Below are 115,343 nucleotides of genomic sequence, written 5' to 3' on the forward strand. Positions count from 1 at the left end.
CAATGCCCTGACAGACAGTTCAGTGAAAGAATGACCAAAAGTCGATCCGGTTCGCGTTTTAATATCCGAACGGCTCATTTAATAGTGTAGGAGATCCGTTAATTTTTTTGCCACAAGGTTAATCGTTATCAACACCAAAGCTTGAAAAATATGTTTAACTGGGCCGTAATGAAAGCATCAGGCGACGGCTTTCCCATTTAGTCATCGATAACTTAAGGAAGGAGTAACACTATGGCTTACAAACACATTCTCATCGCGGTAGACCTCTCCCCGGAGAGCAAAGTGCTGGTTGATAAAGCGGTATCCATGGCACGTCCCTACAACGCGAAAGTTTCGCTGATTCACGTTGATGTGAATTACTCCGACCTCTACACCGGTCTGATCGACGTCAATCTGGGCGATATGCAGAAGCGTATCTCCGAAGAGACGCACCACGCCCTGAGCGAACTGTCCACCAACGCAGGCTACCCGATTACCGAAACCCTGAGCGGCAGCGGCGACCTGGGCCAGGTACTGGTTGATGCGATCAAGAAATACGACATGGACCTGGTGGTGTGCGGTCACCATCAGGACTTCTGGAGCAAGCTGATGTCTTCCGCGCGCCAGCTGATTAACACCGTTCACGTGGATATGCTGATTGTTCCACTGCGTGACGAAGAAGACGAGTAAGTGCAAAAAAGCCCGGTGGCGCTAACGCTTACCGGGCCCCTACAAGCGGCACTAACTGTAGGCCGGGCAAGGCGAAGCCGCCACCCGGCTTTTTTTATTCCGGCGTGCCTGAGTAGATATCAAACCGGTGCCCTTTGGTGGTCACCGCATTGGTCGTGGCAACGTCCGCCAGCGGCGGCGCATAGTCAGGGCGCTTCACCACCACCCGCTTCGTCGCCAGCTGACGAGCCGGTTCCAGCAGGCCATCCGCGTCCAAATCAGGCCCCACCAAAGACTGAAACACCCGCATCTCTTTCTTCACCAGCGCGCTTTTCTGCTTGTGCGGAAACATCGGGTCGAGATAGACCACCTGCGGGCGCGGGGTGATATCGGTCAGCGCCGTCAGGCTCGAGGCGTGGATCAGCTGCAATCGTTCCTGCAACCACGGGCCGATTTCCGGGTCCGCGTAGCCACGGCTCAGACCATCGTCGAGCAGGGCCGCCACCACCGGATTACGTTCCAGCATCCGCACCCGACAGCCGACAGACGCCAGTACAAACGCATCGCGCCCCAGCCCCGCCGTGGCATCCACCACGTCCGGCAGATAGCTTCCTTTAATCCCAACCGCTTTAGCCACCGCTTCGCCGCGACCGCCGCCGAACTTGCGCCGGTGCGCCATCGCGCCACCGACAAAATCGACAAAAATCCCGCCGAGCTTCGGTTCGTCGCGCTTGCGTAACTCCAGATGCGCTGTGGTCATCACCAGCGCCATCGGGTTTTCATCATCGTGCTCCAGCCCCCAGCGGGCGGCCAGAACAGATAAGGCGCCGTCTCCGGCGCCCGTTTCATCCACTAAGCAGATCTTCACGTAACAATCAGCCTTTGATCCCGTAATGCTCAAGCATCGCATCCAGCTGCGGCTCGCGTCCGCGGAAGCGTTTGAACAGCACCATTGGCTCTTCGGAACCGCCGCGGGTCAGGATATTGTCGAGGAACGACTGGCCGGTTTCGCGGTTGAAGATCCCCTCTTCTTCGAAACGAGAGAAGGCATCCGCCGCCAGCACGTCGGCCCACAGGTAGCTGTAGTAACCCGCCGCGTAGCCGCCTGCAAAGATATGGCTGAACGCGTGCGGGAAGCGGCCCCAGGTTGGCCCAGGAATAACGGCAACCTGCTTTTTAATCTCGGCCAGGGTTTCAAGAATTTTCGCGCCCTGCTCCGGGCTGAACTCGGCGTGCAGGCGGAAATCGAACAGGCCGAACTCCAGCTGACGCAGGATAAACATCGCCGCCTGGTAGTTCTTCGCTGCCAGCATTTTATCCAGCAATTCTTTCGGCAGCGGTTCGCCGGTCTCATAGTGACCGGAGATAAACGCCAGCGCGTCCGGCTCCCAGCACCAGTTTTCCATAAACTGGCTCGGCAGTTCGACCGCATCCCACGGCACACCGCTGATGCCTGCCACGCCTGCGGTTTCGATGCGGGTCAGCATATGGTGCAGACCGTGTCCGAACTCGTGGAACAGGGTGATCACTTCGTCGTGAGTAAAGAGCGCAGGTTTGCCGTTTACCGGACGGTTGAAGTTACAGGTCAGGTAGGCGACCGGCTTCTGCAGAGAACCGTCGGCTTTACGCATCTGGCCCACGCAGTCGTCCATCCACGCCCCGCCGCGCTTGTTCTCACGCGCGTAGAGATCGAGGTAGAAGCTGCCGCGCAGTTCGTTTTTCTCGTCATACAGTTCAAAGAAGCGCACGTCCGGGTGCCAGACGTCGATATCGGTACGCTCTTTGGCGGTGACGCCATAGATGCGCTTCACCACTTCAAACAGGCCGTTAACGGCTTTGTTTTCCGGGAAATACGGGCGCAGCTGCTCGTCGCTGATGCTGTAGAGGTGCTGCTTCTGTTTTTCGCTGTAGTAAGCAATGTCCCACGGCTGCAGCTCTTCCACGCCGAACTCCGCTTTCGCGAAGGCGCGCAGCTGGGCCAGCTCTTTTTCACCCTGAGGACGGGCGCGTTTCGCCAGATCGGTCAGGAAGTCGAGCACCTGTTGCGGATTTTCCGCCATTTTGGTGGCGAGGGATTTATCGGCGTAGTTTTCAAAGCCCAGCAGCTGGGCCAGCTCGTGGCGCAGGGCGAGGATTTCCGCCATGACCGGGCTGTTGTCCCACTTACCGGCATTCGGCCCCTGATCGGAGGCGCGGGTGCTGTAGGCGCGGTACATCTCTTCGCGAAGCGCCTGGTTGTCGCAGTAGGTCATCACCGGCAGATAGCTCGGGATATCCAGAGTTAGCAGGAAGCCGTCCTGCTCTTTCGCCTCGGCCTGCGCTTTTGCCGCCGCCAGAGCGCTTTCCGGCATGCCGGAAAGCTCCGTTTCGTCGGTGATCAGCTTCGTCCAGCCCATGGTGGCGTCGAGCACGTTGTTGCTGTACTGGTTGCCCAGCTCGGACAGGCGCGCGGCGATTTCACCGTAGCGGGTCTGCTTCTCTTTTGGCAGGCCAATCCCGGACAGCTCAAAATCACGCAGGGCGTTATCGACCGATTTTTTCTGCGCCGTGTTCAGTTCGGCATAATGGTCGCCGTCGCGCAGGTCGCGATAGGCTTTGTAGAGCCCTTCGTGCTGGCCGACCCAGGTGCTGTACTCAGAGAGCAGTGGCAGGGTTTGCTCGTAGGCTTCGCGCAGCTCCGGGCTGTTTTTTACCGAGTTCAGGTGGCTCACCGGGGAGAAGATGCGCCCCAGCACGTCATCCACTTCGGCCAGCGGCTGACACAGATTTTCCCAGGTGTACGGCGCGCCCTGCGCTACCACGCTTTCTACCGCCGCGCGGCAGTTGTCCAGCGATTGCGTAACGGCTGGAACCACATGCTCGGGGAGGATTTTAGAAAACGGCGGCAACGAAAAAGGCGTCAGTAATGGATTGGTCATAAACGCTGTCCTGTTGAATAAGATGAATGAAGCGCGCATCCGGCGCTGTGCATATGCGATCTAGAATGGGGTTAAGTGTAGAGGATTTCAATGCCGGACGTTGTCGAAAAGAGCCCGGTGGCGCTGCGCTTACCGGGCCTACGGGTAATCTGCGCCGTTCTGCTGTAAACTGTGGCAAATCGTCAATTCAGCGGAATATCATTACCCATGCTCAGTTATCGCCACAGCTTCCACGCAGGCAACCACGCCGACGTCCTTAAACACACCGTTCAGAGCCTGATCATCGAATCGCTCAAAGAGAAGGAGAAGCCGTTTCTCTATCTGGACACCCACGCGGGCGCGGGCCGTTATCAGCTGAGCGGTGAGCATGCCGAGCGTACCGGTGAATATCTGGAAGGGATCGCCCGCATCTGGCAGCAGGACGACCTGCCTGCCGAGCTGGAGCCGTACATCGGCGTGGTGAATCACTTCAACCGCAACGGCCAGCTGCGCTACTACCCGGGATCCCCGCTGATTGCCCGCCAGCTGCTGCGCGAGCAGGACAGCATCCAGCTGACCGAGCTGCACCCGAGCGACTTCCCGCTGCTGCGCTCTGAATTTCAGAAAGACAGCCGCGCCCGCGTGGAAAAAGCCGACGGCTACCAGCAGTTGAAAGCCAAGCTGCCGCCGGTCTCCCGTCGCGGCCTGGTGCTGATCGACCCGCCGTACGAAATCAAAACCGACTATCAGGCGGTGGTGACCGGTATCCACGAAGGCTACAAACGCTTCGCCACCGGGACATACGCCCTGTGGTATCCGGTGGTGCTGCGCGCGCAAATCAAACGCATGATCAAAGACCTGGAAGCGACCGGCATCCGCAAAATTCTGCAGATCGAGCTGGCGGTACGTCCGGACAGCGACCAGCGCGGCATGACCGCCTCGGGCATGATCGTCATTAACCCGCCGTGGAAGCTCGAAGCGCAGATGAACAACGTGCTGCCGTGGCTGCACAAAACGCTGGTGCCAGCCGGTACGGGCCATACCTCCGTCAGTTGGATCGTGCCGGAGTAATCGCAGCCATCGGTGGAAACTATTGATTTCAGGTATACAATCGCGGCAATTCACGATTAAGGACAAAAGCTATGACTAAGCATTATGACTACATCGCCATCGGCGGCGGCAGCGGCGGCATCGCCTCCATCAACCGCGCGGCCATGTACGGCCAGAAGTGCGCGCTGATTGAAGCCAAAGCGCTGGGCGGCACCTGTGTGAACGTGGGTTGTGTACCGAAGAAGGTCATGTGGCATGCGGCGCAAATCCGTGAAGCTATCCACATGTATGGCCCGGACTACGGCTTTGACACCACCATCAACCACTTCGACTGGGACAAGCTGATCGCCAGCCGTACCGCCTACATCGACCGTATTCATACCTCCTACGACAACGTGCTGGGCAAAAATAACGTCGACGTTATCCACGGTTTCGCTCGCTTCGTTGATGCGAAAACGATCGAAGTAAACGGCGAGACGATCACCGCCGATCACATCCTGATCGCTACCGGTGGTCGCCCAAGCCACCCGAACATCCCGGGCGTGGAATACGGCATCGACTCCGACGGTTTCTTCGAACTGCCTGCCCTGCCAAAACGCGTTGCCGTGGTGGGCGCGGGTTACATCGCGGTGGAGCTGGCTGGCGTGATTAACGGTCTGGGTGCCGAAGCGCACCTGTTCGTGCGTAAACACGCGCCGCTGCGCAGCTTCGATCCGCTGATTGTTGATACGCTGGTTGAAGTGATGAACACCGAAGGTCCAACCCTGCATACCAACGCCGTGCCAAAAGCGGTCGTAAAAAATGCAGACGGCAGCCTGACGCTGGAACTGGAAGATGGCCGCAGCCAGACCGTCGATTGCCTGATCTGGGCGATTGGCCGTGAACCGGCGAACGATAACTTCAACCTGGGCGTGACCGGCGTGAAAACCGACGAAAAAGGCTATATCGTCGTCGATAAATTCCAGAACACCAGCGTACCGGGCATTTACGCGGTCGGCGACAATACCGGTGCGGTTGAGCTGACCCCGGTGGCCGTTGCGGCGGGTCGTCGTCTTTCCGAGCGCCTGTTTAACAACAAGCCGGACGAGCATCTGGACTACAGCAACATCCCGACCGTGGTCTTCAGCCACCCGCCAATCGGCACCGTCGGCTTAACCGAGCCGCAGGCGCGCGAGCAGTATGGCGACGACCAGGTGAAAGTGTATAAATCGGCCTTCACCGCGATGTATACCGCCGTCACCTCGCACCGTCAGCCGTGCCGCATGAAGCTGGTCTGCGTCGGTCCGGACGAGAAGATTGTCGGTATCCACGGCATCGGCTTCGGCATGGACGAGATCCTGCAGGGCTTCGCCGTGGCGCTGAAGATGGGTGCAACGAAGAAAGATTTCGATAACACCGTGGCAATCCACCCAACGGCGGCGGAAGAGTTTGTGACCATGCGTTAAGGGCTTTTCGCAGGAAAGCACGTCATCAAAACTGGCCTTTGCGGGCCAGTTTTTTTATATGGCTCGATAATTTAAAGACAAAGCCTCATCATCCCGGCGAATATAAAATCATCATCACGCTAAAAAGGAATTGAGATGAAAGCGCTTATCGGGTTGACCCTGCTTCTTTTTTGCTTTGCTGCCTCCTCATCCGATCAAATCACCTTCTGGGATACCCCTCAGCACGGCGGAAACAGCTTTAACCGCCTGCCACCCACGCAGGAATACTATGATGCGCTGCGAGGCTATGGCGCGACGTGGGTTCGTCTCTCTTATGATAAATGGAAACCTGCCGGGAGAGATTTTCTTCTCGGCAACGCCGACGGCTACCGTGGGCTCGAGGCGACAGACCTCGCGACGCTCAAAGCCTCCATCAGGAAAGCACACGCGGCCGGGCTACAGGTCGTTATTGCCCCACTCTCTTTACCCGGCATGCGCTGGGCGCAAAATAACAATAACCAGTTTGATGACCGCATCTGGCAGGATAAAAAATACTGGCAGGAAGCCGCTCAGTTCTGGCGTGATTTGGCCCAGGCCCTGAAGGACGAACCGGGCATTGCGGCCTGGAACCTGGTCAATGAACCCGCGCCTGAAAAAAGAGGCAACATTAGCGAGCAGGCGTCGCCAGAGGCGTTAAAAACCTGGTATCAGCAGCAGCAAAGCACGGCGCGTAACCTTCCCGCTCTCTACAATCAGATTATTGCCGCCATCCGCGAGGTCGATGCCACCACACCGATTATGGTCGATGGAGGCTGGTACGCCTCCGCGCGTGGTTTTTCTGGCTGGCCGTCCGCGCTTGAGGATAAGCGGGTGCTCTACAGCTTCCACATGTACGAGCCCTATGATTTCACCAGCGCGCCAAATGCACGCCGCAAGGTACCGTTCGACTATCCCGGCATGGTCACGTTCGGCGGTAAAAAGGTGAAATGGGACGCTACGGCCATAGAGAAATGGATGAACGCGCCCTTTGACTGGGCGAAACAGCACGGTATTCCGGCCAACCGGGTTGTCGCGGGAGAGTTTGGCTGCGTTCGCACGCTGCAGGGCTGCAGGCAGTGGCTTAATGATGTCCTGACCGTCCTCGACAAACATCATGCACACTGGGCATTTTATGCCTTTCGTGAAGATGCCTGGGACGCCATGGACTATGAGCTGGGGAAAAAACCGGTACCGTGGGCCTACTGGAAAGCCATTGAGGATAACGCACCTGATACGCTCAAGCGCCATTCTACCGAGGAATTTGAACCGATTGCTAAGCGGCTAAAACAAGGCCTTTGATCCGGCAGGCTCGCCTGTTGTTCTGTAGCCTCTCCTGGAGAGGCTACTGTTAACATACATAAATCGTTGCAAAACGAATGCTCCGAAAATAGTGATCTACCGCACATATTCCTCCCCCTCTACCGAAGCGAATGTCTACGCTTATAAGACGCCCGGATAAACCTGTCTTTTGAACACACAACCGGAGGTCCCTATCACCATGTTCAACCAGAAACTACAGGCTACCGAGAACATCGAATTCGAGATTGCAGAAGAGCTGCGCTACGAGACCGATCCCTGCGAGTTGAAACTGGATGAAATGATTGAGGCGGAGCCGGAACCCGAAATGATCGAGGGGCTACCCGCCTCCGATGCGTTGACGCCCGCAGACCGCTATCTTGAACTGTTCGAGCATGTGCAGTCGACGCGGCTGTTTGCTGACAGCAAAACCTTCCCCGACTGCGCGCCGAAAATGGATCCGCTGGATATCCTGATCCGCTACCGCAAGGTCAGACGCCACCGGGACTTCGACCTGCGCCAGTTTGTGGAGAACCACTTCTGGATGCCGGAAACGTTCGGCACCGAGTATGTCTCCGACCCGGGCCTCTCCCTCAAGGAGCACATTGATAACCTGTGGCCGGTGCTGACGCGCGAGCCGCAGGATCATATTCCCTGGTCTTCTCTGCTGGCGCTGCCGCAGGCCTATATCGTTCCCGGCGGACGATTCAGCGAGACCTACTACTGGGATTCCTATTTCTCTATGCTGGGGCTGGCGGAGAGCGGTCGTAACGACCTGCTGAAGTGCATGGCGGACAACTTCGCCTGGCTGATTGAACGCTACGGGCATATCCCCAACGGCAACCGTACCTATTATCTCAGCCGCTCCCAGCCGCCAGTCTTTGCGCTGATGGTGGAACTGTTTGAGGAGGACGGCGTGCGCGGTGCGAAACGCTATCTGGATCACCTTAAAATGGAGTACGCCTTCTGGATGGACGGCGCGGAGTCGCTGCTGCTTAACCAGGCCTACCGCAGCGCCGTGCGCATGCCGGACGGTTCATTGCTCAACCGCTACTGGGATGACCGTGATACCCCGCGCGACGAATCGTGGATTGAGGACGTGGAAACCGCGCGCCACTCGGGGCGACCGCCAAACGAGGTCTATCGCGACCTGCGGGCGGGGGCGGCGTCCGGCTGGGACTATTCGTCCCGCTGGCTGCGCGATCCGTCGCGGCTCGCCAGCATCCGCACAACGCAGTTTATCCCCATCGACCTGAACGCCTTCCTGTTCAAGCTGGAAAGCGCCATTGCCAATATCTCGGCGTCGAAAGGGGACAAAGAGACGGCCGACCTGTTCCGCCAGAAAGCCAGCGATCGTCGCGAGGCGGTGAACCGCTACCTGTGGGACGAGGAGAGCGGCTGTTACCGCGACTACGACTGGCGACGTGAAGAGCTGGCACTGTTTTCTGCCGCCAGCATCGTGCCGCTGTATGTCGGCATGGCGACCCATGAGCAGGCTGAGCGCCTGTCGGATGCGGTCAAGGCGCGACTGCTCACGCCGGGCGGGATTCTGGCGACCGAGTATGAAACCGGCGAGCAGTGGGATAAACCCAACGGCTGGGCGCCGCTGCAGTGGATGGCGATTCAGGGGTTCAAGCAGTATGGCAACGACTCGCTGGGGGATGAGATCGCCTGGAGCTGGCTGCATACGGTGAACCATTTTTATCAGACGCACCATAAGCTAATCGAGAAGTACCACATCGCCAGCAGCACGCCGCGCGAAGGTGGCGGGGGTGAGTATCCGCTGCAGGACGGTTTTGGCTGGACAAACGGCGTGGTGCGGCGGCTGATTGGGTTGTATGGGGAGCCTTAAGTGGGGTGCGGTCTGATGCCATCACCCCTGCCCTCTCCCACAGGGAGAGGGAGGAGAGATCAGCGAATCACCTCATAAATGGCGCTCTGAATAGACTGCCATTTTCTGGTGGTGGCATCCGGCTGTGACTTCGCACGCCGTGTGGCCATGTCGAGATCGTGCTGCTGGCGTTTCACCACCGCTGGCACGGTGCAGAAAGCTTTGAGGTACTCTTTACGTACCGAGGTCAGAGACTCGCCGTTCGACATCGCGTGGCTGAGCGTGTTGATGAAGCGCCGACACGGCTTCTCCTCCACCATGTTTTGCCGGTAGCGTAACATCAGCTCCAGCACGTCGTCATAGCCTGCCGACATCGCCTCTTCGGTCCAGGACAGCTTCCAGTCCATACCGCCCTGCAAAAAGAGCTGGGTCACGCGGGTATCGTTGCGATTAATGGCCGAGCGGAAATTATTCTCGTCCCAGGTCACTCCCATGCGCGTGAGCGTTTCGCGCGAGGAAGGCGTTTCACGCATTTCCTGTGGTGGTGCCGCTTCAGCCGCGCTGACGGCCGCAGGCTGCGGTTTACTGCTTGTCACCAGCCAGAATCCCCCGGCCACGATGGCACTCACCATAACGCCAACTGCCCCCCATAACGCACCGGAAATGAGCTGCTCGCGTTGTTCGGGGGTGCGCGGCGCGCGCTGGGTCGGCTTTTCAATGGTGTCGCGAACTTCAAACAGATCCCCGCCGGTGACCCGATCCATTTTCTGCGCCTTTTCCCAGAAGGTATGCAGTTCGCTGGCATCTACCGCCATGAATCCCGCCGGATTGACGCGCGTTCTCCCCTCTTCAAACGCGCGTTGAACGGGCCGCGCGATCTGCGCGTAGTAGTTATCCAGCAGCTGAATTTGCGCCGAGCTCAACGTTTTCTGAACGGTGATGTTGTTGCGAATTTGCCGGATGTCGTCGAGGAAGGTTTGCAGCGTTTTACGCGGTTCAACCAGCAGCGTCAGCATGGACGGATCGCTGAACAGCGAAGCGTAATAGCGGCTGAACTCCTTTTTATCAACCAGCATCTGTGCCAGCTCGCTGAACATCATGCCGCTTAGCACATCGTTGATCTCGCCCAGCTTCAGCCAGCGCCGTACGCGATCGGCGTTAAACAAAGTCTTGAGATGGTTGTTCAGCTTGACCTGATCGGGCCATGCCTGCTGGATGAGCCCTTTTATCATCAGCTCTATCGCCCGCACCTGCTTGTGCGCCTGCTGCTGCTGGAGTTCGCTGCCCGGTGCCAGCTCTGTGCTGTAGGTCAACAGCGGCTGCTGCAGGCGAAGGTGCTCCAGCGCGGTGACAAAGCGCATCGCCGCAATCAGCTGGTTTTCACTGACATCCTGTCCGCTTTCATACTGCGGCACGCGCTGCTGCAGCAGGCGCAGCTGGAGCGTAAATTCCGACATCTCGGCATCATTCAGGTTGAGTTTTTTCGCCACGGCTCCCCAGCCGCCCAGGGCTAATCGCGCGCTGTCCAGTTGTTCCAGAAACCAGCGTGGATCTTTGCCCTCAGATGCATGTACATTCAGAAGAAGCAAAATTTCCACCGACGCATGGCGAATGACCGCCAGACAGTGTTCGAACTGTTCGCGAATATGATGTGATGTGCTGAGAGTCATTGTTTTCCTTAAGCGACAACGAAGACATCCGGAATGGGCACGAGACGGCCTTTTTTCTTTTTATTTATACGCGGTTAACCATACCTGACTTTCTGTTGAAATAAAGTGACAACCCTAAAATCATTTAAAAAGTGTCAGGAGAATCTGAATGCCCGTTTTAATTACCCCTCGCCTGAACTGCTCACCTTTGCAGGAAGAAGACTGGCCCTTTTTTCTGGCGTTACAGCAACATCCCGACGTCATGCGCTTTGTGGCGGAAGACCGCCCCGTCGCAGTTATTCGCGAGGCGTTCGATGCCCGTCTGACGCCCTGGACGCCAGGCAGCGCGCACTGGCTGTGCCTCGTCGTGCGTGACGCCGCCTCCCGGGCCCCGCTGGGTGTCACCGGGTATATTCATCGGGAGGCGGATTGCGCCGAAGTGGGTTTCCTTTTCGCCCCCGAGGCGCAGGGAAAAGGCTACGGCTTCGAATCCCTGCAGGCGCTTTGCCGCTATGCCTTTGAAGAAGGCGATATACGCCGACTTACCGCCACCGTCACGGCGGGCAATATCGCCTCACGACGCCTGCTGGAAAAAGTCCGCTTTCGCCTGGAGGGCGAATTACGCGAAAGCTATTTCCTTGCGGGACATTGGCATAATGACTGGTTATTTGGTTTATTGCGGCATGAATATCTGAATAACAAGGCGTGATCAACAGCCATTTGGCGGATATTTCTCGTACGTCGTTTCCTCTACAGTGTCGCCATTAAGAGGAAACGAATATGAAAGAGCATGGGCTGAAAATATCATCTGCCGCCATCGCGTTAATAAAAAAACATCAGGGTCTTTCTCTGGAAAAATATCGTGACGAACACGGATTATGGGTGATCGGCTATGGCCACGTTATCCGTGACCAGGAACATTTTCACGGTCCTGTCACACCGCTGGAGGCAGACCATTTGCTGCATGAAGATATACGGCTATGTGAGACGCTGCTGCGGGAAAATCTGACACGTCCATTAACCCAACAGCAGCATGATGCGCTGGTCATGATGATATTCAGTTTCGGAGAGATAACGTCGCTCCCCGACGCGCTTATTCAGGCCGTCGCCCGCGTATAGTACATGGCTGCCTGCGTTCTGTTTTTCACGTCCAGCCGCCGGAAAAGCGCCTCGAGGTGCGCTTTTACCGTGGCCGCACTGATGTTGAGATTGCGGCCAATCTCTTTATTTGACTCCCCCGCCGCCAGCAGTTTCAGCACTTCGCGCTGGCGCTCGCTTAAGGATAATAACGCCTGAGGCGACGTCGGCTCTCGGACCCACTCTCCGGGAAAACAGACCATCCCTCGGGATACCGAATCCAGCACGGCGGAAAACCGTTCGGGACTGGCATTGCGGGGAATAATGGCCATGACGTTTCGCTGTCGCAGTTGCTCCACCCATCTGGCCTCTTTTTTCGCCAAAACCAGAATCACGCGTATCGCCGGAAAGCGATGCACGATCGCTTCCAGCAAAGCGCTCCCTTCGTCCTGAATTAAATTCCCATCAATCATGACGATAGCTGACGGCGAAGCAGAAGCCTGAGCCCATAAATCTTGTGCCTGACAGGTCCCTGTTATAGTTATTTCCGGGATTAGCGCCTGAAGACTGTGTATCGCTCCGTGAATAAAGAGTGACTGCCTGTCAAACATGATTACTCGCATCGTTTTTTCCCCTCTGAGAATAGCGAAGGGGGATTCTACAGAGGCGTTATTTAAGAAAAAACTCAACGAATGGAGCCGTTACAAATCCCCCGTGTTCTTTATATCTGTCAGTATCTGGACACATTCACCTTAAGGATTTCCTTAAGCGCAGATATCACAGGAACATGCCGCCTGAGACTTCAAGACGTTGCGCAGTCATCCAGCCCAGTTTGTCGCTGAGCAGTGCCGCAATGGCATCGCCAATATCGTCCGGCAGCCCCACCCGTCCCAGCGCCGTCTGGGATGCCAGCATCTGGTTCAGCTCCGCGTTGTCGCGCACGCGTCCGCCGCCAAAGTCGGTTTCGATCGCGCCGGGCGCAATGATATTGACGGAAATACCGCGCGCCCCCAGCTCTTTCGCCTGATAACGCGTCAGCACTTCCATCGCCCCCTTCATCGCCGCGTAGGTTCCCGAGCCCGGCTGGGTAAAACGGGCCAGTCCGCTGGAGACGTTAAGGATCCGTCCGCCGTCGATAAGCAACGGCAGCAGGCGCTGGGTCAGGAAGAAAGGTCCTTTGAAATGAATGTTCAGCGCCTCATCAAACTGGGCTTCCGTCGTGTCGGTGTAGGGCGCATATAAACCCGTTCCGGCATTGTTCAATAAATAGTCAAAGGTTTCACGCTGCCAGACGGTTCGGAGGGTTTCCTGAAGCTGTTGGGCAAAATGTTCAAAACTCGTGACTTCCCCGACGTTAAGCTGTATTGCCGCCGCGTTAACGCCTTTTTCCTGAATTTCATGCACAACCGCCAGCGCTTCCTGCTGGCTACGGTTGTAGGTCAGCACAATTCCCGTGCCGTCTGCCGCCAGCTTTAAGGCCGCGTTTTTACCCAAACCACGACTACCACCCGTCACTAATGCGATACGTTCAGTCATCATAAACCTCGTTTTGGCTGTTATGGAGATTGAGTAAGAGCTTATTAGGTGATAGAAGATCAATAAAGGTGGGTTAAAACGCTTCACTGTTTCATCGGAAACAACAATGAGCTTCATCTATGGATAAAATTCACGCAATGCAGCTGTTTGTCCGCGTCGCGGAACTGGAGAGTTTTTCGCGCGCGGCAGAAACATTAACCCTGCCGAAGGGCAGCGTTTCGCGGCAAATTCAGGCCCTGGAAAACCGGCTTGGCACCCAGCTATTGCACCGCACCACGCGGCGCGTCAGCCTGACGCAGGACGGCATGGTCTATTACGAACGGGCAAAAGATCTGCTGGCAAACCTTGATGAACTCGACGGGATGTTTCAGCACGATCCCTCCAGCATCAGCGGACGGCTTCGCGTGGATATGCCCGTCGCCGTTGCTCGAAATTTAGTCATCCCCAAACTCCCTGCGTTTCTGCAGCATTATCCGGGCATTGAGCTGGAACTCAGCAGCAGCGATCGTCTGGTGGATGTGATCCGCGAAGGGTTTGATTGCGTGGTACGCGTCGGCACGCTGAAGGATTCAGGGCTTATCGCCCGACCGTTGGGCAAGCTGTCGGTGATTAACTGCGCCAGTCCGGACTATCTGGCGCGGTTTGGCTACCCGGACACGCTGGACGATTTAGGCTCGCACGCCGTCATTCACTACACCGCTATGCTGGGAACTCGCCCGCAGGGCTTTGAGTTTTATAACGGCAGTGCGACGCAGTGGATAAAAACGGGCGGGGTATTGACCGTTAACAGCACCGAAACCTACCAGGCTGCCTGCCTCGCCGGGCTGGGCATCATTCAGGTTCCACGGGTTGGGGTGCGAGATTTGCTGCGCGCGAAGAAGCTGGTTGAGATCCTCCCGCAATACCGGGCCGAACCGATGCCTGTTTCCCTGATTTATCCCCACCGGCGCAACCTCTCCCGTCGGGTACATCTGTTCATGGAGTGGCTGACCGAACTCACAAAAGCTTACGTGGACTAGTCGCAAGCTATAATTCAATAACATCCAGCCAAACGAAAAGGAAAAGACGCGTGACGCCGGAAAACAACCCGCAACGACCCACCCAACATTTAGAGTATGAGCCCGTCAAAAAGATGGAAACCGGGCCTGAAGAGACCAGGTCCCCTGGTACCGCCAGCAAAGCGCTGGGGACCGTCACCGGCATTGTCGCCAGAATTCAGCAGTTTCCCATGATTGCGCATCTGATACGCGCGACCGAACGCTTTAATGACCGCATGGGAAACCAGTTTGGTGCCGCCATCACCTATTTTTCCTTCCTGTCGATGATCCCGATCCTGATGGTGTCGTTTGCGGCGGCCGGTTTTGTGCTCGCCTCGCACCCGACGCTGCTGCAGGATATCTTTAATAAGATCCTGAATAACGTCAGTGACCCAACCCTTGCCAGCACGCTCAAAAGCACCATCAATACCGCCGTGCAGCAGCGTACTACCGTCGGTATCGTCGGCTTGCTGATTGCCCTTTACTCCGGCGTTAACTGGATGGGCAACCTGCGCGAGGCCATTCGCGCCCAGTCGCGCGACGTCTGGGAGCGTAAGCCGCAGGACCAGGAGAAAATCTGGGTTAAGTATCTCCGTGATTTTGTTTCGCTGATTGGCCTGCTCGTCGCGCTCATCGTGACGCTTTCCATTACCTCCGTGGCGGGCTCGGCGCAGCAGATGATCATCTCCGCGCTCTATCTTGATTACATCGAATGGCTGAAGCCCGCCTGGCGCAGCATTGGGCTGGCGATTTCTATCTTTGCCAACTACCTGCTGTTCTTCTGGATCTTCTGGCGCTTGCCCCGTCATCGTCCGCGCAAGAAGGCGCTGATCCGCGGCACGTTGATCGCGGCGATCGGCTTTGAGGTGATCAAAATCGTGATGACCTACACCCTGCCGTCACTGGTGAAATCCCCTTCCGGCGCGGCGTTCGGCTCGGTGCTGGGGTTAATGGCGTTCTTCTATTTCTTCGCACGTTTAACCCTGTTCTGCGCAGCATGGATTGCCACTGCCGAGTACAAAGACGACCCGAGAATGCCGGGTAAAACGCACCGGTAACGCCACTCCCGGGCTGAAATTTCAGCCCGATTCATCATTTCAGCATATAAATCCAGTCCGTAACTTTTATTTAACCGAAAACCAGTTTTATTGACTGATATTTAAAATCTGTGAAGCATTTCATAGACGTGTTTTGGCTGGCCTGAAAATTATCCGCTTTTTGTTGCTTTTATCACCAGGTCGCGGCTTTGTTACAGATTGAAATGTCGCTTTTGCTGTGCGTAATATGGCCTTTCGTTCGACAAAAATAAGAAAATATTATGCAAGCAACCGCCACCACACTCGACTCAGAAACGGAAAACGTTCCGGTAAATTCGCGCAATAAAGTTGTCGTCGCCTCGCTGATTGGCACCGCCATCGAGTTCTTCGACTTTTATATTTACGCCACCGCGGCGGTCATCGTCTTCCCGCACATTTTCTTCCCGCAGGGCGATCCGACGGCGGCCACGCTGCAGTCCCTGGCGACCTTTGCTATCGCGTTTGTTGCGCGTCCGATTGGCTCCGCGCTGTTTGGACACTTTGGCGATCGCATTGGGCGTAAAGTGACGCTGGTGGCCTCGCTGCTGACGATGGGGATCTCCACCGTGGCCATCGGCCTGCTGCCGACGTATGAGACCATCGGCATTCTGGCGCCGGTCCTGCTGGCGCTGGCGCGTTTTGGTCAGGGTCTGGGCCTGGGTGGTGAATGGGGTGGCGCGGCGCTGCTGGCCACCGAGAACGCCCCGGCGCGCAAGCGCGCGCTGTATGGTTCTTTCCCGCAGCTTGGCGCACCGATTGGCTTCTTCTTTGCCAACGGGACGTTCCTGCTGCTCTCCTGGCTGCTGACGGATGAACAGTTCATGAGCTGGGGCTGGCGTATCCCGTTTGTCTTCTCAGCCGTGCTGGTGCTGATTGGCCTGTACGTGCGTGTTTCTCTGCATGAGACCCCGGTTTTCGCGAAAGTGGCCGCGGCGAACAAGCAGGTGAAAGTACCGCTGGGCACGCTGCTGACCAAACACGTGCGCGTGACCGTGCTGGGCACGTTTATCATGCTCGCCACCTACACGCTGTTCTACATCATGACCGTTTACTCCATGACCTTCAGTACCGCCGCCGCGCCGGTTGGGCTGGGTCTGCCGCGTAACGAAGTGCTGTGGATGCTGATGATGGCGGTGATCGGGTTTGGCGTGATGGTTCCGATTGCGGGGCTGCTGGCGGATAAGTTCGGTCGTCGCGCGAGCATGATTACCATCACCACGCTGATCATTCTGTTTGCTCTGTTCGTCTTCCCGCCGCTGCTGGGTTCAGGCAGCCCGGCGCTGGTGATGGCCTATCTGCTGATTGGCCTGAGCCTGATGGGGTTGACCTTCGGCCCGATGGGTGCGCTGCTGCCAGAGCTGTTCCCAACGGAAGTGCGTTATACCGGCGCGTCGTTCTCCTATAACGTCTCGTCTATTCTGGGCGCCTCCGTAGCGCCGTATATCGCCACCTGGCTGCAGGCAAACTATGGTCTGTTCTATGTGGGCGTCTATCTGGCGGCCATGGCGGCGCTGACGCTGATTGCGCTGCTGCTGACGCACGAGACGAAGCACCAGGCTCTGTAAGCTAATGCCGGGTGGCGGCTACGCCTTACCCGGCCTACGATTCAAATGTAGGCCGGGTAAGCGCAGCGCCACCCGGCAAAAACAGGCCGCACCTTACTTCTTCATCTGTGACAAAATGGTCCGGCACTGATTCGCCTCGCCCTCTGACGGCGATATCAACGCCAGCAGCGCTGCGGCTGGGGTAACCAGCGTCGCAAGCGCCGCAGCCACCGCACCACGCGCAATCAGCGGTCCGGGCTTCACGCCCGCCTGCGGATTTTTGAAGGTCCCGCGCACGTACAGCGGCGAGCGCAGCGTGATAATACGGATCCCCTTACTCTCCGGGTCAATCGTCAGATCAAGCTGCTCGGAGGCCATGCTGGCGGTTCCGGTCACGTTAATCACCGCGTTTTCCGTGTCGAAGGCAAAAATCTGTGGACGCGCCACGCCGTTCACCAGATCCAGATTGGCCGCCGCACAGTTCACCCGTACCTCATCATCGCCGAAGATTTGCCCGATGATGTAGTTCCCGACGTTCAGCCCCAGGATCTCCATCAGGTTGCGGCTCACCAGCCCGTCGTTCATCAGCAGCTTCAGGTTGCCATTACCGCTGCCCAGCAGCGCCGCCACGGAGTTACCCACGCCGCGAATGTCGGCATCGCCGTTCATCTCGCCGAGGGTTTTCTGCATCAGCTCGACGTTCGGCATCAGCGCTTTCAGCTTAAGCCTGCGCGCCTGAATCTCCGCCCGGCCCTGCATCGGCTTTTTATCGCCTTCCAGGTGAATGTTTGAGGAAATCGTCCCGCCTGCCATGCCAAACTTCAGTGGCTGCAGGCGCAGGTCGGCGTTTTTGAGGATGATATGGGTCGAGAGATCGCTCAACGGCAACGTGCTGCCATGCTCAATTTTACGCCCTTTGAAGCGGACGTCCGCATCCATCACGTTCCACTTATCGGTTTCAAAGCGATCGTAAGGCAGCACTTTTCCCGCAGGCTGAATGTCCTTTTTCACCTCTTTTGATTTTGTGCCTTTGCCGGAATCCACGCCGATCAGCGGGCCGAGATCGGCCAGACGCAGCTGACGGGACTCAACGTCCCCTTCCAGCTTCGGCCTCGGTTTTCCGGTGGTGTAGGTCAGCGAGCCGTGGATATCGCTGTCGCCGATGCGGCCGTTAAAATCACGGTAGTCAAAAACAGACGCTTTTTCGGTATCGATTTTGGCGACCAGATGCCCGTCCGTTTCAAACGGCGGCGTATCCGGCAACAGCACGCCGGTCAGCTCATACAGCTCGCCCAGCGAATCACCGGCAAATTTAAGCTGAAGATCGACGCCGCCCATGTTCATCGGGTCGTTGACCGTCCCCACAAACGCCACGCGGGTGTTACCGGAGCGGAAGTCCGCCTGCACCGGGAACGGCGTGCCTTCGCTCCGGAGCGCCAGCATGCCGCCTATTTTCCCTTTACCGCTGAGCGGCTGATCGTTGTAGCGTCCTTTTGCCGTCAGGCCGAAGACATAGTCGCCCACGCTTGCCGTGTCACCTTTGGCTTTCGTCCCCGTGACCTCGCTAAACGGCAGCGGCTTGCCCAGCGGATCGACCAGGATCTCCACGTCGGCCTTGCTGACTTTGTCGTCGATGGCGATCCGCCCGCGATCGAAGAGAATATTGTCGAGACGGAATGACCAGGAAGAAGGCTGGGCGTTCGGATCCTTTTCGCCGTCGCTGGCAAGGTTAAAGGTCCAGTTGTTATTTTTTTCTGAGAGGCGGATCAGGCGCGCGTCGGGCTGTTGAAGTTTGATCCACGGCAGATAGACGGTTTTGGTGAACAGCGCGAGCGGGGCCAGCGTGGCCTCAACGCGCGGCAGGTGGATCATGGTGACCGCCGGGATATCCGGCGGGTTGCCGAGAATGATGTCGTCGGCGTGGACGTGTGGCCACGGGATCCAGCTTCGCCAGCCGGGCTCCTCTTTCTGACGCTCCCACACGACCCCTAAATCACCGCGTATGGCGAAGGGGCGGTTCAGTTCGGTTGAGACTTTCTGGTTGATGGTCGGCTTAAGACGGTTCCAGTCAAACGTCGCGATAATGATGGCGACGACCACGATCAACAACAAGAAAATCCCTGCTGTCCAGGAGATTACCCTGGTTGTTCTTGTCATTTTTATCCCCTTTCCTGATGACCTGTCCTGTAAAACTATAGTCCAGACAAAGGGAAGCGGGCTTATCAGAGGGTAGTTATCACGCTATCGAGGCGATCCATGGATACCGGACGGGAGAGGAAATAGCCTTGCGCCGCCGCGGCAGGCGAGCTTTGCACATCACGCCACTCTTCCAGCGTTTCCACACCTTCAACAATCACGCCCTGGCAATAGCGGTTCATCAGCTGCAATAGCAGCGTAAACAGGTTCCGCCCTTCCGGGGTCTGACGCAGCATAATGAACAGATCGCGGGCCACTTTGATGTAGTCATAACGCACTTCACTCAGGGCCGAAAAGTTCGCCATGCCGGTGCCAAAGTCATCCAGCCACAGCGGGCCGTATTCGCATATGGAGGCAAACGAGGAGTCCTGCGGCAGGCGGACATGCTCCACCAGCTCAAAACGCACCCACGGCAGGGTGGCAATCAGCTCCTGCAATTTCGCGTTCTGACGCAGCGCCAGCAGAGTGGGGCCATCAACATTCACGGAGGCGAGGATATCGTGCTGTTCGAAAAAGGGCTGCTTCGTTGCCAGCATATGGAGCTGCTCTTCCAGCACGTCCAGACGCTGGCGAACGGCAACTTCGGCAAAATAGCGATCCGGTGCGATGCGCTGGGTAGGGTTTGAGGGGTGCGTTACGACGGTCAAAATTTCAATGGCCATCAGTCGACCGTCTGTTCGGTATATCGGCTGATAAGTGTACGCACGCTCACATTGCAGCCAGTAGCGATGCTCCTGCAAGTTCTCAATACTTGCCTCAGGCGTGGTGCTCAGCCGCTGGATAACCTGCTCTGACTTCATTTCAGATGTCCTGTTGTTGGGATGGCCTTTCTGGACTCGTCACAGGATTATCGGCGCGACAATTGAGAACTTTATGTTCAATTCACCGGGAAAATGAAATTAAGATGACAGAAATGCGCAGGAACACGCGTTGGCTCAAATAAAATAATGGAACGTTGTTTTAATATAGTTGACCGGTTAATTCACTCAGCGCACACTGCTGTTAATTCTTCTGTTCAGGTTCACGATTATGTCTAAAAAAATTGCCGTGATTGGCGAATGCATGATTGAGCTGTCACAAAAAGGCGCGGAAGTGAGCCGCGGATTTGGTGGCGATACGTTAAACACGTCGGTTTATATTGCCCGTCAGGTTGCGCCTGAGGCGCTCACCGTGAACTATGTTACCGCTCTGGGCACGGACAGCTTCAGCCAGCAAATGCTGGAGGCCTGGCAGAGTGAACAGGTTGAAACGTCGCTGATTCAGCGTATGGAAAACCGCCTGCCGGGGCTTTATTACATCGAAACCGACAGCACCGGCGAACGCACGTTTTATTACTGGCGTAACGAAGCCGCGGCCAAATTCTGGCTGGAGAGCGAGGCCGCCGAGGCCATCTGCCAGGCGCTGGCGACCTTCGACTATCTCTATCTGAGCGGGATCAGCCTGGCTATCCTCAGCCCGGCCAGCCGTGAAAAGCTGCTCTCGCTGCTGCGCGCGTGTCGTGCCAACGGCGGTAAGGTTATTTTCGATAACAACTACCGCCCGCGCCTGTGGTCCAGCCGTGAAGAGACGCAGCAGGTCTATCAGCAGATGCTGCAATGCACCGACATCGCCTTCCTGACGCTCGACGATGAAGACGCCCTGTGGGGTGAGAAACCGGTAGAAGACGTGATTGCACGTACGCAGGCGGCTGGCGTGCGTGAAGTGGTGATTAAGCGCGGTGCGGATTCATGCCTGGTCGCGATTGCGGGTGAAGCAGTGGTTGAGGTCCCGGCGGTGAAGCTGGCCAAAGAGAAAGTGATTGATACCACGGCGGCGGGTGATTCATTCAGCGCGGGCTATCTGGCGGTACGCCTGACGGGTGGAACACCGGAAGCCGCGGCACAGCGTGGGCACCTGACGGCCAGCACCGTCATTCAGTATCGCGGGGCGATTATTCCGCGCGAAGCGATGCCTGTTTAAGCCCTCACCTTAACCCTCTCCCACAGGGAGAGGGAATGTCTACCCATTACTGCCCTTGCGGGATATCCGTCGCGTCCTGATGTAAATCATCAGCCGTCGCGGACTGCGTCGGCTGCGGCGCGGTGGCCATGATGGAATCCCAGGTCGTCTGAAGTTCCTTCATGTCATACTCCGGCTCGCCCTTCGGTTGCAGGAGAATCAACGCCATCTCCTGCGACAGCTGCTGGCGGAGCTCCTGGTTGAGCATATCGACGGTCAGACCGCTCAGGAAGTCCTGACGAAGCTTCTGGTACTGTTCCGGCGCAATGTCCACCACCTGGTTCTGCAGGGAGCGAATACGCTGGCTGATCAGAATGTCGGTATCGGCGCGCGCGTAGGTCGCGAACAGCTTCTGCAGCTCGAGTTTTTTCTGGGCCACAAGCGCGTTGAACTCCTCTTCAGAGAGCCCCTCTTTACGCACTTTTGCCAGCTCTTTCGCCACGACGCCCAGATTGGCATTCAGCTTATCGCCGGGCGATTCAACATTAATGGCGCATTGCGCACGCTGGAACAGCACGCGGCAGTCAAAGCCAAGGCCGATATTCTTCACGTTGTTCTTACTGAGCGTCTGCTGAACGTGCCAGAACAGCGCTTCACGCGCCAGGTCGGCACGCCAGTAGCGCAACAGCGCCGCGGACTCACGGATGGGCTGCCAGGCGTTATCCCACATCACGGAGAGTCGATCCTGACGCACGGTGTCCGTCATAATGCTGACAGGCTCTGCGCGCAGCGGGGAGAGTGTTGGAACAGGGGCTGGCGATTCACGCTTGCCTTTCAGATCGCCAAACGCTTTGTTGATCTGCTCTACCACCGCGCGGCTGTCCACGTTACCCACCACGATCAGCGTCATCGCGTCCGGGGTGTACCATTTCTGATAGAACGTTTTCACCTGCTCAGCATCCACCGGCTGTTTCAGCGGTTCGGCCGGGTCATGTCCCAGTAACGTCGAGCCTTTCAGGCGGTAACGCCACCAGCCCTCTTTGGTATCTCCAGGCCAGGTCGCCACCATGTCGCTGTTGCTCAACGCATAGTTGACGGTATCCGGCGTAATCGCCAGATTGCCAGAGGCATCGGAGAGATACGTCAGGGCTTCTTTAAGCAGATCGTTGCGGTTATTAGGCAGGCTCAGGTTAAACATGGTGTAGTCATACGAGACCACCGCCGGCGGGAGTGGGCGTTTTGGATCGATGGCCTGTTGCCAGAGCGAACGCACCTGAACCGCTTGCAGGCTGCCGCTCTGAGTGAGCGCCAGCCGGGGAATAAAGTGGCTGAAACCGGTTTGCTGGGTGCTTTCCGTGAGGGAACCGGTATTAACAGACAGACGGATTTCAATACGGTCACTGGGACGTTGCGGCGTGGCTAACACCTGCCACTGAAAACCGTTCGCTAATGTCCCTTGTTGCCAGGCCGGGTCTGGCTGGAGCGCATCTGCCTGCACATAACTGGCTGCTGCCATCATCAGCAAACCGCCGGTTAAGAGTCGAATTTTTGTGCCCTGCATGTGAACCCCTGATCAACATTCCTGGTTAAAAAAGAGTGCCTCGCGACGCGCTTCACTCTTAAAGATGACGATGAAAACACGTCGATTAGACCGCGCGTTCGGCAAAACGTCACGGTCCGAAGTGAAATATACCCAAAAAAAATCTTGTCGAATTATGACAGGTATGAACAGTTATTATGCGCAGGAGCCCGCATCCCCACAAGGGAATACGGGCATTTGTGACAAGATTAAGAGGATAAGCCAGGATTTTTGCTGTCAGTTGAACGATTATTCAGAGTATCGTCGAGCTTTTTGTGATCCAGCTCTTTCACCCATTTCGCCACCACCACCGTTGCCACGCCGTTACCCACCAGGTTGGTTAGCGCACGGGCCTCAGACATGAAGCGGTCAATCCCCAGAATCAACGCCAGACCCGCCACCGGCAGGTGACCCACAGCAGAAATGGTGGCGGCCAGCACGATAAAGCCGCTGCCCGTCACGCCTGCCGCGCCTTTAGAGGAGAGCAGGAGCACCACCAGCAGGGTAATCTGATGGAAAATATCCATATGGCTGTTGGTCGCCTGCGCGATAAACACCGCCGCCATCGTCAGGTATATCGAGGTGCCATCCAGGTTGAAGGAGTAGCCCGTCGGGATCACCAGCCCGACCACCGATTTACGACACCCGAGTTTCTCCATCTTATCGAGCATGCGCGGCAGCGCCGATTCTGACGAGGAGGTTCCCAGAACAATCAGCAGCTCTTCGCGGATGTAACGGATAAATTTGAAGATGCTGAAACCGGTCGCACGGGCGATGGAGCCCAGCACCACCACCACGAAAAGAATACAGGTGATATAGAAGCAGATAATCAGCTGACCCAACTGGACCAGCGTACCGACGCCATACTTACCGATGGTGAAGGCCATCGCACCGAAGGCACCGATGGGCGCCAGGCGCATGATCATATTGATGATGCCGAAGATGACCTGCGAGAAGCTTTCGATCACGTTAAAGATAAGCTGGCCTTTGCTGCCCAGACGGTGCAGGGCAAAGCCAAACATCACGGCGAACAGCAGCACCTGGAGGATGTTTCCGCTGGCGAACGCGCCTATGACGCTGCCAGGAATGACGTCCAGCAGGAAGGCGACCACGCCCTGATCCTTCGCCTGCTCGGCATAGACCGCAACCGCTTTGGCATCCAGCGTCGCCGGATCGACGTTCATCCCCGCGCCTGGCTGCACCACGTTGACGATGATCAGACCGATAATCAGCGCAAGGGTACTGACCACTTCAAAATAGAGAAGCGCCACTGCACCGGTACGACCGACCGCCTTCATGCTTTCCATGCCAGCGATGCCCGTGACGACCGTACAGAAGATCACCGGCGCGATGACCATTTTAATGAGCTTAACGAACGCGTCGCCAAGCGGTTTCATTTGCGCGCCCAGTTCAGGGTAATAGTGACCCAGCAGAATACCGATGGCGATGGCTGTCAGGACCTGGAAATAAAGACTTTTGAAGAGTGAGGTTTTCATAAGGTGTCCTTGGGAAGAAAAACCACAGGCTTTGTAAGGTTATGGTTAACCTGCGGCTTTAAAATAACACCCACATAACAGGACAGAAATAAACTCAGTTCAAATTTGAAACACAAATGTTAAAAACTTTGAGCTGGCTCGCACAAGCCAGCAACAAAATTACGCTTTTGCGTGGTGATCGGCGCCAGAAAGGTATCGTTCTTCAAAGACATCCGAAGGGACTGCAGGGGCAAACAGGAAGCCTTGCCCGCTCTCCACGCCCGCCTCTGCCAGCCAGGCGCGTTGCGCGTCGGTTTCAATCCCCTCGGCAATAAGGTGCAGGTTGAGGCTACGCGCCATCTGGATAATCGCCTGCACCATGCTGCTGTCGCCCGGCAGTCCGTCGACAAACGCTTTGTCAATTTTGAGCACATCCACCGGAAGGGTCTTCATGTGCTGAAGCTGACGCAGCCCGGCGTACCCCATGCCAAAATCGTCCAGGGCAATGCGAATACCGGCATTACGCAGCGGCTTGAGAATCGCGACCGCCTTATTGGGATCGTCGATGCGTCGGCTCTCCGTCACTTCCAGGGTTAACGTATCAGGCTTGATGCGGTAACGATGGATCAGCTCCAGCATCTCTGAAACCATGGTCGGGTGCATAAGCTGCAGGGCAGACAGGTTGACCGACAGCGGCAGCGTCACGCCACGTTCCTGCCAGGCGGCAAGCTGACGGCAGCACTCCTCCAGCACCCAGTAGCCAACGGTAACCATCAGGCCACAGGACTCGATGCGCTCAATCAGCCCTTCCGGCAGTTCCCATGAGCCATCCGGCTGCTGCAGACGCAGCAGGGCCTCGGCACTTTTCACCTCTCCCGTCTGCAGGTCCACCTGCGGCTGCAGCCAGAGGGCAAACTGGCGGTTATCCAGCGCGGTCAGGATGTCGCTCTCTTCCGTCAGGCGCTGCTGCGCCTTTTCCATCTGCGCCGGGTCGAAGAACTCGATCTGGTTTTTGCCTTTGCGCCGGGCGGTAAAGGCCGCCGAGAAGGCGCGGCGATAAAGCTGTTCCGCGGTCAGATCGCCATAGAACATGGCAATCCCGATACTGGCGCTCGGGCGAAGCTGGATACCCTGAATCGGCAGCCGCTCATTAATGACAGTGAGTACTTGCTGACCTAACGTGATCGCATGCCAGGGTTCTTTTACGCCGTTGGCAATCACCACCAGGTCGTAACCGCTGACCTGAGTCAGCACCATGCGCGGGGCGAGGACAGATTTGATCTTTTCCACCAGGGTGAGCAGCAGCATTTCGCGCTGGCTCTCCTGAAGCACCCCAGCCGTGTCCTGCAGGGTTTCGCAGGCAATGACCATCAGCGCGGTGGTTTGCTGGCGCTCAACGGTTTGCTCCAGCATCGCCATCAGGAAGGCTTTATTGGGGAGCTCCGATACCGGAAAACGGGTGGCGCTACTGTTCAGTTCATCCTGCTGACGCTGGATGCGCTGCTGGTTGAGGTTATAGCTGCGCACCAGCATGCCGATCTCATCGTCATGATGCAGACGCGGCAGCTCAAGCTGGTGTCCCATCTGATCCTGCGGGGCGAGCGTGTTCAGCTCGCGGGCGATACGGCGCAGGGGATGGACAATCAGCCGGTTGATGCACCAGGTGAGCGCCACGCTGAGAATAAGCGTCATAAGTAAGCAAGTGGTCACTAACGTAACAACCCAACTCATGACGAATTTATACATGCGGTAGGAGTCTGCCTGTAACACCAGGTAGGCCAACGGCTGCGGATTCGCAGGGCGTTCAAGCGAATAGACGGGAAGCGAAATTTGCACCGGCAGTTCAAACAGGCGCATCACCATCATCGGGACGGGACGTTCCGGGATAAAGCTCATCCGCAGCGCCTGAAACTGATTCGGGAGCACGACGTCCGCCCGGCTCACAACACCAGCCGGCTGAATGCGTTTCAGTATGGTTTCCGCCTCGGGGATATCCCCTTTCAGGATGGAGGCAGACAACGGGCCACGTACCGAGCGGGCGATACTTTCTAATTGTGAAGCCGTGTTATAGCGATTCTGCTGTACGGAATGAAACAGCAAAATGACGCAGAAGAGCAGGACAAACAGCATGGTGACGGCAGAGACCATCGCCATCTGTTTGATTGTTAAGGAACGGCTGACACGCAAAATGACTCTCCACAAAACTCGAAGCGCAGGGCGCGCCAGGGTGTAAACCTGGCGCGCCTGAGTATACCCGATTGCCGCGCTATTAAGAGAGACTTACAAATGGATTAAGGAAAATCCGATTACCAGTCCGCGTAAGGGATAAGCGGCTGCGGCGGTAAGTCCATATCGCCCTGCCAGCCTGCAGCAGAGTAGCGCACATAGATCAGCGCGTGGCTTGGGGTATAGTCTTTCGCTTGCTGGATATCCACGCCCATGCCGACAAACCAGTTGGACGTGACCCGCCGCTCGATTATGGCCCGTGCGGTATAACCCGTACCGGAGGAGCTGCTGCCGGTTTCCATCGCGCCCCGGTCGGTATAGCGGTCTGGCTCATCGGTCGGGATCAGATTCTGAATCGGGTAGCGCAGCTCGTCTTTGGTTTTGGAGTGGGACCAGGAGACCGAGCCCCCCAGCTCCCAGGACCAGTTTTCCGTGCGCTTACGCCAGGTCACCGGCAAGGCGAAGGAGACATACTCCTGCGGGCTGTAATAGCCGCCCTGGCCCAGGGTATAACCGCTCAGGTCTTTGTCGTAGTGCCAGAGCATGTTGGACACGCCGACCGTCAGGCGCTCGTTGTTTTTATTAATGAGCTTGTAGTAGTAACCCGTCATCCAGCGGACGCGCCAGTTATCCTCCACATTTTTACCCGTCAGCGTTTCCGCGTTGAGGCTTGACCAGACGCCGTTCGCTTCCCCTTTGTCATAGCTCATACTTACGCCGCCACCGGTGGCGCGTACGCCGCCCCAGGTGGTGCCGGTATTGGTATCTTTTTGCCCGCCGAAGGCCAGCAGAGAGCTGGAGATTGGCCGACGATGGGCGTTAACGGTATAGCCGATGGGCCCCAAATCGCTGCTGTAGCTGATGCCGCCCACCACGTCGACGACGTCAAAGCCCATTGGCGTGGTGCCAATATCCATCGCCCAGGTTTTATTCTGCCAGCCGACGGCAACGCTCGCGCCATTGTCTGACTGATGGGTGTTGCCGCTACACGGCGTTTCGTAGCAGGTTCCCCATTTAGGATCGTAAGTCCCGTTCCTGGTATCAAATGACCCGGCATCCATATTGACCAGATCGCTTCTGAAGAACATGCGCCCGTCAGAGAGCGGCGCATCCACCTGCAGCATGGTGGTATGCGCTTTCAGATCGGAATAACCGCCCGTACCGCTGGAGCCCCAGTAATCGTGCTGCAGCGTGACGTTAACATCCTGCTGACGGTACAACTCACCGGCATCACTGCGCACGCCGCGCTTCAGCCAGTCGTCTTTTTCATCGTTACGCGTCAGACGGGTGAAACTGTCGTTGTCAGCCGGACGCGTCGTGGTGATACCCGTCGATACCATCGCATCTTTGTAGGTTTCCAGCGCCTGCTGAGGCTGGCCGTTCTGCGCCTGGAAACGCGCGGCATCACGCAGCACCAGCGCGTTTTCCATGGAGCCAGGCTGCGATTTAGCCTGCGGAATGATTTTATTGAAGGTCTGCTCTGCGGCAGCGGCATCGCCCAGACCCGCCTGCGCCATCGCGATGCGGCGCTGCATATTGAGCGACAGCGGCTGGCCGTTTTGCGCGGCGGGCAGCTTCGCCAGCTCCGCGCGCGCGGCATCGTTGTTACCCTGCGCGCTGTAAATCTCGGTCAGACCGAGGAGCGCGTCTTCATTCTGCGGCTCACGCTGCAGGACGGCGTTGTACGTCGTTTTCGCCGAGTCAAGATCGCCACGCTGCTGTGCCCAGTCCGCCAGCGTGAGGTCGATACGGGTGGAGGTCGGCTGCTGGCGAAGAAGATTCTCTGCGTCCTGCTCTTTGCCGCTGTCGCGCAGGCGGTTGGCGGTTTCCAGCACCTGGTTGCTTTGCAGGCGGTCGGCAAGCTCCTGAATATTGCCGTTCCACTGGCTGCGCGGCAGCGTCTCCAGATGCGCCAGCGCGGCCCGGTCCTGATCGTTTCCGGAAAGGTAGAGCCCGTTGGCATACACCTGATCCGGGTCGGACGGTTTCTGGTGGGCAAGCTGACGCATCAGGGTGTCCGCCTGGCTGCGCTGACCCGCGCTGTAGAGATCGCGCGAAAGACGATAGGTTATCCACACGTCGCCGGGAGAGAGCGCCAGACGACGACGCTGAATGTCTGCTGCCTGCGCGTATTTCCCCTGGTTCTCAAGCTGTTCGGCCTGGGCGGAGAGCTGTTCGTTGGTCAGGCTACGTTCAATGTCGTCTATGCTACGGCGCTGGCTGGCGGAGAGAGACTGGATAAACTGCGAAGCCTTCTCCGGCGACTGCGCGCGGTAAATATTGGCCAGTCCGCGGACCGCATTGCTGTTGCCGCTGTCCATCCGCAGCGCCTGGCGATAATAACGCTCCGCCGCGTCGTTATCTTTACGCGCCGCGGCGGCGTCGCCGAGCCCCAGCACGGCATAGCTGTCGGTATTGTCGGTATTGCGTGCCTGCTGATAGTAACGCTCTGCCTGCGCCGGGTTATTCGCCTTCAGCGCCGCATCGCCCTGCTGGATCAGCAGCCAGTAGCGGTTAACCTTCAGAAGACTGTCCCATTTACCCCGATTATCGCTCTGGGGATCGAGGGCAATTGCCTTTTCAAACTGTGCCACCGCGCGGGCGCGGTCGCCCTTCTGGGAATACGCCTGTCCAAGGGCGCCCACCGCTTCACTGTCGGCATGGTTGGCGTTGACGGCTTTTTGCAGCTCCGCCACCGCCTTACTTCCCTGCCCGGCATCCACCGCCGCCAGCCCTTCGGCTTTCGCGCGGAACGCCGGATCGGCGAGCTGTTTTTGCTGCGCTTCAAGCTGGCCACGCGCCGCCGCGACACTATCCCCGTCGCTGAATACGCTCAGGTATTTTTGCAGCGCGCTGACGCTGGCGCTGCTGGCAGGCTGGTCTTTGATTTGGTCATACCACATATCAGACGCCTGGCTACGGCCATTGGTGGATTTGGCCATCTCCTGCAATACCGCAAAGGCTTCATCACGACGTCCGCTCTGGAACAGAAGCTGGGACAGCGTCGCCTGCAGCTGCGTATTTCCGGGACTGCTGCTGTTTATTTTCTTGAGCTGGTTAATGGCCGCGCCGCGGCGAGCAGGATCTTTTGCCACGACGTTCCAGTATTCCGTCGCCACGTCGCCACCCGGCGGGTTGCCGTCAAACAGCTTGTCATAGGCGGCAATCGCCTCCTGCGTGTGCCCCGTAGTGGCGAGCAGTCGCGCCTGCTGGAGCTGCTGGCGGCCATCCGGAGTAGAAAGCAGCATCGTGTTGCGTGATGACTGGTACGCACTCGAACCCGGCGCAATCCCTTTCAGACGATCCAGCTCTTTTTGCGCGCCGGCGTTATCGCCCTGACGCAGCAGGTAGCGAAAGCGTGCGGCAATCACGTCAGGGTTGTTCGGGTCAATCAGCTCAAGGCGATAGAGCGACTGACGAACCAAATCCTCACGCTGTGTCGATTCGCCCAGCCTCACCTGCTCCAGCAGCTGTTTTTGCTGCGGAGAGTTAGCGGCCTGGGCCCACGGCATAAGCGCCAGGCCAAGCGATAAACTGAGTAGATTTACTGTGAACTTGCGCATTCCTGGCCCCAATCCGGTATTAATTCACCTTTTGCGGTGAAGCGAAAACGATGCTGATCCCATCCTTGCCCAAAAAGCGTCAGCACGTAGCTGTAATAGGCATTGTTATCGGGAAAATGGTCCGCAACGCGCTGGCGCTGAATCGCCTGGGCATCACGTTGTTGTAAAAACGGCAGCATAGCGGCAGAGAACCCGACCGGGCCGTCGCCGGTGCGTTTCCCCGTCGCCACATCCACTTTCTCCGGCGGCACACCCCGTTTCATGGTCTTTACCGCCATCGGCTGGAAGCGCGTCAGCAGCCGGGCTTTCTGAGGATCGTTATCACTCATCATGCCCACCCAGAGATACACGCGGATGGCGTCGTAGCCGCCCACCAGCGCTTTCTCCTGCTGTAACCGCCAGCCTCTGTTTTTCTGATACTGCACCCAGTCCGGCGAAAAGCCTTTCGGCGCACTCTCCAGCAGCAGGCGCAGATTGGTTTCACGAAGCTGGGTCCACGGGGAGCCAAACCGCGTGAAATAAGCCGCTAACTGCGGAGGAAGATAGCTGGGGTTAAAGCGCCAGGCGTGTTCATCGGCAAAGCCGACTTTGCCGGGAAGCAGCATTGCGCCAAGCCCCGGGACTTTCACCACCTCCTCGCTGACAATGCGTTTCAGCAGCGCTTTACCCGTGCGGGTATAGTCCGGATGCTTCCACAGCCGACCCGCTTCGAGCAGTGACCAGGCGATCCAGACATCGGCGTCAGAGGCGGAGTTGGTATCAATCACCGCCCACGTCTCTTTATCTTTCTGCCCCCATAACCAGGCTGGCAAATGGCCGTTGAGATCGCCGCTGGCAAGATTATCGCGCGTCCAGGTCAGCAGCTGGTCAAAGGCCTGGCGATCGTTCGCCGCCAGGGCAAAGAACAGGGCGTAGCTTTGCCCTTCCGAGGTCGTAATTTTGCGCGTGTCACTGGGGTCAATGACACGCCCGCCCTCACTGATGTAGTCCTTTTTAAACTGCTCCCAGGCAGGCCAGGTACAGGCGGCGCGAAGAGGAAGCGCCGCCAGCATCACCGCTGCTAATACACACCAGCGAAAGGCTTTCATCACATCTTACTCATCCGGGTTCAGACGACGACGGCTGATGATTCGCAGCAGACGCCACAGCACCCATGCCAGCAAGACCACGCTAACCGCAGCCAGGATAGCGAGCAGAACCGGATGGTTAGCCAGCGCATACCACAGGCGTTCAAACCACGGCAGATGGCCTACGTAGTACACATCGCCCACGCGCAGGCTATTGACGCCGGACTCACGGATCACCGACACGGAACCAAACATCGCGGCACGTTTACCGCTGTCGTTCATGGCCGTATTGAGCAGTTCATACCCACGCGGGCTGTCCGCGAGGAGAGCCACCACGCTACGCTGTTCGTTGTAAGGTGACTGGAAGCCCACCACCGCAGCCATTGCCCCCTGAGACGTTATCGTCGTCTGCGCGCTGGCCTGACGGTCGTTCACATCCGGCATAATGCTCGGGAATTCGGTCTGGCGCAGCGGCGTGTTAACCCAGGACTGGGCCGCTTTCACCAGCAGATCGATACGTTTGTCATCCTTCAGCTTATCCGGAATGGTTCCGATCACCATGATGTCAGCGTCTTTGTTCTGAATCTGGCTGCCATCGTCCGTCAATGTGACGTTAATTGCCGGTAATCCTGTCTGTCCGCCAACGGTCGCCATGGTGTCCAGCAGGGTTGTGACCTGCCCTTCGTTTGGCGATTTTGGCATCACCACAATGGACTCAGAGAGATCGGCCATGCGGCTGAACGGGAAGCCCGCGTTAGCAAACGCGCGCAGGTCCGGCATCGCCAGGAAGTGATAGTACTTCGAGAAGTCGATGGTCGACTCATCGCCAATCACCACGTGGTTCTGCACCGGCTGGAAGGTGATGCAGTTTTCCGCCGAGCCGCCAGGCATTGGGTTCATGTACTGGAAATCAAAGCGCAGCTGGTTTATCGCGCCCAGCTTCAGTGCCGGGATAGAGACATCCGTTTTACCGTCCAGCAGCCCCTGCAGCACCGGCAGGCGAAGCATCAGGCGGTTCGTATCCTGCGTGCTTTGCAGGCTGAAGGATTGCAGGAACTGGTTGTTCAGGCTGATATCCATGCGCGAGCTGTCTTTGGTGGCTGGCGCGGTATAGCGGTAGTTCAGATTGATATCAATGCCGTTGGTGCGCAGCAGGTACAGATCCGGCGGCAAGTTCAGCGACAGGCTAATCGGCGCGGGCTCAAGCCCCGTCGCCTGCAGCTGTTCTTCATAGGTCTTCAGCTCGCCAAAGGTGACCGCACGGTCGGTACGCACCCAGTTTGGCGCATCGTAAGGTTTACGCGCCAGCAGCGGCTTGACCTCATCTATCACCACGCTGTTGCCACGGAACAGGACGTTGCCCTGGGCAATCGCTTTTGCTGCCTGCACCAGATCTTTATCATCACGACCAAAGACCACCAGCAGCTTCACGTACGGGTTTTCCGGGTGGCTTATCATCTCAACGGTCGGCGCGTTGACGTCCGGATGATCGCGCAGGAAAGCCGGGCGTTTCGCGTTGGTGGCAAACACAATGGCATTTCTGTCCGGCAGCTTGTCATACATCGCCGGGAAGCTCTGGCCGCGCCAGCCCGCGCGTGAACCAAACCATGACGCCACAATGGTGGCCGCCAGCTGCTCGGTCACGTCCGGGGAAGAGGCAAACACCATCGGCAGCGTGAGCGGACGGTTATCACGCGGATCGAAGAACGGAACCGGGAAGGCTGAGAGATCGTTTTTCAGCGCCAGCGACTGGTAGGTCATCTGCAGCGAAGAGTTACGCCCGACGTCCATCCACAGCGTGTTGCTGGCCGGGTTTTCGCAGACATCGCGGTAGTGACCGACAAATTCCAGGCGAATACGGTTAAAGTCGGTGATGAATAGCGGGTTGATCGGCACCTGAGCCTGCGTTTTCTTGCCGAGCTGCTCTTTGGTGACCGGCAGAACGTCCATCAGCTCGTCATTCAGATAGACCTTCAGCTGAGACTGGGTCGGCAGCAGCGACGGTGACGGGGTGTATTCAAGGTTCAGCACCGCATTAGAAACAACCTCATCGCTGCGCATGCCAAATTCAATGCCGCCGTTAGGGTTGATGCCGCGCAGCACCATGCTGCCCGGAGGCGGCGCAATTTGCGCGAAGGTCAGCTTCACGTCACGCGACGGCGCATTGTCCGCAACGACGGGCGCATTCGCCCCGCGGACGCCCGGCATGACCTGCCCGATGACCTGGCCGTCTGCCGGCAGGGTATTCCCCTCCGTTGGCTGGTTCGGCAGGATGTTTTCCGTTTGACCGGGTGCCGCGGTGACAACCGGATCGGTTGCTTGCGCGACGACAGGTACGGTTGGCGCAGGCGTTGCCGCTGCGTTACCCGGGGCCGCGTTAGCCATTGTTGCGGGGAGCGCATTCATCCCCATTGCCACTGCACATAACCAGGAAAGTTTTGTTTTCATCGCGTTATCATCATTGTTGAGCCATAACCGGGTCCGCCTGCTTCGCCTCATCCCGCTCAGGACGACGAGGAATGAACGACACGACCCAGGAAACCAGCGAAGTAAGTGACCGGAAAATTAATTTCACCGACGACGGGGCAAATTCTGCAAGGTGACGATAGCCACGGAACCCCAGCTTCAGAATATCCAGCAGGCTTTCCAGAGGTTTATCTTCCGGGAAGCTGTCCTGCCAGAGAGCCCACGTATCCGCGCGGGCAAACGTACACTGCACAAAATCGATATGTTGCTTTTTGGTCAACGGCATCAGCTGCAGGCCAACTTCATTGCCCACCACGCGAACGACCTGCGTGGGGAAGACATACTCCTGCTGACCGCGCTTAAGCAGCAGGTTAACTTTCTGCCCTTCCAGCACCTTCGCCTGGCCGTTGATTTTGATCCCCAGACCGCCGTCAGAGAAGTCGTGCACGGTACAGGAGAAGAGATGGCCATCTTCACGGGCAATCGCCGCTGGCATGCAGATTTCCACGCGATGTGCGCGACGAACCTGTTTGCTCTCCACCGACACCGCCACCGCGCCGCCGAGGATAATCAGGTTGTAGAAGACCCAGGCCATACTGACGAAGACGGTCAGGATTTCGTTTTCCGGACCGTAGAAGTAGCGCCAGATACCCGCAATGACGCCCACGATATTCAGCAGCACCAGGAAGATATACGGCCGGGAGATCACCCAGTCGACGTACTCCTCCTCCACCAGCCCCCCCTTCGCGGTGACGTTGAATTTACCTTTGTGCGGGTTAATCAGCGCCACCATCGTCGGCGGCGCGATGTACCAGGCCAGCACCGTTTCGTAGATTTCACTCCAGAAGGAGTGGCGGTATTTACCCTGTATCTTCGAGTTCGTCAGGCTCGCGTGGATCATGTGCGGCAGAACAAACAGCGCAATCATCAGCGCGGGGGCGTAGATGATATAAGCGTGAAGGAGCAGGAACGCCAGCGGCGCGGTCAGGAAGATCAGCCGCGGGATACCGGACAAGAAGTGGAACATGGCGTTGACGTAGCAGAGACGCTGCGCCAGCTTGAGCCCTTTCCCAATCAGGGGGTTATCGAGACGGAAAATCTGCACCATCCCACGCGCCCAGCGAATACGCTGGCCAATGTGCGCCGACAGTGACTCCGTTGCGAGGCCAGCAGCCTGCGGAATGCGCATATAGGCTGAGGTATAGCCACGACGGTGCAGGCGCAGCGAGGTGTGCGCATCTTCGGTGACCGTCTCGACGGCGATACCACCAATTTCATCCAGCGGTTTACGGCGGATAACCGCGCATGAGCCGCAGAAGAAGGTGGCGTCCCACATGTCATTTCCGTCCTGTACCAGGCCATAGAACAGCGTGCCTTCGTTCGGGGTCTTACGGAAACGGCCAAGGTTACGTTCAAACGGGTCCGGCGAGAAGAAGTGGTGCGGCGTCTGCATCATCGCCAGCTCTTTCTCCTTCAGGAACCAGCCCATGGTCATCTGCAGGAACGAGCGCGTCGGCACGTGGTCGCAGTCAAAAATCGAAACAAATTCCCCGGTGGCATACTTCAACGCGTTGTTGATGTTCCCCGCCTTAGCGTGTTCATGCGTCGGACGGGCGATGTATTCGACGCCGACCTCCTCCGCGAACTGGCGGAACGCCGGACGGTTGCCGTCATCCAGAATCCAGACCTTGAGCTTATCTTTCGGCCAGTCGATGCCCAGCGCGGCATAAATGGTGTTTTTCACCACGCTCAGGTCTTCGTTGTAGGTCGGCACGAAGAGATCGACGGTTGGCCACTGGGTCGTGTCCTTTGGCAGCGGAACCGGCTGACGGTTGAGCGGCCAAATCACCTGGAAATAGCCCAGCACCAGCACAATCCAGGCATAGGTTTCAGCAAACAGCAGCACCAGGCCGCACACCAGACTCACCGGGTCGTCCCAGTTCAGCGTCGAGGTATAACGCCACCAGATGTAGCGGCAGGAGACGGTCAGCGACAACACGATCAGCATCAGCGCCGAGAAGCGACCCGGAATTCGGCGCACCAGTAGCGCCACGCCCCACAGCAGGATCAGGAAGGTGAACTGCGCCAGAGGGTTGAAAGGCTGCGTAATACAGACCAGCGCCAGAATGAGCGAGAACACAACGATCACGCCGAGGATAAAACGCCGCAAGCCCGGGTGGAGATGCCCGAGCTCTTTGTGGTTATCCAGATGGCTGGTCTTATCGCTGACGCTGTTGGGCAGCCTGTCCAGCCACTGATGGTAGCGTTCACGTAACTGCTGCACGCGGGAGAAGCTCCGCCAGTGCGGCGTTTTTATCTCCGCGCGGGATGAGGTCGCCACCAGCCAGATGGCCTGAATGAGATAACGCGCCGGATCCAGTGGACGCGGCCGGTCAGGATTAATGTGCGGATACAGTTCACTGTGCCGGGCACGTATGCGCTGCCAGCGCGGGTGTTCGAGTGGAATAAACATCCAGGCCAGAATCATCCAGAAACAGCCGAGCGCGGCGCTGAATGCCGACGCACCGTGACGGCGAAAATGCCGGTAATGTTCGCTCAAACGCGAACTGACCGGTGGGATGAGTAACCAGCTGGCGAGACGACTCATACATCACTCCCTGCATGCTCCGCCCGGTTGGCGAAGTTCAGCAGACACCAGTTAGCCAGCGTCAGGATCTCTTCTGCCGCCAGTGAATCGCTGCGGTATTCGCCGAGCGGCTGCTTCGACGCAAGGCATTCCGCCATGCCCTCATCACGATGGATGACAATGGGAAGCAGGCGGCGCTGGCTCTGCAGCCAGACCTGATACAGATCGTCCTGGATCTGGCTGCCTATGCGCAAATCGTTAATCAGGATATGGCCATTCTGAGGTAGCCCCTGCTGATGCAGGCGGATATGGCAGTTCGCATCGACGTTAACGATCGAGAGGACATGATCGCACTGCGCGATAAGCTGTCGGGTCAGCGTGCCGGCACCGTGCGGCAGATCCAGCAGGATCCACTTGTAGTGTCCCTTTTCCTTCAGGCTCTGCAGCGCCAGCGTAAATTGCGAAAACAGGCGCTGGTATGCGGCTTCATTTTCGCGTTCCGTGGTGGTCAGTTGACCAAACGGCAGCAGGTCAAGAAGGGAGGTATAGCGCAAACCTGCATCCTGCCAGTCTTTATCGTCAAGCAGCGCGCGGGCCCAGCCCTCTTCGCGAGTAAAGTCGACGTTAAACGACATACGCAGTAAATTATCGGCGCAGGCGTCAATAACCAGCACCGATTCACCTAAAAGCTGTAATGACCACGCCAGTGCCGCGGTAACAGATGTGGTACCCACACCCCCACGGACACCCTGTAATCCGAGTATGGCCATCAATGGCTCCCTTATTGTTGATGGGCGAATTCAGCTAATAACGGCCAGCGTTTAATAGCCGCGGCCAACTGTTCCCGCTGGGAAATATCGGTGTAATCTATTTCAGGTAAAGAAAAGGCCTGCGTCAGCGCCAGAAAATCGTTTTGGAATGTGTAACCCAGGGTCGAGTCGACTGGGGTACCGGATTCATTATTATCCATTCTTTTTCCATCCCTTTAAGGAAAATCGCACGCTAAAGAAGTTGCGGGGCTTCCTGCCCTGACAAATTTCATTTACATGCTAAATCTGATGTTCTTTAATTTCAATGTTAGGTTTATTTCTACGCTTTCGCTAGTAAACTGAGATACAGATAAATTAGACGAAAAGAGGGACACCGTGGACTCCATATTTTCTATTGGCATCCAGTCATTATGGGACGAATTGAGCCACATGCCAGTCGGAGGAGTCTGGTGGATTAATACGGACCGGAATGAAGATGCTATCAGTCTGGTAAACCAGACAATTGCTGCCCAGGATAAGGATTCCCGCGTGGCCGTCATTAGCATGGGCGAAGATCCGAAGAAAATTATCACGCTGGAAAACGATCGCGGGCCTCAGACGGTGCGATTATTTTCCATGACATCGGATGCCGATAGTCTATACTTTTTGTCCCGCGACGTTCAGTGCACTATTGATCCGGATCACTATTTGGTGATCCTTAAATGTGCAAATAACGTCCTGCAAAATATCCCTGCTGAAAAACTGCTGCCGTGGCTGGAAAAAATCAATAAATGGGCAAAATTTCAAAATTGCACGCTATTGATAGTCAATCCCGGCAGTAATAATGACAAGCTGTTCTCACTTTTAATGGGTGAATATCGTTCCCTGTTCGGTCTGGCAAGCGTTCGTGACCAGGTGGGCAGCTATCTCTACGATATTGCCTTCTGGTGTAATGAAAAAGGCGTGAGCGCCAGGCAACAACTTACGCTGAAACACATCGAGGGTAAGTGGCACCTGGCACAGCAGGAAGAAACCGTGGTGCAGCCGCGCAGTGATGAAAAATGCATCCTGAGCCATATCGCGGTTTTAGAAGGGGCGCCCGCCCTGTCGGAAAACTGGTCGCTGTTTGAATCTAACGAAGACCTTTTCCACGAAGCCCGCACAACCCAGGCGGCAACCCTTATCTTCTCATTGATGCAGAATAACCAGATTGAGACGCTGGCAAGGCAGATCCACACCTTGCGTCGCCAGCGCGGAAGCGCGTTAAAAATCATCGTGCGCGAAAACAATACCAGCCTGCGCGCCACCGATGAGCGTCTGCTTCTGGGCTGTGGTGCAAATATGGTCATTCCCTGGAACGCGCCGCTGTCACGCTGCCTGACGCTGATCGAAAGCGTTCAGGGCCAGCAGTTTAGCCGCCATGTACCGGAAGACATTTCGACGCTGCTCTCTATGACGCAGCCGATGAAGCTGCGTGGATACCAAAAATGGGATACCTTCTGCGACGCCGTCGGCAACATGATGAGCAATACGCTTCTTCCTGCTGACGGAAAAGGGGTTATGGTTGCCCTGCGTCCTGTACCCGGTATCCGCGTTGAACAGGCTCTCACCTTGTGTCGCCCCAATCGTACGGGTGACATCATGACCATTGGCGACAATCGCCTGGTGCTGTTTTTGTCCTTCTGCCGGGTAAACGATCTCGATACGGCGCTTAACCATATCTTCCCCCTGCCTACCGGGGATATTTTCTCGAACCGTATGATTTGGTTCGAAGATAATACGATCAGCGCAGAGCTGGTGCAGATGCGTGCGCTCCAGCCTGAACAATGGGCTAAACCGCTCGCTATTAAGAGCGATGCGAAACCGATCCTCAATGCCAGACATGATGGACATGTCTGGCGTCGGGTTCCGGAGCCCCTTCGCTTATTAACGGACAACGCGGAGAACGCACCATCATGAATATCAGCGATATCATTCAACTGGTTATAGTCTGTGCGCTGATCTTTTTCCCGCTTGGCTACTATGCACGCCATTCCATACGTCGTATCCGTGATACGGCCAGAGTGCTGTTTATAAAACCTCGCTATGTAAAACCAGCCGGAACACTGACACGGGCATCACACGTCAAGGCAGACCGAAAACATGACTAATTCTACCTATACCGCTTCGTCACCCTCGCCGCTCTGGCAATACTGGCGCGGCCTTTCCGGCTGGAACTTCTACTTTCTGGTGAAGTTTGGTCTGCTGTGGGCAGGCTATCTGAATTTCCATCCCCTTCTTAACCTGGTATTTATGGCCTTCCTGCTGATGCCCCTGCCGAATATCAGGCTGCATCGCTTACGTCACTGGATAGCCATCCCTCTCGGCTTTGCGCTGTTCTGGCATGATACCTGGTTACCTGGGCCGGACAGCATTATGAGCCAGGGCTCACAGGTGGCAGGCTTTAGCGCCAGCTATATCCTCGATCTGACCGAGCGGTTTATTAACTGGCAGATGATAGGCGCGGTATTTGTGCTGCTGGTTGCCTGGCTGTTCCTGTCACAGTGGATCCGCGTCACGGTGTTTGTCGTCGCGATTATGATCTGGCTTAACGTGCTGACGCTGGCTGGGCCAAACTTTTCGCTGTGGCCTGCCGGTCAACCGACCACCACGGTGACCACCACCGGGGGAAGCGCGGCGGCCACCGTCACCACGGCAGGCGATACGCCTGTGGTGGGCGATATCCCAACCCAGACCGCACCGCCGACCTCTACAAACCTGAACGCCTGGCTCTCCAGTTTCTATACCGCGGAAGACAAGCGACAGACGAAATTCCCGGATGCGCTGCCGGCGGATGCTCAGCCGTTTGAACTGCTGGTGATCAACATCTGCTCGCTCTCCTGGGCAGACGTGGACGCTGCAGGTTTGATGTCTCATCCGCTGTGGTCTCATTTCGACATTCAGTTTAAAGATTTCAACTCTGCCACCTCGTACAGCGGCCCGGCGGCCATCCGCCTGCTGCGTGCTAGCTGCGGTCAGGCATCGCATAAGAATCTGTATCAACCCGCCGGCAACCAGTGTTATCTGTTCGATAACCTCGCCAAACTGGGCTTTACGCAGCATCTGATGCTGGGGCATAACGGCCAGTTCGGCAACTTCCTGAAAGAGGTGCGCGAACAGGGGGGTATGCAGGCACCGCTGATGGATCAAACCGGTCTTCCTGTCTCTCTGCTGGGCTTCGACGGCTCGCCCGTCTATGACGATTCCGCCGTCCTGCAGCGCTGGCTGCAAACCATCGAAAAAGACAGTAATCCACGCAGCGCGACGTTCTTTAACACCCTGCCGCTCCACGACGGTAACCACTTCCCGGGCGTGAGCAAAACGGCGGATTATAAAGTGCGTGCGCAGAAATTCTTCGACGAGCTGGACGCGTTCTTTACGGAGCTGGAAAAATCAGGCCGTAAAGTAATGGTGGTTGTAGTACCTGAGCACGGTGGCGCGCTGAAAGGCGACAGAATGCAGGTGTCAGGCCTGCGTGATATCCCAAGCCCGTCGATTACCAACGTGCCTGCTGGCATTAAGTTCTTTGGGATGAAGGCACCCCATCAGGGCGCACCGATTGAAATCACCCAGCCGACCAGCTATCTGGCAATCTCAGAACTGGTTGCCCGTGCCGTTGACGGGAAGCTGTTTGTGGAAGATAGCGTGAACTGGGATCAGCTCACCAGCAAACTGCCGCAAACGGCAGAAGTCTCCGAGAACGCCAACGCGGTGGTGATTCAGTATCAGAACAAACCGTACGTTCGCCTGAACGGCGGGGATTGGGTACCGTATCCGCAGTAACTGATTTACCCCTCACCCTAACCCTCTCTCCATCGGGGAGAGGGGATAGCCAGTGCGTTATTATTGCGCTGAAATCCATACCAGCATTTTCAGACTTGCCGAATAGTAGTCGTCCTTAGACGTGATTTCGGGTTCTCCGGAAGACTGTCCCATCGTTAAATCCCTAACCGCCAGCAGACCACCTTCCATCATGTAGGGCGCATATTCGTTAGTCGTGACGTTAACCCAGGCGGGCGTTTGTTCCCGGGGGAACTGACCGAACCAGGCCTTCCACGGTGTCAGTAGAGGGCTTTGTTTATCAGACCAGGCAACGTACAGCGGAATACGAATCGCGTCATAGCTCATTCGCGGCGGCCAGCCTTTGGCCGGTTCCAGCTTGCCATCTGATGTCAGCGAGACCCAGTCAGCGGGCAGATTCGCTTTACCCGAGCCCATTTTCCCCAACAGGCGCTTCCCGTCCTTAATCAAATCGCGCCAGACTGGCAAATGACTGCGTCCGGCGAAGGCCTGCCAGGCCGGAAACACAAAATAGGAAGGATTAAGGACCACTTCACCGTCAAGCTTAAATCCCTGGACGCCGGGCAGCATCACGCGGTAACCCGCATAGCGGATGACGCTATGGGCAACCAGCGCTTTTGTAATGGCATCCGATGCGGCGCTGTAGCGTTTGTCATGCCAGCGGGCATCGGCTTTAAGCAGCGCCCAGGCAATCAGCACATCGCCATCGGCGGCGTTGTTTTTGTCAGCGACCGGGTTGGACTCTGCGGGGTTATAGCGCCAGTAAAACAGACCGTTCTCTTTGTTCTTCAGCTCACGGTTTGTCCATTGCCAGAGCTTATCGAACGTGGCTTTATCGTCGTTGGCGACTGCCATCAGCATGGCAAAGCCCTGACCTTCCGTATGCGACACGCCGCCATTGCCGGTATCGACAATGCGGCCTTCCGGTTTGAAAAAGCGTGCTTTGTAACTCTCCCAGGCCTGTCCCGCCTGAGAGAGGGGTGAGAACAACAAGCTCATCATGACGGCCAGCGTCGCGCAGACGGGTTTTCGCATCATTCACTCCATCCGGTTATTCGGCACTCCGCAGGGAAATCTCACCGCCCACCCAGGGTTTGATCACGCCATCCTGCTCCAGGAGCAGCGCGCCCTGAGCGTCAATACCGCGGGAAGTGCCGTAGATCTCTTTATCACCAATCAGCAATTTCACCGGACGGTTGATAAAGTTATCCAGCTTTTCCCAACGCGACAGGAACGGTGCCAGCCCTTCCTGCTCAAAAAGCGTGAGCGAGCTGCGCAGCTCTTTAATCATACGTACGGCAAGGGTGTTACGATCGATGACGATCCCCGCCTCCTGGAGGTTAGTCCAGGCCTGATTAACCACGTCATTCTGGACATTGCGCATCACCATATTGAGGCCCGCGCCAATGACGATTTGCGCCGCATCGCCCGTTTTGCCCGTCAGTTCGACCAGAATCCCGGCAAGTTTACGATCGTTGAGGTACAGATCGTTAGGCCATTTAACACGCACTTGATCCGCACCCAGATCGTGCAGCACCTCTGCCATGACGATACCGATGACCAGACTCAGGCCAATGGCAGCGGCCGGGCCCTGATCGAGTCGCCAGTACATGGACAGATAGAGGTTGGCGCCAAAGGGTGAAAACCACTTGCGGCCACGACGGCCGCGACCGGCCTGTTGATATTCAGCAACACAGGCATCGCCGGATTTCAGCTCAGGCAGACGATCCAGCAGATACTGGTTCGTCGAGTCAATCACCGGCAGCACCGCCACGTTGCCGTGTCCAATCTGGCTGCGGATCGCGTCTTCATTCAGCAACTGAATCGGCTCCGGCAGGCTGTAGCCTTTTCCGGGAACCGTAAATACATCAACACCCCAGTCACGGAGCGTCTGGATGTGCTTGTTAATGGCGGCGCGGCTCATGCCCAGTTGCTCACCCAGCTGCTCACCGGAATGAAATTCACCATCCGCCAGGATACTAATCAGGGTTAACGGGACCGTATTGTCCTTCATGCGATAGTCTCCACAGCGTTGACTTCACCTGTGCGACCAATGAAGCGGACTTCTGGCTCCAGCCAGACGTTAAATTTTTCGCCCACACGCTGACGAACGTAGTGAGCAAGCTGTACCACATCGTCGCTGGTTGCATCGTGTTGGTTAATCAGCACCAGAGCCTGCTGTCGGTGAACGGCTGCCCCGCCGACTGAAGTGCCTTTTAGCTGACATTGATCGATAAGCCATCCTGCTGCCAGCTTCACGCTGCCATCCACCTGAGGGTAATGTGGCGCGGTTGGCCACTCCTCCAGAAAACGTCGGGCATTTTCGCCGCTGATCACCGGGTTTTTAAAGAAGCTCCCTGCATTTCCGTTAACTTTGGGATCGGGAAGCTTGGTCATCCGCATATGGCAAACCGAGTCAAAAACGTCGCGTGCGGTAACGGTAGCCGGATCGAGACGCGTTAAATCCCCGTAGGTCAATACGGGCTGCCAGTTCTTCGACAGACGCAAACCCACGGCGACAATCACGTAGCGATCCTGATATTCATGTTTGAAGATACTGTCACGATAGCCAAAACGGCACTGTTCTGCGGTTAAACGCGTCGCCGTTCCGGTCGCCAGCTCGATGCAGTCGACATATTCACAGACATGTTTCAGCTCGATGCCGTAGGCGCCGATGTTCTGAATGGGTGACGATCCGGCGCAGCCTGGAATAAGCGCAAGGTTTTCCAGACCCGCCATCCCTTTTTCGAGGGTAAACTGCACCAGGTGGTGCCAGTTTTCACCAGCCCCCACGTGCACGTGCCAGCTGTCGGCACGCTCTTCCACATCAATTCCCATGATGCGGTTAACGATCACCGTTCCCGCAAAATCGTCTAGAAACAGGACATTACTTCCTTCGCCCAGAATCAGTACGGGTTCGTTTTTTTCTGTCGCGTTTTGCCATGCATCCAGCAGCTGCTGTGCAGTATCGGCACGTACAATTTGATTAGCATTGCGTTGAATGCCAAAGGTATTCCAGGGCTTAAGGGAGTGGTTCATAGACGCTATCCTGATGCAAAAACGCAGGTAGTTTACCGTATAAGCAGGGTGATGGGGGATCAGTTTGTGCAGCGTATAAACGCAAAAAGGCCATCCTTTCGGATGGCCTCTTCACTTGTTTGATGCCTGGCAGTTCCCTACTCTCACATGGGGAGACCCCACACTACCATCGGCGCTACGGCGTTTCACTTCTGAGTTCGGCATGGGGTCAGGTGGGACCACCGCGCTAAAGCCGCCAGGCAAATTCTGTTCATCTGTATCAAGGCTGAATTTTGATTGTTCGTCTCTTCGCCAAAACATCTTCGGCGTTGTAAGGTTAAGCCTCACGGTTCATTAGTATCGGTTAGCTCAACGCATCGCTGCGCTTACACACCCGACCTATCAACGTCGTCGTCTTCAACGTTCCTTCAGGACTCTCAGGGAGTCAGGGAGAACTCATCTCGGGGCAAGTTTCGTGCTTAGATGCTTTCAGCACTTATCTTTTCCGCATTTAGCTACCGGGCAGTGCCATTGGCATGACAACCCGAACACCAGTGATGCGTCCACTCCGGTCCTCTCGTACTAGGAGCAGCCCCCCTCAATTCTCCAGCGCCCACGGCAGATAGGGACCGAACTGTCTCACGACGTTCTAAACCCAGCTCGCGTACCACTTTAAATGGCGAACAGCCATACCCTTGGGACCTACTTCAGCCCCAGGATGTGATGAGCCGACATCGAGGTGCCAAACACCGCCGTCGATATGAACTCTTGGGCGGTATCAGCCTGTTATCCCCGGAGTACCTTTTATCCGTTGAGCGATGGCCCTTCCATTCAGAACCACCGGATCACTATGACCTGCTTTCGCACCTGCTCGAGCCGTCACTCTCGCAGTCAAGCTAGCTTATGCCATTGCACTAACCTCCTGATGTCCGACCAGGATTAGCTAACCTTCGTGCTCCTCCGTTACTCTTTGGGAGGAGACCGCCCCAGTCAAACTACCCACCAGACACTGTCCGCAACCCGGATTACGGGTCTACGTTAGAACACCAGCCATTAAAGGGTGGTATTTCAAGGACGGCTCCATGCAGACTGGCGTCCACACTTCAAAGCCTCCCACCTATCCTACACATCAAGGACCAGTGTTCAGTGTCAAGCTATAGTAAAGGTTCACGGGGTCTTTCCGTCTTGCCGCGGGTACACTGCATCTTCACAGCGAGTTCAATTTCACTGAGTCTCGGGTGGAGACAGCCTGGCCATCATTACGCCATTCGTGCAGGTCGGAACTTACCCGACAAGGAATTTCGCTACCTTAGGACCGTTATAGTTACGGCCGCCGTTTACCGGGGCTTCGATCAAGAGCTTCGCGTTGCCGCTAACCCCATCAATTAACCTTCCGGCACCGGGCAGGCGTCACACCGTATACGTCCACTTTCGTGTTTGCACAGTGCTGTGTTTTTAATAAACAGTTGCAGCCAGCTGGTATCTTCGACTGATTTCAGCTCCACCCGCAGGGGCTTCACCTACATATCAGCGTGCCTTCTCCCGAAGTTACGGCACCATTTTGCCTAGTTCCTTCACCCGAGTTCTCTCAAGCGCCTTGGTATTCTCTACCTGACCACCTGTGTCGGTTTGGGGTACGATTTAATGTTACCTGATGCTTAGAGGCTTTTCCTGGAAGCAGGGCATTTGTTACTTCAGCACCGTAGTGCCTCGTCATCACACCTCAGCGTTAAAAGGTACCGGATTTACCTGGAACCTCCGCCTACATGCTTAAACCGGGACAACCGTCGCCCGGCTAACATAGCCTTCTCCGTCCCCCCTTCGCAGTAACACCAAGTACAGGAATATTAACCTGTTTCCCATCGACTACGCCTTTCGGCCTCGCCTTAGGGGTCGACTCACCCTGCCCCGATTAACGTTGGACAGGAACCCTTGGTCTTCCGGCGAGCGGGCTTTTCACCCGCTTTATCGTTACTTATGTCAGCATTCGCACTTCTGATACCTCCAGCATGCCTCACAGCACACCTTCAACGGCTTACAGAACGCTCCCCTACCCAACAACACATAGTGTCGCTGCCGCAGCTTCGGTGCATGGTTTAGCCCCGTTACATCTTCCGCGCAGGCCGACTCGACCAGTGAGCTATTACGCTTTCTTTAAATGATGGCTGCTTCTAAGCCAACATCCTGGCTGTCTGTGCCTTCCCACATCGTTTCCCACTTAACCATGACTTTGGGACCTTAGCTGGCGGTCTGGGTTGTTTCCCTCTTCACGACGGACGTTAGCACCCGCCGTGTGTCTCCCGTGATAACATTCTTCGGTATTCGTAGTTTGCATCGGGTTGGTAAGCCGGGATGGCCCCCTAGCCGAAACAGTGCTCTACCCCCGAAGATGAATTCACGAGGCGCTACCTAAATAGCTTTCGGGGAGAACCAGCTATCTCCCGGTTTGATTGGCCTTTCACCCCCAGCCACAAGTCATCCGCTAATTTTTCAACATTAGTCGGTTCGGTCCTCCAGTTAGTGTTACCCAACCTTCAACCTGCCCATGGCTAGATCACCGGGTTTCGGGTCTATACCCTGCAACTTAACGCCCAGTTAAGACTCGGTTTCCCTTCGGCTCCCCTATACGGTTAACCTTGCTACAGAATATAAGTCGCTGACCCATTATACAAAAGGTACGCAGTCACACCACGAAGGTGCTCCCACTGCTTGTACGTACACGGTTTCAGGTTCTTTTTCACTCCCCTCGCCGGGGTTCTTTTCGCCTTTCCCTCACGGTACTGGTTCACTATCGGTCAGTCAGGAGTATTTAGCCTTGGAGGATGGTCCCCCCATATTCAGACAGGATACCACGTGTCCCGCCCTACTCTTCGAGTTCACAACCTGTGTGCTTTCGTGTACGGGACTGTCACCCTGTACCGTGCGACTTTCCAGACGCTTCCACTAACACACAAGCTGATTCAGACTCTGGGCTGCTCCCCGTTCGCTCGCCGCTACTGGGGGAATCTCGGTTGATTTCTTTTCCTCGGGGTACTTAGATGTTTCAGTTCCCCCGGTTCGCCTCGTTAACCTATGTATTCAGTTAACGATAGTGTGACGAATCACACTGGGTTTCCCCATTCGGACATCGCCGGGTCAAAGGTTCATATCACCTCGCCGGCGCTTTTCGCAGATTAGCACGTCCTTCATCGCCTCTGACTGCCAGGGCATCCACCGTGTACGCTTAGTCGCTTAACCTCACAACCCGAAGATGTTTCACTTCTGATTGCGAAAATTTGAGAGACTCGAACACACCTTAAAGATGTGTCGTTTCAATTTTCAGCTTGATCCAGATTTTTAAAGAGCAAAACTTCGCAGTGCACCTTTTCAGGTTCACTCTGAAGTTTTCTTGGGTTCGCAGTAAAAGATGGTGGAGCTATGCGGGATCGAACCGCAGACCTCCTGCGTGCAAAGCAGGCGCTCTCCCAGCTGAGCTATAGCCCCATCGTTTTGCAATCTCTGTACCGGTAATTTTTCCTGAGACAAGGCGTGGTAACGCGAAGCATACATCAGTATGTGAGCGTTGCCGCAACGCAGTATCAGGGAAAATTTGGTAGGCCTGAGTGGACTTGAACCACCGACCTCACCCTTATCAGGGGTGCGCTCTAACCACCTGAGCTACAAGCCTGCAGAGATTTTTACTGCTGTTTTTTCATCAGACAATCTGTGTGAGCACTGCAAAGGCAGGTTCTTTAAGGTAAGGAGGTGATCCAACCGCAGGTTCCCCTACGGTTACCTTGTTACGACTTCACCCCAGTCATGAATCACAAAGTGGTAAGCGCCCTCCCGAAGGTTAAGCTACCTACTTCTTTTGCAACCCACTCCCATGGTGTGACGGGCGGTGTGTACAAGGCCCGGGAACGTATTCACCGTAGCATTCTGATCTACGATTACTAGCGATTCCGACTTCATGGAGTCGAGTTGCAGACTCCAATCCGGACTACGACGCACTTTATGAGGTCCGCTTGCTCTCGCGAGGTCGCTTCTCTTTGTATGCGCCATTGTAGCACGTGTGTAGCCCTACTCGTAAGGGCCATGATGACTTGACGTCATCCCCACCTTCCTCCAGTTTATCACTGGCAGTCTCCTTTGAGTTCCCGGCCTAACCGCTGGCAACAAAGGATAAGGGTTGCGCTCGTTGCGGGACTTAACCCAACATTTCACAACACGAGCTGACGACAGCCATGCAGCACCTGTCTCAGAGTTCCCGAAGGCACCAATCCATCTCTGGAAAGTTCTCTGGATGTCAAGAGTAGGTAAGGTTCTTCGCGTTGCATCGAATTAAACCACATGCTCCACCGCTTGTGCGGGCCCCCGTCAATTCATTTGAGTTTTAACCTTGCGGCCGTACTCCCCAGGCGGTCGACTTAACGCGTTAGCTCCGGAAGCCACGCCTCAAGGGCACAACCTCCAAGTCGACATCGTTTACGGCGTGGACTACCAGGGTATCTAATCCTGTTTGCTCCCCACGCTTTCGCACCTGAGCGTCAGTCTTTGTCCAGGGGGCCGCCTTCGCCACCGGTATTCCTCCAGATCTCTACGCATTTCACCGCTACACCTGGAATTCTACCCCCCTCTACAAGACTCTAGCCTGCCAGTTTCGAATGCAGTTCCCAGGTTGAGCCCGGGGATTTCACATCCGACTTGACAGACCGCCTGCGTGCGCTTTACGCCCAGTAATTCCGATTAACGCTTGCACCCTCCGTATTACCGCGGCTGCTGGCACGGAGTTAGCCGGTGCTTCTTCTGCGGGTAACGTCAATCGATGAGGTTATTAACCTCACCGCCTTCCTCCCCGCTGAAAGTACTTTACAACCCGAAGGCCTTCTTCATACACGCGGCATGGCTGCATCAGGCTTGCGCCCATTGTGCAATATTCCCCACTGCTGCCTCCCGTAGGAGTCTGGACCGTGTCTCAGTTCCAGTGTGGCTGGTCATCCTCTCAGACCAGCTAGGGATCGTCGCCTAGGTGAGCCGTTACCCCACCTACTAGCTAATCCCATCTGGGCACATCTGATGGCAAGAGGCCCGAAGGTCCCCCTCTTTGGTCTTGCGACGTTATGCGGTATTAGCTACCGTTTCCAGTAGTTATCCCCCTCCATCAGGCAGTTTCCCAGACATTACTCACCCGTCCGCCGCTCGTCACCCAGGAGCAAGCTCCCTGTGTTACCGCTCGACTTGCATGTGTTAGGCCTGCCGCCAGCGTTCAATCTGAGCCATGATCAAACTCTTCAATTTAAGTTTGATGCTCGTGAATTAAACTTCGTAATGAATTACGCATGTTCACTCAGAGACTTGGTATTCATTTATTGTCCGAAGACATTAAGAATCCATGTCACTTTGAGTGCCCACACAGATTGTCTGATAAATTGTTAAAGAGCAGTGCCGCTTCGTTTTCACTGCGGCGCGGGGTGTGCATATTACGCTTTCCCGCTTCAGAGTCAAGCGTTTATTTTCGCTATTCTCTTCTGACCCGGCGGCGTGTGTGCCGTTGTTCCGTGTCAGTGGAGGCGCATTATAGGGAGTTATTCTGAAGTGACAAGCACAAAATACAAAAAACTTTTCGTTCGCTCACTTTTCAAACTTAACGCTTATTTATGTCGCGAATCGCCCGTTAAATGTGCGATTTCTCGCGCAAAACTGGCTACCTGCGACCAGTCGGTATAAACCACTTCTTTACGCGTGTCGGTTTCGCCCCCCGTCATCTTCATAATAAGACGGATCATAAAGCGGTCATACCAACGGTAGCGAGGGTAGCGCAGCGCGCCGGCAAAGACGGCGCACAGTTCTGGCTGCCACGGCGAGTTGAGTAAAAACTTGCGCGTGTAGCTGTTGGTCTGCGGCGTGCGCTTCTCGGGTTTACGCGCGACCAGATTGACCGAGTAGAACGCGCCGGGCAACGTATTGAGCTTCGCCGTATGCTTTTTCACAAAGCGATCCAGCGCCGGATGGAAATGCCCGTAACGAATAGATGCACCAATCACCACGCGATCGTAATCCTGCCAGGTAATCTGATCCGCACGGTTCAGGTTTACCACATCCGAGTAAATCCCCAGCTCTTTGAGTTCAGATGCCAGATAGGCGGCAATCTCACGCGTTTGCCCGTCTCGCGTAGAGAAAAGAATCAGTGTTTTCATCAACGGCTCCTTACTCGCGCCAGAATGTAGGGGTGAACAGCACCAGCAGCGTAAAGACCTCAAGACGACCAAACAGCATATTGGCGATGAGGATCCATTTCGCGACAGGGTTCATACTGGCAAAGTTATCCGCCACCACGCCCAGGCCAGGCCCGAGGTTATTCAATGTTGCGACGACGGACGCAAAGGCGGAGAAATCATCCACTCCCGTCGCGATAATCGCCAGCATACTGACGATAAAGACCAGCGCATACGCCGAGAAGAATCCCCACACCGCTTCGAGTATACGTTCCGGCAGCGCACGGTTCCCCAGCTTGATGCTGTAGACCGCGTTCGGGTGGACCAGACGCTTCAGCTCACGGTTGCCCTGCTTAAACAGCAGCAGAATACGAATTACCTTCAGGCCACCGCCCGTCGACCCCGCACAGCCGCCGATAAACGCGGAACAGAGCAAAAGCACCGGCAGGAACAGCGGCCAGCGGGCGATGCTGTCCGTGGTAAACCCGGCGGTTGTCGCCATCGACACCACCTGGAAGAAGGCCTGGTTTAGCGTGGTCAACGCGGAGTTATAGACATCATGGAACCAGAGCACCAGGGTACAGATAATTACCAGCGTCAGCTGGACGCCAATAAACATGCGGAACTCAGGGTCACGCCAGTACACCTTCAGGCTGCGCCCGCTCAGTAAAGAGAAATGCAGACCGTAGTTACAGCCAGAGATCAGCAGGAAAATGGCAATGATAGTGTTAATCGTTGGGCTGTCGAAGTAGCCCACGCTGGCATCGTGGGTAGAGAACCCGCCAATCGCAATCGTCGCAAAACTGTGCCCGATAGCATCAAACGCGGGCATCCCGGCAAACCATAGCGCCAGCGCACAGGCCACCGTCAGTAATACATAGATAAGCCAGAGAGTTTTTGCCGTCTCGGCAATACGCGGCCGCATCTTATTGTCTTTCAGCGGCCCGGGCATTTCGGCGCGATAAAGCTGCATCCCCCCGACGCCCAGTATTGGCAGGATAGCCACCGCCAGGACGATGATCCCCATACCGCCGAACCACTGCAGCATCTGACGATAAAAGAGAATCGCATGCGGCAGCGAATCCAGTCCTACCAGCGTCGTCGCCCCGGTCGTCGTTAAGCCGGAGAAGGATTCAAAGAAGGCATCCGTGATGCTCAGGTTAGGCTGTTCAGAGAAGATAAAGGGCAGCGAACCGACGCTCCCCAGCACCGTCCAGAACAGGACCACAATCAGAAAGCCTTCGCGAGATTTCAGTTCACCTTTCTGACGACGGTTCGGCCACCACAGCAGGGAGCCGATCGCCAGCGCGACAAAGAAGGTCTGGGTAAATGCCCGCCCCGCGCCGTCCCGGTAGATAAGCGCCACCAGTCCAGGGAGAATCATCGTCCCGGAAAAGAGTATGACCAGCAGTCCAACGATTCGGGTTATGGCACGAAAATGCATCTCTGCCGCTTCCTTTGGTATTCAAAAGTGAGGTGGGGATTATTCTTCAATCGGCAGCAATTGCAACGAACCACGACTAAAATCAGCGAGTTTTGCTGAAAAAGCAGCCAGTTCCGCCTGAGGAACCGCCACGCGTAATTGCACCATTGCCTGATATTCACTGTGTGCGATGACACCGTTAAACTGCCGCAGCAGCGCTTCAATACCCGATAGCTGGGCGTAATCGCATAATAAAGTATATTCGGTAAGCGGCGTTTTGCGGGTAGTGACCAGCATATTAAGCGCCTGCTGCACGCCCCCGCCATAGGCTTTAACCAGCCCACCGGTGCCTAACAAAATGCCGCCGTAGTAGCGCACCACCACGGCGGTTATTTCGCCCACGCCGCTGCCCATTAGCTGGGAGAGCATGGGTTTACCGGCCGTGCCCGCCGGTTCACCGTCATCGGAAAACCCCAGCTGCTGCGAATCGTCCGGCGGCCCTGCTACCCACGCCACGCAGTGGTGACGGGCGTCAGGATGCTCAGCCCGGACGGACTCGACAAACGCTTTTGCCGCCTCTACGCCGTCGGTATGCGCCAGCAGCGTAATAAAGCGGCTTTTCTTGATTTCCTCAACAAAGGTGACCGGTTCAGCCGGTATTAGCCAGCTTTCCATCAGGCCAGCTTCAGGTCTCGCGTCATATTCTCGATACCGTTTTCGTGAATCACCACGTTATCTTCGATACGAATACCGCCAAACGGCTTCAGCGCGTCAATTTTTTCCCAGTTGAAGTGCTTGCTGAACTGGCCATCACGCCACGGCGCCAGCAGGGATTCGATAAAGTAGATCCCCGGTTCAATCGTCAGCACCATGCGCGGTTCCAGAATGCGGGTGCAGCGCAGGTAAGGATATTTAGACGGTGCCGCCAGGTGTGTACCGGTATCATCCTGCATAAAGCCCGCAACGTCGTGCACCTGCAGGCCCAGCGGGTGACCGATACCGTGCGGCATGAAGGGCCCGGTCAGATCGTTCTCGACCATCGCCTCTTCGCTCATGTCTTTCACAATCTGGTGCTTACGCAGCAGTTTGGCGATGCGCTGATGGAACTGGATGTGGTAATCCACATAGCTGGTGCCCGCCTTCATGGTGGCAATCAGCGCCAGCTGTTCATCGTTCACGTCTTTGATCAGCTGCGCGAACTCGGTGTCCGCATTCGCCGCCCAGGTGCGGGTCAGGTCGGCCGCGTAGCCGTTGTACTCTGCCCCTGCGTCCAGCAGGAAGCTGCGCATTTCCGACGGAACCTGGTGATCCAGTTTGGTGTAGTGCAGGACGGACGCGTGCTCGTTGAGCGCGACAATGTTGCTGTACGGCACGTCGGTATCGCGATGACCGGTGGCGGTCAGGTACGCCTGGTTGATATCGAACTCGCTCATGCCGGACTGGAAGGCTTCATGCGCCGCACAGTGACCGTTCACCGCGGTCTTTTGCGCTTCACGCATGCAGTAAAGTTCGTAGTCGGTTTTATACGCACGGTAATAGTGGAGGTAATCCAGCACCCCTTTCGGGTTGAGTTTGTCTGCCGCAATATCCAGGCCCAATGCACGCTCCGGAACAGGGCCAATATAGGCGATGTTGCCACGTGCGGCAGGCAGCTGGCCGCCAATACCGTCCGCTTTTGGCAGCGCAATGACCTCAATCTCTTCCGTCCAGAAAGAGGTCGGCAGCGGCTCAACGTTGTGCCAGTAATCGACCGGCAGGTAGAACCACAGTTTCGGCTTGTTCACGCCATCCACCAGCAGCCAGCAGTTGGGCACCTGCGTCACCGGCACCCACGCCTTAAACTGTGGGTTCACCTTGAACGGATAAGCGTGGTCATCCAGAAAGGTATTCATCAGCTCGCCGGAGTGGATCAGCAGCGCATCCAGCTTAAAGCGGGCCAGTACATCGCGGGTACGTTCCTGTAGGGTAACGATATGATTTTTATAAAGCGAAGCCAGTGAGTCCATCATTATTCCTTTCGTTTTTTGACCTCAAGTCATCGCATCTTAGCACACCTCACTCCGCCTGCGTGATTTCCACCGACCGTGATCAATGCAGCAATTTCTTAATGAGTAATTTGCATTTTATTAACATAAATCCCACACTCCGACTCATCTGGTATGACCAGATCCAATTGCTGGATTCAGGAGACTGACATGCTCTACAAAGGCGACACCCTGTACCTCAACTGGCTGGAAGATGGCATTGCCGAACTGGTGTTCGATGCCCCCGGCTCAGTGAACAAGCTTGATACCGCGACGGTGGCCAGTCTTGGCCAGGCGCTGGATGTTCTTGAAAAACAACCTGAATTAAAAGGGCTGCTGCTGCGTTCGAACAAAGCGGCCTTTATCGTCGGTGCCGATATCACCGAGTTCCTTTCGCTGTTCCTGGTCCCGGAAGAACAGCTGAGCCAGTGGCTGCACTTTGCCAACAGCGTCTTTAATCGTCTGGAAGATCTGCCTGTCCCGACTATTTCCGCCGTTAACGGCTATGCGCTGGGCGGTGGCTGCGAGTGCGTGCTGGCGACCGACTATCGCCTGGCGACGCCGGACCTGCGCATCGGCCTGCCGGAAACCAAGCTGGGCATAATGCCGGGCTTTGGCGGCTCCGTTCGTATGCCGCGCATGCTCGGTGCCGACAGCGCGCTGGAGATCATTGCCGCGGGTAAAGATGTCGGCGCAGAACAGGCACAGAAAATTGGCCTGGTCGACGGCGTTGTAAAACCGGAGAAGCTTGTTGAAGGCGCACTCGCCATTCTGCGTCAGGCGATAAAAGGCGAACTCGACTGGAAAGCCAAACGCCAGCCGAAGCTGGAACCGTTAAAACTCAGCAAGATTGAAGCCACCATGAGCTTCACCATCGCCAAAGGCATGGTGATGCAGACGGCGGGTAAACACTACCCGGCGCCAATCACGGCGGTGAAAACCATTGAAGCGGCTGCCCGTCTCGGACGCGATGAAGCGCTGAAGCTCGAAAATCAGAGCTTTGTCCCGCTGGCGCACACCAATGAAGCTCGCGCGCTGGTCGGTATCTTCCTCAACGATCAGTTCGTGAAAGGCAAAGCCAAACAGCTGACTAAAAACGTTGAGACCCCAAAACATGCGGCGGTACTCGGCGCGGGGATCATGGGTGGCGGCATCGCTTACCAGTCAGCCTGGAAAGGCGTGCCGGTGGTGATGAAAGACATCAACGAGAAATCCCTGACGCTGGGCATGACCGAAGCGGCCAAGCTGCTGAATAAACAGCTTGAGCGCGGGAAAATTGACGGTCTGAAGCTTGCAGGCGTGATTTCCACCATTCAGCCCGTGCTGGAATACAGCGGTTTTGATCGTGTCGACGTGGTGGTCGAAGCCGTCGTCGAGAACCCGAAGGTTAAAAAAGCGGTGCTGGCGGAAACGGAAGACAAGGTTCGCCCGGATACCGTGCTGGCCTCTAACACCTCCACTATTCCAATCAGCGAACTGGCGAGCGTGCTGAAGCGTCCGGAAAACTTCTGCGGTATGCACTTCTTCAACCCGGTACACCGTATGCCGCTGGTCGAAGTGATTCGTGGGGAAAAAACCTCTGACGACACCATCGCCAAAGTGGTGGCCTGGGCCAGCAAGATGGGCAAAACGCCGATCGTCGTTAACGATTGTCCGGGCTTCTTCGTCAACCGCGTGTTGTTCCCTTATTTCGCCGGTTTTAGCCAGCTGCTGCGCGACGGCGCGGATTTCCGCAAAATCGACAAAGTAATGGAAAAACAGTTCGGCTGGCCGATGGGACCGGCGTATCTGCTGGACGTTGTGGGCATTGATACCGCCCACCATGCCCAGGCGGTAATGGCGGCAGGCTTCCCGCAGCGTATGCAGAAAGACTATCGCGACGCGATTGACGCGCTGTTCGACGCTAACCGCTTCGGTCAGAAAAACGGTCTGGGCTTCTGGCGCTATAAAGAAGACAGCAAGGGCAAACCGAAGAAAGAAGAAGACGCGGCGGTGGATAGCCTGCTGGCCGATGTCAGTCAGCCGAAACGCGACTTCACCGACGATGAGATCATCGCCCGCATGATGATTCCGATGATCAACGAAGTGGTGCGTTGCCTCGAAGAAGGCATTATCGCCAGCCCGGCGGAAGCGGATATGGCACTGGTATACGGCCTGGGCTTCCCTCCGTTCCACGGCGGCGCGTTCCGCTGGCTGGACACACTCGGCAGCGCCCGCTACCTCGATATGGCTCAGCAGTATCAGCACCTCGGCCCGCTGTATGAAGTGCCGGAAGGGCTGCGTAACAAAGCGCGCCATAACGAACCCTACTATCCCGCAGTTGAGCCAGCCCGTCCGGTTGGCGAGCTGAAAACGGCTTAAGGAGTCACAATGGAAAAGGTTGTCATTGTTGATGCGATTCGCACCCCGATGGGCCGTTCAAAAGGCGGCGCGTTCCGTAACGTGCGTGCGGAAGACCTCTCCGCGCACCTGATGCGTAGCCTGCTGGCGCGTAACCCGGCGCTGGATCCGGCTGCGCTCGACGATATCTACTGGGGCTGCGTGCAGCAGACCCTGGAGCAGGGCTTCAACATCGCCCGCAACGCGTCGCTGCTGGCGGAGATCCCGCATTCGGTTCCGGCCGTCACCGTTAACCGCCTGTGCGGTTCATCAATGCAGGCGCTGCACGACGCTGCCCGCATGATCATGACCGGCGATGCTCAGGCTTGCCTGGTCGGTGGCGTCGAGCATATGGGTCACGTCCCGATGAGCCACGGGGTCGATTTCCACCCGGGGATGAGCCGCAACGTGGCGAAAGCTGCGGGGATGATGGGTCTGACCGCCGAGATGCTCTCCCGCCTGCACGGCATCAGCCGCGAAATGCAGGATGCCTTTGCCGCGCGCTCTCACGCTCGCGCATGGGCCGCCACGCAGTCTGGTGCCTTTAAGAACGAGATCATCCCGACCGGCGGCCACGATGCAGACGGCGTTCTGAAGCAGTTCAGCTACGACGAAGTCATCCGCCCGGAAACCACCGTCGAAGCGCTATCCACGCTGCGTCCGGCGTTTGACCCCGTCACCGGTACCGTCACGGCAGGGACCTCGTCGGCGTTGTCCGACGGCGCCGCCGCGATGCTGGTAATGAGCGAAAGCCGCGCCCGCGAGCTGGGATTAACGCCTCGCGCTCGGGTACGCTCGATGGCGGTCGTGGGCTGCGATCCGTCGATCATGGGCTACGGCCCGGTTCCGGCTTCAAAGCTGGCGCTGAAAAAAGCGGGCTTAACCGCCAGCGACATCGATCTCTTTGAGATGAACGAAGCGTTCGCCGCGCAAATCCTGCCGTGCATTAAAGATCTGGGGCTGATGGAGCAGATCGACGAGAAGATTAACCTCAACGGCGGCGCGATCGCCCTCGGTCACCCGCTGGGCTGCTCCGGGGCGCGTATCAGCACGACGCTGATCAACCTGATGGAACGCAAAGATGCCCAGTTTGGTCTGGCAACGATGTGTATCGGGCTGGGTCAGGGTATCGCGACGGTGTTTGAGAGAGTGTAAGGCTATAACGTAGGCCCGATAAGCATCGCGCCATCGGGCTTTTGCCGGGAGGCGCTGCGCTTTCCCGGCCTACGAGAGGTACCTCGCCGCCAGTCGTGTCACTGGCGAAGAGAAACAGTTTAGTTGCCGTTCTTCCCGCCTGTCAGGGGCGGGTTTTTTATTTAAATGAAGGCAAACGCATCGCCAAACAGGCGGTCTTCACGCGCATCACGTTCGTTACAGAACAGATCGCGGGCGATTTTCGCCATCTCGAAACGCCCTGCAATGTAGATATCATGCCCCGCCAGCGTACCGTGATCCTGCAGCACTGCCGTCAGCACCGTCCCGCTTCGCCCGCGCCAGCCCTCTTCCGGCTGCTCAACCACCGGCTCAATGCGCAGGTTAGGATGGGTGACGCTCAGCGCTTCCAGTTCAGACAGGTCATACAGGTGTTTCTCTTCACGGCCACCCCAGTAGATCGTGATATCACGGTCGGGATTACGCGCCAGGGCGGTCAACAGAATGGAGCGCACGTAGGAGAAGCCTGTACCACCGGCAATCAGGATCAGCGGACGGTCTTCGTCATCGCGCAGCCACGCATCACCGTGCGGAATATCCACTACGATCTCGCGCTCTTTCAGAATGCGGTCCATGACGGCCATCGCATACAGGTTAAGCTCTGACGCACCGATATGAAGCTCAATAAATTCCTGCTCCGCTGGCGTGGAGGCCATGGAGAAAGGACGCTTATCACGCTCATCCATCACGACCATCAGGTACTGACCCGCGCGGAAAGAGAATGGCGCTTCTGGCACTAAACGGACGCGATATACGGTGTCGGTGATGGCATCTACCGAGGTCACTTTACAGCTTAAGGTTGTCATTCGCTCTCTCTGTCGGGAAGTCTATAGGGCTTAACGGTCAGCTCAGGGTTTACCGTTATTCATTATGGCCAGCTCGTCCCAGATCGCGTCAATGCGCGCGGTCACAGCAGGATCTTTTTTGATCGGGCGACCCCATTCACGGTCGGTTTCGCCAGGCCATTTATTTGTGGCATCCAGTCCCATCTTTGAGCCAAGACCGGAAACCGGCGAGGCAAAATCCAGATAATCAATCGGCGTGTTTTCGACTAACACCGTATCGCGCGCCGGGTCCATTCGCGTGGTAATGGCCCAGATTACGTCATTCCAGTCGCGGGCGTTAACGTCATCATCGCAGACAATAACAAATTTGGTATACATAAACTGGCGCAGGAAAGACCACACGCCCATCATCACGCGTTTAGCATGACCTGGATACTGCTTCTTCATCGTGACCACCGCCATGCGATACGAGCATCCTTCAGGCGGCAGATAAAAATCAACAATTTCCGGGAACTGCTTTTGCAGGATCGGCACAAACACTTCGTTCAGCGCCACGCCCAGTACCGCCGGTTCATCCGGTGGACGCCCGGTATACGTGGAGTGATAAATCGCATCTTCACGCTGCGTAATGTGCGTCACGGTAAACACCGGGAAGTTATCCACTTCGTTGTAATAGCCGGTGTGGTCGCCGTAAGGGCCTTCTGGCGCCATTTCCCCCTGCTCAATGTAACCTTCCAGCACAATTTCTGCACTGGCCGGGACTTCAAGATCGTTAGAGATACACTTCACGACTTCGGTTTTCGTCCCGCGCAGCAGGCCAGCAAAGGCATACTCCGAGAGCGTATCCGGTACGGGCGTGACGGCCCCGAGAATGGTGGCCGGATCGGCGCCCAGCGCAACGGACACCGGGAAACGTTCACCCGGATGCGCAGCACACCACTCCTGGAAATCCAGCGCGCCGCCGCGATGCGACAGCCAGCGCATAATGAGCTTATTCTTGCCAATCAACTGCTGGCGGTAAATACCGAGATTCTGGCGTTCTTTGTGCGGGCCGCGCGTGACGGTCAGTCCCCAGGTGATCAGCGGCGCGGCATCTTCCGGCCAGCACTGCATGATAGGGATTTTAGTCAAATCAACCGCATCGCCTTCCAGCACCTTCTGCTGGCACGGCGCGCCGCGCAGGCGTTTAGTGGGCATGTTCAGCACCTGCTTAAACTGCGGCAGCTTGTCGAACAGATCGCGGAAGCCTTTCGGCGGCTCCGGCTCTTTCAGGAAGGCCAGCAGCTTACCGACTTCGCGCAGGGCCGTGACGTCTTCCTGCCCCATCCCCAGTGCGACGCGACGCGGGGTACCAAACAGGTTGCACAGCACCGGCATGGCGTACCCTTTAGGATTTTCAAACAGTAACGCGGGGCCACCGGCACGCAGGGTGCGGTCAGCAATTTCTGTCATCTCCAGATAAGGATCAACAGGAAGTGTAATACGTTTGAGTTCACCCTGCTTTTCCAGCAGCGTCAGGAAGTCGCGGAGATCGTGGTATTTCATGCAGTTAATCATGGCCTCTCTGTAAGCGCTTCATTATACGGCGTAAGCCTGCTTGATGCTGTAATTTTGTTAAATTAGCGTGAAGTTATGCGTTCTGTCCCATTTTCGCCCATTATAATCAACTTAGCGATCCCGCCAGGGTTTTGATATGCTTGCGCCCCGAACTAAGGGAAAGAGTGATTATGCAGGCCTGGTATTTACTGTATTGCAAACGCGGGCAACTTCAGCGCGCGCAGGAACATCTTGAACGTCAGTCTGTCAATTGCCTGACGCCCGTGATCACGCTTGAAAAAATGCAGCGCGGGAAGCGCACAACCGTGAGCGAGCCGTTGTTCCCGAACTACCTGTTCGTGGAGTTCGACCCGGAGGTGATCCACACCACCACCATCAGCGCCACGCGCGGCGTCAGCCATTTTGTTCGCTTTGGCGCTCACCCTGCGACGGTTCCCTCATCGGTGATCCACCAGCTGTCGATTTATCAGCAGCCCGAAGGCCTTACCGACCCGGAAACGCCCTACACGGGCGATAGCGTCGTGATTACCGAAGGGGCTTTCGAAGGCCTGCAGGCGATTTTTGCCGAGCCGGACGGGGAAGCGCGCTCCATGCTGTTGCTTAATCTGCTGAACAAGCAGGTGCTGCAGAGCGTTAAAAACACCGACTTCCGTAAACTTTAAACGTTTATCCCGAACAGCTTACTCACGTTGTCATCCGTCTGTACGGAAAGCCAGTGCGGATCCTCTCCGCGCCACGTCGCGACGCGCTCAACAATGTGCCCCAGATAAGCGGGCTCATTGCGTCGCGATGCCGGTTTGGGTTTCATATCGCGCGGCAGCAGATAAGGCGCATCCGTTTCAAGGAGCAACCGGTCAGCCGGGATCGCCGGCAACAGCTCCCGAAGCTCAAGCCCGCGGCGCTCATCGCAAACCCAGCCGGTAATCCCCAGATAAAGCCCGCGCTCCAGGCACTCCAGCGCCTCCTGCCGTGAGCCGGTAAAACAGTGCAGCACTGCGCCCGGCAGTTTCTCAAGCCACGGATCCAGCAGAGTCAGGAAACGCTCATGCGCGTCGCGGCAGTGCATAAATACGGGCATTTCAAGCTCTGCCGCCAGCGCAAGCTGGGCAGTGAACGCCTTTTCCTGCTCTTCAGGCGTGGAAAAGTTACGGTTGAAATCGAGGCCGCATTCGCCAATCGCCACCACTTCCGGTGTCTTCGCCAGCCTGCGCAGGATTTCACCGCTTTCCGGGGTCCACTGGCTGCTGTCATGTGGGTGTACGCCCGCGGTAGACCAACAGCGTTCGTAGCGTTGCGCCAGCTGCTGCGCCTGCTCGCTCTCATGCAGGTTGGTGCCCGTCAGCAGCAGTCCTTTCACCCCGGCGGCAAACGCGCGCGCAACCACCTCATCGCGATCTTTCGCAAACTGCGAGCTGGTCAGGTTAAGTCCGATATCAAACATGCGAATCCCCATATAACAACCGCCCTGACGGGCGGCTGGTTTTACTCTTCAGTGGTCTTGTCGGACGTAGCGTCTTCGTCATCCGACCGACGCCCTTTACCCACGTAGAACCGTGAGAAGAAGACGCCGACCTCAAACAGGCAGTACATCGGTATGGCCAGCAGCGTCTGGGAGAACACATCCGGCGGTGTCAGCAGCATGCCGACCACAAATGCGCCGACCAGGATATACGGACGCTTCTTACGCAGGTCATCCGGCGTGGTGACTCCTACCCAGCAGAGCAGCACAATGGCCACCGGTACTTCAAAGGCCACGCCGAACGCCATAAACAGCGCCATCACAAAGCTGAGGTAGCTGGCGATATCTGTCGACACCTGGACGCCTTCCGGCGCGGTATGCGTCAGGAAGCCGAAGGCCAGCGGGAAGACAACGAAATAGGCAAACGCCATGCCGATATAGAACAGCAGCGAACTGGACACCAGCAGCGGGATGACCAGCTTACGTTCGTGCTTATACAGTGCTGGCGCCACAAAGGCCCACACCTGGTACAGAATCACGGGCGCAGAGGCAATCAACGACACCCAAAAGGTCAGCTTGATGGGGGTAAAGAACGGAGAAGCAACGTCTGTTGCAATCATTGTTGCGCCCAGCGGCATCTGCTTGATCAGCGGCGCAGAAACCACCTGGTAGATATCGTTGGCGAAATAGACCAGGCATAGAAAAATAACGAGAACCGCAATGATGCAGTTTAACAGGCGCTTACGCAGCTCTATGAGGTGCGTAATCAGCGGTTGAGTATCATCTACAGCCATGTTTACGCTTTATCACTCGACGAGGGGGATGATTCGGAAACGGGCGCGGCGGGTTTTGCCTCGGCAGCATTAACCACGGGCTTTTCCGGCTGCACCTGCTTTTTCACTTCGGTTTCCTGCGGCGTCTGTTCTGGCGCAGCAGCCTGATGTTCAGCGCTGGCAGGCGTTACGCCTTCACGCTGCTCTTCGCTGCCCTTCACCACCGGGTTATGGATGGTGTTCGCTTCATCGCTCGCTTTTTCAGGATCGTTAATGCTGTAGGAGCGCTTCATGGATTCCGCCGCTTCGCGCAGCTCATCCATTGACGCTTTCAGTTCCGGCGTCAGGTTATCCATGCTCGCCTTCTCAACCTTTTTCAGGCTTTCCTGAAATTCCTGCAGCTTAAGCTCCTGAGCCAGTTCATTCTGAACGGTCGATGCCAGCGATCTCAGCGCACGAACCCAGCCCGCAACGGTTTTCACCGCCACCGGCAGACGCTGAGGCCCCAGCACGATCAGGCCAATCACAAAGACCAGCAGGAGCTCACTAAAACCAATGTCGAACACGACTTACACCTGCTCTTTATCGTGGCGTTTAGCGTCTTCCTTTTTGGCTTCTTCTTGCTTGTCGGAGATGGATTTAGCAGTAAAGTCAGCGTCCTGGCTGGTTTTATCCTGCTTGCTCTCATCATCGCTCATCGCTTTCTTGAAGCCTTTGATAGACGCGCCCAGATCGGAACCAATAGAACCGAGCTTTTTGGTGCCAAACAACAGCACGACGATGACGGCAATGATCAACAATTGCCAGATACTGATACCACCCATACACGTTCCTCAGGGATAGATGATTAATGAGTCAGGTCGCATTATACGTATGCGACCCGTCGATAGCGACGCAAACTCAGCGCGTTTTTCGCCATCCGGCAAGCCAGACAACCACCCCGGCGGCCATCAGCCAGGCGGGCATCATCTGCCACTCCGGGCGGTTGATTAGCAGCAGCGTACCGCTCAGCAGCAGCGTTGCGCCAATCCCAAAGAGATAGCGTGACTGGCCCTGACGAACACGGCTGGACTGAAGTTCGCGAGCGATTTTATCCATGCTGTGCTGAAGGTTCTTGCTCTGACGCAAACTGTCATAAACCAGTTCAGGAATTTCAGGCATTTTTTCTATCCAGAACGGGCCTTTCTCTTTCAGCGAGCGCACCAGCGCCGGAATACCAACCTGATCCTTAATCCAGGATTCAAGGAAAGGTTTCGCGGTCTTCCACAAGTCTAACTGAGGATAGAGCTGTCGGCCTACACCCTCAACGTAAAGTAATGTTTTCTGAAGTAAAACTAGCTGTGGCTGAACTTCCATATTAAATCGGCGTGCCGTGTTGAACAGGTTCAACAGCACATGTCCGAAGGAGATTTCCGCTAGCGGTTTTTCAAAAATCGGTTCGCAAACGGTCCGGATCGCAAACTCGAACTCTTCGACGTTGGTGTCCGGCGGTACCCAGCCGGAATCGACGTGCAGCTCGGCCACCTTACGGTAGTCGCGGTTGAAGAACGCGATGAAATTCTCGGCCAGATAGCGTTTATCTTCTTTATTCAGCGACCCCACAATCCCGCAGTCGATACCGATATACTTCGGATCTTCAGGGTGTTCGTAGCTCACGAAGATATTGCCCGGGTGCATGTCCGCATGGAAAAAGCTGTCGCGGAACACCTGGGTGAAGAAGACCTGCACGCCACGCTCGGCCAACAGCTTCATGTTCGTTCCCTGCTTCTCCAGGGCCACCACATCCGAAACCGGAATACCGTAGATACGCTCCATCACCATCATGTTCTGGCTGCAGTAGTCAGAATAGACTTCAGGGACATAGAGCATCGGGCTGTTTTCAAAGTTGCGACGCAGCTGAATGGCGTTTGCCGATTCACGCAGCAGGTTAAGCTCATCAATCAGCGTTTTTTCATATTCCCGCACCACTTCCATTGGACGCAAACGACGTCCGTCCGGAAGCAGACGCGGCACCCAGCGCGCCAGACGATAAATCAGCTTCATGTCTGCTTTGATGATGGGCAGGATGTCCGGACGAATGACCTTAATAACCACTTCCTTGCCATTTTCTCTCAGGCGCGCGGTGTGCACCTGAGCGATAGAGGCCGATGCCAGTGGCTGAATATCGAAATCGTCAAACCAGGTCTCAATGGGAATGTTGCCCATCGCCTCTTCAATTTGCTTTTTCGCGCGCGCACCGTCAAACGGTGCGACGCGGTCCTGCAGCATCGCGAGTTCATCAGCAATCAGCGGCGGAAAGAGATCGCGGCGGGTCGAGAGCATCTGCCCGAACTTAATCCATACCGGACCGAGTTCCTGCAATGCGAGGCGCAGGCGCTCACCCAGCGGCTGACCTTTATGGCGATTAGGCATCCAGAAGAGCATCCGCCGCCAGATGCGAAGCGGCAGCGTGATACGCATTTTGGGGATAAGCTCGTCGAGCCCGTAGCTCAAAAAGGTGCGAATAATGAAATAGAGGCGCCGAATTTCACCAGGCGTCATTTGCCCTCCAGTTTTTCCAGCCGTTTGGTTAAGGCATCAACCGCACGTTCAACAGCCGCGGTCTCTTCCGCAAACCATGCCACTTCCAGTGGACCGGGCGCCATTCGCCACTCCTCCGTCAGCACTTCCGCCGCATAGCGTTGCTGACGTTGCAGGCTTTTACGCGCAAAGGAGGTGCCACCCTGAAGGACTTTCCCGATACCTTCAGCGGCAATGTCGCCGATAAAGGGCGCGAGCAGTTCTGCCGGGTCGAACTCCGCCAGATCGGTGAGCGCAACGAAGTTCTGCACGACCTGAATGTCGCCTTCCACTTCCAGCTCACCACTGCGGATAAGCGCCGTTAATTGCTGGCGATCGCGCAGTTTTGGCAGCACGCTCATGTGCGTGATGACCGAGCAGTCGGCGTCACCTTCCCACGCCCCCAGAACGTCAAGCTGGCGTTCGCTGAAGACCAGCACAAGCGGCGTCGAGAACTCTTTTAAAACAATACGTAATACCTTCCCGTTTAGCCGCTGACGCGCTGCTTTAAGCGCCGGAGCACGATAGAGAAAAGCATTCAGTACGTTTTCGATACCTGCGGTGACTAAGGGTTTAAAGGGCACGGGACACCTCCACTCAGAACTTGTAACCGCGATGCAGCGCGACGACACCCGCCGTCAGGTTGAAATATTCAACGTTCTCAAATTCTGCATCCTGCATCATGGCTTTTAATGTGTCCTGATCCGGGTGCATACGGATAGATTCCGCCAGATAGCGGTAGCTTTCCGCGTCGTTGGCCACCAGCTCACCGATGCGTGGCAGAACGTGGAAGGAATAGGCGTCGTAAGCTTTGCTCAGCGGCTCAATAATCGGTTTGGAAAATTCGAGCACCAGCAGGCGTCCACCCGGCTTCAGCACGCGATACATGGAGCGCAGCGCTTTTTCTTTGTCGGTCACGTTACGCAGACCGAAGGAGATCGTGATGCAGTCAAAGGTATTGTCCGGGAACGGCAGCGCTTCGGCATTTGCCTGCACATATTCCACATTCCCCACCACGCCGATGTTACGCAGCTTTTCGCGGCCCATTTTCAGCATGGAGTCATTAATATCGGCGAGGACAACGCGCCCGGTTTCGCCCACCAGACGAGAGAATTTCGCGGTTAAATCGCCCGTACCACCGGCTAAATCCAGCACCGTTTGTCCGCGACGCACGCCGCTACAGTCAATGGTGAAGCGCTTCCACAAGCGATGAATGCCGAACGACATCAGGTCATTCATCACATCGTACTTCGCCGCCACGGAATGAAATACGTGGGCCACCATGTCAGCTTTCTGCGCTTTGGCGACAGTCTGAAAGCCAAAGTGCGTTGTGTCTTGTGAATCGTCAGCCATCTTAGAGCCTGCTTATCAGTAAAATGTTCGTGAAGTGTAACAGATTGGGCGCGTTTGCCCTACGTTTCAACCACCGCGAAAGAAACGCGCCGGAGTCTCGTCTGGTGATAAATCGACCGCTAACGTGTTGTCTTCACTGTTTGTCTTTTGTTCGTCCGCCCCTTCACGCAGGCGAAACTCGTCGTCCTGGGTGGTGGCCTGTTCCACCAATTCCGGATTAATCTCGCGTTTAACCTCTACCCCCAGGCTGCGGAATGATTCGGCCTGCGCCAGCAAATTGCCACGTCCCGAGGCGAGTTTTTTCATCGCCTGACGATAGTTATCCTGCGCACGGTCCAGGCTCTGCCCGACGGAGGACATGTCGTCCACGAAGAGGCGCATTTTGTCATACAGCTTGCTGGCGCGGTCAGCAATCTGCTGCGCGTTGCGGCTCTGGTGCTCATAGCGCCACAGGTTCGCAATGGTGCGTAAGGCCACCAGCAGCGTGGTGGGGCTGACCAGCATAATGTTATTTTTGAGCGCTTCGGTGATGAGTTCAGGCTGCCTGTCCAGTGCCAGCAGAAACGCGGGCTCTACCGGAATAAACATCAGGACATAGTCTAGCGACCGCAGGCCAGGCAGCTGCTGATAGTCTTTTCTGCCGAGCAGGCGAATATGATTGCGCACGGAGGCAATGTGCTCCTGCAGCGCCGATTCGCGGGTGTAGTCGTCCTCCGCATTGAAGTAACGCTCATACGCCACCAAAGTCATCTTGGCGTCAATCACCACATCTTTACCCTGGGGCAGCCGCACGATCACATCTGGCTGCATTCGCGAGCGGGCATCATTTTCAATACTCACCTGCGTTTCGTATTCGTACCCTTCCCGAAGGCCTGAAGCTTCCAGGACGCGGGTCAGCACCACTTCTCCCCAGTTGCCCTGGGTTTTGTTATCCCCTTTCAACGCGCGGGTGAGGTTGACCGCCTCCTGCGCCATCTGGGCATTCAGCTGCTGGAGATTGCGAATTTCATGCGCCAGGGTATGCCGCTCGCGGGCTTCCTGACCAAAGCTGTCCTGTACCTGACGGCGGAAGCCGTCCAGCTGTTCACGCAGGGGCGTCAGCAGGCTGTTCAGGCTCTGGCGGTTCTGCTCGTCAACGCGGCGGTTGCTGTGCTCAAAAATGCGGTTCGCGAGGTTTTCAAACTGTTCGCTGAGGCGCTGCTCGCTGTTGATCATCTGGCGGATTTTATCTTCCGCATGCAGCTGAGTGGATTCCAGGCGGGTGGTCACTTCACGGAGATCGGCCTCCAGCGAGGTGTTGATATCGCGGAGATTGCGCAGCTCGTTGTTGAGCAGTTCACACTCGTCGCGCCAGTGTTCACTCAGGGCAAGCTGCTGCCTGGCCGCGCTTAAATCGGCGACGATCTCTTCGCGTTCAGCCAGCTGATCGGCCTTCTGCTGCGCATGCTGATAGCTGGACATCAGCCAGCCTATCGCCACGCCCGCCAGCGCAATCACCGCATAAATCAGGATTGAGATATCCACAATGCCCCCTGCATCAACGTATTACCCGCACAAACTAAGATTGTGCTGTATAAACGTCCAGTTTGAAAGGGTTTTCCTGCGAAGCGCTACGCAAAAAATAAAGGCCGAACGTGTCGGCCTTTGGTTTCGAAGGGAGAGGACTAGATCAGGCGACGCGCCGCTTCTACCACGATTTTCACCGCATGACTTTCGGTCTGCTTCATGGTTTCGGCGTTCGGGATCTCCTGCTGGGTACGGTTGACGATGACGCCCGCCACCATACCGGCACGCAGACCCTGGCTTGCGCACATGGTCAGCAGCGTGGCGGATTCCATTTCGTAGTTCATCACGCCCATCGACTGCCACTCTTCCATGGAGCCTTTGAAGCGGCTTACCACGCGGCCAGAGAAGGTGTCGTAACGCTCCTGGCCCGGGTAGAAGGTATCGGACGAAGCGGTCACGCCCACGTGGGTGGTGGCGCCCACGGATTTCGCGGCTTCAACCAGCGCGGTGGTGCACTCGAAATCTGCCACCGCCGGGAACTCCATCGGTGCAAAGTGGAGGCTTGCGCCATCCAGACGCACAGACGCGGTCGTCACCAGCACGTCGCCGACGTTGATATGCGGCTGAATAGCGCCAGTGGTACCGATACGCAGGAAAGTACGAATGCCCAGCTGTGCCAGCTCTTCAACAGCAATCGAAGTAGACGGGCCACCGATACCGGTAGAACACACAATCACGGCTTTACCATCCAGCTCTGCGCGCCAGGTGGTAAATTCACGATGGGCTGCCAGCTTAACCGGCTTATCCATCAGCGCGGCGATCTTTTCCACACGCTCCGGATCGCCAGGGACGATAGCGAGCGTAGCCCCTTGTAAATCGTTTTTAGTGAGGCCGAGATGAAAAACATCAGACTTAGACATAGGTGACTCCTCTGTGGGTCGGTTAGTCAGAAGAAGTAAAACGGTACTTTACAGAAGCAGTAAGCATAATTTCGTGACGCATCTCACCATGAATGAAAATGATTGCATCGAATTTCCATAAAAAAGTGATTTACATCACATTAACAAGTTATATCGTCAGGTACTGCACAAAAGATAGACCGTTTAAGGCACTGTGAGTTGTTAACCTGGTGTCTATATTTACCTTTGCGCTAACTGATTGGTACGGAGAATGCCATGACTGAAAAAACCGGTTTTGCACCTGCTGCGGCCCCGCATGCCTCAACCATCGTCTCAACGTCTGAAGATGCCATCACCGCGGGTGAGACCTCTATTCCCACGCAGGGAGAGAACATGCCTGCTTACCACGCACGACCAAAATCGGCAGACGGCCCGCTGCCCATCGTGATCGTGGTTCAGGAAATTTTCGGTGTTCACGAACACATTCGCGACCTCTGCCGCCGGCTGGCGCTGGAAGGCTATCTGGCCGTTGCGCCAGAGCTCTACTTCCGTCAGGGCGATCCGAACGACTACAGCGATATTCCCACCTTGCTCAGCAACCTGGTCAGCAAAGTCCCGGACGCGCAGGTGCTGGCCGACCTCGACCACGTCGCCAGTTGGGCGGCGCGCAACGGGGGCGATCCCCATCGTCTGCTGGTCACCGGCTTCTGCTGGGGCGGACGCATTAGCTGGCTGTATGCCGCGCATAACCCGCAGCTCAAAGCCGCTGTCGCCTGGTACGGCAAACTGGTGGGTGAAAAAACGCTGAATTCACCAAAACATCCGGTTGATATCGCCACAGACTTAAATGCCCCCGTGTTAGGGCTTTACGGCGGTCAGGACACCGGTATTTCGCTGGATTCGGTAGAAACCATGCGCCATGCGCTCCGCGCGGCAAATGCGAAGGCGGAGATCGTGGTATACCCGGATGCCGGGCATGCGTTTAACGCCGACTATCGTCCGAGCTATCACGCTGAATCGGCTAAAGATGGATGGCAGCGGATGCTTACGTGGTTCCGTCAGTACGGTGGTAAAAAAGGGTAAGCCTTTCCCATCATCATGACGCATAAGGAGTGCGTGTTATGGACAATTCCCTCGCGTTTCCACACGGTTTTTTATGGGGCGGCGCGATTGCCGCCAACCAGGCCGAAGGCGCATGGAACGTGGACGGCAAAGGGCCGTCCGTTGCCGACGCTGTCGCCTGGAAACCCAACCTCTCCGTGAAAGATTACAGCGGCCACATGGCCCTGACGGACGAGAATATCCGCGACGCGTTTGAAGGTAAAAATGATGCGCTGTACCCGAAACGCCGCGGCATCGATTTTTATCACCACTATAAAGACGACATCGCGCTGTTTGCTGAGATGGGTTTTAAGGTGCTGCGCGTATCTATTGCCTGGTCACGTATTTTCCCGACCGGAGAGGACGCCGAGCCAAACGAGGCCGGGCTGCAGTTTTATGAAGAACTGTTTCGCGAGCTGCGTCGTCATAACATCGAGCCGCTGGTCACCCTTTCCCACTACGAAATGCCGCTGGCGCTGAGCGAAAAATATAACGGCTGGGTGCACCGCAATGTGGTCGATGCTTTCGTTCGCTTCAGCAATGTTTGTTTCGACCGCTACAAAGAGCTGGTGCGTTACTGGCTAACCTTCAATGAAATAGACAGTATTCACCGCCATCCCTTTACGACCGCGGGCATTCGCGAAGAGAAAAGCGCGCCGGGCAACGCGAAACAGGATATCTATCAGGGTCTGCACCATCAGTTTGTCGCGTCTGCACTGGTCACGCGCGACTGCCACGCCAAAATTCCGGGCAGCCAGGTCGGGTGCATGCTGACGAAACTGACGACCTATCCGCACAGCTGCCGTCCGGAAGACGTTGAAGCCACGCTGAAGAAAAACCTGGAAAACTATTTTTATGCCGACGTGCAGGTATTTGGTGACTATCCGCCGCTGATCCTGCGCGATCTGGAACGACGAAATATCCATATTGAAATGCACCCTGACGATCGGCGTATTTTAAAGGCGCATACCGTCGATTTCGTCTCCTTCAGCTATTACATGTCGATGACCGAATCCACGCAGCCTGACGCCGAACGCATTCCCGGGAATACCGTTCTCGGTGTGAAAAACCCGTATCTGCCTGCGTCCGAATGGGGATGGCAGATTGATCCGCTTGGGTTGAAAATCTCGCTGCTGGAGCTGTATGACCGTTACCGGAAGCCGCTGTTTATCGTTGAAAACGGTCTGGGCGCGAAGGATGTGATCGAAAACGGCAAGATCCACGATAGCTATCGAATCGACTACTTCCGCGCGCATTTCGCGCAAACGCTGGCCGCGATTAATGAAGGCGTGGAGGTGATGGGGTTCACCACGTGGGGCTGTATCGACATCATCAGCGCGGGCACCTCGCAGATGTCCAAACGCTACGGTTTTATCTATGTCGATCAGGACGATGAAGGCAACGGTACGTTGAAACGGCTGAAAAAAGACTCCTTCTGGTGGTACCAAAAGGTGATTGCCAGCAACGGCGCAGATCTGAGCTAAGCATGCGCATTCCAGGCCGGGCAGACGCCCGGCCATCGCGCGTCACAATTATGCCTGACGCAAATTCTGTGCTGCCTTCACCATGTTCGCCAGCGCGGCGCGGGTTTCCGGCCAGCCGCGGGTTTTCAGGCCGCAGTCCGGGTTCACCCACAGGCGCTCAGCCGGAATGCGCTGAGCCGCTTTTTTCAGCAGGGCTTCAATCCACTCCACGCTCGGCACGTTCGGGGAGTGAATGTCATACACGCCCGGTCCGATTTCGTTCGGGTACTCGAACTCTTCGAACGACTCCAGCAGCTCCATGTCTGAGCGCGACGTCTCAATGGTAATCACGTCAGCGTCCAGCGCGGCAATCGAATCCATGATGTCGTTAAATTCGCAGTAACACATGTGGGTGTGGATCTGCGTGTCGTCCTTCGCCACCGCGGCGTTGATGCGGAACGCCTCCACGCCCCACTTCAGGTAGGCATCCCAGTCGCTGCGGCGCAGCGGCAGACCTTCGCGCAGGGCCGGTTCGTCAATCTGGATGATGCCTATGCCTGCAGCTTCCAGATCTGCCACTTCATCACGCAGCGCCAGCGCGATTTGCTTCGCGATGGTTTCACGGGTGACGTCTTCGCGCGGGAAGGACCAGCAAAGAATAGTCACCGGACCGGTAAGCATGCCTTTCACCGGCTTGTCGGTCAGGGACTGCGCGTATTTCGCCCACTCCACGGTGATCGCTTCCGGACGGCTGACGTCGCCGATCACCACCGGCGGCTTCACGCAGCGGGAGCCGTAGCTCTGCACCCAGCCATTCTGGGTAAACACAAAGCCGTCGAGATGCTCACCGAAGTACTCCACCATGTCGTTACGCTCGGCCTCACCGTGCACCAGCACGTCCAGCCCCAGCCGCTCCTGCTCGATAATCGCCTGCTTGATGTGTTCGGCGATACCGGTGCGGTAGTGATTCGCATCCAGGTTGCCCTTTTTGAAGTCCAGACGCAGGCCACGGATTTCGGTGGTTTGTGGGAAAGAACCGATGGTGGTGGTCGGCCACGCAGGCAGGTTGAAGCGGGCACGCTGCGCTTCGGCGCGTACCTCATATGGGCTCTGACGCTGGCTGTCCTGGGCGGTGATGGCCGCCAGGCGTTTTTCCACCGCCGGGTTATGCACGCGCGCCGAGTGACGACGTGCCTGGATCGGCGCACTCCATGCGCTGATCGCCGCCGTGTCGCCGCTGTTCAGCGCATCGCGCAGCAGCGTCAGCTCTTCACATTTTTGCAGGGCGAAGGCAAACCAGCTTTTCACCTCAGCATCAAGACGGGTTTCCACGCTCAAATCGATCGGGCTGTGCAGCAGGGAGCAGGACGAGGCCACCCACAGCTCACGTTTGCCGACGATGTCCTTAATCTGCGCGTATTTCTCGGTCAGATCGGCGCGCCAGACGTTACGACCGTTAACCAGACCCGCGGAGAGCAGCCAGTCTGCGGGCAGTCGCTTGTGCAGTTCCGCGACATCGTCTTTGCCGTGAACCAGGTCAACGTGCAGGCCCTGAACCGGCAGCGCGGTAATGGTGTTCAGGTTCGGCGTGACGCCCTCAAAATAGGTGGTCAGCAGCAGCTTCACCTGCCCCGCCAGCGCGTCATACGCCGGTTTGAAGGCATCGAGCCAAACCTTGGGCAGTTCGAGCACCAGCGCCGGCTCGTCGATTTGCACCCACTGAATGCCGCGCTTGCCCAGCTCAATCAGCACCTGTTTATAGACCGGCAGAATATCCTTCAGCAGGCTGAGCCGGTCAAAATGCTCGCCTTTAACTTTGCCCAGCCACAGGTACGTTACCGGCCCAAGCAGCACGGGTTTCACCTGGTGGCCCAGCGCCAGCGCTTCGTCCACTTCATCCAGAAGCTGCGTCCAGGTCAGCCTGAACTGCTGACCCTTTACGAACTCCGGCACCATATAGTGATAGTTAGTGTTAAACCATTTAGTCATTTCCGCCGCTGCCGCTGGCTCACCCGTTGGCGCACGGCCACGGCCGATGCGAAACAGAGTATCGATATCTACCGATCCATCTTTGTTCTGATGACGAGCCGGCACGTTGCCAAGCAGCAGGCTGGTCGTCAGAACATGGTCGTACCAGGCGAAATCGCCCACCGGCAGCAGCTCAATCCCCGCCTGTTTTTGCTGATCCCAGTGACGGGCGCGCAGCTCGCGTCCCACCGCCAGCAGTTCTTCACGGGTGGCGTTACCCGCCCAGTAGCTTTCTTGCGCTTTTTTCAGCTCGCGACGCAGGCCAACGCGAGGGAAACCGAGTGTGTGATTGCGGATTGTCATGGTGTGCCCCTTATGAAATTCGTTATTTAGACGTCCAGATGTTTACACATCTATAATTGGCAGGTACTGTATATTCCTCAAGCGCAAAATGTTCATGGCGAAGTGAAGGACTTTCATGATCGAGATAAAACACCTGAAAACGCTACAAGCGTTGCGGAACTGCGGCTCGCTCGCGGCGGCGGCGGCCACGCTGCACCAGACCCAGTCCGCCCTTTCTCACCAGTTCAGCGATCTGGAACAACGCCTCGGCTTCCGTCTTTTTGTGCGCAAGAGCCAGCCGCTGCGCTTTACGCCCCAGGGCGAGATCCTGTTGCAGCTGGCGAATCAGGTCCTGCCGCAGATCGCCAGCGCGCTCCAGGCGTGTAACGAACCGCAGCAGACCACGCTGCGTATCGCCATTGAGTGCCATAGCTGTATTCAGTGGCTGACCCCCGCGCTTGAGAACTTCCGCCAGAAATGGCCGCAGGTGGAGATGGACTTCAAATCCGGCGTGACGTTCGACCCGCAGCCCTCGCTGCAGCAGGGCGAGCTGGACCTGGTGATGACGTCCGATATTCTGCCGCGCAGCGGCCTGCACTATTCGCCGATGTTTGATTATGAAGTACGCCTGGTACTGGCGCCGGATCATCCGCTGGCGGCCAAAACGCGCATCACGCCGGAAGACCTGGCGACGGAAACGCTGCTGATTTACCCGGTTCAGCGCAGTCGTCTGGATATCTGGCGACACTTCCTGCAGCCCGCGGGCATCAGTCCGCAGTTGAAAAGCGTGGATAACACCCTGCTGTTGATTCAGATGGTGGCGGCCAGAATGGGTATCGCGGCGCTGCCGCACTGGGTGGTAGAGAGCTTTGAGCGCCAGGGTCTGGTGGTGACCAAAACCCTGGGTGAAGGACTGTGGAGCCGGCTGTACGCCGCCGTGCGCGATGGCGAGCAGCGTCAGCCGATTACGGAGGCGTTTATTCGCTCAGCGCGGAACCACGCGTGCGACCATCTTCCGTTTGTGCGGAGCGCGGAGCGACCCAGCGGCGATGGACCCACAGCGAAGCCAGGATCACCGCTCCCCCAATAAGGAAGCTCGGCCAGTGCGGCTGTTGCTGCCAGATGGCAAGGTTGACCAACAACCCAGCCGGGACATGCACGTTGTTCATGATCCCCAGCGTACCGGCGTCGACCTGCGTCGCGCCGTAATTCCACATGAAGTACCCCAACCCGGAAGCCACGACGCCCAGCCAGATCAGCACGCCCCACTGCACGGGAGTAGTCGGCAGCTTTTGCGGGTTACCGAGCATAAACCACGCCGCCACCGCGACCATCGCGGCCCCCATGTAGAACCACGCGAACGCGTTATGCTGCGGCATCGGACGGGTTTCCATCAGGCGTTTGTAGCCCACCATGCCGATGGCGAAACTGATATTGGCGAGCTGGACGAACATCAGCCCGGTCCAGAAGTGATCGCTCACTTTGTCGTAGCGAATAATCGCCGCGCCGATCACCGCCAGCGCCGCGCTCAGCAGGTATCCCCAGCGCAGACGACGTTTACTCAGCAGATCGTAAATCAGCGTGATGTAGAGCGGCGTCAGCACGGTAAAGAGCAGGAATTCCGAGACGGACAGATAGACGTAAGCCCGGAAGCTGAACAGATACATGATGCCGAGCTGCATCGCCCCCACCAGCATGTACAGCACAATCGTTTTCAGCGACTGTCCGCGCGTGCGCAGAAACGGCAGGAACACCAGCGCCGCCAGCCCTACGCGCATCAGCACCGAGAAGTAGCTGTCGACTGAACCGGCAAGGTATTCGCCAATCAGGCTAAAAGAGAAGGCCCACAGGATAGTGGTGATAATGAGTAGCGCCACAATGCTTGTCTCTCAGAAAGAAGGACAGGCATTGTAGCGAACTCTTTAGTTGACATCTGAGCAATAAACAATCAAATGAAGATTATTCAAGGAACAGCTTGCGCAGGTATTTCGGTACCGCGTTGTCAGCGTTAGAACCAATCACCTCCAGCTCCGGGTGCAGATCTTTCAGACGCTGATGAGCGTTCTGCATGATGCAGCCCTTGCCCGCCATCGACAGCATTTCGGCATCGTTCATGCCGTCACCAAAGGCGATACAGTCTTTCAGCTCGAAGCCCAGACGTTTCGCGACCGCTTCCAGGGCGTGGCCTTTGGAGACACCTCCCGCCATCACTTCCAGACAGGTGAGCGTTGAGAAGCTGACGTTAACGCGATCGCCCCAGCGGGCGTTGATCGCCTGTTCCAGCGGGAGCAGTGCTTCGTGGCTGTCGCAGGTGAAGAACACCTTACTGATCCCCTCCGGCTCAAGAAGGCCCGGCTCGTACAGGGAGTAGTTAAATACCGCTTCTTTGAAGAAACGCATTTCATCCGGACGGTGGCGGTTCATGAACCAGTCGTCGTCACGGTAAACGTTCGTGACGATAGCCGGATTATTGTGCACCACGCCAAACAGATCGGCGGCAATATCGCGATCCAGGTTGTGGGTGAAGATCAGGTTGCCGTCGGTATCATGCACGCGCGCACCGTTGGAGGTGATCATGTACGATTTGATCTCAAGATTATCGCGGATCTGCCCCACGTCGACGTGGTGGCGGCCGGTGGCAAACACAAAGTTCACGCCCCGTGCCGTCAGCAGCTTTAGGGTCTCTTTCGCGTAAGGCGACAGGGTGTGGTCAGGGGAAAGCAGCGTGCCATCTAAATCAGATGCAACAACCTGGTACATAGGGATTTCAACCTCTGGTGGAAAACGATAATCAATTATGCCTGTTGAAAAATTCAACAATGGCGTTGAGCGCGACTGAGCGCATAGCGTCCTTTTCAAAAAGGATCTCATGGTACGCGCCGTTGATGACCAGCGGTTTACCCCCTTCGCAGGGGTGACCGGCGGCCGCGCGCAGTTCACAATAGCGGTCATGCATGCGGTTATCCACCACACGCTCTTCTTCCGCCTGGATCAGAAGCGTCGGCGTGTCATCATCGCCCACGCCTGCCAGCACCTGCTCACCGGCCAGAATACCTTCCCGCACCCAGTGCCAGGTCGGGCCGCCGACGCGTAAGCGTGGTTCATCGGCATAAAAGCGCAGGTTACGGCGATAACGCTGCCGACTGTGGGTTAAGACGTTGATGGCGAACGGCAGCGCGCGCCAGCGTCCGGTTCCGATGGCATAGCCTTCACGAATGCGCTGATGGCCCTCAGCCCAGTCAAGAAGATGGCGCACCATCCAGTCCGGGAAACGTATGACGATACCGTACATCGGCGCGGTCAGCGCAATGGCATCGCACTGGTGTTCATAACGCTGCAAAAACAGCGTCGATATCGCGCCCCCCATGGAGTGCGCAAGGATGTATCGCTTACGCCAGGGACCGGGCTGAACTTCCTGCTGCCAGAACGCGGCAAAATCGTCGACGTAATCGCTGAAGCGATCGACGTGCCCACGGTGCGTGTCCGGAAGCATGCGCCCGGACAGCCCCTGTCCTCGATGGTCGATGATCAGCACATCGAACCCCATATGGACCAGGTCGTAGGCCAGTTCGGCGTATTTAACGTAGCTTTCAATACGCCCCGGGCAGACCACGATGACCCGATCATTTTTTTCATTACGGAAACGAACGAAGCGTACCGGGATGCCCCCGACGCCCGTAAACGCATCTTCCTCACGCTGGCGCCAGAAATCGGTCAGCGGCCCCATGGAGAAAGCAGCAAATGCGTTTTCTCGTGTTTCCCAGTCCTTTTTCTGCTGAAACATCGGGTTTCTACTCACCTAAGCCAAGGAATATCGTTTTTTCGTAACCGGTCACAAAATGACTCAACAATAGCGTATTGTGGCATAAAAACAGACGTTTCGGGAGTTTCAAATGACCTTCGAGTGGTGGTTCGCTTACCTGCTGACATCCATCATCCTTAGCCTTTCACCGGGCTCGGGCGCCATTAACACCATGACCACCTCCATCAACCACGGCTATCGCGGTGCGGCGGCATCCATTGCCGGTTTGCAGACCGGGCTGGGCATTCATATCGTGCTGGTCGGGATTGGTCTGGGGACCCTGTTCTCCCGCTCCGTGCTGGCCTTTGAAGTGCTGAAATGGGCCGGGGCGGCGTATCTGATTTGGCTCGGCATCCAGCAGTGGCGCGCGGCAGGCTCCATCAACCTCAACACGCTCGCGCAGACGCAAAACCGCGGCCATCTGTTTAAGCGCGCGGTGTTCGTCAACCTGACCAACCCGAAGAGCATTGTGTTCCTCGCCGCGCTGTTCCCGCAGTTTATCGTGCCGCATCAGCCTCAGGTAATGCAGTACGTGGTGCTGGGCGCGACCACCATTATTGTCGATATCATCGTGATGATTGGTTACGCGACGCTGGCGCAGCGGATTGCGGCGTGGATTAAAGGGCCTAAGCAGATGAAGGCCCTGAATAAAGTCTTTGGTTCGCTGTTTATGCTGGTTGGCGCGCTGCTTGCGTCAGCGCGTCATGCTTAGCGAGAAATAATAAGATGAATGCCGAAGCCGGCGAACAGCGCGCCGGCGAAGCCGTCAATCCACTTCGCGATACGCTGGTAGCCACGGCGCATCGCCGGTAAGGCAAACAGGCTGGCCACGATGGTAAACCAGGCAAAGGTTTCCACAACGATCAGCAGGAAGATGCCCCAGCGTGCGCCCGCACCGACGCTATCACCCACAAACAGCGAGAACACGGAGCCGAAATAGATAATCGCTTTCGGGTTCGCCAGGTTGGTCAGCAGCCCTTTTACAAAGCTGCGGCCGCCCGTTGCCAACTCTACCTTTGGCTCTTCCGGTTTTTTCTCTTCTTTCTTCAGCGCCCCGCGCAGCATCTGGTAGCCCATCCAGCACAGGTACAGCCCGCCGCCAACCATAATGATGTTATGCAGCCAGGCCATCTTCGCCAGGATCAGGTTCAGACCGAGCAGCGCAACGGCCGCCCAGACCATAACGCCCATGGTGATACCGAGCACGCCCATCATCGCCTCTTTGCGGGAGCGGCTGACGGCCGTTTGTGACACGAAGAAAAAGTCAGGTCCCGGGCTCATCAGCGCAACAATGTGCACTAACGCCACGGTGAGAAATAGCATCAACATAATTAACTCGCGGGGAAATAATTCAGTGAGTCATCATCCTGGCACTTTTTCGCCCGGCTGACTACTCCTCATCATCACCGTCGGCGTGAGAACGGATGAGCGCCATAAACTCTTTACCGAAGCGCTCCAGCTTGCGCGTGCCGACGCCGTTGACGCTGAGCATTTCGCTGGCGCTGAGCGGCATCTGCTCGGCCATCTCAATCAGGGTCGCGTCGTTGAACACCACGTAAGGCGGGATATTCTCTTCATCGGCGATGGCTTTACGCAGCTTGCGCAGTTTGGCGAACAGCTTGCGGTCGTAATTGCCGCCGTACGATTTTTGCATCACCCGCGGCTTGAGGGCGACCACGCGCGGCACGGCGAGCTTCAGTTCAACGTCACCGCGCAGGACCGGACGCGCCGCTTCGGTCAGCTGTAGCGCGGAGTGCTGAGCAATGTTCTGCGTGGCAAAGCCGAGGTGGATCAGCTGACGAATAATGCTGACCCAGTGCTCGTGGCTCTGATCCTTGCCAATACCGTAGACAGGCAGCTTGTCGTGGCCCATGTCGCGGATACGCTGGTTGTTGGCACCGCGAAGCACCTCCACCACGTAGCCCATCCCGAAGCGCTGGTTCACGCGGTAAATGGTCGAGAGTGCCTTACGTGCGTCCATCAGACCATCGTACTGTTTAGGCGGATCCAGGCAGATATCGCAGTTACCGCACGGCTCCTGTCGCCCTTCGCCAAAGTAGTTGAGCAGCACCAGACGACGGCAGGTTTGCGCTTCGGCAAACGCGCCCATCGCGTTGAGCTTGTGCCGCTCAATATCCTGCAGTTGCCCCTGCGGTTTTTCCTCCAGGCAGCGGCGCAGCCACGCCATATCGGCCGGATCGTAAAACAGCATCGCTTCCGCAGGCAGGCCGTCACGCCCGGCGCGGCCAGTTTCCTGATAGTAGGATTCGATATTGCGCGGAATGTCGAAGTGCACCACAAAGCGCACGTTCGGCTTGTTGATGCCCATCCCGAACGCCACCGTCGCAACCACGATCTGCAGATCATCGCGCTGGAATTTCTCCTGCACGTCGGCGCGGATGTGGTTCTCTAACCCGGCATGATAGGCAGCGGCGCTAAAGCCGCGGTTTTGCAGCCGCGCGGCGGTGTCTTCCACCTTCGCCCGACTGTTGCAGTAGATGATGCCGGACTTGCCGCGCTGCTCCTGGACGTAGCGCAGGAGCTGATCCAGCGGCTTGAATTTTTCCATCAGCATGTAGCGGATGTTGGGGCGGTCGAAGCTGCTGACCTGAATATACGGGTCGTTCAGCCCCAGCAGACGAACGATGTCCAGACGGGTGGTATCATCTGCCGTGGCGGTAAGCGCCATAAACGGCAGCTCGGGGAAGCGCTGACGCAGTTGGCCGAGGGCGGCGTATTCCGGGCGGAAATCGTGTCCCCACTGGGAAATACAGTGCGCTTCATCCACCGCCAGCAGGACCGGATTCCAGTGCGCGAGATGGTCGAGGAAGTTATCCAGCATCAGGCGTTCCGGCGCGATATACAGCAGGCGGATCTGCCCGGTGCGGCACCCGGCCATCACCTCTTGCTGCTGCTCCCGGGTTTGGGTCGAGTTAAGGCAGGCCGCCGCCACGCCGTTGGCGAGCAGTTGGTCAACCTGGTCTTTCATTAGCGAAATAAGCGGGGATACCACGACCGTCAGGCCGTTAAGCACCAGCGCGGGCACCTGATAACAGAGGGATTTACCGCCGCCGGTCGGCATCACCACCAGGCAGTCACGGCCTTCCAGCACCGTTTCAATGATGGTTTCCTGGCCAGGGCGGAACTGCTGGTAGCCAAAGGTTTCATGCAAAACCTGTTTAGCCAGCGACTCCTGATTCAATACTTCCGCCTGCGCCACATTAACCCCATATGCCTGAAATGAAACAGGCGCTATTTTCAGCGCCTGAGAGAGAAACTTCAACGTTTAACGCAAAAACATTCGAGCAACCTAGAGAATATCGTTCAGCATCACGCCCACGCCGACGCGGGTCTGGTTGAAGTTATAATCGATAAGCGACTCGCCGTAGCCGCTGTAGACTTGCGTATAAAGGCGAACATGCTTGCTTACCGGATAGCTTAAGCCCACTTCCGCACCGCCGTAGCCGGTATTCCAGTTGTACTGGCCTTTCGCACTCAGCACGGCATCACCTAGCTGGTAGCCGACTTTAAGCTGGTAGTAGCCCATATATTTGGTGATGTCCGGGTTGTCATCCGTGCTGCCGACCACATACCACGGCTTCACTTCCACCATCCAGTTACCGTTCTGCGCCATCAGGCGCGTATAGGCGCGGTTCCAGCTACGGGATGTCGGATCGGAACGGCCGTTAGAATCATGGTTAAAGCCCACTTCGACGTCGCGCAGCGTCCAGCCGGCAAATTCATAGTCCGTTGCGAAGCCGAGGAACAGCTGCGGCTCATAGTTGGTTTCGCGGAACGGCGAGGATTCCCCGCTGTTTGAGAGCTGCCACCAGGACTTCTGCGTATAAGAGGCACCAAACACCGAGTTCGGCCCCAGAATGCCGCGCCAGAACGGGAAGGCGAGGCTGAGCTGGAACTTCACTTCATCTTTACGCGCATTATCAGACCAGTTATAGGAGCTTATCGCCTCTTTGTTGAGATCGCTGGTCTGGGTATAAATCACGTAGTTGGTGTCATACGGATAGAGCGTGAACGGATTGTCATGCTCCTGAAGAAGGTTCGCGATAATGCTACCGTGAACGGCAGGCTTATCATGCACCTCTTTGATTGTCGCTTCCTGCGCATAGGCTGTGAGGGGCAGCGAAACCGCCGCCAGTAACCAGGCCAGATACGTCCGCATCGGTGGTGTTCTCCTGCAAAAGAGTAAAATTGATTGAATAGTTATGTGGCGAACATTCTACAGACTTCTGCGACAACTGCTGCATCCTCGTTTCTGAAAGTGGCATTCCTCGTTGCTGAGGCATAAAATCAACATTTCGTTAACAATAAGGATGTGATGCCTCATGTCAGCCATGCTTACCGCCGAAGAAGTGTTAAAACTCGTGGGCGAGATTTTTGTTTACCATATGCCGTTTAACCGCGCGCTGGGACTGGAGCTGGAGCGTTACGAGAAGGACTTTGCCCAACTGAGCTTCAACAACCAGCCGATGATGGTAGGGAACTGGGCGCAAAGTATTTTGCACGGCGGGGTGATTGCCTCCGCGCTGGACGTGGCGGCAGGTCTGGTCTGCGTGGGCAGTACGCTGACGCGCCATGACACCATTAACGAAGACGAGCTTCGCCAGCGTCTGGCGCGCATGGGCACCATTGATTTACGCGTCGACTATCTTCGTCCGGGGCGCGGAAATCGCTTTACCTGTACCAGCAGCCTGCTGCGCGCGGGGAATAAAGTTGCCGTGGCGCGCGTTGAGTTACACAACGAAGAACAGGTTTATATTGCCAGCGCAACCGCCACTTATATGGTGGGTTGAGGCGGCAAAATCGGGTAAAATTGATTCACTTTTTTGTAACGGATTTTCCCGATGGATGCTAAACAGACGCGGCAGGGCGTTTTACTCGCCCTTGCCGCTTATTTTATTTGGGGTATCGCCCCGGCGTACTTCAAGCTTATCGCCTACGTTCCGGCTGACGAGATCCTCACTCACCGCGTCATCTGGTCGTTCTTCTTTATGATTGCGCTGATGAGCCTCAGCCGTCAGTGGTCGGGCGTCAAAACGCTGCTGCAGACCCCGAAGAAGATCTTCCTGCTGGCACTCTCTGCCGTGCTGATTGGTGGTAACTGGCTGCTGTTTATCTGGGCAGTGAATAACCATCACATGCTCGAGGCGAGCCTGGGGTACTTTATTAACCCGCTGGTGAATATTGTGCTGGGGATGATTTTCCTCGGCGAACGCTTCCGCCGTATGCAGTGGTTAGCGGTGATTCTGGCCTTCTGCGGCGTACTGGTGCAGCTGTGGACATTCGGCTCGCTGCCAATTATCGCCCTCGGCCTGGCGTTCAGCTTTGCCTTCTACGGCCTGGTACGCAAGAAGATTGCGGTGGAAGCGCAGACGGGGATGCTGTTTGAAACCCTCTGGCTGCTGCCGGTGGCGGCGATTTATCTCTTCGGCATCGCCGACAGTCCAACCAGCCATATGGGCAGCAACCCGTGGTCGCTGAACCTGATGCTGATGGCGGCGGGCGTGGTAACTACCATTCCACTGCTGTGCTTCACCGGTGCAGCGACGCGCCTGCGTCTCTCCACGCTGGGCTTCTTCCAGTACATTGGCCCGACGCTGATGTTCCTGCTGGCAGTGGTGTTCTACGGCGAAGTGCCGGGGGCAGATAAGATGGTGACGTTCGCCTTTATCTGGGTGGCGCTGGCGATTTTCGTTGCGGATGCGATTTATACCCAACGCAGAGTGCGTAAAGGGCTGTAGTGCCTTTTTGCCAGATGGCGGTTGCGCCTTATCCGGCCTACAGGATCTGTAGGCCCGGTAAGCGTAGCGCCACCGGGCGGTTTCTCAAAGCCAGTTACGACGCTTAAAGTACAGATACGGTGCCAGGCCCGCGAGGATCATAAAGATAATCGCCCCCGGGTAACCAAAGCTCCACTTCAGCTCCGGCATAAACTCGAAGTTCATCCCGTAGCTGGAGGCCACCAGCGTCGGCGGCAGGAACACCACGGACACCACCGAGAAGATCTTGATGATGCGGTTCTGCTCGATGTTGATAAAGCCCATCGCCGCCTGCATCAGGAAGTTGACCTTCTGGAACAGAGATTCGTTGTGCGGCAGCAGGGACTCGATATCTCGTAAGATCTCACGCGCCTGCTCCAGCTGACCGCCCGGCAGACGCGCCTTGCGCACCAGGAAGTTCAGCGCGCGCTGGGTATCCATCAGACACAAACGCACCTTCCAGCCGATATCTTCCAGCTCCGCCAGCGTCGAAAGCGCTTCGTCGTACTCATCGCCCTGATGGCCTTCCATGATCACGCGGCTCAGCTTTTCCAGATCGCTGTAGATGTTTTCAATTTCATCCGCCAGCTGTTCAATTTTGGTCTCGAACAGATCGAGCAGCAGCTCGTACGCGTTGCCGTCTACCATCGCCTGGCTACGGGCGCGCATGCGGTAGAGGCGGAATGCCGGTAGCTCACGCTCGCGCAGGGTAAACAAACGGCCGTCGCGAATGGTAAACGCCACGGTGGAGTTGCCCGCGTGGTCTTCGGCATCTTCAAAGAAGAAGAAGGAGTGAATATGCAGACCGTCTTCGTCTTCAAAAAAACGCGCGGATGCTTCGATGTCTTCCAGTTCCGGGCGCGTTGCCAGGCTTTGCCCTAGCTCAGATTGTACGCGAAGGCGCTCATCGTCGTCCGGCTCGACCAGATCCACCCATACGGCATCAATGAGGGGCTGTGACTCTTCGGCTTCAAGCCGAGTCAGTCGGTTATTTTCGAGTTGAAATGCGCTCAACATGACCGGGACTCCCAATGCAAAAAATATCGGACAGTTCGGTGGGCACACAGAAACAAATTGGGTTTCAGACCATTAAACAGCCTGACTCAGCGCGACGGGAATAGAGCAGTCGCTGACAACCACTAAGGCCATCAGCAAGAGGAGATAGCCTTAGGAGTTGTTCCTGGATGACAGGGAATTGAGCCAGTATCTACTGGGTGTGTCCAAGGCGAATGTCCTCTTAGCGTAATCGTGCGCGCATGTTACGCCAGCTATAACTGTGGCGTCAACACGCAACGGAACGCTGAAGGGCATTAATTGACCTTCACTGTATAAGGCTAGCAGATTATTGCAAAATAATGATATTTTTCTGAATGTTAGACTGTTTCCAGCTTCGCGTAGGCCGCCACCAGCCATTTGATCCCCTGCCCCTGGAACGCCACCTGCAGGCGGCTGTGCTCGCCGCTGCCTTCCAGATTCACAATGGTACCTTCGCCAAACTTCGAATGGCGCACGCGCTGGCCCAGCTTGTAGCCGGTGTCGGTTTCCGCAATCGGCGAGCCCATGCGCTGATGGCTGACCGGACGGCTGATGCTCGCCCGCAGACGTACCTCCTCCACGCACTCTTCCGGCAGTTCACCGATAAAGCGCGACGGACGGTGATAGACCTCTTTACCGTACAGACGGCGGGTTTCGGCGTAGGTTAGCGTCAGCTTTTGCATCGCACGCGTCACACCCACGTAGGCCAGACGACGCTCCTCTTCCAGACGCCCGCCCTCATCCAGCGACATCTGGCTCGGGAACATCCCTTCTTCCATGCCAACGATGAACACCTGCGGGAACTCCAGACCTTTGGCGGAGTGCAGGGTCATGAGCTGAACCGCATCCTGCCAGGTGTCCGCCTGCCCTTCGCCCGCTTCCAGTGCGGCGTGGGAGAGGAACGCCTGCAGCGGCATCAGGTCTTCGTCTTCTTCGTTGTAGCTGAACTGGCGCGTTGCCGTGACCAGTTCCTCTAAGTTCTCAATACGGGTCTGGCCCTTCTCGCCTTTTTCCTGCTCGTACATGGTGCGCAGGCCCGAGTCTTTAATCACCCGATCGGTCTGCACGTGCAGCGGCATGTCGGCGGTTTCCTGCGCCAGGGCGTCAATCAGCTCAAGGAAGCGCTGCAGGGCGCTGGCCGCGCGTCCGGCAAGGGCCTTTTCCTGCAGCAGCTCGCGGCACGCCTGCCACAGCGTCAACTGGCGGTCGCGCGAGGCCTGACGCACCACGTCCAGCGTACGGTCGCCAATCCCGCGGGTTGGGGTGTTCACCACGCGTTCAAACGCCGCGTCGTCGTTACGGTTGGCAATCAGACGCAGATACGAGAGCGCATCTTTGATTTCCTGACGTTCGAAGAAGCGCATGCCGCCGTAAATGCGGTACGGCATGCTCACCTGCAGCAGCGCCTCTTCCAGCACGCGCGACTGGGCGTTGCTGCGATAGAGAATGGCACACTGCTCCAGTGCGCCGCCGTTGTCCTGCCAGGTTTTGATGCGGTTGACCACGAAGCGCGCTTCGTCGAGTTCGTTAAACGCGCAGTAAATCGAAATCGGTTCGCCATCGACGCCGTCGGTCCACAGCTTTTTACCCAGACGCCCGTTGTTGTTCTCAATCAGGGCGTTGGCCGCGCTCAGAATGTTGCTGGTTGAGCGGTAGTTCTGCTCCAGACGGATGGTTTGCGCGCCGGGGAAATCGTTGAGGAAGCGCTGGATGTTCTCCACCTGCGCCCCGCGCCAGCCGTAGATCGACTGGTCGTCATCGCCCACGATCATCACCTTGCCGGTATCACCGGCCAGCAGACGGATCCATGCGTACTGGATATTGTTGGTATCCTGGAATTCATCCACCAGGATATTGGTAAAGCGTTCACGGTAGTGCTGCAGGATGTGCGGCTTGTTGAGCCACAGCTCGTGGGCGCGCAGCAGCAGCTCGGCAAAATCCACCAGACCGGCGCGATCGCACGCTTCCTGATAGGCCTTGTAGACGTTCTGCCAGGTCTGCTCGACCGGGTTGCCGAAGCTCTGAATGTGGTGCGGGCGCAGCCCCTCGTCTTTCTGACCGTTGATGTACCACATCGCCTGACGCGGCGGCCACTGCTTCTCATCGAGGTTCATCGCCTTGATCAGGCGCTTCAGCAGACGGAGCTGGTCTTCGCTGTCGAGGATCTGGAAATCCTGCGGCAGGTTGGCGTCCATGTGGTGCGCACGCAGCAGGCGATGCGCCAGACCGTGGAAGGTACCGACCCACATGCCGCCCTGGCTGGTGCCCATCAGCTGCGCGATGCGGTGGCGCATCTCCGCCGCCGCCTTGTTGGTGAACGTCACCGCCATGATGGAGTACGGCGAGCAGTTTTCCACGCTCTGCAGCCAGGCGATACGGTGAACCAGCACGCGCGTCTTACCACTGCCCGCTCCAGCCAGCACCAGCAGGTTGGTGCGCGAGGCGGCAACCGCGTCACGCTGTTTGTCATTAAGGCTGTCGAGCAGGTAAGAAACGTCCATTGGCACCGTCACGTCATGTCGGGCAGGCGAAGCGCATTCGCCAAAACCCTGTTAATTTATACAGAACAATTGATGATTATATCAGCGTCGTGAGGGATGCCAACCGCGAAATTTCCACGTGCGGCAGAAGACGGCTATCGGAGGCGATCATCAGGTCAGCGTTTTCCGGCTTGATCCAGCAGGCCTGCATGCCGCAGCGGATAGCGCCCGCCACGTCTGTGGTCAGGTCATCCCCCACGTGCAGGATCTCACCCAGCGGCAAGTTAAGCTTATCTGCCGCCAGATGGTACATGTCACTGAACGGCTTCGCGCGCCCGTGAGGACCCGCACGCAGCACGAATTCAAAGTAATCGCTCAGGCCAAACAGCTCCGGCTGGGCATTGCCGTTGGTGATGGCCACCAGCGGCCACTTTTCGGCAAGCTTCGCCAGCGTGTCGTGGGTTTCCTGCGGCACGTCGATACGGCTGCGCCATTTGGCGAAGTTTTCCATGGCCGCTTCCGCGCCAATGGCGGCATCCTGCGCGCTCAGGCCAACATTCCGCATCGCCTGCTCAACCGCGCGACGACGCCATTCGGTCACGTCGTGGTAAATGTCCGGCTCGGTCTCCCGCAGGGACTGGCGAAGCTTCTGGAAATCCTTGTTCTGTATCGCCTTCAGCGCGGGATGGTAGTTCTGCACAAACGCCAGGGACTCCTGCTCGGTACGCAGGATCACCTCGCGGTTGTCATAAAGAGTGTCATCAAGGTCAAACGTCAGGGCTGAGATCTGACCGAGTGGGCGGTAAAAACGCATTATTTCCCCCGTTTGGCGCGTGGATGCGCCGCGTCATACACCGAGGCAAGGTGTTGGAAGTCTAAGTGGGTATAAATTTGTGTGGTCGACAGGTTCGCATGGCCGAGCAATTCCTGCACGCCGCGCAGATCGCCGCTCGACTCAAGCATATGTGTTGCAAAGGAGTGGCGCAGCTTGTGCGGATGCACGTGGCTGTTAAGCCCCTGCTTAATGCCCCACTCCGCAAAGCGCTTCTGCACGTTACGCGCCGAGATCCGCTTGCCGAGTTTCGACAGGAACAGCGCATCTTCGTCGGAGCCAAACAGCCCGCGCAGGTCAAGCCAGTGCTCAATCCAGGAGACCGCATTGCGGCCAATCGGCAGGCGGCGCTCTTTGCTGCCCTTACCCATTACCCACACTTCGCCCGACTCCAGATCGAGATGCTTGAGATCAAGGTTGACGAGTTCAGACAGACGCAGCCCGGCACCGTACATCACCTCCAGCATCGCGCGATCGCGCACGGCCAGCGGATCGTTCAGATCGATATCCAGCAGGCGGTTAACGTCGTCAACGTCAATATTTTTAGGCAGATGGCGCGGCGCCTTCGGCGTGGCGATCCCTTTTGCCGGGTTGGCTTTTAAGCCCCCCTGGCTGACCAGCCAGTCGAAGAAGCTGCGCAGCGCTGAGAGCCTGAGCGCCAGGCTCGCCGGGCTGAGGTTTTTTTTACGGCTACGCACAACAAACCCGCGTACCGTCGCAGCATCACATTGTTGCCAGCTTTTCAGGCCGATTTCGTCGGCGATCTGCATGATGGCATCAAGCTGACGCTGATAGTTAAGCAGCGTAATGGGACTAAGTTGACGTTCCACGCCGAGATAGCGCAGAAAGCGCGAGACGTCAGTGGCGAGCAGTCCGTCCGTCATACGCGCTCAATCCAGCGCTCCAGCAGCTCAGGCAGCATCAGGGCGATCTCCTGCAGCAGGTGCGTGGCTTGCCCCTGCTCATAGTGATGCGCGTCGCGGCTGGTAAATAAGATGACGCCCAGATCGCCATCGCGCCCCATCAGCGACATCGCCACCGATCCAATCGCTTTGGCCTCTGGCAACACCACCAGCAGCTCAGGCCCGTTAAGCGGCCCCAGATAGTGGTGCTCATGGCCCAGACGCTGTATGCGCAGCGGCTCAAACGCCTGACGGCTCAGTGCCAGATGGGTAAATCCCGACGGCGCGCCGATGCGCCAGCGGTCAGGGAAAAGACGAATCGTTGCGCCCGCCAGCCCCAGCTCGCGCGCCCAGCGATGGAAGCGGCTGAGGAACTCGTCAAGGCTGTGCGCCGACGCCAGACGCGCCTGCAGATGCAGCAGACGATAGAACAGGCTTTCGTTGGTGCTGGCCTGCTCCATCAGCAACGTCATGTTCTCTTCGAGCTGGTTGATATGGTTGCGCGCGCGCGCCATGTGCCATTCCACCAGCGACACGGTCCCGCGAACCGGATGCGGCACGCGCATCTCTTCGACGACGCGTGCATTGCGAATAAAAAACTCAGGATTGCGCAGCAGATAATCAACAACAGCCCTGTCGTCCAGTTCCGTCACTGTTTCCTGCAGTTCTTCCCCTGGTTGTTTCATAGATGGATAAACCCGTCATAGACATGTGCCGCCGGGCCAGTCATATACAGTGGATGACCCGGTCCTTTCCAGGCGATATCAAGCCGACCGCCCGGTAATTCCACGCGAACCTCTTCTGCCAGTAACCCCTGGGAGATGCCCACGGCCACTGCCGCACAGGCTCCGCTTCCGCAGGCCTGCGTCTCGCCCGCGCCGCGCTCATAAACCCGCAGACGAATGTGCTCGCGCTTCACTACCTGCATAAAACCGATGTTCGCGCGCTCCGGGAAACGTTCGTGGCTTTCCAGCACCGGGCCGAGCGTTTCGACCGCCGCGGTTTCCACATCATCAACCTGAATCACGCAGTGTGGGTTACCCATTGAGACGACGCCGCACAATACTGTCTGCTCGGCCGCCCGCATAATATAGGTCTTTTCCGCTTTGTTTGCGCGAAACGGTACGACGGAGGGCTCGAAGTTAGGCTCGCCCATGTTCACGCGCACCAGCTCATCATCGGTGACGCTAAGCACCATGCGACCATTGGCCGTGCTGACGCGAATATCACGCTTGTTGGTCAGCCCTTTCAGACGGACAAAGCGGGCGAAACAGCGCGCGCCGTTGCCGCACTGGTTAACTTCGCTGCCGTCCGCATTAAAAATACGGTAGTGGAAATCGAGGTCGGGATCGTACGGCGGCTCAACCACCAGCAACTGATCGAACCCCACGCCCAGATGCCGATCCGCCAGACGACGGATCAGTTCCGGGGAGAAAAACACATTCTGCGTTACCGCGTCGACGACCATAAAATCGTTGCCAAGGCCATGCATTTTAGAGAACTGCATCATTTGCTCCATTGCGCGGGTACAGAACGTTGTCGTCAGAGATTAACCTGAGTCGGGCCGCCGTTGTCGCCACGGTCGTTAGTGTTTGGCGTGGAAGACTCAATGCCGCTGTTAACCGGTTTCGTCGGCGGCGGTGCGGTTTTATCCGCAGGCGGAAAGTACAGTGGTCCCTTCAGTCCGCAGCCAGTCAGGCTAAACAGCGTGATGAGAACGGCAAGCGTTCGGAAAGCGTTTTTCATTATAAAGTTGCCCGTAAGTTCAAATCTGTTTCTATCATCGCAGGAGAAGACACAAAAGCAAGAGTTTGCCGCTTTCCTGCAACGGGAATTATTTAGGGTTATACTGCCGGCATCACGAAAAACAGGAACAAAACCATGAACGACAGTGAATTCCATCGCCTTGCCGACAACCTGTGGATGACCATTGAAGAGCGTATTGACGACTGGGACGGCGACAGCGATATCGATTGTGAAATCAACGGCGGTATTCTGACCCTGAGCTTCGAAAATGGCAGCAAAATTATTATTAACCGCCAGGAGCCGCTTCACCAGGTCTGGCTGGCCGCTAAACAGGGCGGCTATCATTTCGATCTGAAAGACGGGGAATGGGTTTGCGACCGCAGCGGCGTGCCGTTCTGGGAGCTGCTGGAACAGGCTGCGACTGCTCAGGCGGGTGAGGCGGTGAGTTTCAGGTAGTTTTGGTGCCGGGTGGCGCTGCGCTTACCCGGCCTACGGATTCGAGCTATTGTAGGCCCGGTAAGGCGTAGCCGCCACCGGGCGAGCGAAAAGGCTCAGGAGAAATACTGCTGCAACAGCGGCGCGGTGTCCTGATTGGCAGGTGCGGCAGGCGTGACGGCCTGGGTGCGGAACGGAATCACCTGCGTACGACCTTCGACGTTCACAATCTGGTAGAACTGCGGCAGGTTAAAGTTGATAAAGCTTGAGCCGTAGGTAAAGCGGTCATGCGAAGAGGAGTAGAAGCGGCTGACGTCGCGCACCAGCTCTTCTTTACTGCCTTCACAGTGGTGATACACCTCGGCGCGGTTGGTCTCATCCAGAATGTAGATGTTAAACCCGGCGTTATCACCCGACTCTTCAAAGAAGAACTGAATAATCCCTTCACTGGCAAAGCCGTCCACCACCTGCGGAAGCTTAACATGGTTGGTTTCCACCTGCACCGACAGGCCATGCAGCTTGTTATGCGAAATCGCGCCGTAGAATTCGATGGCGTTTTCCAGCTTCTGTACCGACACGTTGAGACGTTCAAAGAACAGGCCCCAGGTCTGGCCGGAGACGCGCAGCGCCTTAAAGCGCCCGGTTTCCTGACGGGTACTGGAGAGACGCAGTTCGATACATTCCGAGACCAGCTGCTGCACGCGGGTACGAATCAATCCACGCAGGTGCTGGCTGTAGCAGAACACTTCCACGCTGTCCGGCGGCGCGGCATCCTGGTGCATCTTGCCGAGAATGGTTTTCAGCGCCTCGATCATCGCCTGCTCGCCGTTGAAGTGCAGGGTACGCACTTCGTTCCACGAGTTGCGGTAGAGCAGGTCCACGCTGCCGACCAGGCAGTTTTGCTGCTCGCCAAAGCTAAAGACGTCCAGCTTGCGGAAGTCAAAATGGACCACCTGATTGCGGAAGGCCGCCGTCGGGTCATATTCCAGGTTGACGATGATCGCCAGATGGCGAATCTCGCACGGGCTGTAGAGCGCTTTTGGCGTCGGCGCAGGCAGACGCAGCGGGAAGTGGTGCGACACATCCGCGACCATCTCCTGCAGCTTAGCGAGATCGACCACCTCGTTGCCTTTGATAAACAGGCGCGTGCGCGAGGTCAGCAGGCCGTTAAACCAGGCCCAGGCCACCAGCTTGTTCAGATAGCGGTTATATTCCAGCGGCTGATGGCTGATGATGGAATCCATGCTTGGCGCACGGTTATACAGATACCACCCGGTGCGGTTCGCGCGGCCCGGCGGCACGTAGATAAAGGTCAGGTTCGGTTCTGACAGGTCAGGCGAAATCTGCGGGTTAACCAGCGTGACTTTACCCGGCAGCGCTTCAAACGCGGCGTAAAGCTTACGGGTCAATACCCCAATGTCCTGCGGACTGGCGGAAACGCTGAGGTTGTTACGGCGCGCAAAGCGGATCAGGTTACGGTAGCTTTGCATCATCGCATCGAGCAGTTCGTTGTGTGCTTCACGCACCTGATCGATTTTCCAGTTGGCCCGGTTGTCGAGCATGGACAGACGCGCTTCGTCCCATCCCCACTCTTTGACTAACTGACTGACCACTTCACGACGCCAGCCCACGCAGGCGCGCTCGCGGCTCAACTTCTCACAGACTTTGAGATAGAAACATCGACGCACCAGGTCAAGACGCGTAGTGTCATCAATGGCTTTCAGGTATTCGGTCACGCGCTCCAGCATCATGCAGTAGGCGTCGAGCCCGAAGGAGACGATTTCCCCGTCGTGCAGTCGCTGCTTGATGTCTTTCGCCAGCAGGCGCGGCGTCGGGTATTCCCAGGAATAGGCTTCAAGCAGCAGCGTTTTGAGCACCGCTTTGTACGGCGAGTCGATACTCTTATAGAGCTGCCAGAGGCTTGCGCCGAAGTACTCTTCCGCAGACAGAGAGCTGAGACCGCCGAGGTCCAGCCATTCGTTTGGCGTCAGTACGCCCTGCGCGTAAAGCGACATGACGTAGTCATCGTAATGCTCTTCTTCTTCGCACGGGACCATATTCCACAGAATACGCTTCCCGGCCAGACGCACAGCAGTACGGTAAAATTCATCCAGCAACAGGATGTGCTGGGTCGAGCCGCAGTCCTCACCACCCAGACTGCCGCTTTCGTTATGGCGGAAACGGTTTTCATCAATCAGGAAGAAGCTCACTTCCACACCGAGCGATGCCGCCCAGCTCTCCAGCAGGCTGCATTTACGCTGCAGCAGCTGACGCTCTTCGTTATCGAGCCAGGACTGATGGCAGACCCAGATGTCCAGGTCCGAAGAACAGCTTTGCCCTACCGATGAGGTGCTCCCCATTGAGTAAACGCCGGTAATCGGCAGTTCACCTTTTGGGGACTCCTGCGGCGGCATGCCGCGGTAGAGTTCCAGCTCGTTCAAATAATGCTGTTGGGTTTCATCAGGCGTGAAAAGGCAAATGCCCTGGGGAACGTTACCATCAAGGTAGCCAGGCATCAGCGGGTGGTGATAGTGCAATAATGTCGGCAGCAGACTGTATACCTGCTGGAAAGCAGGGCCCATAGCAGCAAGCGCGCGATCCACACGCAGTTGATTTATGGCATCCAGTCTCTGTTTCAGAGTCTCAATATAGAGGTACAAGACGTATCGCCTGATGTTTCCGGGTGTCGCAGCTATTCAAAACACGAGTAACAGCGGACCCGCAGTATTTCAAAAAGATAACCGTTACCCTTTTTCGCCCTTATCATTTTTGGTGGTACCGACGAAAAAATGGTCTAAAACGTGATCAATTTAACACCTTGCCGATTGACCGTAAAGAAAGATGCGCTACATACAAGTGTAGCACCGTTCTGTACGTGTAAATTCCTGAATACGGCTATGGCTGACGAATACGCCGCCTTGTCCCTCTCACGCTTCATCAACCGTAAAACTGCCATCCCAGAGTCAACAATGTTAGGATGGTTAGCGATTGATAATGACGGTAACAAGCATGTTAGACAATGTTTTGAGAATTGCCACACGCCAAAGCCCTCTCGCGCTCTGGCAGGCACATTATGTGAAGCAGCGCCTGGAAGCCTGCCACAGCGGATTGCGCGTCGAGCTGGTACCGATGGTCACGCGCGGTGACGTGATCCTCGATACGCCGCTGGCGAAAGTGGGCGGCAAGGGCCTGTTCGTCAAAGAACTGGAACTGGCATTGCTTGAGAACCGCGCCGATATCGCCGTACATTCGATGAAAGACGTGCCCGTCGAGTTCCCGGAGGGGCTGGGGCTGGTGACCATCTGCGAGCGCGAAGATCCGCGCGATGCGTTTGTCTCTAACCGCTATGACTCGCTCGACGCGCTGCCAGCGGGTAGCGTGGTTGGCACGTCCAGTTTACGCCGTCAGTGTCAGCTGGCGGAGCGTCGTCCCGATCTGATCATTCGCTCGCTGCGCGGTAACGTCGGCACGCGTCTGGGCAAGCTGGATAACGGCGATTACGATGCCATTATTCTCGCCGTTGCCGGCCTGAAGCGTCTGGGGCTGGAGGAACGTATTCGCGTGGCGCTGCCGCCAGAGCTGTCGCTGCCGGCTGTTGGTCAGGGTGCTGTCGGCATCGAGTGCCGTCTGGACGATGCACGTACCCGCGCGCTGCTTGCTCCACTGAATCATGACGAAACCGCTACCCGCGTAAAAGCGGAGCGGGCGATGAATACCCGCCTCGAAGGCGGGTGCCAGGTTCCGATTGGCAGCTATGCTGAATTGACGAATGGCGAACTGTGGCTGCGCGCGCTGGTAGGCGCCCCGGACGGTTCGCAGATGGTACGCGGCGAACGTCGCGGAAAAGCGCAAGATGCCGAGCAGCTTGGCGTGTCGCTGGCGGAAGAATTGCTGGATAACGGCGCCCGCGAGATTCTGGCTGACGTTTACAATGGAGAACCCCCTGCATGAGTATTCTCGTCACCCGCCCTTCTCCCGCAGGAGAGCAGTTAGTGAGCCGTCTGCGCACACTGGGGCAGGTGGCCTGGAGTTTTCCGCTCATTGAATTCTCCCCCGGTCGCGAGCTCTCTGCGCTCGCCGACCAGATGAATACCCTTCAGGACGGTGACCTGCTGTTTGCGCTGTCGCAGCATGCCGTGGAATTTGCCCACGCACAGCTGCAGCAGCAGGGACTGGCGTGGCCAACCGCCCCCCGCTATTTCGCGATTGGCCGTACAACGGCACTGGCACTGCATACCGTAAGCAGCGCGGACGTTCGTTACCCGTTAGATCGGGAAATCAGTGAAGTCTTGCTACAATTACCTGAATTACAAACTGTTGCCGGCAAGCGTGCGCTCATTTTGCGCGGCAATGGGGGCCGCGAGCTGCTGGGCGAAACGCTGCGTGAACGTGGTGCGAACGTGACGTTCGTTGAGTGCTATCAGCGCTGTGCAAAACACTACGACGGTGCGGAAGAGGCGATGCGCTGGCACGCGCGAGGCATCAATACGCTGGTGGTCACCAGCGGTGAAATGTTACAACAGCTTTGGACGCTGATACCGCTTTGGTATCGCGAAAACTGGTTACTCCGCTGTCGGCTTCTGGTCGTCAGTGAGCGTCTGGCGAACCAGGCCCGGGAACTGGGCTGGCAGGATATTCGGATCGCTGATAACGCCGACAACGATGCGCTGCTGCGCGCATTACAATAACTCTCAAATGGGAAGCCATAATGACGGAACACGACAAATCCTCCGCCGTGGTTGAAGAGACCAGGGAGACTGTGGAGACGACGCCACAGCCAGAGACGACTGAGAAAACCGCTGAGAAGAAAAACGGCAGCAACAAAACAAGCCTCACGCTGAGCGCGATTGCCATCGCCATTGCGCTGGCAGCGGGGGTTGGCCTGTACGGGCTGGTGAAGCAACAGAGCGCTAACCAGACGTCTACCAGCGACGCGCTGGTGAATCAGCTCACTGCCCTGCAAAAAGAGCAGGAGACGCAGAAAACCGAGCTGGAAGCCGTGATTAAGCAGCAGGCCGCAGCGCTCGCCGAAGCGAACAGCAAACAGGAAGAGCTGACCAAACAGCTGGGTGAAGTACAGCAGAAAGTCGCCACCATTTCCGGTACCGATGCCAAAACCTGGCTGCTCTCGCAGGCTGACTTCCTGGTGAAGCTCGCCGGACGTAAGCTCTGGAGCGATCAGGACGTCACCACCGCTGCCGCGCTGCTGAAAAGCGCCGATGCAAGCCTGGCGGACATGAACGACCCAAGTCTTATTACCGCCCGTCGCGCGATTACCGAAGACATCGCCAGCCTCTCCGCCGTCTCGCAGGTGGATTACGACGGCATTATCCTTAAAGTGAATCAGCTGTCGAATCAGATTGATAACCTTCAGCTGGCGGATAATAACGACGACGACTCCCCGATGGATTCCGACGGTACCGAGCTTTCGAGCTCCCTGAGCGAATGGCGCATTAACCTGCAAAAAAGCTGGCAGAACTTTATGGACAGCTTTATCACTGTCCGCCGTCGTGACGAAACGGCCGTACCGCTGCTCGCCCCGAACCAGGACATCTATCTGCGCGAGAACATTCGTTCCCGCCTGCTGGTCGCTGCCCAGGCCGTGCCGCGTCATCAGGAAGAGACCTACAAACAGGCGCTGGATAACGTCTCAACGTGGGTACGCGCCTACTACAACACCGATGATGCGACGACCACCGCCTTCCTCGAAGACATTGATAAGCTCAGCCAGCAGAACATCACCATGAACGTGCCGGATAAGCTGGCCAGCCAGCCGATTCTGGAGAAACTGATGCAGACGCGCGTACGAAACCTGCTGGCACAGCCGGGCGTACCGGCAGAGCAGACGAGCGGAGCGGCTCCAGCGACGGCTCCTGCGCCTGAAAGCGCACCGCAGGGAGAGTAATGATGCTAAAAGTCCTCTTACTCTTCATCCTGCTGATCGCCGGGATCGTCCTGGGGCCTATGCTTGCGGGTCATCAGGGTTACGTCCTGATCCAGACCGATAACTACAACATTGAAACCAGCGTAACGGGTCTGACGATCATTCTGATCCTCGGCGTGGTGGTGCTGTTTGCGATCGAGTGGATCCTGCGCCGTATTTTCCGTACCGGTGCCCATACCCGCGGCTGGTTCGTTGGCCGTAAGCGCCGCCGCGCCCGTAAACAGACCGAGCAGGCGCTGCTTAAGCTCGCAGAGGGTGACTATCAGCAGGTTGAAAAGCTGATGTCGAAAAACGCCGACCACGCCGAACAGCCGGTGGTGAACTATCTGCTGGCGGCCGAAGCAGCGCAGCAGCGCGGTGACGAAGCCCGCGCTAATCAGCACCTGGAGCGAGCGGCTGAGCTGGCTCACGGCGACCCGATTCCGGTGGAAATCACGCGCGTTCGTCTGCAGCTGGCACGCAATGAGAATCACGCGGCTCGCCACGGCATCGACCGTCTGCTGGAAGTCGCGCCGCGTCATCCGGAAGTGCTGCGTCTTGCCGAGCAGGCCTATATTCGTACCGGCGCCTGGGGCTCACTGCTGGACATCATTCCATCGATGGCGAAGGCCGAGGTGGGCGACGATGAACATCGTGACGAGCTTCAGCGTCTGGCGTGGATAGGCCTGATGGATCAGGCGCGCGCTGACCTGGGCAGCGACGGTCTGAAAACCTGGTGGAAGAATCAGAGCCGTAAAACGCGCCAGCAGGTTCCTCTGCAGGTGGCGATGGCAGAACATCTCATCGAGTGTGACGATCACGACACAGCTCAGGAGATCCTCCTCGACGGTCTGAAGCGCCAGTACGACGATCGCCTGGTGATGGTGATCCCGCGCCTGAAAACCAACAATCCTGAGCAAATCGAAAAAGTGCTGCGCCAGCAGATTAAAACTGTTGGCGATCGCCCGCTGCTGTGGAGCACGCTCGGCCAGTCGTTGATGAAGCATGGCGAATGGCAGGAGGCGAGCCTCGCCTTCCGCGCCGCACTCAAGCAGCGTCCGGATGCCTTCGACTACGCATGGCTTGCCGATACGCTGGACAAGCAGCATAAGCCGGAAGAGGCGGCCGCCATGCGCCGTGATGGGCTGTTGCTGACGCTGCAAAATAACGGTACGCAGCAGTAATTCATCAGGAGGCCAGATGGCCTCCTTTTTTTATCGCCTTTCTCCTGCTACATTCTTTACACCCGCATCTGCAAACGAACCTGCCAATGTAACGATGTCTTTTCATTAACTTTTTTTCATACACGCGCACTTGCTGCAGCGTGGACTAAATCGTTTTTGAAAGGAAATCGTCATGAACTCGCTTTTATATGCGCTAATTGAAGCGCTGCGCTGCCACCGCTGGCTGCGCCTGCTTGCCTGTGCTTTTATCTTTTCTTCGCTGGGGAATGGCTTAACCCAGGTTGTGGTCTTCGGCTTGCTGTTAGCATGGTCAGCTCCGCCCGCTCTGCTTACCCTTGCTTTTCTTTTCGCGACGGTACCGGGATTTATCGGCAGTACGATCGGCGAAAAGCTATGCTCACGCTGGTCTCCGATATCCCTGCTGATACTGACCGAAGGGCTGGGCCTGCTCGCCCTGCTCTTTCCCCTGCTTGGTGTGGGTTATCACAGCGTTGCCGCATTACTCGCCGTACAATCCACAGAAGCGCTGCTCAGCGGGATGAGCTGGCCCGCGCTGACGTTGCTCTTTAAGCGCGGACTTAGCGAAGCAGAGCTGCCTGCTGCGACCTGTCTGGAAAATGTGATTTTTGCTTCGCAGGTATTGTTAGGGACTGGCCTGGGCGTGGTGCTGTTCCAGAAGACGTCCGTGTTTACCCTGCTGGCCATTGATACCGCCAGCTTTCTCGGGTCACTGCTCATGCTATGGCTGGCTGGACGCCGGTTTTCTGCGCCATCACTCCCGTCCTCCGGGGAAGAGGAAGCCCCTGCGGCATTACGCTGGCGGACGATGACCGTTCGGCAGAAACGCAGTCTACTCCTTCTGCCGTCGCTGGCGGCCGTCGGCTCTCCGGCTATGGCGCTGCTTCCGGCGCTGGCACAGCAAATCCATCCTCAGGATGCGGCGGGCCTTGCTCTGCCGCTGCTTTTCGCAAGAAGCATGGGTCAGCTTTGCGGTCCCATGCTGCTAAAGAAAGAGAGCCTGACGCGTTTTGCCGCTCACACGCCGCGCATCATCGTTTGTCTCGGCATCTTTCTGGCCGCTTATGGAACGCTACCGTTGTTGTCCGGATGGATGGCATGTGCACTGGGGGCGATCTTTATCGCACATCTTGCCTCGAATATTCTCTTCGCAGCCGGGACGTTTGGGGTACTCAGTAGTTTTCATCTCACGCAAACCGCTTCAGCCAGTGGGAAAGCCTGGCGCTGGCAAACGCTCAGCGCCTCTCTTTTTACCGGCATCGCTGCGGCAGTGGCTGCCGGGTTTGGCTCAGTAGCGGCACTCTATGCCGTCTCGTCAGCGGCCCTGGTGATGGTTGCCCTGATCGTGCGCCGGTATCGGGAATAAGGCATAAAAAAACGCCTGCTATAAAAGCAGGCGTTAAAACAGGTCTGTAAGACAACATATTTGGTGCTTCACTCAACGTTATGTCCATGGTGTCTGATGAGGCCGAAGCGACATCTGTCAGTGGACGATAAGCACCGTAAATGGCTCTGCGTCATTCCGGAGTTTATGAGGCACGAAGGCGAACATAAGAGATGGAATGAGCATCTACACGCATATTATTGCACGTAACGTGCCAGGTTCGCACCCAAAACGTTTACATGACGCAACATTTTAAGATAAAAGGAAATTATGCTGTTAAGCGCCGTCTTAAGCTCCACAATGTATCGGTAAGGACAGAATTCTGTCGCCAGGAGGAGACAGCAAAATGGAAGTATGAATAATTGTTTTATTTTCAATGGATTGTATGTCGCTGAATCGCGACAATGAAACCGGACGCTGTCGGGGAATGACTACAGGGATGAAAAATGGCAGAAAACAAAAAACCCCGCCGAAGCGGGGTTCAAAATTGGTCGGCGAGAGAGGATTCGAACCTCCGACCCACTGGTCCCAAACCAGTTGCGCTACCAAGCTGCGCTACTCGCCGATGTACTGCTTTTTTGAATTTTTAGTTCAATTCATTTAAAAAGTCGTGGTGCGAGGGGGGGGACTCGAACCCCCACATCCTAAGGACACTAACACCTGAAGCTAGCGCGTCTACCAATTCCGCCACCTTCGCAATTCACAACTCTTTCAATAATGGGGTGGCTAATGGGATTCGAACCCACGACAACTGGAATCACAATCCAGGGCTCTACCAACTGAGCTATAGCCACCACTGTATTCTTTCACGCGGTACTGACTACTTCTCAGACCACCGCAGCTCTAGCGCCGGGACTAAAATGGCGCGCCCGACAGGATTCGAACCTGAGACCTCTGCCTCCGGAGGGCAGCGCTCTATCCAGCTGAGCTACGGGCGCTTAGCGCCGTTGCGGGGCTGGATATTACGTACCTCCGTCCCCGCTGTCTAGTGCTTTTTTGAAAAAAATGCGCGTTTGGTTATGGTTTGCACATTTTGCCGCTTATTCCTCCACTTTCTGCGTGGTGGCACGGCGACCCAGGCCAAAAAGCTTATAGGCAGCCGTCACGGCGGCCAGGAAGATCACCCCGACAAACAGCGACATGCGGGTATCTTCATTAAAGTACATTCCGATTAATACGCAAATCAGGAACGCCATCGTCAAATAGTTCGCATAGGGGAACAGAATTGAACGGAACGGATGGCTTTCAATCGCCTTTTTATGCGCATGACGGAAACGCAGCTGGCTGATGAGAATAACAAACCACGGCACCATGCCCGGCAGGACGCTGGCGCTGTAGACGTAAACGAACACCCGCTGCGGATTAGGAATGATGTAATTCAGGCAAGATCCAATCAGCAGGATTGCAATGGAGACCGCCACGCCCGCCACCGGCACCCCGGCACGTGAAACTTTACTCATTGCCGCAGGCAGCTGGTTATTCTTCGAGAGCGCGTAGAGCATACGCCCACAGCTGTACATCCCGCTGTTACAGCCTGACAGCGCGGCCGTCAGGACCACAAAGTTGATGATGCCCGCCGCCGCCGTGATACCAATTTTGGCGAAGGTTAAAACAAACGGGCTGCCCGTCGAGCCTATTTCGTTCCACGGGAAGATGGTCACGATAACGAAGATGGCGCCCACATAGAAAATCAGGATGCGCCACAGCACTTTGCCCACCGCACTACGCAGCGTGACCTGTGGATTTTTCGCTTCACCGGCGGTAATACCGATCAGCTCAACGCCCTGGTACGACGCTACAACGATACACAGCGCCGTCAGGAAGCCCTTCCAGCCGCCGGCAAAGAAGCCGCCGTTTTCGGTCAGGTTACCAAAGCCGATAGCATGTCCACCGTTGCCAAAGCCGAAGAAAATCACGCCCAGGCCGACGACAATCATCACGATGATGGTGGTGACTTTGATCATCGCAAACCAGAACTCGATCTCACCGTAAAGACGCACGGCGGCCAGGTTTGCCAGCGCCACCAGCCCCACGGCAATGAGCGCGGGTATCCACTGAGCCATATCCGGGAACCAGAACTGGACGTAAACCCCTATCGCGGTGATCTCGGAGATGCCCACCGCCATCCACATAAACCAGTATGACCAGGCCGTCAGATAGCCGAAGAACGGGCTCATATAACGATGCGCGTAAACGGCGAAAGAGCCGGTTACCGGCTCCAGGAAGAGCATTTCGCCCATGGAACGCATGATGAAGAAAACAAACAGCCCGGCGATAATGTACGCCAGTAATACGGAAGGGCCTGCCCACTTGAGCGTGCTTGCGGAGCCCATAAACAGGCCCACGCCGATAGTGCCGCCCAGCGCTATCAGTTCAATATGACGAGCTTCCAGCCCACGCTGCAGCTCCGGTTTTTTCTCTGCCATAGATCCTCGATTGTGTTTGCTGTTTCCCGGCTTAAGACCGGGTATTGTTTTTTAGGGGGACTAAAATACGGAGCGAATGGTTTCTTAAAATCTGCCAAATGGCAAACGATGCATTAAAAAAATGAATGCATTGCACAGATTATCAGCAGTTTTGCAGGCGAGTTGCAGCGCGAATAGCATATCGCGCTACATTTTGATTACATTTTTCCGGTGTAATGCCAGACGAGGTAGCGAAGCAGACGGATCTGTCGTTTAATGCGTGTCGGTTGCGATAGCAGACGATACAACCACTCCAGCCCAAGATATTGCCAGACCGTTGGCGCACGCTTAACGTGGCCTGTAAAGACGTCGTACGTACCCCCTACGCCCATGTAGAGGGCATCCGGGCAGACCAGGCGGCAGTCACGCATCAAAATCTCCTGGCGCGGGGACCCCATCGCCACGGTGACAATCTTTGCCCCACTGTCACGAACGCGCTCAAACAGCGTCTGCCGATCTTCCGGTTTGAAGTAACCATCCTGGCTGCCGACAATATTAACATTCCATTGACGACGCAGTTTCTCCTCCGTCTGGGCCAGTATCTCCGGCTTCCCGCCAATCAGGAACACGGGCGTACCCTGCGCGCCTGCGCGGGCCATAAGCTGCTCCCAGAGATCGGCCCCCGCGACGCGGGAAACATTAGCGTCAGGATACTTTTTACGGATAGAGCGGACCACGCTGATCCCGTCCGCGTATTTAAATTCGGCCGCTTCAATCAGGCTTTTGACTTCCGCGTTATCCTCAACCGCCAGCATTTTTTCCGCGTTGATGGCCACCAGCGTACCGGATTTCATCTTGCCGTCGGCGAACAGAAAGTCCAGCGCGTGCTGCATGTCGCGCCAGCCAATAAGCTGCAGGCCACGTAGCGCATAGCGCGGTGCAGAAATTCTATCAGTCATTACTATCCTTACTCAGACTTGCGACAGCGTTGTGCTGCCCTGCCGCTCGCGCTTGTGCACAAGCCCGGCGCTGTCAAACAGCCAGTACAACAGTTTGGCCAATAACAGGCAGACGCCGAAAACAACCATGAAGAACACTACGCGCGAAACGAACGAGTCCAGCCCTTCGCGCGCCAGAACGATCATATTGAAAATGGCACCAAAGCAGAAACTGTGCAAAATGGCCGCTTTATAGCGGTTGGTCTCTTCGTTGCCACGCACGTAAAGCCAGTCGAACCACTTGATGATCAGCCCCACGGCAACCGCCCCGGGCAGAATGAACCATGCCCCGCCCATCACCACCAGGGAACCGATCAGCGTGGGTGAAATTGCCAGACCGGAATGGTTGTTCAGCACTTCCCAGGTAAAATAGTTCGCGGTATTGAGCACCACACCAGGGCGATCCGGCCATAGCCAGGAAGGGATAAAGACGTAGAAGTCGCGAACAATCGGCGCCAGCCCCTGGAAATCAATCTTGTCGTAGTTTTGCAGCAGTAATGCCAGGTTTTCCCACGGCGAGAACGTATCGCGCGTGAGGTAGAGGAACGTATAAAACGCCTCATCACCCGCCACGTTCATTCCGTACCGTTTCAGCGCCAGCCAGAACATCCCCACAATGCCAAACACGCCTGCCGCAACCAACATCCACAGCGAGATCCAGCCGCGGATGATGCCGATAAACAGGAAGATGGCGAAGGCGATGATAATGTTCGCGCGCGTGCCGCCCACAATCATGTAGGTCAGGATGCCAAACGCGACGGTACTCACCAGGAAGAACAGCCACGCTTTGCTGTCCTGGCGCAGGAAGAAGATCACCAGCATCGCCGGGATGAAGAAGTAGAAGAAACGCTTAAGCGCCACGCCCGAAACCTCGGCCGAAAAAATCTGGCTGTAGGAGTGGAGCTTAAACAGCAGGAAGCCGTTATGCATGAAGAAGATGCCGACGCTGACCAGGGCGATGGTCATCAGCATCACCCATGTCAGGTGGGTTTCCACCCTATTCATGGTAAAGAGCGCCCGACGCGGGGCAGCTGTCTGCGCTGAACGCAGACGCGTTTTATAGGTGACGTAGTAGACCGCATAGAAGCAGGTCGCCGCCAGAAGCGCCTGGAGCAGAATGTCCGGCGGCGCGACGCTCACGTCAAAACGGAAGACCAGAATGCTGGTGAGCGGGAAGCCGAAAAAGAACGTCAGCAGGAACAGTAACGAGAAGAAGACGTTAAAGTTGAAGCGCACCCGGCGGAATTCAAACCAGGTGAGCGTGGCGATAAACAGGGCGCTCAGAAGCCAGACAACCAGTAAGCCGCTGAATTGCAACTGACTCATGCTTTGTCTCCTGAAGCGATACGCAGCGCGCGGTGCCACGGCGTGAGATAATTCGGGCTGAAAAAATCGATGCTGTTTTTATCCACCAGCGTGAGCTGACGTTGAGCTTCACGTACCACCTCGACGTTCAGCGTGTCTGAGGTAAACAGCACCGGAATATGCTGCTCGGCCATGTCCTGCCAGAACGGGTTGTCGCGGTTGAGCACGCACGGTACCCCCGCCTGAATCAGCAGACACAGTGTGCCAATTCCCTGCTGTCGGGCAAAGATGAAATAGCCGAGATCGCATTTTCTCAGCAGTGCGAGATATTCCTCAAATTCCAGCTTATCGCTGAGGATATGCAGATTTTCTGCGCTAAACAGCGCCAGTCCCTGCTGGCGAACCTCGTCAATATAGGCGTCGTTGTTGGCGGGATAGCCCATCGGCACCACCACGTTCACCGTGTCGCCAAACTGTTGATGCACCGCCCTGAGCGCCGCGACATGTTCGTTACTGCGATCGCCGGAATTCCCCACCAGGATCGTCAGCTTGCCTTCACGCACCGCGTCATTGGCCATGGCGTTCAGCGCCGGATCCATGCGGGTGGGGAAATAAAGCAACTCGCCGCGCACGTTGGGGTGCTGTTTAGCAAAATAGTTGAGATCGCCGCGGGTAGCAAAAACGCAGCCCACGCGCCCCTGCGCCATGCGGCGCAATGGATAGAAAAGACGGAATTTCCAGCCGCGGGAGACTTCATAAAGATCGGCTCCCCAGATATGCCAGCTGCACTGGGAGGGTTTAATCCCTCCGCTGAGAAGCGCCAGCCACAGGCCGGTGTTAAACTGCCCGTGGAAGAAGAATCGTTGCTCGCGGTCGGCTTTCGCCCTGGCAACGACCGCCTTTGCCAGCGTGGCCTTATCAGGCCAGAAGCGAATCGTCAGCGCCGGAAACGCCTCGCTCAGGCCCTTATCCTGACCTGCAACCATAAACTCACGCGCATCAGGATCCCCCGATGCCAGCTCGTCGTTGAAGAACCGCAAAACGGTCTGGTTATGGTGTGGGATATCCGATCCCAGGATGTGAATCAGTGCAGTCATGCGCGTTTACGCCACAATAAAAATACACCGCAACAGGCGGCGAAATAAACGATATAGGTTGCCATGTAGGCCTGAGCCGCCCCCAGCGCGCCGTGCGCGGGTATCAGCCAGTGCGAGAACGAGGTCAGTAATGCAAACTGGCTAATTTCCGCCAGGATATACAGCCGCAGGGAGGCTTTTGCTATCACCAGATAGCCGAAAACGTAAGCCCCCACTTTCAGTACATCACCCACCAGCTGCCAGGCAAAGAGATCGCGCATGGCGATGAACTTCGCCGAAAACAGCAGCCAGATGGCGACATCGCGCAATAGCCAGACGGTAAAGCTGGCAGCCGCAACAGCCGGCAATACAAAGCGCAGCGACCGGAAAATCTCACGCGTAATATCCTGTCTGGAGGTCAAACGCGATAAGGTTGGCAGCAAATAAACGCTAAAGGAAGCCGTAATAAACTGGAGATAGGCGTCGGAAATACTGCTCACGCCCTGCCAGATCCCCACTTCATCCCAGCTATAATGCGCCGCCAGCAGGTTTCGCATCATCACGTAGGCCACCGGCAGCGTGACGGAGGTGATGAGCGCCATCAGGGTAAATTTACCCAGCTGGCTGACAAGCACTTTATCCCATTGCGGCTTGAGGTAGCTCAGGGGGATGACGCCCCGACGCATCAGCATAAATGCCGCAGGCACAACAACCAGCGCCGGAACCAGCGCCAGCCCCAGCAGTGCGCCTTCATAGCCCCCCAGGCGATAGCAGAAATAATAGGCAATCACGCCGATGACGCTGCCCAGGATCAACGCAAGCGCGTTCCCGGCCGCATCACGAAACCCTTTCATCAGCGCCAGCAGCAGGTTAGCCCAGGCAATCCCCATCTGCACCAATGCGACCAGACGCACCAGCCCCTGATAGTGGGTGTGACCGAATAATCCCTGACTGATGGGCGCCGCCGCCAGCAGAAAGATAATCGCCATCAGGGTCGAAAAACCCGTGACCATCGCCGAGGAGGTGCCCACGACCCTGCGAAGCTGGGCCGCATCATCATGATACTGCGCAACGTATTTGGTCACGCCGTTGAAGATACCGGCACCGGCAAGCACCCCAAGGACGGTGACAAGCTGGCGGAAATTACCCGCTAGCCCCACGCCAGAGGGGCCAAATGAGACAGCAAGCAGCTTGACGACCAGCAGCCCGGCGCCAATTTTTACAAGCGTGGACGCGGCGGTCCACACCGATGCTTTTGCCAGAGACATATCAGCCGAAATAGCTCAGAAGGGTATTAATCACCGTACGCTGGTTAACTGGCGCGAGGTTGTAGAACAGTGGCAGACGAAGCAACCGCTCACTTTCTTTGGTGGTGTAACGGTCTTCACCCGCGAACGTTCCAAACGCTTCGCCCGCCGGGCTGGAGTGCAGCGGAATATAGTGGAACACCGCCATAATTTCGGCTTCTTTCAGCCAGGCGATAAGCTCGCTCCGGTCGTCGTTATCGCGCAGCTTGATGTAGAACATGTGCGCGTTGTGGACGCAATCTGCCGGGATAGTCGGCAGCTCAATACGCCCGGCTTTGGCCAGAGGCTCAAGCGCATCGTAATAGGTTTGCCACAGGGAGAGACGCTGCAGGTTGATGCGATCCGCGGCTTCCAGCTGCGCCCACAGGTACGCGGCCTGCAGATCCGCCATCAGATAGCTGGAGCCAATATCGCGCCAGGTGTATTTGTCGACCTGGCCGCGGAAGAACTGGCTGCGGTTGGTGCCTTTTTCGCGGATCACCTCCGCACGCTCCACGAGCGCCCGATCGTTAATCAGCGTCGCGCCACCTTCTCCGCCTGCCGTGTAGTTTTTGGTTTCGTGGAAGCTAAAGCAGCCGATATGGCCGATGGTGCCCAGCGCGCGTCCCTTGTAGGTCGACATCACACCCTGGGCGGCATCTTCCACCACAAACAGGTTATGTTTTTTGGCGATGGCCATGATGGTGTCCATTTCACAAGCCACGCCCGCGTAGTGAACCGGCACGATCGCGCGCGTTTTGTCGGTGATCGCCGCTTCAATCAGCGTCTCATCAATATTCATGGTATCCGGGCGGATATCCACAAAGACGATTTTCGCCCCGCGCAGGACAAACGCGTTCGCCGTGGAAACGAAGGTGTAGCTCGGCATGATCACTTCATCGCCGGGCTGGATATCCAGCAGCAGCGCGGCCATTTCCAGCGATGCCGTACAGGACGGGGTCAGCAGCACTTTGGCGCTGCGAAAACGCTGTTCCATCCACTGCTGACAGCGACGGGTAAAACCGCCGTCACCGCAGAGTTTGCCGCTGCCCATGGCAGACTGCATATAGTCGAGTTCCGTTCCGACGACGGGTGGTGCGTTAAATGGAATCATCTTGTCACCTGTATAACCAGTAGGCGGTGGCGTCGATGTTGGCACCACTCGCAATATAACGTTTAAGCGCGGCGGTGTTGCCCACCTGGGTCGCCACCCGCAGCGTCTCAACCTGCTGCTGCTGCGCCCAGTGCAGCGCCGCCTGCATGAGCTTCTCACCCATGCCACGCCCGGCTAATAAGCCAATACGCGCCTCGCGCGCGTTGAGCTTGCGAAGCGAGACGAACCCCTGGAGTTGACCGTCCCCTGCGCGGAAAACCAGGCAGACGTGATCAAAGGTGCCTTTAACCGCGTTTTCTATCCACTGGGCATAAAAACGTCCGCTATCGTCAGGTGCATACCAGGGCGTACGAAAGCGACTCTGCGCAAACGCCTGAGCCGCCATCTGACGCAGCACGGGAATATCCTGTTCGGTTGCCATATCCGCATCGGGCGCATCGTGCCGGGTGAGGGTTATGGAAAGGTCTGCCTCACCTTCAACCAGCTGAAAGCCGCGTTGCTGGAGCGCGTCAAGCAGGTCGGTACGGTCCGCCGGGATCTTCGCCTGAATCCGTTGCCAGGCGTTCAAATCTGATTCAGCCAGTACCGGCGCATCATCGCGCAGGCGCACAATGGCCGACGGCAGGCCGAAAAAGGCACTCTCCCACTGCAGGGGCTCGAGTACCCCGTTCAGGCTGTTCAACGCCAGACGCCTTTGGTATCAACCACATACTTCTGACGCACCGCATCACCAGGCGTCGCTTTAAACGCTTTATGATCCACCAGCAGCACCAGTACGTCCGCCGTCGCCAGTGCCTCATCCAGCGCTGTCAGCGTGCAGTGCCCCGCCAGTTTTGCCGGCAGTTCATGAATATTCGGCTCAACCACCAGCGTTTCACCCTTGTGCCATTCGGCAATCATCTGAGCAATTTCCATCGCCGGGCTTTCACGCAGGTCGTCAATATTCGGTTTGAAGGCCAGACCAAAGCAGGCAATTTTCAGCTCTCTGGCGCGCTTGCCGCTCTCTGCCAGACAATCCGCTACCGTGGTTTTGACCTGATTGAGTACCCAGTGAGGTTTGCTGTCATTGACTTCACGCGCGGTGCGAATCAGGCGCGCCTGCGCTGGGTTCTGCGCCACAATAAACCACGGATCGACGGCGATACAGTGTCCACCCACGCCCGGGCCTGGCTGGAGAATGTTGACGCGCGGATGGCGGTTCGCCAGGCTAATCAACTCCCATACGTTAATCCCCTGATCGGCGCAGATCAGCGACAGTTCGTTCGCAAAGGCGATATTGACGTCGCGGAAGCTGTTTTCCGTCAGCTTACACATCTCGGCGGTGCGGGAGTTGGTCACCACGCATTCGCCTTCCAGGAAAATCTTGTACAGCGCGCTGGCGCGTTCGGAACAGACGGGCGTCATACCGCCAATGACGCGGTCGTTTTTAATCAGTTCGACCATGACCTGGCCCGGAAGTACGCGCTCCGGGCAGTAGGCGATATTGATATCTGCCTGCTCCCCCGCCTGCTGTGGGAAGCTTAAATCAGGGCGCGCGTCGGCCAGCCACTGCGCCATCTGCTCGGTAGCGCCGACGGGAGAGGTCGATTCCAGAATCACCAGCGCCCCTTTCTTCAGCACAGGGGCAATGGACTTCGCCGCCGCCTCGACGTAGACCATGTCGGGCTCATGGTCGCCTTTAAAGGGCGTTGGAACGGCAATCAGGTAGGCATCCGCTTCAACGGGCGTCGTGCTGGCACGCAGGAAGCCGCCCTCCACCGCCTCTTTCACTACACGATCCAGATCGGGCTCGACAATATGAATTTCGCCACGGTTAATGGTTTCCACCGCGCGGGCGTTGATATCCACACCGATAACCTGTTTCTGACGAGAGGCAAACGCCGCCGCGGTGGGCAAGCCGATGTAGCCAAGACCAATGACAGAGAGGGTAGTAAAACTCATAGCGATACCTGATTGTGTTTAAGTGCATGCAAAATACGGCCACAAGCCTGCCCGTCTCCATAAGGATTATGGGCCCGGCTCATCGCCTGATACGTTTCATCGTCATGCAGAAGGCGCGTGACTTCTTCGACAATGAGCTGCGCGTTGGTGCCAACCAGACGCACCGTCCCGGCTTTCACCGCTTCCGGACGTTCCGTGGTTTCACGCATCACCAGAACCGGCTTGCCGAGAGAGGGCGCTTCCTCCTGAATGCCGCCGGAATCGGTAAGGATCAGCCAGGCATGGTTCATCAGCCAGACAAACGGCAGGTAGTCCTGAGGTTCAATCAGAAGGACATTTTCAACATGACCCAGGATGCGGTTAACCGGCTCGCTGACGTTAGGATTGAGATGGACCGGATAGACAATCTGCACATCGTCGTTCTGCGCGGCGATTTCAGCCAGCGCGTGACAGATTTGCTCAAAGCCCCGGCCAAAGCTTTCGCGTCGGTGGCCCGTCACCAGTATGGTTTTTTTACCGTTGTGCAGGAAGGGATAGCGGGCAGCGAGTTCTTTCTTAAGATCGTCGTTTGCGAGGACGCGGTCACGTACCCAAATTAACGCATCGATGACCGTATTGCCGGTCACAAAGATTTTGTTATCGGCGATATTTTCACGCAGCAGGTTCTGACGCGAGTTTTCCGTTGGCGCAAAGTGGTACATCGCCAGGTGGCCCGTTAGCGTGCGGTTGGCTTCCTCCGGCCACGGCGAATACAGATTGCCGGTACGCAGACCCGCCTCGACATGCCCCACGGGAATACGTTGATAAAACGCGGCCAGGCTGGTCGCCACGGTCGTGGTGGTATCTCCGTGTACCAGCACCACGTCAGGCTTGAATGACTCCAGGATCGGCTTGAGATCTTGCAGTATGCGACAGGTTATCTCCGTCAACCCTTGCCCCGGTTTCATAATATTAAGGTCGTAATCCGGGACGATGGAAAAGAGCGTTAAGACCTGGTCAAGCATCTCACGGTGCTGGGCCGTGACGCAGACTTTCGCTTCAATATCAGGATCGCTGGCCAGGGCATGAACCAGAGGTGCCATCTTAATGGCCTCCGGCCTGGTGCCAAATACGGTTAGTACTTTCACATCGATTCTCTTCGATTAGGCGATGAAGGCCGCAGCCTTCATCGTAGACGGCATTCTTAGTTTGTGCGACGACGCGTTAACGCCACGCCAGCGCCCGCCAGTGCACCGACAATCCCCCACATGATCATCAGGAATGCACGACGCGGACTGTCGCGTTTTACAGGTTCTTCAGGCGTTCGCAAATAACGATAGGTCTGAAAACGCGGGTCCAGAGAGGGACCGACATTAAGCGTATTGAGCATCGCGCGATTTTGATCGTAATCGAGGTCAACATCAGGACCGACGGCCTGGAGATTTTCCAGGCGTGCCTGCAGCATAGGGCGACCAAGAAGGAACATTTCAGAGTCAGGCAGTTCATCAGCCGGCACGTCCGTCTCACTACGAGAAATATTGTGCTGTTCCGCAATTTTCAGCGCCTGCTCAATGTTGTGTACACGGCGAGTGAAAATCGCTTTAGCCACCTCTTCCTGACGTTTCACCTGGGCTTTCATCTGGATGGTACGGGCCGCCCAGGCGCCTTTAAGCTCTTCGTTAAGATGGCTTGCGGCACGCTGGCTGGCAAACGCGACGTATTGACGCAACAGGTTGTTGGCATCCGGCGCGGTTTCTGCAATCAGCTTGACGCTGTCATTCACGTTACGCAGCGCGTCGCCCGGCATAAACTGAATATTGTTAATCAGATCGTCCAGCAGGGCGGCATCGGCTTTGGTGTTATCAACCCGACGCTGCTTGTAGTAATCCGTCTGGGACCAGAAGTCGCGACGCGTATCCCACGAAGCCAGTTGCATCACAAACTCTTTGTAGGCCTCATCCATAACGGAAACCTGATCTGGCGTGGCAAGGTTGGCTTTGATATCCAGGTTTCGCAGGAATTGCTGCTGGGAATAGTATCCCCCAAGCATGTTAACCGTTGGTTTGTCCGTGATTGCCGTGGCGCTCCATTCCTGTTTTGCAAAGAACGTATAGGCCAGCGCTAACAGTGCAAATCCCAGCGCGATCCCCGCAATCCAAAGTTTGCCTGCCCATAACACGCGAAACAAACCCCGAATATCCAGTTCATTCTCTGTTACCACTGATTTCGCTCCCGCCAACGGTTGAGTCATCATAGTCCCGGTTTTATTTAGTTAATGTTGTGTTTTTGCCACTGTTACGACGCATCCGGCGTTTAATACGTTTTATGAACCGCGCCACTTTCCATGCGCGCTTAATGCAGTAGCCGTACAGGAAAAATGCTAGCAAGAATAATACCAACATGACCCATTCTGGCACAAAATGAGCATACTCCGCGGCAACACCCACTCCCGCAAGGATAGCAGCCGCTACGGTTATCAAAACAAATGCCTGTCTGGAGGTGAATCCAGCTCTCATGATCAAATGATGAATATGCTGTCGGTCGGCTGAGAAGGGACTCATCCCTTTGCGCAAGCGGCGATACATTATCGCAACCATATCCATTAACGGGATAGCGATAATCCACAACGCGGTAACAGGGCTGATAGGATGGACTTGTCCCTGAGTCGTTTCCAGCAAGATCCAGATGACGGTAAACCCAATGAGTGTACTGCCCGCATCACCCTATAGCGACGCCCCAGCGCACCGAGGTTTAACAGGATATAAGGCAGGATGGCGGCAATCATGGCGAAGCACCACATAGCAAGACTATATTGTCCGTCAAACCACAAAATAAAACCGATCGCGGCAAATGAGACGCAGGAGAGTCCCCCCAGCAAGCCATCAATACCATCGACCATGTTGAATGCGTTTATAGCCACCCATACGGCGAAAAGCGTCAGAAAATAACCGAACGGGCCGAGCACCATCTCCCACGAGCCAAAAATATAGCCCAGGCTACTCAAGTAGAGTTTTGCTGAAACCATCATGGCAATGCCAACTGCCGCCTGCACAAAGGCGCGAATTTTAACGCTGATGTCATAACGATCGTCAAGCGCGCCGACGATAACCAGTACCGTTGAACACATCAGGTATAATTTGACATGTGGGACATAGTAGTTAGCAATTGCGAAGGCATAGCAAATACCAGCAAATACTGAGATACCACCCACCAGGGGGATCATACCCTGATGACGTTTCCGGAAGTTGGGTTTATCCACTAACCCCACGTATTTCGCCACCTTACGCGCAATAAACAGAAAACAGGTGGTGAATAAAAAAATACTGGTTAGATCAGTAAACGTATCGAATAGGTTCACAATGGATTCTCAACAAATGTTAGTCTCGGAAGTATAACCATGAAGGCTCATAGCCCGAAGGTAAAAGTAAACCTCTTGTGACCTCATTTGTATATTATTCAAGCTATTAATGTTTTTACTCTACGAATCGTCTTATTGTTACACCTACACGTCAAAATTGGGAGTAGGTGGTACTAGCGTATAGTCCATAAAAGAAAAACGCCACGTAAAAACGTGGCGTTCGCTGGCTTTATTTGCGTTACGAGCGTTTCATCATGTCGAAGAAATCGTCGTTGGTTTTGGTCATCGCCAGTTTGTTAATGAGGAACTCCATCGCGTCGATTTCACCCATTGGATGGATGATTTTGCGCAGGATCCACATTTTCTGCAGCTCTTCCTGAGTGGTGAGCAGCTCTTCTTTACGGGTACCGGAACGGTTGTAGTCGATAGCCGGGAAGACGCGTTTTTCAGCGATCTTACGAGAGAGGTGCAGTTCCATGTTGCCTGTACCTTTAAACTCTTCGTAAATCACTTCGTCCATTTTGGAACCTGTATCGATCAGCGCCGTCGCGATGATGGTCAGGCTGCCGCCCTCTTCCACGTTACGTGCAGCACCGAAGAAGCGTTTCGGACGATGCAGGGCGTTAGCATCCACACCACCGGTCAGCACTTTACCAGACGCTGGCACCACGGTGTTGTAGGCACGCGCCAGACGGGTGATGGAGTCGAGCAGGATGATCACGTCTTTCTTGTGCTCAACCAGGCGTTTTGCCTTCTCGATAACCATTTCCGCAACCTGAACGTGGCGAGATGCTGGCTCATCGAAGGTTGAAGCAACCACTTCACCTTTAACCAGACGCTGCATCTCGGTCACTTCTTCCGGACGTTCGTCAATCAGCAGCACCATCAGCACACAGTCTGGGTGGTTATAGGCGATGCTCTGCGCGATGTTCTGCAGCAGCATGGTTTTACCCGCTTTTGGCGGCGCCACAATCAGACCACGCTGGCCGCGACCAATAGGTGATGCCAGATCCAGAACACGCGCGGTTAAGTCTTCGGTCGAACCGTTACCACGTTCCATGCGCAGGCGAGAGTTCGCGTGCAGCGGCGTTAAGTTCTCAAAGAGGATCTTATTACGCGAGTTTTCAGGTTTGTCGAAGTTAACTTCATTGACTTTCAACAGTGCAAAGTAGCGTTCACCCTCTTTAGGAGGACGAATCTTACCTGAAATGGTGTCACCAGTGCGGAGGTTGAAACGGCGGATTTGGCTGGGGGATACGTAGATGTCGTCAGGGCCGGCGAGGTAGGAGCTGTCTGCAGAGCGGAGGAAACCAAATCCGTCTTGCAATATCTCCAGCACACCGTCGCCAAAGATATCTTCGCCACTCTTAGCGTGCTGCTTTAGGATGGCGAAAATGATGTCCTGCTTGCGCATACGAGCCTGGTTTTCCAGCCCCATATTTTCGCCGAGAGTGATCAGCTCAGAAACCGGCGTATTCTTTAATTCGGTAAGATTCATAATGGTGTGGGTTCTTAAACTCGGGGTGATTCTCGAACTTAATGTTGTGAATGGTATGGCAGGGTCATCCATGCCTGTTTAGCGGCCATCAACTCATGTCTGTTCGCTGTCTGGTCACAGGGAAAGAACGCAGAACTGAAACGACAAGACGGATTGAGTGACAAGCCCGGAATTTAGCCACTTCACGCACTGGATATGTCAACAGCGGGAAGTATCGGGTAAAACAAGATTCAAACAACAAGATATGTTTAAAACGAAGTCATAGCTAACTTAGCACGACTTCAGCCGGGCGTCCAGAGTTCCAGATCATTTAGCCGGGAGCTCTGAACGCGCAGCGGAGAAACCTTACGCCAGGTTAGCGTCCAGGAACTCTTTCAGTTGACCTTTGGACAGCGCGCCCACTTTGGTCGCCGCCACTTCGCCGTTTTTGAACAGCAGCAGGGTCGGAATGCCACGGATACCGTATTTTGGCGCGGTGCCCGGGTTCTGGTCGATGTTCAGCTTGGCAACGGTCAGTTTGCCCTGATATTCGTCGGCGATCTCATCCAGAATCGGGGCGATCATTTTGCAAGGACCACACCATTCAGCCCAGAAATCGACGAGGATCAGCCCGTCAGCCTTAAGTACGTCCGTGTCAAAACTGTCGTCAGTCAGGTGAATAATTTTATCGCTCATATATAACTCCACAGGAATAAGCCTGGTACGTTGGTTTTGTCTCCACCAACGACGTGTTGATGTCGCATTAACCAACTAAAGGTTGACTTTATTTCACCGGATACGCTTTCGTAAAGCAATAGTAAGCTGATATTCTACCACACTATGAGCAAAACACATTTAACAGAACAGAAGTTTTCCGACTTCGCGCTGCACCCGAAGGTGATTGAAGCCCTTGAAAATAAAGGGTTTCATAACTGCACGCCCATTCAGGCCCTCGCGCTGCCGCTGACGCTGGCCGGTCGCGATGTTGCCGGGCAGGCGCAAACCGGTACCGGCAAAACGATGGCGTTTTTAACGTCAACGTTTCATTATTTACTTTCTCACCCAGCGATTGCAGACCGCAAAGTTAACCAGCCGCGCGCGCTAATTATGGCCCCGACGCGAGAACTGGCGGTACAGATCCACGCAGACGCTGAACCCCTGGCGCAGGCTACCGGCCTGAAGCTGGGCCTGGCCTATGGCGGCGACGGCTACGATAAACAGCTGAAAGTGCTGGAAAGCGGTGTGGATATCCTGATCGGTACCACCGGCCGTCTTATCGATTACGCCAAACAGAACCACATTAACCTCGGTGCCATCCAGGTTGTGGTGCTCGATGAAGCTGACCGCATGTACGATCTGGGCTTCATTAAAGACATCCGCTGGCTGTTCCGCCGTATGCCTCCGGCTAATCAGCGCCTGAATATGCTGTTCTCTGCAACCCTCTCCTACCGTGTGCGCGAACTGGCGTTCGAACAGATGAACAACGCCGAGTACGTGGAAGTGGAACCGGAGCAGAAAACGGGTCACCGCATTAAAGAAGAGCTCTTCTATCCTTCGAATGAAGAGAAGATGCGCCTGCTGCAGACGCTGATTGAAGAAGAGTGGCCAGATCGCGCCATTATCTTCGCGAACACCAAACACCGCTGTGAAGACATCTGGGGCCATCTGGCTGCAGACGGCCACCGTGTTGGCCTGTTAACCGGCGATGTCGCGCAGAAAAAACGCCTGCGAATTCTTGAAGAGTTCACCCGTGGCGATCTCGATATTCTGGTCGCCACCGACGTGGCTGCACGTGGTTTACACATTCCAGCCGTAACGCACGTCTTTAACTACGATCTGCCAGACGACTGTGAAGACTACGTACACCGTATCGGTCGTACCGGTCGTGCGGGCGCAAGCGGTCATTCAATTAGCCTTGCGTGTGAAGAGTATGCGCTGAATCTTCCGGCCATTGAGACCTACATCGGTCACTCTATTCCGCAGAGCAAATACAATCCGGAAGCGCTGTTAAGCGAACTGCCGCCGCCTAAGCGTCTAACCCGCCCACGCTCCGGCAATGGACCGCGTCGTTCAGGCGGCGC

At 56.5% G+C, this 115,343-nt stretch carries 92 protein-coding genes, 6 tRNA genes, 3 rRNA genes and 1 pseudogene (1 of these 102 cut by a window edge); 30 read left to right on the forward strand and 72 right to left on the reverse strand.

From position 1 onward, the window contains the following. Window positions 1–231 precede the first annotated feature (231 nt). On the forward strand, window positions 232–669 hold the full coding sequence (uspA, locus tag ABFV38_RS20795; protein WP_003861223.1) for a universal stress protein UspA: 438 nt from the start codon (window positions 232–234) through the stop codon (window positions 667–669). Window positions 670–763: 94 nt separating this feature from the next. On the opposite strand, the gene rsmJ is transcribed toward uspA, so the two are convergent. Together rsmJ and prlC are read right to left on the reverse strand one after the other, a co-directional pair. After that, window positions 764–1,516, reverse strand: coding sequence for a 16S rRNA (guanine(1516)-N(2))-methyltransferase RsmJ (gene rsmJ / locus ABFV38_RS20800; protein WP_024908847.1), 753 nt, complete (start codon window positions 1,514–1,516; stop codon window positions 764–766). Between the two features lie 7 nt (window positions 1,517–1,523). After that, on the reverse strand, window positions 1,524–3,566 hold the full coding sequence (prlC, locus tag ABFV38_RS20805; RefSeq protein ID WP_348957970.1) for an oligopeptidase A: 2,043 nt from the start codon (window positions 3,564–3,566) through the stop codon (window positions 1,524–1,526). Window positions 3,567–3,773: 207 nt separating this feature from the next. On the opposite strand from prlC, the gene ABFV38_RS20810 reads away from it, so the two are divergent. The 4 genes from ABFV38_RS20810 (at window position 3,774) to ABFV38_RS20825 (ending at window position 9,206) form a co-directional block, all read left to right on the forward strand. Next, complete coding sequence (locus ABFV38_RS20810; RefSeq protein ID WP_008503119.1) at window positions 3,774–4,616, forward strand: 23S rRNA (adenine(2030)-N(6))-methyltransferase RlmJ; 843 nt, start codon at window positions 3,774–3,776, stop codon at window positions 4,614–4,616. A gap of 71 nt (window positions 4,617–4,687) precedes the next feature. After that, entirely contained in the window at window positions 4,688–6,040 is a 1,353-nt protein-coding gene (gene gorA, locus ABFV38_RS20815) for a glutathione-disulfide reductase (protein WP_008503120.1), read from the forward strand. 135 nt (window positions 6,041–6,175) lie between these two features. Next, complete coding sequence (locus ABFV38_RS20820) at window positions 6,176–7,357, forward strand: glycoside hydrolase family 5 protein (RefSeq protein ID WP_262751832.1); 1,182 nt, start codon at window positions 6,176–6,178, stop codon at window positions 7,355–7,357. Between the two features lie 199 nt (window positions 7,358–7,556). Then, window positions 7,557–9,206 carry an alpha,alpha-trehalase gene (locus ABFV38_RS20825; RefSeq protein WP_024908843.1) on the forward strand — a complete coding sequence of 550 codons (1,650 nt, stop codon included), beginning with the start codon at window positions 7,557–7,559 and terminating at the stop codon, window positions 9,204–9,206. Between the two features lie 59 nt (window positions 9,207–9,265). Here ABFV38_RS20825 and ABFV38_RS20830 read toward each other — a convergent pair whose 3' ends face one another. Next, window positions 9,266–10,855, reverse strand: coding sequence for an STY4199 family HEPN domain-containing protein (locus ABFV38_RS20830; RefSeq protein WP_348957973.1), 1,590 nt, complete (start codon window positions 10,853–10,855; stop codon window positions 9,266–9,268). 148 nt (window positions 10,856–11,003) lie between these two features. Between ABFV38_RS20830 and ABFV38_RS20835 the strand changes: the two genes are divergently transcribed. Together ABFV38_RS20835 and ABFV38_RS20840 are read left to right on the forward strand one after the other, a co-directional pair. After that, on the forward strand, window positions 11,004–11,543 hold the full coding sequence (locus ABFV38_RS20835) for a GNAT family protein (RefSeq protein WP_234085084.1): 540 nt from the start codon (window positions 11,004–11,006) through the stop codon (window positions 11,541–11,543). A gap of 71 nt (window positions 11,544–11,614) precedes the next feature. Continuing rightward, window positions 11,615–11,953: a lysozyme gene (locus tag ABFV38_RS20840; protein ID WP_045909054.1), complete on the forward strand. Its 339-nt coding sequence runs from the start codon at window positions 11,615–11,617 to the stop codon at window positions 11,951–11,953. Here ABFV38_RS20840 and ABFV38_RS20845 read toward each other — a convergent pair. Further along, on the reverse strand, window positions 11,932–12,534 hold the full coding sequence (locus tag ABFV38_RS20845) for a response regulator transcription factor (RefSeq protein WP_048226297.1): 603 nt from the start codon (window positions 12,532–12,534) through the stop codon (window positions 11,932–11,934). The two genes, ABFV38_RS20840 and ABFV38_RS20845, sit on opposite strands and share 22 nt — an antisense overlap. A gap of 154 nt (window positions 12,535–12,688) precedes the next feature. Then, the gene (locus ABFV38_RS20850; protein ID WP_348959441.1) at window positions 12,689–13,447 is read right to left on the reverse strand and encodes an SDR family oxidoreductase; all 759 of its coding nucleotides are present in this window, start codon (window positions 13,445–13,447) and stop codon (window positions 12,689–12,691) included. Window positions 13,448–13,566: 119 nt separating this feature from the next. Between ABFV38_RS20850 and ABFV38_RS20855 the strand changes: the two genes are divergently transcribed. The 3 genes from ABFV38_RS20855 (at window position 13,567) to ABFV38_RS20865 (ending at window position 17,125) form a co-directional block, all read left to right on the forward strand. Continuing rightward, window positions 13,567–14,466: a LysR family transcriptional regulator gene (locus ABFV38_RS20855; RefSeq protein ID WP_045909057.1), complete on the forward strand. Its 900-nt coding sequence runs from the start codon at window positions 13,567–13,569 to the stop codon at window positions 14,464–14,466. Between the two features lie 50 nt (window positions 14,467–14,516). Continuing rightward, on the forward strand, window positions 14,517–15,542 hold the full coding sequence (gene yhjD / locus ABFV38_RS20860; RefSeq protein WP_262766589.1) for an inner membrane protein YhjD: 1,026 nt from the start codon (window positions 14,517–14,519) through the stop codon (window positions 15,540–15,542). Between the two features lie 260 nt (window positions 15,543–15,802). Further along, window positions 15,803–17,125: an MFS transporter gene (locus ABFV38_RS20865; protein WP_023617091.1), complete on the forward strand. Its 1,323-nt coding sequence runs from the start codon at window positions 15,803–15,805 to the stop codon at window positions 17,123–17,125. A gap of 93 nt (window positions 17,126–17,218) precedes the next feature. Here the strand turns inward: ABFV38_RS20865 and ABFV38_RS20870 are convergent, their stop codons facing one another. Together ABFV38_RS20870 and pdeH are read right to left on the reverse strand one after the other, a co-directional pair. Beyond that, complete coding sequence (locus tag ABFV38_RS20870; protein ID WP_045909059.1) at window positions 17,219–19,261, reverse strand: AsmA family protein; 2,043 nt, start codon at window positions 19,259–19,261, stop codon at window positions 17,219–17,221. Window positions 19,262–19,326: 65 nt separating this feature from the next. Then, on the reverse strand, window positions 19,327–20,100 hold the full coding sequence (gene pdeH, locus ABFV38_RS20875; RefSeq protein ID WP_348957975.1) for a cyclic-guanylate-specific phosphodiesterase: 774 nt from the start codon (window positions 20,098–20,100) through the stop codon (window positions 19,327–19,329). A gap of 229 nt (window positions 20,101–20,329) precedes the next feature. Between pdeH and ABFV38_RS20880 the strand changes: the two genes are divergently transcribed. Then, window positions 20,330–21,259 (forward strand): sugar kinase, encoded by a 930-nt coding sequence (locus ABFV38_RS20880; protein WP_348957977.1) that lies wholly within the window; start codon window positions 20,330–20,332, stop codon window positions 21,257–21,259. A 46-nt stretch (window positions 21,260–21,305) separates the two neighbouring features. Here the strand turns inward: ABFV38_RS20880 and ABFV38_RS20885 are convergent, their stop codons facing one another. The 9 genes from ABFV38_RS20885 to bcsR all read right to left on the reverse strand — a co-directional run bounded on the left by ABFV38_RS20885 (window position 21,306) and on the right by bcsR (window position 37,171). Continuing rightward, the gene (locus ABFV38_RS20885) at window positions 21,306–22,799 is read right to left on the reverse strand and encodes a pitrilysin family protein (RefSeq protein ID WP_048027805.1); all 1,494 of its coding nucleotides are present in this window, start codon (window positions 22,797–22,799) and stop codon (window positions 21,306–21,308) included. 227 nt (window positions 22,800–23,026) lie between these two features. Continuing rightward, complete coding sequence (locus tag ABFV38_RS20890; protein ID WP_045909063.1) at window positions 23,027–24,313, reverse strand: dicarboxylate/amino acid:cation symporter; 1,287 nt, start codon at window positions 24,311–24,313, stop codon at window positions 23,027–23,029. Window positions 24,314–24,472: 159 nt separating this feature from the next. Next, complete coding sequence (hmsP, locus tag ABFV38_RS20895; RefSeq protein ID WP_348957979.1) at window positions 24,473–26,479, reverse strand: biofilm formation regulator HmsP; 2,007 nt, start codon at window positions 26,477–26,479, stop codon at window positions 24,473–24,475. Window positions 26,480–26,598: 119 nt separating this feature from the next. Further along, the gene (gene bcsC / locus ABFV38_RS20900) at window positions 26,599–30,081 is read right to left on the reverse strand and encodes a cellulose synthase complex outer membrane protein BcsC (RefSeq protein WP_348957981.1); all 3,483 of its coding nucleotides are present in this window, start codon (window positions 30,079–30,081) and stop codon (window positions 26,599–26,601) included. Continuing rightward, window positions 30,063–31,169: a cellulose synthase complex periplasmic endoglucanase BcsZ gene (gene bcsZ / locus ABFV38_RS20905; RefSeq protein WP_348959442.1), complete on the reverse strand. Its 1,107-nt coding sequence runs from the start codon at window positions 31,167–31,169 to the stop codon at window positions 30,063–30,065. The genes bcsC and bcsZ overlap by 19 nt, the downstream gene beginning before the upstream one ends. A gap of 6 nt (window positions 31,170–31,175) precedes the next feature. Continuing rightward, window positions 31,176–33,596, reverse strand: coding sequence for a cellulose biosynthesis cyclic di-GMP-binding regulatory protein BcsB (gene bcsB, locus ABFV38_RS20910; protein WP_229226583.1), 2,421 nt, complete (start codon window positions 33,594–33,596; stop codon window positions 31,176–31,178). Between the two features lie 10 nt (window positions 33,597–33,606). After that, window positions 33,607–36,222 (reverse strand): UDP-forming cellulose synthase catalytic subunit, encoded by a 2,616-nt coding sequence (bcsA, locus tag ABFV38_RS20915; protein ID WP_045909068.1) that lies wholly within the window; start codon window positions 36,220–36,222, stop codon window positions 33,607–33,609. Beyond that, the gene (bcsQ, locus tag ABFV38_RS20920) at window positions 36,219–36,971 is read right to left on the reverse strand and encodes a cellulose biosynthesis protein BcsQ (RefSeq protein WP_045909069.1); all 753 of its coding nucleotides are present in this window, start codon (window positions 36,969–36,971) and stop codon (window positions 36,219–36,221) included. Before bcsQ ends, bcsA begins: the two co-directional genes overlap by 4 nt. Window positions 36,972–36,982: 11 nt before the next feature. Beyond that, entirely contained in the window at window positions 36,983–37,171 is a 189-nt protein-coding gene (gene bcsR, locus ABFV38_RS20925) for a cellulose biosynthesis protein BcsR (protein ID WP_348957984.1), read from the reverse strand. Window positions 37,172–37,346: 175 nt separating this feature from the next. On the opposite strand from bcsR, the gene bcsE reads away from it, so the two are divergent. Genes bcsE through bcsG form a run of 3 tightly spaced genes read left to right on the forward strand, consistent with a single transcriptional unit; the run spans window position 37,347 to window position 40,772 of the window. Next, window positions 37,347–38,909 carry a cellulose biosynthesis c-di-GMP-binding protein BcsE gene (bcsE, locus tag ABFV38_RS20930; RefSeq protein WP_348957985.1) on the forward strand — a complete coding sequence of 521 codons (1,563 nt, stop codon included), beginning with the start codon at window positions 37,347–37,349 and terminating at the stop codon, window positions 38,907–38,909. Next, a complete protein-coding gene (gene bcsF, locus ABFV38_RS20935; protein WP_045909071.1) occupies window positions 38,906–39,100 on the forward strand; it encodes a cellulose biosynthesis protein BcsF in 195 nt (64 codons plus the stop codon). Before bcsE ends, bcsF begins: the two co-directional genes overlap by 4 nt. After that, the gene (gene bcsG, locus ABFV38_RS20940) at window positions 39,093–40,772 is read left to right on the forward strand and encodes a cellulose biosynthesis protein BcsG (RefSeq protein ID WP_048226281.1); all 1,680 of its coding nucleotides are present in this window, start codon (window positions 39,093–39,095) and stop codon (window positions 40,770–40,772) included. The genes bcsF and bcsG overlap by 8 nt, the downstream gene beginning before the upstream one ends. A gap of 60 nt (window positions 40,773–40,832) precedes the next feature. Here bcsG and ABFV38_RS20945 read toward each other — a convergent pair whose 3' ends face one another. From ABFV38_RS20945 to pepQ, 12 genes are all read right to left on the reverse strand, one after another. Then, window positions 40,833–41,825 (reverse strand): glycosyl hydrolase family 8, encoded by a 993-nt coding sequence (locus tag ABFV38_RS20945; protein ID WP_348959443.1) that lies wholly within the window; start codon window positions 41,823–41,825, stop codon window positions 40,833–40,835. 16 nt (window positions 41,826–41,841) lie between these two features. Next, a complete protein-coding gene (birA, locus tag ABFV38_RS20950; RefSeq protein ID WP_104949911.1) occupies window positions 41,842–42,804 on the reverse strand; it encodes a bifunctional biotin--[acetyl-CoA-carboxylase] ligase/biotin operon repressor BirA in 963 nt (320 codons plus the stop codon). Next, the gene (gene murB, locus ABFV38_RS20955; RefSeq protein ID WP_348957988.1) at window positions 42,801–43,829 is read right to left on the reverse strand and encodes a UDP-N-acetylmuramate dehydrogenase; all 1,029 of its coding nucleotides are present in this window, start codon (window positions 43,827–43,829) and stop codon (window positions 42,801–42,803) included. Before murB ends, birA begins: the two co-directional genes overlap by 4 nt. 124 nt (window positions 43,830–43,953) lie before the next feature. After that, window positions 43,954–44,069: ribosomal RNA gene (gene rrf / locus ABFV38_RS20960) — 5S ribosomal RNA — on the reverse strand. 72 nt (window positions 44,070–44,141) lie between these two features. Continuing rightward, window positions 44,142–47,045: ribosomal RNA gene (locus ABFV38_RS20965) — 23S ribosomal RNA — on the reverse strand. Window positions 47,046–47,215: 170 nt separating this feature from the next. After that, a tRNA-Ala gene (locus ABFV38_RS20970) sits at window positions 47,216–47,291 on the reverse strand. A gap of 107 nt (window positions 47,292–47,398) precedes the next feature. After that, window positions 47,399–47,475 (reverse strand) — tRNA-Ile (locus ABFV38_RS20975). A 70-nt stretch (window positions 47,476–47,545) separates the two neighbouring features. After that, window positions 47,546–49,085: ribosomal RNA gene (locus ABFV38_RS20980) — 16S ribosomal RNA — on the reverse strand. Together the 16S, 23S and 5S rRNA genes with 2 tRNA genes alongside form the textbook arrangement of a ribosomal RNA operon. Before the next feature lie 353 nt (window positions 49,086–49,438). Further along, window positions 49,439–49,984: a menaquinone-dependent protoporphyrinogen IX dehydrogenase gene (gene hemG, locus ABFV38_RS20985; RefSeq protein WP_045909212.1), complete on the reverse strand. Its 546-nt coding sequence runs from the start codon at window positions 49,982–49,984 to the stop codon at window positions 49,439–49,441. Between the two features lie 10 nt (window positions 49,985–49,994). Further along, window positions 49,995–51,446 carry a Trk system potassium transporter TrkH gene (gene trkH, locus ABFV38_RS20990; RefSeq protein WP_023309600.1) on the reverse strand — a complete coding sequence of 484 codons (1,452 nt, stop codon included), beginning with the start codon at window positions 51,444–51,446 and terminating at the stop codon, window positions 49,995–49,997. A 39-nt stretch (window positions 51,447–51,485) separates the two neighbouring features. Next, window positions 51,486–52,100: an IMPACT family protein gene (locus ABFV38_RS20995; RefSeq protein ID WP_348957990.1), complete on the reverse strand. Its 615-nt coding sequence runs from the start codon at window positions 52,098–52,100 to the stop codon at window positions 51,486–51,488. Beyond that, window positions 52,100–53,431 carry a Xaa-Pro dipeptidase gene (pepQ, locus tag ABFV38_RS21000; protein WP_348959444.1) on the reverse strand — a complete coding sequence of 444 codons (1,332 nt, stop codon included), beginning with the start codon at window positions 53,429–53,431 and terminating at the stop codon, window positions 52,100–52,102. Before pepQ ends, ABFV38_RS20995 begins: the two co-directional genes overlap by 1 nt. A 189-nt stretch (window positions 53,432–53,620) precedes the next feature. On the opposite strand from pepQ, the gene fadB reads away from it, so the two are divergent. Then, window positions 53,621–55,810 (forward strand): fatty acid oxidation complex subunit alpha FadB, encoded by a 2,190-nt coding sequence (gene fadB, locus ABFV38_RS21005; RefSeq protein ID WP_104949906.1) that lies wholly within the window; start codon window positions 53,621–53,623, stop codon window positions 55,808–55,810. Between the two features lie 9 nt (window positions 55,811–55,819). Then, complete coding sequence (fadA, locus tag ABFV38_RS21010; protein WP_008501515.1) at window positions 55,820–56,983, forward strand: acetyl-CoA C-acyltransferase FadA; 1,164 nt, start codon at window positions 55,820–55,822, stop codon at window positions 56,981–56,983. 161 nt (window positions 56,984–57,144) lie between these two features. Here fadA and fre read toward each other — a convergent pair whose 3' ends face one another. Beyond that, complete coding sequence (gene fre, locus ABFV38_RS21015) at window positions 57,145–57,846, reverse strand: NAD(P)H-flavin reductase (protein ID WP_008501516.1); 702 nt, start codon at window positions 57,844–57,846, stop codon at window positions 57,145–57,147. Window positions 57,847–57,888: 42 nt separating this feature from the next. Beyond that, window positions 57,889–59,379, reverse strand: a complete 1,491-nt coding sequence (ubiD, locus tag ABFV38_RS21020; protein ID WP_196347471.1) for a 4-hydroxy-3-polyprenylbenzoate decarboxylase — start codon at window positions 59,377–59,379, stop codon at window positions 57,889–57,891. A 173-nt stretch (window positions 59,380–59,552) separates the two neighbouring features. Here ubiD and rfaH point away from each other — a divergent pair, with 173 nt between their 5' ends. Then, entirely contained in the window at window positions 59,553–60,044 is a 492-nt protein-coding gene (gene rfaH, locus ABFV38_RS21025; protein ID WP_028015881.1) for a transcription/translation regulatory transformer protein RfaH, read from the forward strand. Here rfaH and tatD read toward each other — a convergent pair. The 9 genes from tatD to udp all read right to left on the reverse strand — a co-directional run bounded on the left by tatD (window position 60,041) and on the right by udp (window position 67,952). Further along, on the reverse strand, window positions 60,041–60,823 hold the full coding sequence (gene tatD, locus ABFV38_RS21030) for a 3'-5' ssDNA/RNA exonuclease TatD (RefSeq protein WP_348957992.1): 783 nt from the start codon (window positions 60,821–60,823) through the stop codon (window positions 60,041–60,043). The genes rfaH and tatD overlap by 4 nt on opposite strands. Window positions 60,824–60,864: 41 nt before the next feature. Continuing rightward, complete coding sequence (gene tatC / locus ABFV38_RS21035) at window positions 60,865–61,635, reverse strand: Sec-independent protein translocase subunit TatC (protein WP_045909218.1); 771 nt, start codon at window positions 61,633–61,635, stop codon at window positions 60,865–60,867. A gap of 2 nt (window positions 61,636–61,637) precedes the next feature. After that, window positions 61,638–62,180 carry a Sec-independent protein translocase protein TatB gene (tatB, locus tag ABFV38_RS21040; RefSeq protein WP_008501521.1) on the reverse strand — a complete coding sequence of 181 codons (543 nt, stop codon included), beginning with the start codon at window positions 62,178–62,180 and terminating at the stop codon, window positions 61,638–61,640. A gap of 3 nt (window positions 62,181–62,183) precedes the next feature. After that, window positions 62,184–62,438: a Sec-independent protein translocase subunit TatA gene (gene tatA, locus ABFV38_RS21045; RefSeq protein WP_020882874.1), complete on the reverse strand. Its 255-nt coding sequence runs from the start codon at window positions 62,436–62,438 to the stop codon at window positions 62,184–62,186. A 76-nt stretch (window positions 62,439–62,514) separates the two neighbouring features. After that, window positions 62,515–64,155: a ubiquinone biosynthesis regulatory protein kinase UbiB gene (gene ubiB, locus ABFV38_RS21050; RefSeq protein ID WP_104949903.1), complete on the reverse strand. Its 1,641-nt coding sequence runs from the start codon at window positions 64,153–64,155 to the stop codon at window positions 62,515–62,517. Continuing rightward, a complete protein-coding gene (gene ubiJ, locus ABFV38_RS21055) occupies window positions 64,152–64,757 on the reverse strand; it encodes a ubiquinone biosynthesis protein UbiJ (RefSeq protein ID WP_048030774.1) in 606 nt (201 codons plus the stop codon). The genes ubiB and ubiJ overlap by 4 nt, the downstream gene beginning before the upstream one ends. 13 nt (window positions 64,758–64,770) lie before the next feature. Next, the gene (gene ubiE / locus ABFV38_RS21060) at window positions 64,771–65,526 is read right to left on the reverse strand and encodes a bifunctional demethylmenaquinone methyltransferase/2-methoxy-6-polyprenyl-1,4-benzoquinol methylase UbiE (RefSeq protein ID WP_023309612.1); all 756 of its coding nucleotides are present in this window, start codon (window positions 65,524–65,526) and stop codon (window positions 64,771–64,773) included. Between the two features lie 66 nt (window positions 65,527–65,592). Further along, window positions 65,593–67,050, reverse strand: a complete 1,458-nt coding sequence (gene rmuC / locus ABFV38_RS21065) for a DNA recombination protein RmuC (RefSeq protein WP_235403379.1) — start codon at window positions 67,048–67,050, stop codon at window positions 65,593–65,595. Window positions 67,051–67,190: 140 nt separating this feature from the next. After that, the gene (gene udp, locus ABFV38_RS21070) at window positions 67,191–67,952 is read right to left on the reverse strand and encodes a uridine phosphorylase (RefSeq protein WP_003860792.1); all 762 of its coding nucleotides are present in this window, start codon (window positions 67,950–67,952) and stop codon (window positions 67,191–67,193) included. A 255-nt stretch (window positions 67,953–68,207) separates the two neighbouring features. On the opposite strand from udp, the gene ABFV38_RS21075 reads away from it, so the two are divergent. After that, window positions 68,208–69,014 (forward strand): dienelactone hydrolase family protein, encoded by an 807-nt coding sequence (locus ABFV38_RS21075; protein WP_048030776.1) that lies wholly within the window; start codon window positions 68,208–68,210, stop codon window positions 69,012–69,014. Between the two features lie 38 nt (window positions 69,015–69,052). Continuing rightward, window positions 69,053–70,516, forward strand: coding sequence for a family 1 glycosylhydrolase (locus ABFV38_RS21080; protein ID WP_348957995.1), 1,464 nt, complete (start codon window positions 69,053–69,055; stop codon window positions 70,514–70,516). Window positions 70,517–70,564: 48 nt separating this feature from the next. Here the strand turns inward: ABFV38_RS21080 and metE are convergent, their stop codons facing one another. Further along, a complete protein-coding gene (gene metE / locus ABFV38_RS21085; RefSeq protein ID WP_348957997.1) occupies window positions 70,565–72,826 on the reverse strand; it encodes a 5-methyltetrahydropteroyltriglutamate--homocysteine S-methyltransferase in 2,262 nt (753 codons plus the stop codon). A 115-nt stretch (window positions 72,827–72,941) separates the two neighbouring features. On the opposite strand from metE, the gene metR reads away from it, so the two are divergent. Next, a complete protein-coding gene (metR, locus tag ABFV38_RS21090; protein ID WP_024907993.1) occupies window positions 72,942–73,895 on the forward strand; it encodes an HTH-type transcriptional regulator MetR in 954 nt (317 codons plus the stop codon). On the opposite strand, the gene ABFV38_RS21095 is transcribed toward metR, so the two are convergent. From ABFV38_RS21095 to pldB, 3 genes are all read right to left on the reverse strand, one after another. Continuing rightward, entirely contained in the window at window positions 73,783–74,682 is a 900-nt protein-coding gene (locus ABFV38_RS21095) for a carboxylate/amino acid/amine transporter (RefSeq protein ID WP_045909224.1), read from the reverse strand. The two genes, metR and ABFV38_RS21095, sit on opposite strands and share 113 nt — an antisense overlap. Window positions 74,683–74,764: 82 nt before the next feature. Continuing rightward, on the reverse strand, window positions 74,765–75,565 hold the full coding sequence (yigL, locus tag ABFV38_RS21100) for a sugar/pyridoxal phosphate phosphatase YigL (protein WP_348957998.1): 801 nt from the start codon (window positions 75,563–75,565) through the stop codon (window positions 74,765–74,767). 31 nt (window positions 75,566–75,596) lie between these two features. Next, window positions 75,597–76,589 carry a lysophospholipase L2 gene (gene pldB / locus ABFV38_RS21105; protein ID WP_045417641.1) on the reverse strand — a complete coding sequence of 331 codons (993 nt, stop codon included), beginning with the start codon at window positions 76,587–76,589 and terminating at the stop codon, window positions 75,597–75,599. A gap of 109 nt (window positions 76,590–76,698) precedes the next feature. Between pldB and rhtB the strand changes: the two genes are divergently transcribed. Continuing rightward, on the forward strand, window positions 76,699–77,319 hold the full coding sequence (rhtB, locus tag ABFV38_RS21110) for a homoserine/homoserine lactone efflux protein (RefSeq protein ID WP_008501533.1): 621 nt from the start codon (window positions 76,699–76,701) through the stop codon (window positions 77,317–77,319). On the opposite strand, the gene rhtC is transcribed toward rhtB, so the two are convergent. From rhtC to pldA, 3 genes are all read right to left on the reverse strand, one after another. After that, the gene (rhtC, locus tag ABFV38_RS21115) at window positions 77,316–77,936 is read right to left on the reverse strand and encodes a threonine export protein RhtC (RefSeq protein ID WP_010426287.1); all 621 of its coding nucleotides are present in this window, start codon (window positions 77,934–77,936) and stop codon (window positions 77,316–77,318) included. The two genes, rhtB and rhtC, sit on opposite strands and share 4 nt — an antisense overlap. 61 nt (window positions 77,937–77,997) lie before the next feature. Further along, entirely contained in the window at window positions 77,998–79,827 is a 1,830-nt protein-coding gene (gene recQ, locus ABFV38_RS21120) for an ATP-dependent DNA helicase RecQ (RefSeq protein WP_032644788.1), read from the reverse strand. A gap of 90 nt (window positions 79,828–79,917) precedes the next feature. Next, a complete protein-coding gene (pldA, locus tag ABFV38_RS21125) occupies window positions 79,918–80,787 on the reverse strand; it encodes a phospholipase A (RefSeq protein WP_023615553.1) in 870 nt (289 codons plus the stop codon). A gap of 163 nt (window positions 80,788–80,950) precedes the next feature. Here pldA and yigI point away from each other — a divergent pair, with 163 nt between their 5' ends. Together yigI and rarD are read left to right on the forward strand one after the other, a co-directional pair. Beyond that, entirely contained in the window at window positions 80,951–81,418 is a 468-nt protein-coding gene (gene yigI, locus ABFV38_RS21130) for an acyl-CoA thioesterase YigI (RefSeq protein WP_008501538.1), read from the forward strand. A gap of 51 nt (window positions 81,419–81,469) precedes the next feature. Next, complete coding sequence (rarD, locus tag ABFV38_RS21135; protein WP_045909225.1) at window positions 81,470–82,366, forward strand: EamA family transporter RarD; 897 nt, start codon at window positions 81,470–81,472, stop codon at window positions 82,364–82,366. A gap of 84 nt (window positions 82,367–82,450) precedes the next feature. Here rarD and corA read toward each other — a convergent pair whose 3' ends face one another. From corA to ABFV38_RS21175, 8 genes are all read right to left on the reverse strand, one after another. Next, window positions 82,451–83,401: a magnesium/cobalt transporter CorA gene (gene corA, locus ABFV38_RS21140; RefSeq protein ID WP_008501540.1), complete on the reverse strand. Its 951-nt coding sequence runs from the start codon at window positions 83,399–83,401 to the stop codon at window positions 82,451–82,453. Between the two features lie 150 nt (window positions 83,402–83,551). Beyond that, window positions 83,552–83,608, reverse strand: coding sequence for a YsgD/CorL family protein (gene ysgD, locus ABFV38_RS21145; protein WP_212743980.1), 57 nt, complete (start codon window positions 83,606–83,608; stop codon window positions 83,552–83,554). Between the two features lie 149 nt (window positions 83,609–83,757). After that, window positions 83,758–85,920, reverse strand: a complete 2,163-nt coding sequence (uvrD, locus tag ABFV38_RS21150) for a DNA helicase II (protein WP_023333805.1) — start codon at window positions 85,918–85,920, stop codon at window positions 83,758–83,760. A 76-nt stretch (window positions 85,921–85,996) separates the two neighbouring features. Continuing rightward, window positions 85,997–86,713 (reverse strand): 5-amino-6-(5-phospho-D-ribitylamino)uracil phosphatase YigB, encoded by a 717-nt coding sequence (gene yigB / locus ABFV38_RS21155; protein WP_348957999.1) that lies wholly within the window; start codon window positions 86,711–86,713, stop codon window positions 85,997–85,999. Next, a complete protein-coding gene (gene xerC, locus ABFV38_RS21160) occupies window positions 86,713–87,615 on the reverse strand; it encodes a tyrosine recombinase XerC (RefSeq protein WP_024907983.1) in 903 nt (300 codons plus the stop codon). Before xerC ends, yigB begins: the two co-directional genes overlap by 1 nt. Then, window positions 87,612–88,319, reverse strand: coding sequence for a DUF484 domain-containing protein (locus ABFV38_RS21165; RefSeq protein WP_032646075.1), 708 nt, complete (start codon window positions 88,317–88,319; stop codon window positions 87,612–87,614). Before ABFV38_RS21165 ends, xerC begins: the two co-directional genes overlap by 4 nt. Further along, window positions 88,316–89,140, reverse strand: a complete 825-nt coding sequence (gene dapF, locus ABFV38_RS21170) for a diaminopimelate epimerase (RefSeq protein ID WP_008501545.1) — start codon at window positions 89,138–89,140, stop codon at window positions 88,316–88,318. The genes ABFV38_RS21165 and dapF overlap by 4 nt, the downstream gene beginning before the upstream one ends. 35 nt (window positions 89,141–89,175) lie before the next feature. Next, complete coding sequence (locus ABFV38_RS21175) at window positions 89,176–89,379, reverse strand: lipoprotein (RefSeq protein ID WP_032646076.1); 204 nt, start codon at window positions 89,377–89,379, stop codon at window positions 89,176–89,178. A gap of 135 nt (window positions 89,380–89,514) precedes the next feature. Between ABFV38_RS21175 and cyaY the strand changes: the two genes are divergently transcribed. After that, window positions 89,515–89,835 carry an iron donor protein CyaY gene (gene cyaY / locus ABFV38_RS21180; protein ID WP_348958001.1) on the forward strand — a complete coding sequence of 107 codons (321 nt, stop codon included), beginning with the start codon at window positions 89,515–89,517 and terminating at the stop codon, window positions 89,833–89,835. A gap of 95 nt (window positions 89,836–89,930) precedes the next feature. Here the strand turns inward: cyaY and cyaA are convergent, their stop codons facing one another. Then, on the reverse strand, window positions 89,931–92,474 hold the full coding sequence (gene cyaA, locus ABFV38_RS21185) for a class I adenylate cyclase (protein WP_348958002.1): 2,544 nt from the start codon (window positions 92,472–92,474) through the stop codon (window positions 89,931–89,933). Between the two features lie 349 nt (window positions 92,475–92,823). On the opposite strand from cyaA, the gene hemC reads away from it, so the two are divergent. The 5 genes from hemC to ABFV38_RS21210 all read left to right on the forward strand — a co-directional run bounded on the left by hemC (window position 92,824) and on the right by ABFV38_RS21210 (window position 98,305). Next, window positions 92,824–93,765, forward strand: a complete 942-nt coding sequence (gene hemC / locus ABFV38_RS21190; RefSeq protein ID WP_164712111.1) for a hydroxymethylbilane synthase — start codon at window positions 92,824–92,826, stop codon at window positions 93,763–93,765. After that, on the forward strand, window positions 93,762–94,502 hold the full coding sequence (gene hemD / locus ABFV38_RS21195) for a uroporphyrinogen-III synthase (protein WP_126535102.1): 741 nt from the start codon (window positions 93,762–93,764) through the stop codon (window positions 94,500–94,502). The genes hemC and hemD overlap by 4 nt, the downstream gene beginning before the upstream one ends. A 20-nt stretch (window positions 94,503–94,522) precedes the next feature. After that, window positions 94,523–95,719 carry a uroporphyrinogen-III C-methyltransferase gene (gene hemX, locus ABFV38_RS21200; RefSeq protein WP_196353185.1) on the forward strand — a complete coding sequence of 399 codons (1,197 nt, stop codon included), beginning with the start codon at window positions 94,523–94,525 and terminating at the stop codon, window positions 95,717–95,719. 2 nt (window positions 95,720–95,721) lie between these two features. Next, the gene (gene hemY, locus ABFV38_RS21205; RefSeq protein ID WP_008501551.1) at window positions 95,722–96,921 is read left to right on the forward strand and encodes a protoheme IX biogenesis protein HemY; all 1,200 of its coding nucleotides are present in this window, start codon (window positions 95,722–95,724) and stop codon (window positions 96,919–96,921) included. A 172-nt stretch (window positions 96,922–97,093) separates the two neighbouring features. Then, the gene (locus tag ABFV38_RS21210) at window positions 97,094–98,305 is read left to right on the forward strand and encodes an MFS transporter (RefSeq protein WP_348958003.1); all 1,212 of its coding nucleotides are present in this window, start codon (window positions 97,094–97,096) and stop codon (window positions 98,303–98,305) included. Between the two features lie 506 nt (window positions 98,306–98,811). Here the strand turns inward: ABFV38_RS21210 and ABFV38_RS21215 are convergent. The 17 genes and pseudogenes from ABFV38_RS21215 to trxA all read right to left on the reverse strand — a co-directional run bounded on the left by ABFV38_RS21215 (window position 98,812) and on the right by trxA (window position 113,958). Next, window positions 98,812–98,888: transfer RNA gene (locus tag ABFV38_RS21215), tRNA-Pro, on the reverse strand. A 46-nt stretch (window positions 98,889–98,934) separates the two neighbouring features. Then, window positions 98,935–99,020 (reverse strand) — tRNA-Leu (locus tag ABFV38_RS21220). A 21-nt stretch (window positions 99,021–99,041) separates the two neighbouring features. Then, a tRNA-His gene (locus ABFV38_RS21225) sits at window positions 99,042–99,117 on the reverse strand. Between the two features lie 67 nt (window positions 99,118–99,184). Further along, window positions 99,185–99,261 (reverse strand) — tRNA-Arg (locus ABFV38_RS21230). A gap of 102 nt (window positions 99,262–99,363) precedes the next feature. Further along, window positions 99,364–100,749 carry an amino acid permease gene (locus ABFV38_RS21235; protein WP_045909233.1) on the reverse strand — a complete coding sequence of 462 codons (1,386 nt, stop codon included), beginning with the start codon at window positions 100,747–100,749 and terminating at the stop codon, window positions 99,364–99,366. A gap of 197 nt (window positions 100,750–100,946) precedes the next feature. Beyond that, window positions 100,947–101,687, reverse strand: a complete 741-nt coding sequence (gene wecG, locus ABFV38_RS21240) for a lipopolysaccharide N-acetylmannosaminouronosyltransferase (protein WP_348958004.1) — start codon at window positions 101,685–101,687, stop codon at window positions 100,947–100,949. 12 nt (window positions 101,688–101,699) lie between these two features. Next, window positions 101,700–103,052, reverse strand: coding sequence for an ECA oligosaccharide polymerase (wzyE, locus tag ABFV38_RS21245; RefSeq protein ID WP_048030792.1), 1,353 nt, complete (start codon window positions 103,050–103,052; stop codon window positions 101,700–101,702). Continuing rightward, on the reverse strand, window positions 103,049–104,128 hold the full coding sequence (locus tag ABFV38_RS21250; protein ID WP_111968120.1) for a TDP-N-acetylfucosamine:lipid II N-acetylfucosaminyltransferase: 1,080 nt from the start codon (window positions 104,126–104,128) through the stop codon (window positions 103,049–103,051). The genes wzyE and ABFV38_RS21250 overlap by 4 nt, the downstream gene beginning before the upstream one ends. Further along, window positions 104,125–105,375: a lipid III flippase WzxE gene (gene wzxE, locus ABFV38_RS21255; RefSeq protein ID WP_348958006.1), complete on the reverse strand. Its 1,251-nt coding sequence runs from the start codon at window positions 105,373–105,375 to the stop codon at window positions 104,125–104,127. The genes ABFV38_RS21250 and wzxE overlap by 4 nt, the downstream gene beginning before the upstream one ends. Window position 105,376: 1 nt before the next feature. Next, complete coding sequence (gene rffA / locus ABFV38_RS21260) at window positions 105,377–106,507, reverse strand: dTDP-4-amino-4,6-dideoxygalactose transaminase (RefSeq protein ID WP_045909238.1); 1,131 nt, start codon at window positions 106,505–106,507, stop codon at window positions 105,377–105,379. Window positions 106,508–106,511: 4 nt separating this feature from the next. Beyond that, a complete protein-coding gene (gene rffC / locus ABFV38_RS21265) occupies window positions 106,512–107,189 on the reverse strand; it encodes a dTDP-4-amino-4,6-dideoxy-D-galactose acyltransferase (RefSeq protein WP_348958007.1) in 678 nt (225 codons plus the stop codon). Further along, entirely contained in the window at window positions 107,186–108,448 is a 1,263-nt protein-coding gene (wecC, locus tag ABFV38_RS21270; RefSeq protein WP_348958009.1) for a UDP-N-acetyl-D-mannosamine dehydrogenase, read from the reverse strand. Before wecC ends, rffC begins: the two co-directional genes overlap by 4 nt. After that, window positions 108,445–109,575 carry a UDP-N-acetylglucosamine 2-epimerase (non-hydrolyzing) gene (wecB, locus tag ABFV38_RS21275; RefSeq protein ID WP_063622987.1) on the reverse strand — a complete coding sequence of 377 codons (1,131 nt, stop codon included), beginning with the start codon at window positions 109,573–109,575 and terminating at the stop codon, window positions 108,445–108,447. Before wecB ends, wecC begins: the two co-directional genes overlap by 4 nt. A gap of 56 nt (window positions 109,576–109,631) precedes the next feature. Then, window positions 109,632–110,678 (reverse strand): ECA polysaccharide chain length modulation protein, encoded by a 1,047-nt coding sequence (gene wzzE, locus ABFV38_RS21280; protein WP_045909242.1) that lies wholly within the window; start codon window positions 110,676–110,678, stop codon window positions 109,632–109,634. Window positions 110,679–110,691: 13 nt separating this feature from the next. Further along, a pseudogene (wecA, locus tag ABFV38_RS21285) lies at window positions 110,692–111,785 on the reverse strand (UDP-N-acetylglucosamine--undecaprenyl-phosphate N-acetylglucosaminephosphotransferase). A gap of 238 nt (window positions 111,786–112,023) precedes the next feature. Then, window positions 112,024–113,283: a transcription termination factor Rho gene (gene rho / locus ABFV38_RS21290; protein WP_008501566.1), complete on the reverse strand. Its 1,260-nt coding sequence runs from the start codon at window positions 113,281–113,283 to the stop codon at window positions 112,024–112,026. 345 nt (window positions 113,284–113,628) lie between these two features. Next, on the reverse strand, window positions 113,629–113,958 hold the full coding sequence (gene trxA / locus ABFV38_RS21295; RefSeq protein ID WP_006179218.1) for a thioredoxin TrxA: 330 nt from the start codon (window positions 113,956–113,958) through the stop codon (window positions 113,629–113,631). Between the two features lie 144 nt (window positions 113,959–114,102). Between trxA and rhlB the strand changes: the two genes are divergently transcribed. Next, window positions 114,103–115,343, forward strand: the 5' portion of a protein-coding gene (gene rhlB, locus ABFV38_RS21300; protein WP_021242834.1) for an ATP-dependent RNA helicase RhlB. Its footprint extends 28 nt past the window's final position; only the first 1,241 of its 1,269 coding nucleotides appear in the window; it begins with the start codon at window positions 114,103–114,105; its stop codon lies off the right edge, out of view.

The sequence above is a fragment of the Enterobacter cloacae complex sp. Mu1197 genome (genome assembly GCF_040059225.1).
In the GTDB taxonomy this organism is placed as follows: domain Bacteria; phylum Pseudomonadota; class Gammaproteobacteria; order Enterobacterales; family Enterobacteriaceae; genus Enterobacter; species Enterobacter quasiroggenkampii.

What these genes read in the sequence shown, in the direction of transcription:
- uspA (WP_003861223.1), top strand. Translation starts at nt 232, where the DNA reads ATGGCTTACAAACACATTCTCATCGCGGTAGACCTCTCCCCGGAGAGC.
- prlC (WP_348957970.1), bottom strand. Translation starts at nt 3,566, where the DNA reads ATGACCAATCCATTACTGACGCCTTTTTCGTTGCCGCCGTTTTCTAAA.
- ABFV38_RS20810 (WP_008503119.1), top strand. Translation starts at nt 3,774, where the DNA reads ATGCTCAGTTATCGCCACAGCTTCCACGCAGGCAACCACGCCGACGTC.
- gorA (WP_008503120.1), top strand. Translation starts at nt 4,688, where the DNA reads ATGACTAAGCATTATGACTACATCGCCATCGGCGGCGGCAGCGGCGGC.
- ABFV38_RS20820 (WP_262751832.1), top strand. Translation starts at nt 6,176, where the DNA reads ATGAAAGCGCTTATCGGGTTGACCCTGCTTCTTTTTTGCTTTGCTGCC.
- ABFV38_RS20825 (WP_024908843.1), top strand. Translation starts at nt 7,557, where the DNA reads ATGTTCAACCAGAAACTACAGGCTACCGAGAACATCGAATTCGAGATT.
- ABFV38_RS20830 (WP_348957973.1), bottom strand. Translation starts at nt 10,855, where the DNA reads ATGACTCTCAGCACATCACATCATATTCGCGAACAGTTCGAACACTGT.
- ABFV38_RS20835 (WP_234085084.1), top strand. Translation starts at nt 11,004, where the DNA reads ATGCCCGTTTTAATTACCCCTCGCCTGAACTGCTCACCTTTGCAGGAA.
- ABFV38_RS20840 (WP_045909054.1), top strand. Translation starts at nt 11,615, where the DNA reads ATGAAAGAGCATGGGCTGAAAATATCATCTGCCGCCATCGCGTTAATA.
- ABFV38_RS20845 (WP_048226297.1), bottom strand. Translation starts at nt 12,534, where the DNA reads ATGCGAGTAATCATGTTTGACAGGCAGTCACTCTTTATTCACGGAGCG.
- ABFV38_RS20850 (WP_348959441.1), bottom strand. Translation starts at nt 13,447, where the DNA reads ATGACTGAACGTATCGCATTAGTGACGGGTGGTAGTCGTGGTTTGGGT.
- ABFV38_RS20855 (WP_045909057.1), top strand. Translation starts at nt 13,567, where the DNA reads ATGGATAAAATTCACGCAATGCAGCTGTTTGTCCGCGTCGCGGAACTG.
- ABFV38_RS20865 (WP_023617091.1), top strand. Translation starts at nt 15,803, where the DNA reads ATGCAAGCAACCGCCACCACACTCGACTCAGAAACGGAAAACGTTCCG.
- ABFV38_RS20870 (WP_045909059.1), bottom strand. Translation starts at nt 19,261, where the DNA reads ATGACAAGAACAACCAGGGTAATCTCCTGGACAGCAGGGATTTTCTTG.
- pdeH (WP_348957975.1), bottom strand. Translation starts at nt 20,100, where the DNA reads ATGAAGTCAGAGCAGGTTATCCAGCGGCTGAGCACCACGCCTGAGGCA.
- ABFV38_RS20880 (WP_348957977.1), top strand. Translation starts at nt 20,330, where the DNA reads ATGTCTAAAAAAATTGCCGTGATTGGCGAATGCATGATTGAGCTGTCA.
- ABFV38_RS20885 (WP_048027805.1), bottom strand. Translation starts at nt 22,799, where the DNA reads ATGCAGGGCACAAAAATTCGACTCTTAACCGGCGGTTTGCTGATGATG.
- ABFV38_RS20890 (WP_045909063.1), bottom strand. Translation starts at nt 24,313, where the DNA reads ATGAAAACCTCACTCTTCAAAAGTCTTTATTTCCAGGTCCTGACAGCC.
- bcsC (WP_348957981.1), bottom strand. Translation starts at nt 30,081, where the DNA reads ATGCGCAAGTTCACAGTAAATCTACTCAGTTTATCGCTTGGCCTGGCG.
- bcsZ (WP_348959442.1), bottom strand. Translation starts at nt 31,169, where the DNA reads ATGAAAGCCTTTCGCTGGTGTGTATTAGCAGCGGTGATGCTGGCGGCG.
- bcsB (WP_229226583.1), bottom strand. Translation starts at nt 33,596, where the DNA reads ATGAAAACAAAACTTTCCTGGTTATGTGCAGTGGCAATGGGGATGAAT.
- bcsA (WP_045909068.1), bottom strand. Translation starts at nt 36,222, where the DNA reads ATGAGTCGTCTCGCCAGCTGGTTACTCATCCCACCGGTCAGTTCGCGT.
- bcsQ (WP_045909069.1), bottom strand. Translation starts at nt 36,971, where the DNA reads ATGGCCATACTCGGATTACAGGGTGTCCGTGGGGGTGTGGGTACCACA.
- bcsR (WP_348957984.1), bottom strand. Translation starts at nt 37,171, where the DNA reads ATGGATAATAATGAATCCGGTACCCCAGTCGACTCGACCCTGGGTTAC.
- bcsF (WP_045909071.1), top strand. Translation starts at nt 38,906, where the DNA reads ATGAATATCAGCGATATCATTCAACTGGTTATAGTCTGTGCGCTGATC.
- bcsG (WP_048226281.1), top strand. Translation starts at nt 39,093, where the DNA reads ATGACTAATTCTACCTATACCGCTTCGTCACCCTCGCCGCTCTGGCAA.
- ABFV38_RS20945 (WP_348959443.1), bottom strand. Translation starts at nt 41,825, where the DNA reads ATGCGAAAACCCGTCTGCGCGACGCTGGCCGTCATGATGAGCTTGTTG.
- birA (WP_104949911.1), bottom strand. Translation starts at nt 42,804, where the DNA reads ATGAAGGACAATACGGTCCCGTTAACCCTGATTAGTATCCTGGCGGAT.
- murB (WP_348957988.1), bottom strand. Translation starts at nt 43,829, where the DNA reads ATGAACCACTCCCTTAAGCCCTGGAATACCTTTGGCATTCAACGCAAT.
- hemG (WP_045909212.1), bottom strand. Translation starts at nt 49,984, where the DNA reads ATGAAAACACTGATTCTTTTCTCTACGCGAGACGGGCAAACGCGTGAG.
- trkH (WP_023309600.1), bottom strand. Translation starts at nt 51,446, where the DNA reads ATGCATTTTCGTGCCATAACCCGAATCGTTGGACTGCTGGTCATACTC.
- ABFV38_RS20995 (WP_348957990.1), bottom strand. Translation starts at nt 52,100, where the DNA reads ATGGAAAGCTGGCTAATACCGGCTGAACCGGTCACCTTTGTTGAGGAA.
- pepQ (WP_348959444.1), bottom strand. Translation starts at nt 53,431, where the DNA reads ATGGACTCACTGGCTTCGCTTTATAAAAATCATATCGTTACCCTACAG.
- fadB (WP_104949906.1), top strand. Translation starts at nt 53,621, where the DNA reads ATGCTCTACAAAGGCGACACCCTGTACCTCAACTGGCTGGAAGATGGC.
- fadA (WP_008501515.1), top strand. Translation starts at nt 55,820, where the DNA reads ATGGAAAAGGTTGTCATTGTTGATGCGATTCGCACCCCGATGGGCCGT.
- fre (WP_008501516.1), bottom strand. Translation starts at nt 57,846, where the DNA reads ATGACAACCTTAAGCTGTAAAGTGACCTCGGTAGATGCCATCACCGAC.
- rfaH (WP_028015881.1), top strand. Translation starts at nt 59,553, where the DNA reads ATGCAGGCCTGGTATTTACTGTATTGCAAACGCGGGCAACTTCAGCGC.
- tatD (WP_348957992.1), bottom strand. Translation starts at nt 60,823, where the DNA reads ATGTTTGATATCGGACTTAACCTGACCAGCTCGCAGTTTGCGAAAGAT.
- tatC (WP_045909218.1), bottom strand. Translation starts at nt 61,635, where the DNA reads ATGGCTGTAGATGATACTCAACCGCTGATTACGCACCTCATAGAGCTG.
- tatA (WP_020882874.1), bottom strand. Translation starts at nt 62,438, where the DNA reads ATGGGTGGTATCAGTATCTGGCAATTGTTGATCATTGCCGTCATCGTC.
- ubiB (WP_104949903.1), bottom strand. Translation starts at nt 64,155, where the DNA reads ATGACGCCTGGTGAAATTCGGCGCCTCTATTTCATTATTCGCACCTTT.
- ubiE (WP_023309612.1), bottom strand. Translation starts at nt 65,526, where the DNA reads ATGGCTGACGATTCACAAGACACAACGCACTTTGGCTTTCAGACTGTC.
- udp (WP_003860792.1), bottom strand. Translation starts at nt 67,952, where the DNA reads ATGTCTAAGTCTGATGTTTTTCATCTCGGCCTCACTAAAAACGATTTA.
- ABFV38_RS21075 (WP_048030776.1), top strand. Translation starts at nt 68,208, where the DNA reads ATGACTGAAAAAACCGGTTTTGCACCTGCTGCGGCCCCGCATGCCTCA.
- ABFV38_RS21080 (WP_348957995.1), top strand. Translation starts at nt 69,053, where the DNA reads ATGGACAATTCCCTCGCGTTTCCACACGGTTTTTTATGGGGCGGCGCG.
- metE (WP_348957997.1), bottom strand. Translation starts at nt 72,826, where the DNA reads ATGACAATCCGCAATCACACACTCGGTTTCCCTCGCGTTGGCCTGCGT.
- metR (WP_024907993.1), top strand. Translation starts at nt 72,942, where the DNA reads ATGATCGAGATAAAACACCTGAAAACGCTACAAGCGTTGCGGAACTGC.
- yigL (WP_348957998.1), bottom strand. Translation starts at nt 75,565, where the DNA reads ATGTACCAGGTTGTTGCATCTGATTTAGATGGCACGCTGCTTTCCCCT.
- pldB (WP_045417641.1), bottom strand. Translation starts at nt 76,589, where the DNA reads ATGTTTCAGCAGAAAAAGGACTGGGAAACACGAGAAAACGCATTTGCT.
- rhtB (WP_008501533.1), top strand. Translation starts at nt 76,699, where the DNA reads ATGACCTTCGAGTGGTGGTTCGCTTACCTGCTGACATCCATCATCCTT.
- rhtC (WP_010426287.1), bottom strand. Translation starts at nt 77,936, where the DNA reads ATGTTGATGCTATTTCTCACCGTGGCGTTAGTGCACATTGTTGCGCTG.
- pldA (WP_023615553.1), bottom strand. Translation starts at nt 80,787, where the DNA reads ATGCGGACGTATCTGGCCTGGTTACTGGCGGCGGTTTCGCTGCCCCTC.
- yigI (WP_008501538.1), top strand. Translation starts at nt 80,951, where the DNA reads ATGTCAGCCATGCTTACCGCCGAAGAAGTGTTAAAACTCGTGGGCGAG.
- rarD (WP_045909225.1), top strand. Translation starts at nt 81,470, where the DNA reads ATGGATGCTAAACAGACGCGGCAGGGCGTTTTACTCGCCCTTGCCGCT.
- corA (WP_008501540.1), bottom strand. Translation starts at nt 83,401, where the DNA reads ATGTTGAGCGCATTTCAACTCGAAAATAACCGACTGACTCGGCTTGAA.
- uvrD (WP_023333805.1), bottom strand. Translation starts at nt 85,920, where the DNA reads ATGGACGTTTCTTACCTGCTCGACAGCCTTAATGACAAACAGCGTGAC.
- yigB (WP_348957999.1), bottom strand. Translation starts at nt 86,713, where the DNA reads ATGCGTTTTTACCGCCCACTCGGTCAGATCTCAGCCCTGACGTTTGAC.
- xerC (WP_024907983.1), bottom strand. Translation starts at nt 87,615, where the DNA reads ATGACGGACGGACTGCTCGCCACTGACGTCTCGCGCTTTCTGCGCTAT.
- ABFV38_RS21165 (WP_032646075.1), bottom strand. Translation starts at nt 88,319, where the DNA reads ATGAAACAACCAGGGGAAGAACTGCAGGAAACAGTGACGGAACTGGAC.
- dapF (WP_008501545.1), bottom strand. Translation starts at nt 89,140, where the DNA reads ATGCAGTTCTCTAAAATGCATGGCCTTGGCAACGATTTTATGGTCGTC.
- ABFV38_RS21175 (WP_032646076.1), bottom strand. Translation starts at nt 89,379, where the DNA reads ATGAAAAACGCTTTCCGAACGCTTGCCGTTCTCATCACGCTGTTTAGC.
- cyaY (WP_348958001.1), top strand. Translation starts at nt 89,515, where the DNA reads ATGAACGACAGTGAATTCCATCGCCTTGCCGACAACCTGTGGATGACC.
- hemC (WP_164712111.1), top strand. Translation starts at nt 92,824, where the DNA reads ATGTTAGACAATGTTTTGAGAATTGCCACACGCCAAAGCCCTCTCGCG.
- hemD (WP_126535102.1), top strand. Translation starts at nt 93,762, where the DNA reads ATGAGTATTCTCGTCACCCGCCCTTCTCCCGCAGGAGAGCAGTTAGTG.
- hemX (WP_196353185.1), top strand. Translation starts at nt 94,523, where the DNA reads ATGACGGAACACGACAAATCCTCCGCCGTGGTTGAAGAGACCAGGGAG.
- hemY (WP_008501551.1), top strand. Translation starts at nt 95,722, where the DNA reads ATGCTAAAAGTCCTCTTACTCTTCATCCTGCTGATCGCCGGGATCGTC.
- ABFV38_RS21210 (WP_348958003.1), top strand. Translation starts at nt 97,094, where the DNA reads ATGAACTCGCTTTTATATGCGCTAATTGAAGCGCTGCGCTGCCACCGC.
- ABFV38_RS21235 (WP_045909233.1), bottom strand. Translation starts at nt 100,749, where the DNA reads ATGGCAGAGAAAAAACCGGAGCTGCAGCGTGGGCTGGAAGCTCGTCAT.
- wecG (WP_348958004.1), bottom strand. Translation starts at nt 101,687, where the DNA reads ATGACTGATAGAATTTCTGCACCGCGCTATGCGCTACGTGGCCTGCAG.
- wzyE (WP_048030792.1), bottom strand. Translation starts at nt 103,052, where the DNA reads ATGAGTCAGTTGCAATTCAGCGGCTTACTGGTTGTCTGGCTTCTGAGC.
- ABFV38_RS21250 (WP_111968120.1), bottom strand. Translation starts at nt 104,128, where the DNA reads ATGACTGCACTGATTCACATCCTGGGATCGGATATCCCACACCATAAC.
- wzxE (WP_348958006.1), bottom strand. Translation starts at nt 105,375, where the DNA reads ATGTCTCTGGCAAAAGCATCGGTGTGGACCGCCGCGTCCACGCTTGTA.
- rffA (WP_045909238.1), bottom strand. Translation starts at nt 106,507, where the DNA reads ATGATTCCATTTAACGCACCACCCGTCGTCGGAACGGAACTCGACTAT.
- wecC (WP_348958009.1), bottom strand. Translation starts at nt 108,448, where the DNA reads ATGAGTTTTACTACCCTCTCTGTCATTGGTCTTGGCTACATCGGCTTG.
- wzzE (WP_045909242.1), bottom strand. Translation starts at nt 110,678, where the DNA reads ATGACTCAACCGTTGGCGGGAGCGAAATCAGTGGTAACAGAGAATGAA.
- rho (WP_008501566.1), bottom strand. Translation starts at nt 113,283, where the DNA reads ATGAATCTTACCGAATTAAAGAATACGCCGGTTTCTGAGCTGATCACT.
- trxA (WP_006179218.1), bottom strand. Translation starts at nt 113,958, where the DNA reads ATGAGCGATAAAATTATTCACCTGACTGACGACAGTTTTGACACGGAC.